Origin of the sequence: Streptomyces sp. NPDC051555 (assembly GCF_044454405.1) — a bacterium.
Taxonomy (GTDB): Bacteria; Actinomycetota; Actinomycetes; order Streptomycetales; family Streptomycetaceae; genus Streptomyces.
The window spans coordinates 1-109,491 of the sequence record NZ_JBITDP010000020.1 but is presented as its reverse complement, the minus strand read 5'-3'; the positions used below and the strand labels follow the sequence as shown (position 1 = coordinate 109,491).

90 protein-coding genes, 1 rRNA gene and 2 pseudogenes are annotated in these 109,491 nt (G+C 73.2%); 36 read left to right on the top strand and 57 right to left on the bottom strand.

The genetic code is table 11. The features are described 5' to 3' along the window. Positions 1-113 precede the first annotated feature (113 nt). From ACIBEA_RS32415 to ACIBEA_RS32380, 8 genes are all read right to left on the bottom strand, one after another. Positions 114-1,193: a Zn-dependent alcohol dehydrogenase gene (locus tag ACIBEA_RS32415; protein ID WP_399266761.1), complete on the bottom strand. Its 1,080-nt coding sequence runs from the start codon at positions 1,191-1,193 to the stop codon at positions 114-116. A 26-nt stretch (positions 1,194-1,219) separates the two neighbouring features. After that, positions 1,220-2,632 carry an aldehyde dehydrogenase family protein gene (locus tag ACIBEA_RS32410; protein ID WP_399266813.1) on the bottom strand — a complete coding sequence of 471 codons (1,413 nt, stop codon included), beginning with the start codon at positions 2,630-2,632 and terminating at the stop codon, positions 1,220-1,222. A gap of 95 nt (positions 2,633-2,727) precedes the next feature. Then, a complete protein-coding gene (locus ACIBEA_RS32405) occupies positions 2,728-4,203 on the bottom strand; it encodes a CitMHS family transporter (protein ID WP_399266760.1) in 1,476 nt (491 codons plus the stop codon). A 73-nt stretch (positions 4,204-4,276) separates the two neighbouring features. Next, positions 4,277-6,475, bottom strand: coding sequence for a molybdopterin oxidoreductase family protein (locus ACIBEA_RS32400; protein ID WP_399266759.1), 2,199 nt, complete (start codon positions 6,473-6,475; stop codon positions 4,277-4,279). A gap of 143 nt (positions 6,476-6,618) precedes the next feature. Continuing rightward, complete coding sequence (locus ACIBEA_RS32395) at positions 6,619-7,245, bottom strand: TetR family transcriptional regulator (protein ID WP_399266812.1); 627 nt, start codon at positions 7,243-7,245, stop codon at positions 6,619-6,621. An 18-nt stretch (positions 7,246-7,263) separates the two neighbouring features. After that, positions 7,264-8,814: a hypothetical protein gene (locus tag ACIBEA_RS32390; protein WP_399266758.1), complete on the bottom strand. Its 1,551-nt coding sequence runs from the start codon at positions 8,812-8,814 to the stop codon at positions 7,264-7,266. 14 nt (positions 8,815-8,828) lie between these two features. After that, positions 8,829-9,671, bottom strand: coding sequence for a hypothetical protein (locus tag ACIBEA_RS32385; protein ID WP_399266811.1), 843 nt, complete (start codon positions 9,669-9,671; stop codon positions 8,829-8,831). An 89-nt stretch (positions 9,672-9,760) separates the two neighbouring features. Further along, on the bottom strand, positions 9,761-11,947 hold the full coding sequence (locus ACIBEA_RS32380) for a right-handed parallel beta-helix repeat-containing protein (protein WP_399266757.1): 2,187 nt from the start codon (positions 11,945-11,947) through the stop codon (positions 9,761-9,763). Between the two features lie 284 nt (positions 11,948-12,231). Between ACIBEA_RS32380 and hmgA the strand changes: the two genes are divergently transcribed. The 3 genes from hmgA to ACIBEA_RS32365 all read left to right on the top strand — a co-directional run bounded on the left by hmgA (position 12,232) and on the right by ACIBEA_RS32365 (position 14,781). Then, entirely contained in the window at positions 12,232-13,545 is a 1,314-nt protein-coding gene (gene hmgA, locus ACIBEA_RS32375) for a homogentisate 1,2-dioxygenase (protein WP_399266756.1), read from the top strand. A 43-nt stretch (positions 13,546-13,588) separates the two neighbouring features. After that, a complete protein-coding gene (locus ACIBEA_RS32370) occupies positions 13,589-14,338 on the top strand; it encodes a GntR family transcriptional regulator (protein ID WP_399266755.1) in 750 nt (249 codons plus the stop codon). 152 nt (positions 14,339-14,490) lie between these two features. Beyond that, positions 14,491-14,781, top strand: coding sequence for a hypothetical protein (locus ACIBEA_RS32365; RefSeq protein WP_399266754.1), 291 nt, complete (start codon positions 14,491-14,493; stop codon positions 14,779-14,781). A 71-nt stretch (positions 14,782-14,852) separates the two neighbouring features. Here ACIBEA_RS32365 and ACIBEA_RS32360 read toward each other — a convergent pair whose 3' ends face one another. Continuing rightward, complete coding sequence (locus ACIBEA_RS32360; protein ID WP_399266753.1) at positions 14,853-15,797, bottom strand: hypothetical protein; 945 nt, start codon at positions 15,795-15,797, stop codon at positions 14,853-14,855. Further along, positions 15,794-16,807: an SPFH domain-containing protein gene (locus ACIBEA_RS32355; protein WP_399266752.1), complete on the bottom strand. Its 1,014-nt coding sequence runs from the start codon at positions 16,805-16,807 to the stop codon at positions 15,794-15,796. The genes ACIBEA_RS32360 and ACIBEA_RS32355 overlap by 4 nt, the downstream gene beginning before the upstream one ends. 193 nt (positions 16,808-17,000) lie before the next feature. Between ACIBEA_RS32355 and ACIBEA_RS32350 the strand changes: the two genes are divergently transcribed. Together ACIBEA_RS32350 and ACIBEA_RS32345 are read left to right on the top strand one after the other, a co-directional pair. Beyond that, positions 17,001-18,197 carry a type ISP restriction/modification enzyme gene (locus tag ACIBEA_RS32350; RefSeq protein ID WP_399266810.1) on the top strand — a complete coding sequence of 399 codons (1,197 nt, stop codon included), beginning with the start codon at positions 17,001-17,003 and terminating at the stop codon, positions 18,195-18,197. Between the two features lie 42 nt (positions 18,198-18,239). Further along, positions 18,240-19,442, top strand: a complete 1,203-nt coding sequence (locus ACIBEA_RS32345) for a CaiB/BaiF CoA transferase family protein (protein WP_399266751.1) — start codon at positions 18,240-18,242, stop codon at positions 19,440-19,442. A gap of 135 nt (positions 19,443-19,577) precedes the next feature. On the opposite strand, the gene ACIBEA_RS32340 is transcribed toward ACIBEA_RS32345, so the two are convergent. Then, complete coding sequence (locus tag ACIBEA_RS32340) at positions 19,578-19,847, bottom strand: hypothetical protein (RefSeq protein WP_399266750.1); 270 nt, start codon at positions 19,845-19,847, stop codon at positions 19,578-19,580. A 304-nt stretch (positions 19,848-20,151) separates the two neighbouring features. On the opposite strand from ACIBEA_RS32340, the gene ACIBEA_RS32335 reads away from it, so the two are divergent. After that, positions 20,152-21,945, top strand: coding sequence for a serine/threonine-protein kinase (locus tag ACIBEA_RS32335; RefSeq protein WP_399266749.1), 1,794 nt, complete (start codon positions 20,152-20,154; stop codon positions 21,943-21,945). 13 nt (positions 21,946-21,958) lie between these two features. On the opposite strand, the gene ACIBEA_RS32330 is transcribed toward ACIBEA_RS32335, so the two are convergent. Beyond that, complete coding sequence (locus ACIBEA_RS32330) at positions 21,959-22,762, bottom strand: SGNH/GDSL hydrolase family protein (RefSeq protein WP_399266748.1); 804 nt, start codon at positions 22,760-22,762, stop codon at positions 21,959-21,961. Between the two features lie 199 nt (positions 22,763-22,961). Between ACIBEA_RS32330 and ACIBEA_RS32325 the strand changes: the two genes are divergently transcribed. Beyond that, positions 22,962-24,059, top strand: a complete 1,098-nt coding sequence (locus tag ACIBEA_RS32325; protein WP_399266747.1) for a DUF5925 domain-containing protein — start codon at positions 22,962-22,964, stop codon at positions 24,057-24,059. A gap of 9 nt (positions 24,060-24,068) precedes the next feature. Further along, a complete protein-coding gene (locus ACIBEA_RS32320; RefSeq protein ID WP_399266746.1) occupies positions 24,069-24,614 on the top strand; it encodes a hypothetical protein in 546 nt (181 codons plus the stop codon). A 52-nt stretch (positions 24,615-24,666) separates the two neighbouring features. Here ACIBEA_RS32320 and ACIBEA_RS32315 read toward each other — a convergent pair whose 3' ends face one another. After that, on the bottom strand, positions 24,667-25,053 hold the full coding sequence (locus tag ACIBEA_RS32315) for a GntR family transcriptional regulator (RefSeq protein ID WP_399266745.1): 387 nt from the start codon (positions 25,051-25,053) through the stop codon (positions 24,667-24,669). A 92-nt stretch (positions 25,054-25,145) separates the two neighbouring features. On the opposite strand from ACIBEA_RS32315, the pseudogene ACIBEA_RS32310 reads away from it, so the two are divergent. From ACIBEA_RS32310 to ACIBEA_RS32300, 3 genes and pseudogenes are all read left to right on the top strand, one after another. After that, positions 25,146-26,075 (top strand): annotated as a pseudogene (locus ACIBEA_RS32310) (GNAT family N-acetyltransferase); the annotation flags it as partial. After that, the gene (locus ACIBEA_RS32305; protein ID WP_399266809.1) at positions 26,073-26,588 is read left to right on the top strand and encodes a DUF402 domain-containing protein; all 516 of its coding nucleotides are present in this window, start codon (positions 26,073-26,075) and stop codon (positions 26,586-26,588) included. The pseudogene ACIBEA_RS32310 and the gene ACIBEA_RS32305, both read left to right, overlap by 3 nt. Before the next feature lie 240 nt (positions 26,589-26,828). Continuing rightward, the gene (locus ACIBEA_RS32300; protein WP_399266744.1) at positions 26,829-27,932 is read left to right on the top strand and encodes a lytic polysaccharide monooxygenase; all 1,104 of its coding nucleotides are present in this window, start codon (positions 26,829-26,831) and stop codon (positions 27,930-27,932) included. Positions 27,933-27,986: 54 nt separating this feature from the next. On the opposite strand, the gene ACIBEA_RS32295 is transcribed toward ACIBEA_RS32300, so the two are convergent. The 3 genes from ACIBEA_RS32295 to ACIBEA_RS32285 all read right to left on the bottom strand — a co-directional run bounded on the left by ACIBEA_RS32295 (position 27,987) and on the right by ACIBEA_RS32285 (position 33,763). Next, a complete protein-coding gene (locus ACIBEA_RS32295) occupies positions 27,987-28,847 on the bottom strand; it encodes an esterase/lipase family protein (RefSeq protein WP_399266743.1) in 861 nt (286 codons plus the stop codon). Between the two features lie 255 nt (positions 28,848-29,102). After that, positions 29,103-30,170, bottom strand: a complete 1,068-nt coding sequence (locus tag ACIBEA_RS32290; protein WP_399266742.1) for a DNA polymerase thumb domain-containing protein — start codon at positions 30,168-30,170, stop codon at positions 29,103-29,105. Beyond that, positions 30,167-33,763 (bottom strand): DNA polymerase III subunit alpha, encoded by a 3,597-nt coding sequence (locus ACIBEA_RS32285; RefSeq protein ID WP_399266741.1) that lies wholly within the window; start codon positions 33,761-33,763, stop codon positions 30,167-30,169. The genes ACIBEA_RS32290 and ACIBEA_RS32285 overlap by 4 nt, the downstream gene beginning before the upstream one ends. A 184-nt stretch (positions 33,764-33,947) precedes the next feature. Here ACIBEA_RS32285 and ACIBEA_RS32280 point away from each other — a divergent pair, with 184 nt between their 5' ends. From ACIBEA_RS32280 to ACIBEA_RS32265, 4 genes are read left to right on the top strand one after another with little or no spacing between them, the layout of a single operon-like run. Beyond that, positions 33,948-35,087, top strand: coding sequence for a DUF3533 domain-containing protein (locus ACIBEA_RS32280; RefSeq protein ID WP_399266740.1), 1,140 nt, complete (start codon positions 33,948-33,950; stop codon positions 35,085-35,087). Beyond that, positions 35,084-35,779: an acetate uptake transporter gene (locus tag ACIBEA_RS32275; protein ID WP_399266739.1), complete on the top strand. Its 696-nt coding sequence runs from the start codon at positions 35,084-35,086 to the stop codon at positions 35,777-35,779. The genes ACIBEA_RS32280 and ACIBEA_RS32275 overlap by 4 nt, the downstream gene beginning before the upstream one ends. A 52-nt stretch (positions 35,780-35,831) precedes the next feature. After that, positions 35,832-37,016, top strand: coding sequence for an AAA family ATPase (locus ACIBEA_RS32270; RefSeq protein WP_399266738.1), 1,185 nt, complete (start codon positions 35,832-35,834; stop codon positions 37,014-37,016). 49 nt (positions 37,017-37,065) lie between these two features. Further along, positions 37,066-37,626, top strand: coding sequence for a YcxB family protein (locus ACIBEA_RS32265; protein ID WP_399266737.1), 561 nt, complete (start codon positions 37,066-37,068; stop codon positions 37,624-37,626). A gap of 97 nt (positions 37,627-37,723) precedes the next feature. On the opposite strand, the gene adhE is transcribed toward ACIBEA_RS32265, so the two are convergent. Beyond that, complete coding sequence (adhE, locus tag ACIBEA_RS32260) at positions 37,724-40,363, bottom strand: bifunctional acetaldehyde-CoA/alcohol dehydrogenase (RefSeq protein ID WP_399266736.1); 2,640 nt, start codon at positions 40,361-40,363, stop codon at positions 37,724-37,726. 291 nt (positions 40,364-40,654) lie between these two features. Between adhE and ACIBEA_RS32255 the strand changes: the two genes are divergently transcribed. From ACIBEA_RS32255 to ACIBEA_RS32225, 7 genes are all read left to right on the top strand, one after another. Beyond that, complete coding sequence (locus ACIBEA_RS32255) at positions 40,655-41,557, top strand: alpha/beta fold hydrolase (RefSeq protein ID WP_399266735.1); 903 nt, start codon at positions 40,655-40,657, stop codon at positions 41,555-41,557. A gap of 188 nt (positions 41,558-41,745) precedes the next feature. Continuing rightward, on the top strand, positions 41,746-41,910 hold the full coding sequence (gene fxsA / locus ACIBEA_RS32250; protein ID WP_399266734.1) for an FxSxx-COOH cyclophane-containing RiPP peptide: 165 nt from the start codon (positions 41,746-41,748) through the stop codon (positions 41,908-41,910). 29 nt (positions 41,911-41,939) lie between these two features. Next, positions 41,940-44,213 (top strand): radical SAM/SPASM protein FxsBH, inactivated beta-hydroxylase extension form, encoded by a 2,274-nt coding sequence (gene fxsBH / locus ACIBEA_RS32245; protein ID WP_399266733.1) that lies wholly within the window; start codon positions 41,940-41,942, stop codon positions 44,211-44,213. Positions 44,214-44,308: 95 nt separating this feature from the next. Next, on the top strand, positions 44,309-45,022 hold the full coding sequence (locus ACIBEA_RS32240; RefSeq protein WP_399266732.1) for an AAC(3) family N-acetyltransferase: 714 nt from the start codon (positions 44,309-44,311) through the stop codon (positions 45,020-45,022). A gap of 80 nt (positions 45,023-45,102) precedes the next feature. After that, on the top strand, positions 45,103-46,488 hold the full coding sequence (locus ACIBEA_RS32235; RefSeq protein ID WP_399266731.1) for a TIR-like protein FxsC: 1,386 nt from the start codon (positions 45,103-45,105) through the stop codon (positions 46,486-46,488). Next, entirely contained in the window at positions 46,472-50,437 is a 3,966-nt protein-coding gene (gene fxsT, locus ACIBEA_RS32230) for an FxSxx-COOH system tetratricopeptide repeat protein (protein ID WP_399266730.1), read from the top strand. Before ACIBEA_RS32235 ends, fxsT begins: the two co-directional genes overlap by 17 nt. A 100-nt stretch (positions 50,438-50,537) precedes the next feature. After that, a complete protein-coding gene (locus ACIBEA_RS32225) occupies positions 50,538-51,437 on the top strand; it encodes a DUF4231 domain-containing protein (protein ID WP_399266808.1) in 900 nt (299 codons plus the stop codon). A 48-nt stretch (positions 51,438-51,485) separates the two neighbouring features. On the opposite strand, the gene ACIBEA_RS32220 is transcribed toward ACIBEA_RS32225, so the two are convergent. From ACIBEA_RS32220 to ACIBEA_RS32205, 4 genes are all read right to left on the bottom strand, one after another. After that, positions 51,486-51,965 carry a hypothetical protein gene (locus ACIBEA_RS32220; protein WP_399266729.1) on the bottom strand — a complete coding sequence of 160 codons (480 nt, stop codon included), beginning with the start codon at positions 51,963-51,965 and terminating at the stop codon, positions 51,486-51,488. A gap of 107 nt (positions 51,966-52,072) precedes the next feature. Continuing rightward, positions 52,073-53,014 (bottom strand): S1 family peptidase, encoded by a 942-nt coding sequence (locus tag ACIBEA_RS32215; RefSeq protein ID WP_399266728.1) that lies wholly within the window; start codon positions 53,012-53,014, stop codon positions 52,073-52,075. Positions 53,015-53,102: 88 nt separating this feature from the next. Next, positions 53,103-53,927 carry a DUF1684 domain-containing protein gene (locus ACIBEA_RS32210; protein ID WP_399266727.1) on the bottom strand — a complete coding sequence of 275 codons (825 nt, stop codon included), beginning with the start codon at positions 53,925-53,927 and terminating at the stop codon, positions 53,103-53,105. 95 nt (positions 53,928-54,022) lie between these two features. Then, positions 54,023-55,369, bottom strand: a complete 1,347-nt coding sequence (locus tag ACIBEA_RS32205) for a DUF5685 family protein (RefSeq protein ID WP_399266726.1) — start codon at positions 55,367-55,369, stop codon at positions 54,023-54,025. 284 nt (positions 55,370-55,653) lie between these two features. Between ACIBEA_RS32205 and ACIBEA_RS32200 the strand changes: the two genes are divergently transcribed. Further along, positions 55,654-56,112, top strand: a complete 459-nt coding sequence (locus tag ACIBEA_RS32200) for a cell division protein SepF (RefSeq protein WP_399266725.1) — start codon at positions 55,654-55,656, stop codon at positions 56,110-56,112. A gap of 9 nt (positions 56,113-56,121) precedes the next feature. Here the strand turns inward: ACIBEA_RS32200 and ACIBEA_RS32195 are convergent, their stop codons facing one another. Both ACIBEA_RS32195 and ACIBEA_RS32190 read right to left on the bottom strand, forming a co-directional pair. Then, a complete protein-coding gene (locus ACIBEA_RS32195) occupies positions 56,122-57,306 on the bottom strand; it encodes an acyl-CoA dehydrogenase family protein (RefSeq protein ID WP_399266724.1) in 1,185 nt (394 codons plus the stop codon). 286 nt (positions 57,307-57,592) lie between these two features. Beyond that, positions 57,593-59,218: an MFS transporter gene (locus ACIBEA_RS32190; RefSeq protein WP_399266723.1), complete on the bottom strand. Its 1,626-nt coding sequence runs from the start codon at positions 59,216-59,218 to the stop codon at positions 57,593-57,595. Positions 59,219-59,486: 268 nt separating this feature from the next. Here ACIBEA_RS32190 and ACIBEA_RS32185 point away from each other — a divergent pair, with 268 nt between their 5' ends. Both ACIBEA_RS32185 and ACIBEA_RS32180 read left to right on the top strand, forming a co-directional pair. Next, on the top strand, positions 59,487-60,683 hold the full coding sequence (locus ACIBEA_RS32185) for a hypothetical protein (RefSeq protein ID WP_399266722.1): 1,197 nt from the start codon (positions 59,487-59,489) through the stop codon (positions 60,681-60,683). A gap of 253 nt (positions 60,684-60,936) precedes the next feature. Then, positions 60,937-61,983 (top strand): phosphatase PAP2 family protein, encoded by a 1,047-nt coding sequence (locus ACIBEA_RS32180; RefSeq protein ID WP_399266721.1) that lies wholly within the window; start codon positions 60,937-60,939, stop codon positions 61,981-61,983. A 328-nt stretch (positions 61,984-62,311) separates the two neighbouring features. Here ACIBEA_RS32180 and ACIBEA_RS32175 read toward each other — a convergent pair whose 3' ends face one another. Both ACIBEA_RS32175 and ACIBEA_RS32170 read right to left on the bottom strand, forming a co-directional pair. Further along, a complete protein-coding gene (locus ACIBEA_RS32175) occupies positions 62,312-63,310 on the bottom strand; it encodes a helix-turn-helix transcriptional regulator (RefSeq protein WP_399266720.1) in 999 nt (332 codons plus the stop codon). A gap of 312 nt (positions 63,311-63,622) precedes the next feature. Next, positions 63,623-64,330, bottom strand: coding sequence for a transglycosylase family protein (locus ACIBEA_RS32170; RefSeq protein ID WP_399266719.1), 708 nt, complete (start codon positions 64,328-64,330; stop codon positions 63,623-63,625). Between the two features lie 323 nt (positions 64,331-64,653). Here ACIBEA_RS32170 and ACIBEA_RS32165 point away from each other — a divergent pair, with 323 nt between their 5' ends. Both ACIBEA_RS32165 and ACIBEA_RS32160 read left to right on the top strand, forming a co-directional pair. Continuing rightward, positions 64,654-65,469, top strand: a complete 816-nt coding sequence (locus ACIBEA_RS32165; RefSeq protein WP_399266718.1) for a hypothetical protein — start codon at positions 64,654-64,656, stop codon at positions 65,467-65,469. Between the two features lie 232 nt (positions 65,470-65,701). Beyond that, positions 65,702-66,154 carry a hypothetical protein gene (locus ACIBEA_RS32160; protein WP_399266717.1) on the top strand — a complete coding sequence of 151 codons (453 nt, stop codon included), beginning with the start codon at positions 65,702-65,704 and terminating at the stop codon, positions 66,152-66,154. Between the two features lie 24 nt (positions 66,155-66,178). Here ACIBEA_RS32160 and der read toward each other — a convergent pair whose 3' ends face one another. The 5 genes from der to ACIBEA_RS32135 all read right to left on the bottom strand — a co-directional run bounded on the left by der (position 66,179) and on the right by ACIBEA_RS32135 (position 70,893). Beyond that, entirely contained in the window at positions 66,179-67,648 is a 1,470-nt protein-coding gene (der, locus tag ACIBEA_RS32155; RefSeq protein WP_399266716.1) for a ribosome biogenesis GTPase Der, read from the bottom strand. A gap of 76 nt (positions 67,649-67,724) precedes the next feature. Continuing rightward, positions 67,725-68,414: a lysophospholipid acyltransferase family protein gene (locus tag ACIBEA_RS32150; RefSeq protein ID WP_399266715.1), complete on the bottom strand. Its 690-nt coding sequence runs from the start codon at positions 68,412-68,414 to the stop codon at positions 67,725-67,727. Then, complete coding sequence (gene cmk, locus ACIBEA_RS32145; RefSeq protein WP_399266714.1) at positions 68,369-69,076, bottom strand: (d)CMP kinase; 708 nt, start codon at positions 69,074-69,076, stop codon at positions 68,369-68,371. Before cmk ends, ACIBEA_RS32150 begins: the two co-directional genes overlap by 46 nt. A gap of 140 nt (positions 69,077-69,216) precedes the next feature. Beyond that, positions 69,217-70,302, bottom strand: a complete 1,086-nt coding sequence (locus tag ACIBEA_RS32140) for a prephenate dehydrogenase (protein ID WP_399266713.1) — start codon at positions 70,300-70,302, stop codon at positions 69,217-69,219. Between the two features lie 138 nt (positions 70,303-70,440). Then, a complete protein-coding gene (locus ACIBEA_RS32135; protein WP_399266712.1) occupies positions 70,441-70,893 on the bottom strand; it encodes a YidB family protein in 453 nt (150 codons plus the stop codon). Positions 70,894-71,036: 143 nt separating this feature from the next. Here ACIBEA_RS32135 and ACIBEA_RS32130 point away from each other — a divergent pair, with 143 nt between their 5' ends. From ACIBEA_RS32130 to ACIBEA_RS32120, 3 genes are all read left to right on the top strand, one after another. After that, positions 71,037-71,378 carry a DUF952 domain-containing protein gene (locus ACIBEA_RS32130; protein ID WP_399266711.1) on the top strand — a complete coding sequence of 114 codons (342 nt, stop codon included), beginning with the start codon at positions 71,037-71,039 and terminating at the stop codon, positions 71,376-71,378. A 108-nt stretch (positions 71,379-71,486) separates the two neighbouring features. Then, entirely contained in the window at positions 71,487-71,993 is a 507-nt protein-coding gene (locus tag ACIBEA_RS32125) for a Rieske (2Fe-2S) protein (RefSeq protein ID WP_399266710.1), read from the top strand. Between the two features lie 49 nt (positions 71,994-72,042). Further along, the gene (locus tag ACIBEA_RS32120) at positions 72,043-72,768 is read left to right on the top strand and encodes a DNA polymerase beta superfamily protein (protein WP_399266709.1); all 726 of its coding nucleotides are present in this window, start codon (positions 72,043-72,045) and stop codon (positions 72,766-72,768) included. Here the strand turns inward: ACIBEA_RS32120 and ACIBEA_RS32115 are convergent. From ACIBEA_RS32115 to ACIBEA_RS32050, 14 genes are all read right to left on the bottom strand, one after another. Continuing rightward, on the bottom strand, positions 72,757-73,527 hold the full coding sequence (locus ACIBEA_RS32115; protein WP_399266708.1) for a DNA polymerase beta superfamily protein: 771 nt from the start codon (positions 73,525-73,527) through the stop codon (positions 72,757-72,759). The genes ACIBEA_RS32120 and ACIBEA_RS32115 overlap by 12 nt on opposite strands. Positions 73,528-73,530: 3 nt before the next feature. Continuing rightward, on the bottom strand, positions 73,531-74,550 hold the full coding sequence (locus tag ACIBEA_RS32110; protein ID WP_399266707.1) for an ADP-ribosylglycohydrolase family protein: 1,020 nt from the start codon (positions 74,548-74,550) through the stop codon (positions 73,531-73,533). Next, entirely contained in the window at positions 74,547-75,314 is a 768-nt protein-coding gene (locus tag ACIBEA_RS32105; RefSeq protein WP_399266706.1) for an NUDIX hydrolase, read from the bottom strand. The genes ACIBEA_RS32110 and ACIBEA_RS32105 overlap by 4 nt, the downstream gene beginning before the upstream one ends. Beyond that, positions 75,311-76,423: an AAA family ATPase gene (locus ACIBEA_RS32100; RefSeq protein WP_399266705.1), complete on the bottom strand. Its 1,113-nt coding sequence runs from the start codon at positions 76,421-76,423 to the stop codon at positions 75,311-75,313. The genes ACIBEA_RS32105 and ACIBEA_RS32100 overlap by 4 nt, the downstream gene beginning before the upstream one ends. Further along, entirely contained in the window at positions 76,420-77,022 is a 603-nt protein-coding gene (pnuC, locus tag ACIBEA_RS32095; RefSeq protein WP_399266704.1) for a nicotinamide riboside transporter PnuC, read from the bottom strand. The genes ACIBEA_RS32100 and pnuC overlap by 4 nt, the downstream gene beginning before the upstream one ends. 147 nt (positions 77,023-77,169) lie before the next feature. Beyond that, positions 77,170-78,753 carry a pseudouridine synthase gene (locus ACIBEA_RS32090; RefSeq protein WP_399266703.1) on the bottom strand — a complete coding sequence of 528 codons (1,584 nt, stop codon included), beginning with the start codon at positions 78,751-78,753 and terminating at the stop codon, positions 77,170-77,172. Beyond that, entirely contained in the window at positions 78,753-79,382 is a 630-nt protein-coding gene (gene scpB, locus ACIBEA_RS32085; RefSeq protein WP_399266702.1) for an SMC-Scp complex subunit ScpB, read from the bottom strand. The genes ACIBEA_RS32090 and scpB overlap by 1 nt, the downstream gene beginning before the upstream one ends. After that, positions 79,375-80,505 carry a segregation/condensation protein A gene (locus ACIBEA_RS32080; RefSeq protein ID WP_399266701.1) on the bottom strand — a complete coding sequence of 377 codons (1,131 nt, stop codon included), beginning with the start codon at positions 80,503-80,505 and terminating at the stop codon, positions 79,375-79,377. The genes scpB and ACIBEA_RS32080 overlap by 8 nt, the downstream gene beginning before the upstream one ends. Before the next feature lie 96 nt (positions 80,506-80,601). Next, a complete protein-coding gene (locus ACIBEA_RS32075) occupies positions 80,602-81,114 on the bottom strand; it encodes a hypothetical protein (protein WP_399266700.1) in 513 nt (170 codons plus the stop codon). Further along, the gene (locus ACIBEA_RS32070; RefSeq protein WP_330329685.1) at positions 81,099-82,217 is read right to left on the bottom strand and encodes a ParA family protein; all 1,119 of its coding nucleotides are present in this window, start codon (positions 82,215-82,217) and stop codon (positions 81,099-81,101) included. Before ACIBEA_RS32070 ends, ACIBEA_RS32075 begins: the two co-directional genes overlap by 16 nt. A 401-nt stretch (positions 82,218-82,618) precedes the next feature. Beyond that, positions 82,619-83,734 carry an alanine dehydrogenase gene (gene ald, locus ACIBEA_RS32065; protein WP_385779315.1) on the bottom strand — a complete coding sequence of 372 codons (1,116 nt, stop codon included), beginning with the start codon at positions 83,732-83,734 and terminating at the stop codon, positions 82,619-82,621. Between the two features lie 152 nt (positions 83,735-83,886). Continuing rightward, entirely contained in the window at positions 83,887-85,851 is a 1,965-nt protein-coding gene (locus tag ACIBEA_RS32060; RefSeq protein WP_399266699.1) for a tetratricopeptide repeat protein, read from the bottom strand. Positions 85,852-86,122: 271 nt separating this feature from the next. After that, a complete protein-coding gene (locus ACIBEA_RS32055) occupies positions 86,123-86,749 on the bottom strand; it encodes an NUDIX domain-containing protein (RefSeq protein WP_399266698.1) in 627 nt (208 codons plus the stop codon). Positions 86,750-86,848: 99 nt separating this feature from the next. Further along, positions 86,849-88,483, bottom strand: coding sequence for a CTP synthase (locus ACIBEA_RS32050; RefSeq protein WP_385779321.1), 1,635 nt, complete (start codon positions 88,481-88,483; stop codon positions 86,849-86,851). A gap of 435 nt (positions 88,484-88,918) precedes the next feature. Between ACIBEA_RS32050 and ACIBEA_RS32045 the strand changes: the two genes are divergently transcribed. The 3 genes from ACIBEA_RS32045 (at position 88,919) to ACIBEA_RS32035 (ending at position 94,101) form a co-directional block, all read left to right on the top strand. Beyond that, positions 88,919-90,724, top strand: a complete 1,806-nt coding sequence (locus tag ACIBEA_RS32045; RefSeq protein WP_399266697.1) for a glycoside hydrolase family 15 protein — start codon at positions 88,919-88,921, stop codon at positions 90,722-90,724. A gap of 306 nt (positions 90,725-91,030) precedes the next feature. After that, a complete protein-coding gene (locus tag ACIBEA_RS32040; RefSeq protein ID WP_399266696.1) occupies positions 91,031-92,413 on the top strand; it encodes an FAD-binding oxidoreductase in 1,383 nt (460 codons plus the stop codon). A 71-nt stretch (positions 92,414-92,484) separates the two neighbouring features. After that, positions 92,485-94,101 carry a PucR family transcriptional regulator gene (locus tag ACIBEA_RS32035; RefSeq protein ID WP_399266695.1) on the top strand — a complete coding sequence of 539 codons (1,617 nt, stop codon included), beginning with the start codon at positions 92,485-92,487 and terminating at the stop codon, positions 94,099-94,101. A 474-nt stretch (positions 94,102-94,575) separates the two neighbouring features. Here ACIBEA_RS32035 and ACIBEA_RS32030 read toward each other — a convergent pair whose 3' ends face one another. The 7 genes from ACIBEA_RS32030 to ACIBEA_RS32000 form a co-directional block, all read right to left on the bottom strand. After that, a complete protein-coding gene (locus ACIBEA_RS32030; RefSeq protein ID WP_399266694.1) occupies positions 94,576-94,878 on the bottom strand; it encodes a putative quinol monooxygenase in 303 nt (100 codons plus the stop codon). A gap of 48 nt (positions 94,879-94,926) precedes the next feature. Continuing rightward, positions 94,927-96,030 (bottom strand): glycosyltransferase family 4 protein, encoded by a 1,104-nt coding sequence (locus ACIBEA_RS32025; protein ID WP_399266693.1) that lies wholly within the window; start codon positions 96,028-96,030, stop codon positions 94,927-94,929. A 566-nt stretch (positions 96,031-96,596) separates the two neighbouring features. Next, positions 96,597-97,328 carry a hypothetical protein gene (locus tag ACIBEA_RS32020; protein ID WP_399266692.1) on the bottom strand — a complete coding sequence of 244 codons (732 nt, stop codon included), beginning with the start codon at positions 97,326-97,328 and terminating at the stop codon, positions 96,597-96,599. A 148-nt stretch (positions 97,329-97,476) separates the two neighbouring features. Further along, a complete protein-coding gene (gene recN, locus ACIBEA_RS32015; protein ID WP_399266807.1) occupies positions 97,477-99,210 on the bottom strand; it encodes a DNA repair protein RecN in 1,734 nt (577 codons plus the stop codon). A 92-nt stretch (positions 99,211-99,302) separates the two neighbouring features. Beyond that, entirely contained in the window at positions 99,303-100,223 is a 921-nt protein-coding gene (locus ACIBEA_RS32010) for an NAD kinase (protein WP_399266691.1), read from the bottom strand. Beyond that, positions 100,220-101,035, bottom strand: a complete 816-nt coding sequence (locus ACIBEA_RS32005) for a TlyA family RNA methyltransferase (protein ID WP_399266690.1) — start codon at positions 101,033-101,035, stop codon at positions 100,220-100,222. Before ACIBEA_RS32005 ends, ACIBEA_RS32010 begins: the two co-directional genes overlap by 4 nt. A 7-nt stretch (positions 101,036-101,042) precedes the next feature. Beyond that, a complete protein-coding gene (locus ACIBEA_RS32000) occupies positions 101,043-101,300 on the bottom strand; it encodes a hypothetical protein (protein ID WP_399266689.1) in 258 nt (85 codons plus the stop codon). 64 nt (positions 101,301-101,364) lie between these two features. On the opposite strand from ACIBEA_RS32000, the gene ACIBEA_RS31995 reads away from it, so the two are divergent. Continuing rightward, positions 101,365-101,718 (top strand): SCP2 sterol-binding domain-containing protein, encoded by a 354-nt coding sequence (locus tag ACIBEA_RS31995; RefSeq protein ID WP_354384088.1) that lies wholly within the window; start codon positions 101,365-101,367, stop codon positions 101,716-101,718. Here the strand turns inward: ACIBEA_RS31995 and ACIBEA_RS31990 are convergent. The 4 genes from ACIBEA_RS31990 to ACIBEA_RS31975 all read right to left on the bottom strand — a co-directional run bounded on the left by ACIBEA_RS31990 (position 101,715) and on the right by ACIBEA_RS31975 (position 105,978). Next, complete coding sequence (locus tag ACIBEA_RS31990) at positions 101,715-102,536, bottom strand: ABC transporter ATP-binding protein (protein ID WP_399266688.1); 822 nt, start codon at positions 102,534-102,536, stop codon at positions 101,715-101,717. The genes ACIBEA_RS31995 and ACIBEA_RS31990 overlap by 4 nt on opposite strands. Positions 102,537-102,604: 68 nt before the next feature. Continuing rightward, complete coding sequence (locus tag ACIBEA_RS31985) at positions 102,605-103,666, bottom strand: FecCD family ABC transporter permease (protein ID WP_399266806.1); 1,062 nt, start codon at positions 103,664-103,666, stop codon at positions 102,605-102,607. A 65-nt stretch (positions 103,667-103,731) separates the two neighbouring features. Then, a complete protein-coding gene (locus ACIBEA_RS31980) occupies positions 103,732-104,778 on the bottom strand; it encodes a FecCD family ABC transporter permease (protein ID WP_399266687.1) in 1,047 nt (348 codons plus the stop codon). A 135-nt stretch (positions 104,779-104,913) separates the two neighbouring features. Next, positions 104,914-105,978: an HAD hydrolase-like protein gene (locus tag ACIBEA_RS31975; protein WP_399266805.1), complete on the bottom strand. Its 1,065-nt coding sequence runs from the start codon at positions 105,976-105,978 to the stop codon at positions 104,914-104,916. An 84-nt stretch (positions 105,979-106,062) separates the two neighbouring features. Between ACIBEA_RS31975 and ACIBEA_RS31970 the strand changes: the two genes are divergently transcribed. Further along, positions 106,063-107,370 carry a DUF1015 family protein gene (locus ACIBEA_RS31970; RefSeq protein WP_399266686.1) on the top strand — a complete coding sequence of 436 codons (1,308 nt, stop codon included), beginning with the start codon at positions 106,063-106,065 and terminating at the stop codon, positions 107,368-107,370. Positions 107,371-107,602: 232 nt separating this feature from the next. Here ACIBEA_RS31970 and ACIBEA_RS31965 read toward each other — a convergent pair. Then, a pseudogene (locus ACIBEA_RS31965) lies at positions 107,603-108,361 on the bottom strand (tetratricopeptide repeat protein); the annotation flags it as partial. A 30-nt stretch (positions 108,362-108,391) separates the two neighbouring features. Between ACIBEA_RS31965 and ACIBEA_RS31960 the strand changes: the two are divergent. Next, positions 108,392-109,393 carry a hypothetical protein gene (locus ACIBEA_RS31960; RefSeq protein ID WP_399266816.1) on the top strand — a complete coding sequence of 334 codons (1,002 nt, stop codon included), beginning with the start codon at positions 108,392-108,394 and terminating at the stop codon, positions 109,391-109,393. A 6-nt stretch (positions 109,394-109,399) separates the two neighbouring features. Here the strand turns inward: ACIBEA_RS31960 and rrf are convergent. Beyond that, positions 109,400-109,491: ribosomal RNA gene (gene rrf, locus ACIBEA_RS31955) — 5S ribosomal RNA — on the bottom strand; the annotation flags it as partial.

Here is a 109,491-nt window from a genome sequence, read left to right as displayed (position 1 = left end):
GGTCCGGGTCCGGGTCCGGGTCCGGGTCCGGGTCCGGGTCCGGGTCCGGGTCCGGGTCCGGGTCCGGGTCCGGGTCCGGGTCCGGGTCCGGGTCCGGGTCCGGCGGGAACCGCCTAGAACACGACCAGGGAGCGGCCCCCCTTACCCGCAAGCATCGCGTCAAAGGCAGCCGGAATCCCGTCGAGCCCGATCCGGTCGGTCACCAGCGCACCGAGGTCGAGCCGCCCGGCCCGGACATGCGCGGCCAGCACCGGCAGGTCCCGGGCCGGGTCGCTGTTGCCGTAGACGCAGCCGGTGAGGGTGCGGGCGAAGTGGAAGATCTCCAGGGCGTGGAAGCTGACCCGCTGTTCCTTGCCCCCGATCCCGACGACCGTCGTACGGCCGCCGCGGCGGGTGGACTCCCAGGCGCCGCGGATGCTCTCGGCCCGGCCGACGCACTCGACCGCGACGTCCACGCCCCGGCCACCAGTGAGCGCCCGGACCTCCTTGGCGGTGGTGTCGGAGGCGAGCACGAACTCGGTGGCACCGGCCGCACGGGCCAGTTCCTCCTTGGCCGGGGAGACGTCCACGGCCACGACCGGACCGGCCATCGCGATCCGCGCCGCCTGGAGCGCGGCCAGGCCGACCCCGCCGACGCCGAAGACCGCGACGGACTCGCCGGGGCGCACCTGGGCACTGTGGTGGACGGCGCCGTAACCGGTCAGGACGGCGCAGCCGAGCAGCGCTGCCTCCGCGAGCGGGACCCCGGCCGGTGCGGGCAGCACGCAGTTCGCCGCGACGACGGTCTCCTCGGCGAAGGCGGCCACATTGAGCCCCGGGTGCAGCTCGGTTCCCTGGGTGTCGTGGGCGTAGACCGCGCCGACGCCCGCGAGGGCGTTGACGCAGAGCCACACCTCGCCGATGGAGCAGTGGTGGCACTGGCCGCAGGACGGGGCCCAGTTGAGGACCACCCCGTCCCCGGGGGCGACGTGGGTGACGCCCTCGCCGACGGCGAGCACGGTGCCGGAGCCCTCGTGGCCGAGGACGGCGGGTACGGGCACCCTCATGGTGCCGTCGGTGAGGGAGAGGTCCGAGTGGCAGACCCCGGCGGCGGTGAGCTTGACCCGGACCTGCCCGGGTCCGGGATCGGGGAGCACGATGTCCCGGATCTCCAGGGGCGCTCCGATGGCGGGCAGGATGGCGGCGCGGACCATGGTCGTCGTCTCCGTGTTTCCGGGGCTCAGAACTGCAGGGACTTGGTCTGGAGGTACTCGGCCAGGCCGTGCGGGCCCAGCTCGCGGCCCACGCCGGACTGCTTGTAGCCGCCGAAGGGGGCGAGCGGATTGAAGCGGCCTCCGTTGATGTCCACCTGGCCGGTGTCCATGCGGCGCGCGAAGGCGACGGCGGTCGCCTCGTCCGCCGCCCACACCGCGCCGCCCAGACCGTAGACGGTGCCGTTGGCGATGCCCAGGGCCTCGTCCTCGTCGTCGTAGGCGAGGATCGACAGGACGGGGCCGAAGATCTCTTCCTGGGCGATGGTCATGTCGGGGGTGACGTCCGCGAAGACGGTGGGCGCGATGAAGTAGCCGCGCTCCGCGGGAGTGTCGGAGCCGCCTGCGACCAGGCGGGCGCCTTCCTCGACGCCCTTGGCGATGTAGCCGCGGACACGGTCGTGCTGCTTGGCGTTGACGACCGGGCCGAGGCGGGTGGCCGGGTCGCACGGGTCGCCGGTGGGGTACTTGGCGACCGCGGCGGCGGCGAGGCTGACGGCTTCCTCGTAGTCGTCGCGGTGGACGAGCATCCGGGTCAGCGCATTGCAGCTCTGGCCCGTGTTGTTCATGACGTGTCCGACGCCGGCCGCGACCGCCTTGGCGAGGTCGGCCCCGGGCAGGATGACATTGGCCGATTTGCCGCCCAGTTCGAGGGCGACGCGCTTCACCGCGGCGCCCGCGGTGGCGCCGATCTGCTTGCCGACGGCGGTCGAGCCGGTGAAGGAGACGAGGTCCACCCCGGGGTGGGCGGCCAACGCCTGTCCGGCGACCGGTCCGGTGCCGGTCACCAGGTTGAACACGCCGGCGGGGATGCCCGCCTCGTGCACGGCTTCGGCGAAGAGCTGTGCGGTCAGCGGGGTGTCCTCGGCGGGCTTGAGGACGACGGTGCAGCCTGCGGCGAGAGCGGGTGCCACCTTGGCAACGACCTGGTGCAGGGGATAGTTCCAGGGGGTGATGGCCCCGACGACACCGATCGGTTCGAGGAGAACGGTGGAGTTGCCCAGCCGCTCCTCGAAGGCGTACGTCGCACCCAGCTCGGCGAACGAGTCGGCCACGGCGATGGGCGCCCCGACGTGGACCATCTCGGAGAAACCGAGCGGGGAGCCGAGTTCCGCGGTGATGGTCTGCGCGATCTCGCTCTTGCGGGCGACCAGGACGTCCCGCAGGGCGGCTATCCGCGCGGCCCGTTCGGCGGGCGGGGTGGCCGCCCAGCCGGGCAGCGCGGCGCGGGCGGCCCGGACACCCGCGTCTACGTCCTCTTCGGTCCCGGCCGGAACACTGCCGATGACCTGCTCGTCGGCCGGGTTGATGACGTCGATCCGGTCCCGTCCGACGGCGGGCCGCCATTCCCCGCCGATGTACATCCCGTCGTGGGCCTTCATCGCATTCCTCCCGAGCGCGAGCATGAACCGCATGGACCGCATGGACCTCGCAGCCACCTTACAAACTAGCGTCGGTAGTTTTGTGGGCGCCAGGGTCAGATGATGCCGAAAAGCATCCCCGCCCCCAGGACCACGAGCGAGGTCAGGGCGGCCCATTTCACCGTGAAGCGGGTGTGGTCGCCGAATTCGACCTTGGCCATGCCGACGAGGACGTAGACCGCCGGGACGAGCGGGCTGGACATGTGCAGGGCCTGGCCCACCAGGGAGGCCCGGGCGATCTCGAGCGGGGAGACACCGTGCGCGGCGCCGGCCTCGGCGAGGACGGGCAGGACACCGAAGTAGAAGCCGTCGTTGGACATGAAGTAGGTGAGGGGCAGGCTCAGCAGCCCCGTGACCAGCGCCATGTGCGGACCCATGCCGTCGGGGATGGCGCCGACCAGCCAGCCCGCCATGTCCTTGACCATGCCGGTCCCGGAGAGGACACCGGTGAAAACGGCGGCGGCGAAGACCATGCCCGCGACGTTGAGGACGTTGTCGGCGTGCGCGGCGATCCGGGCCTTCTGGTCCGCCATGTTGGGGTAGTTGACGGTGAGCGCGAGGGCGGCCCCGAGGAGGAAGAGCACCGGGATGGGGAGCAATTCCATGATCATGGCGGTGAGCAGCGCGACGGTGAGGACGGCGTTGAACCAGTAGAGCCGAGGCCGCAGCGTGGCCCGGTGAGGATCCAGCCCCTGGAACCCGTCCTCCTCCTCCTCCGCGACGGGGGCGGCGGACGCCGCACCACCCGCACCACCCGCACCGCTGGTGCCGCCAGCGCCGGCGCCGGCGGCACCGGACGCGGTGGCGCCCTTACCGGCCACGACCAGGAGCTCGGCCTCGGCCGTGGCTTCGACGTCAGCCACGGCTTCCACGCTGCCGGCAACCTTTTCGTCGTCCACCGCCCCCGGCAGGGCGAGCGCGCCCACGCGGCGGCGCTCGCGCAGCCCGAGCACGTAGGCCAGGACGAAGACGCACACCAGACCAGCGGCCAGGGCCGGGATCATCGGCACGAAGATGTCGCCCGCGTCCAGCTTGAGCGCGGTCGCGGCGCGGGCGGTCGGGCCGCCCCACGGCAGCGTGTTCATGACGCCGTTGGCCGTGGCGGCGACCCCGGTCATGACCACGAGGCTGAGGCCGAGCCGCTTGTAGAGCGGATACATCGCCGACACCGTGATCATGAAAGTGGTCGACCCGTCCCCGTCGAGCGAGACGATGGCGGCCAACACCGCCGTGCCGACCACCACGCGCATCGGATCGGCCTTGCAGAAGCGCAGGATGCCGCGGACGATCGGGTCGAAGAGACCCACGTCGATCATCACGCCGAAGTAGACGATGGCGAACATGAGCATGGCTGCGGTCGGCGCGAGCTTTCCGACGCCGTCGATGACGTAGTCGCCCAAGTGCGCGCCCTTGCCGGCGAACACGCAGAAGAGCGCGGGGATGAGGACGAGCGCCGCGATCGGCGACATTTTCTTCATCATGATCAGGACCAGGAAGGTCGCGATCATGGCGAAGCCGAGGAAGGTCAGCATGCTGGGAAGGTAGGTGTCCGCCGGTAACCCCAACAAGACGTCGACGCGTGAGCAATACGAGCAAAACCCCAGCTCAGGGCAGGGGCGTCAGCTCCACGGGGAATCCGTTGAGCACGGCGGTGCCCGACAGTGGGTCGAGCCGGGAGCCGTCCAGGAGCTGATTGACATTGACTCCGGGCACCACCGCGGCCGCACCCAGGCGCGTGCCGGGACGATCGTGGCCCCAGCCGTGCGGAAGGCTGACCACGCCGGCGCGGATCGCGTCGGTGACCTCGACCGGGACCTCCAGGCTGCCGCCGTCGGCGGTGATCCTGGCCCGGCCGCCGTCGGCGAGCCCCAGGCGTCCGGCGTCCTGCGGGTGGACGTGGAGGGTGCAACGGTTGGAACCGCCGGTCAGCGACGGGACGTTGTGCAGCCAACTGTTGTTGGACCGCAGGTGGCGGCGACCCACGAGCACGAGGGCGTCGGGCCGTTCGGCAAGGGCTCCCCGCAGCCGGGGCAGCTCGGCGGCGATCGGGCCCGGCAGGAGTTCGATCCGGCCGCTGCGGGTCTTGAGCAGGCCCGGCAGGCGGGGGGCGAGCGGGCCAAGGTCCACGCCGTGCGGCGCTGCGCGCAGGTCCTCGAGGACGAGGTCGTAAGGACCCAGGCGCAACATCATGTCGAGCCGTCGTTCGGGGCCGTTGCGCCCCGCCAACCTGCGGGCCTGCACACTCGGGTCGGTGCCGGAGAGCGGTGACTGCGGGTCGGCGGCCGCTCGCGCCAAGGTGTCGGCGATGACGGCTTCGTCCACGCTCCCGGGGTCGATCCCGTGCCGCCCGGTGACGGCGAGGATCAGCCGGGCGTGGATCTCGCACTCGTCCATCCGCCCCTCCTCCAGCGGGATGGCGGGGGGCGAGTAGCGGGCCTGGTTGTGTACGGCGAAGCCGTTGAAGGCGAAGTCGAAGTGGGCGCTCTGCGCGGGCGGCGGCGGAGGCAGGACGACATGGGCGTGACGCGAGGTCTCGTTGAGGTACGGGTCCACCGAGACCATGAAGTCGAGCCCGGACAGCGCCCGGTCGAGCCGGTCCCCGTCGGGAGCGGACAGCACCGGGTTGGCGGCGACGGAGATCACCACCCGGACCTGCCCCTCCCCCGGGGTCTCGATCTCCTCGGCGAGGGCGGCCATGGGCAGTTCACCCTTGGCCTCGGGATGGCCGGAGACCCGGCTCGCCCAGCGGCCGAGCGCGAAACCCCGTCCGGGCGCGGCGGGTCGGGGCGCCGCGGCGGTCGCGGAGAGCGGGAACAGCGCGCCGCCGGGACGGTCGAGATTGCCCGTGAGGACGTTCAGTACGTCAACCAACCAGCTGGCCAGGGTTCCGTGGGCGACCGTGCAGCTGCCGATGCGCGCGTAGACGGCGGCGGTCGGTGCGGCGGCCAGCTCACGGGCGAGGAGCCGGATGTCGTCCGGGGCCAGGTCGCAGGCGGGTGCGACCTCTTCCGGGGTGAACGCGCGGAGGGCCTCGGAGAGTTCCCCGATCCCTTCGAGGTGTTCCGCGAGTACTCCGGGGTCGGTGAGTTTCTCGGCGAGCAGCGTGTGGGCGAGGGCCGCGAGCAGCAGGGCGTCGCTCCCGGGGCGCGGGCCGAGGTGGCGGTCCGCCAGGCGCGCGGTGCGGGTGCGGCGCGGGTCGACGACGACGAGGGTGCCGCCGCGGGCGCGCAGGGCCTTGAGCCGCCCGGGGAAGTCGGGGGCGGTACACAGGGAACCGTTGGACTCGACCGGGTTGGCACCGATGAGCAGCAGGAAATCCGTGCGGTCGAGGTCCGGCACCGGGATCGCGAAGGGGTCGCCGAAGAGCAGGCCGCTGGAAACGTGCTTGGGCATCTGGTCGAGAGTGCTGGCGGTGAAGAGGTTCCGGGTGGCGAGCGCCTTCAGGAGCAGCGGCGGATAGAGGGCGCCGGCCATGGTGTGCGTGTTGGGGTTGCCCAGGACCACGCCGGTGCACTGGGGTCCGTAGCGCCCGATGAGTGCGGGAACGGCGGCGGCGATGGCGTCGAAGGCCTCGTCCCACGTGGCTTCCTGGAGCTTGCCGTCGCGTCGGACGAGTGGGGTGCGCAGCCGATCGGGGTCGGCGTCGAGGGCACCGAAAGCAGCGCCCTTGGGGCAGATGAACCCGCGACTGAAGATGTCCTCGCGGTCGCCGCGGGCGCTGGTGACCGCGGTTCCCTCGATGGTCAGGGTGAGGCCGCAGGTGGCCTCGCACAGGGGGCAGATGCGCAGGGCGGTACGGGGCATGGGCCCTCCTGAGGACAGCGGGCTGCGGCGACACGCGGGCGGCCTGAGCATACCGACCGGTACGGACGCTGGGGAGCCCCCTGCCTCCGCGAACCGGCGGCGTCCGCTTGCGCGGGAGGCCGGCCGGGTGCGGAAGGGGTCCGTCAGTCCAGGACCCTGGCGAGATAGGCGTGCATCATCGCGCGGATCTCGTCGATGATGTCGGGATCTCCGGACGGGGCGGCCCGGAAGGCGAGCTGCACGAGGGCGTCGGTGGCCTCGACGGCGACCAGCACCACCCTCCGCAGGGTCGCGTCGGGGGTACGGCCCAGGTGGAGGCAGAGCAGTTCGGTGAGGCGGGCGGCGACCAGGTCGTTGGGGTCGGCGGGGTCGGCGGCCTCGGTCGAGGGTGGCGGGGGCACGCCGAAGTCGACCAGGGCGAAGCCCGGAACGGTGCGCTTCATCGCGAGGTACTCGTCGAGGACCGCGTCGACGGCGGGGCGCCAGTGCACGGCCGGGAGTTCGGCGAGCCGCGCGGTGATGCCTTCGGCGTAGCGGTCCAGGTTGCGTTCGGCGAGGGCGTAGGCCATGGCCCGCTTGTTGCCGAAGAAGCGGTAGACCGAGCCGATCGGCACGCCTGCGCGGACGGCGACGGCCCGGGTGCTCAGGTTCTCGTAACCGGTCTCGTCGAGGAGTTCGGCGCAGGCGTCGAGGATCCGGGCGAGCCGGTCGGCGCTGCGCTGCTGGATCGGGGCGCGGCGCAGGGGGTGGGCTGGAGGCACGGGGTCCATCATGCCGGTCCTCGGTTCTCAGTTCAGCAGGAGGCTCAGCCCCCCGACGGTGTACGTGATCATCAGCGCGAGCAGGGGCAGTTGTCCGGCGACGGCCCGGGCCGGCGGGAAGAGCCGCACGGACCGGTCGTGCGCGGCGACGACCCCGAGGACGTGGCCGGTGACGACGGCGATGACCTGGAGGGCGGCGAGACCGCCCGGATCCAGAGGTGGGGCCGGAGCGGTAGCGGGATCAACACCCCCCGCGATGATTACTGTGCGTGACGCTTCGGTGACGAACAGGGAGAAATAGTGGGCTGTGAGGTAACCGAGAGCGATGGGAAGGAGGGAGTGGGCGAAGGCGGTCAGGGGACCCGGCAGCGGGCCGGAAACCAGGCGGGTGGCCGCCGCACAGAGGCAGTAGAGCGTGGCGACGAGGGTGACGGAGCCGAGGAGTCCGAGCGTGGCCGCGGGGGTGCGGCCGAGGGGGGAGGTCTGAATGGTGTTGATCCACGAGGGGTTGTCGGAGAAGCCGTCATAGGCGGTCGAACCGAGCAGGACGCAGACGGTGGCGACGAGTCCGGGCCGCTCGGGCGTCGCGTCGAGTCCGTGGAAGGGGTTGCGCAGGACGAGGCGGCCGTCGTCACGACGGCCGAGGGGGGAGAAGCGGGCCAGCAGGGTGGAGTAGGCCTCGAAGGGGTCGCCCTCGGCGAACCACGATTCGCCGAAGCGGGCCGCGAGGCCGAGTTGGACGGTGACGAAGACGACGAGTGCGGTCAGAAGGGTGGTGCGCGAGGCGGGGTCCGGGGAGACGAGTTCGAGCCAGGTGAAACCGAAGAGGCCGATGGCGGCGGGCCAGAGGCCGAGCCAGGACGGAAGGGGATGAGGAGGCCGCGCGGGGCCGCGGCGGAAGGCCGGACCGCGACGAGCGGTCGGGATCCGGCGCAGCAGCCCGTGCAGCAGCCGGTGCAACAGCCGGTGCAGGGTGCGCAGCGGGTTGAGCAGGCTCCAGACGGGGCCGAGGAGGAGGGAGGCCGGGACGAGACCGACCCACAAAAGGACGTAGACGGCGCCGGGAGCGGGATTGCGGGCGGGGTCGTCGGGACCGAGGAGGAGGTGCAGCAGGACGAAGAGGGCGGCGGCGAGTCCGAGGACGCGCAGCGCGGTCCGGGTGGCCGGCGCGTCGGCCACCCGCTGGACGGCGGCGGGCAGCGGGCGGCCGGAGCGCGCCCCTTGGAAGCGGGAGGTGGACCAGAGGAGGCCGAGTGCGAGGAAGGAGACGAAGAGTGCGGTGAAGGCGCCGGCGAAGGCGTAGAACGGAGAGATGGGCAGGTCGTGCTGCGATCCGATGCCGTGGGCGAGGGTGGCGAGCGGATCGGCGGGTTGATGGGGGAGGTGATCGCCGACGCCCTCGGCGAGGTGATCGGCAGGGCGATCGGCGAGGCGATCTACGAATGCACGCCGTACTCCGTTCGGAGCGGATATCGGTGCCGGGCCCGGCACCGATATCGCACCGGAGGGCAGCACCGGCGGCACCGGCGGTGTCGGCAGTACGGAGAGTGCCTGTAGTGCTGGCAGTGCCGGACTCATCAAGCTCATCAAAGTCATCGGACGAGGAGCTGGGTGAGGACGAGGTCGGACTCGTGGGTCTCGACCTCGAAGAGACCCGTGCGGTCGACCGTCAGGACCAAGACGGCTTCCTGGCCGGCGGGCAGCGCCAGTTCCTTGTCGTAGCCGTGGACGTGCAAGGTGTCCGCCCGGTCGCTGGTGACGCGCAGTGCCACCCGCTCGCCCCGCTTCAACTCCGTGCGCCCGGGAGCGGGGGTCACCTTGCCGCCGCGGACGGCGATGGTGACCGTCCGGTCGGCCGCGGCGGCCGGGTCCGGGTCCGGCGTCTTGGCCGGCGGCGCGGACGGGGCCGCGGCGCCGGGAGTGGAGTGGTCGTGGCCCGCCGGGCCGGGCGCGGACGCGGTGAGCGGGACCGCGGCCTCCACGGCCTTGCCCTCGACCGCCCAGGCCGTGTGGTCGTCCGCGTAGAGCCGCACGGTCAGGGTGTGGGCGCCCACGGGCACCTGGGTGGCGGACAGGTGGTACCAGGGGCCGTACAGCCGGGCCAGTTTGTGGCCGTCGAGCAGCAGATGGGCATGGCCGCCACCGGCGAGGGCGGCGCCGCCCACGCTGTCGGGGGTGAAGCGGAAGTTGCCCACCTCCAGCTGGAGGTTCCAACCGTCCTCGCTGTCGGGGCGGAGGGAGAGCTTCACCTCCGGTGCTCCCTGCGCCGGGACTTGGCGCAGGCGGTGGCCCGCCTCGTCCTGGGCGGCCAGCAGGGTGCCGACGCTGCCGGAGGCCTGCTGGTGGGTGGTACCGGGTTTGTGGTGGGTCGTGGCCCGCCCACCACACCCGGCCGCACCTGCCACGGCGAGCAGGAGCAGCGCCGCGCAGACCACTGCCCCGCGGGCCCGCCCGGTCCGGGGGCGGGGGTGGGCGCAGGGACGGGAGCTCGGCGGCCCGGGCGGCGTCGGCCACTCCCCCGCACTCACGCGGCGCCGTCCGAGGTCGGGGCCGATGTGGCGGCCGATGTGGCGGCCGGGGTGGAAGCCGGACCGACCGCCGGGGCGGGTTCGCGGTCGCCGCCGCCCGGACCGTCAGCGGCGCCGCCACCGTCGCTCCCGCCGTCGCCGGCGGCGGCGGGGTCGGGGTCTGGTCCGGGCCGGGCGGATGCGATGACGGCCCACAGCACCCATACGAGCGCCACCAGGGCACGGATCCACGCGGGGCTGAGCGGGATCCACGGAATCATCAGCACGGCCTTGTCGAAGGCGTCCAGCAGGGTCAGCGCGCCGAGCAGCAGGGTCAGCCGCGCCAGCCAGGGGCGATCGGGGCGCAGTGCGACCCCGGTACCCGTCCACCACGCGCCGAGGAGGAGCAGCGCGAAAGCCGGGACGAAGGTGGCGGTCAGCGCCATCGTCGATCCTGCGACGTCCAGGGCGAGCCCGGCCAGACCGAGCAGCGCGCAGAGCGTACCCAGTCGCGATCCGCGCAGTCGCCGCCACCACAACACGCCGCCGACCAGGGCCAGTACGACCGCGACGGCCAGCGCGATCTGGGTCTCCACCCGCTCCAGACCCCGGGCGCCGTACCAGTCGCACCCGGCCGGGAGCTTGCGCGCCTGGACGTTGTAGTCGGCGCACACGAGCAGTTGGGCCAGCTTGACCGGTTCGCCCGCCAGCCGGGCCGAGCCGCCCGACACCGCTCCGCGCGCGTCGCCGCACTGCGGGAGGGTGGCGGGGGTGGAGCCGTCGGGTCCGTCCTGCCAGCAGTTCCCCGTGCCCTGACCGTCCCACCACACGTCCGCGCCGTTGGGGCGGGAGGCTCCGGACTTGTCCTTGCCCAGGACGTTTCCGGCGTAGCGGTTGTGGTGCGAGGTGTCGGCCTGCTTGCTCCAGGCCGACTCGCCGCGGATGAAGGCGGGGACGGCGCTCAGGAAGAATCCGGCGCGGCGGTGTCCGTAGACCCAGTTGTTCTCGTACACGTTCCAGTTGCCGCCCGCGGTGATGATGCCGGTGCCCGGCGGCATGGAGATCTGTGGACAGACCACGCCCTGCTCGTAGCCGCGGTCGACGGGTGCTTTGGCGCAGGTGCCGTCGGCGACGTAGGGGTAGAAGTCCTCGTTGTTGTCGTGGATCAGGTTCCGCTCGAACAGGGCGTGGTTCTGCGGGAGTCCGGGGTGACCGGGGAAGGCGCTGTCCATCGAGGCGCCGCCCATGTTGCCGTCGAACTCGTTGTCGTGCACCCACACCGAGTCGCCCGCGGTGCCGGAGTACCCGACCATGTTGTGGTGGCTGCGGCAGCCGGTGATCTCGATGGAGTGGCGCGGGACGTCGTAGCCGCGGCCGTCGTTGATGTCGGAGGCGCTGCCGGGGTAGATGCCGGAGTCGCCGTTGCCGTAGGACTCGCAGTTCTTGTACAGGCCGTGGTCGCTGGCGAAGGTGAGGAAGCCGTACTCGTCGTTCCACCGGGTCAGCACGTCGTCGATGACGAAGCCGTCGCCCGCCAGTACGTACAGCGAGTTGAAGGTGGTGCGCTGCGCGGTGAAGTTGCGGAAGTAGATCCCGTCGGACTTGTCGGCCCGGATGGCGTTCAGCTTCTGGTACTTGGCGTCGATGACGACGTCCTGACGGGACGCCCCGGTGCCCTCGATCTGCAGGTCCTTCTTGCCGAGTACGGCCACGAGGTTCTGGTTGTGGCGGCACTGCACCTGCTGCTCGTAGGACAGGATCTGGTAGCCCAGTGCGGAGTTGGGGGCCTTCAGAGCCGCGCAGGCGCCGGTCGGCTTGGGCAGGGAGGGCTCTTCCTCGTACAGGCCGGGCAGGATCGCGATGTTCATCCCGGGGCGGTCCACCGCGTCCACGGCCGCCTGGAGGTCGCGGTAGCCGCTCTTCTCGCACCGGTCGTACAGGGCGAGGTTGCGCTGTCTGAGCGGTTCGGGGAATCCGGCGGTCCGGCGTTCGAAGTCGGGGCGGCCGGTCTTGCAGACGAGGAGGTCGGGTTCGCCCGTGCGGTACCGCGGCACGCTTCCGGAGCCGTCGGGCAGGGTGACCGGTCGCTCCTCGTGGGCCTGCGCGGCGGGCGCGGCCGCGAAGAGGGCCAGGAGCGAGAGGAGGACGGTGAGGGCGGCGAGGAGAGCCGCCGGAACGGCAGGGAGCCTGCGGATCCACGACATGCGCGTGAGAGTAGAGCAATGTTCATGTTTTTGGATCCCCCGCGTCCGCACGAATCCGGCGACGGGGCACGGCAACGGAGCGCGGGGATGCAGATCCGGGCATCCAGCCGCGCATGGATCCGGGCACGCCAGGGCTGTCCGCCTCGCGGCCACCCAGCGGCCGCCGGAGCTGCCCCCGACCGGCGGCCGAAGGGGTGGCGAGTGACCGGCGGGTGCCCGTTGACGTCGGGGCTGCGGAATCCTACTGTCAACCATAGGATTCCTTCTACGGAGCGGGAGCAGCCATGAGCGAGCAGGCCAGGAAGACGGCGGAGGGGTTGGAATACCTCACCGGCTTCGGCAACGAGCACAGCTCGGAGGCGGTTCCCGGCGCCTTGCCGATCGGCCGGAACTCGCCCCAGCGGGCCGGGCTCGGCCTCTACGCCGAGCAGCTGAGCGGCAGCGCCTTCACCGAGCCGCGCCCCCACAACCACCGCTCCTGGCTCTACCGCATCCGCCCCTCGGCCGCGCACCCGCCCTTCACCCGCGTCGACAACGGCGCCCTGCGCACCGCCCCCTTCACCGAGTCCGTTCCGGACCCCAACCGGCTGCGCTGGAACCCGCTGCCCGCCCCGGTCCCCGGCACCGACTTCGTGTCCGGCCTGTGGACCCTCGGGGGCAACGGCGATGCCACGCAGCGCACCGGCATGGCCATCCACCTCTACTCCGCCGACACCTCGATGACGGACCGGGTCTTCAGCGACTCCGACGGCGAGCTGCTGATCGTCCCGGAGCGGGGCGGGCTGCTGCTGCGCACCGAGTTCGGCCTGCTCAGCGCTCGACCCGGCGAGATCGCGCTGATCCCGCGCGGGGTCCGCTTCCGCGTGGAGCTGCTCGACGCCACCGCCCGCGGTTACGTCTGCGAGAACTACGGCCGCCCCTTCGAGCTGCCCTACCTCGGCCCGATCGGGGCCAACGGCCTCGCAGCGGCCCGCGACTTCCAGGCCCCGGTAGCGGCGTACGAGGACGAGGACCGGCCGGTCGAGGTGGTCAACAAGTTCTGCGGCAACCTCTGGTCCGCCACCTACGACCACTCCCCGCTCGACGTGGTCGCCTGGCACGGCTCGCACGTCCCCTACGTCTACGACCTGCGCCGCTTCAACGTCCTGGGCAGCATCAGCTACGACCACCCCGACCCCTCGATCTTCACCGTCCTCACCGCTCCCTCCGACACCCCGGGCCTGGCGGGCGTCGACTTCGTGGTCTTCGCCCCGCGCTGGCTGGTCGGCGAGGACACCTTCCGGCCGCCCTACTTCCACCGGAACGTGATGAGCGAGTACATGGGCCTGATCGAAGGGGCCTACGACGCCAAGGCGGAGGGGTTCGTCCCGGGCGGCGGGTCCCTGCACAACATGATGTCCGCACACGGCCCGGACCGGGAGACTTTCGACCGCGCGAGCGCCGCCGAGCTGAAGCCGCAGAAGATCGAGGACGGCCTGGCCTTCATGTTCGAGACCCGCTGGCCGGTCACCGCCACCGCGCAGGCGGCCGAGGCGGATCACCTCCAGCGCGGCTACGACGACGTATGGCAGGGGCTGGAACGACACTTCCGCGCCTAACATCGCAGCACACCGCCTTGTCCACCCGTTCGGAGAACCGCCCGTGACCGCCTTCGCACCCGACTCCCTGGTCCTGAACCGGAAACTCCCGCTCTGGTACCAGGTGTCGCAGTCACTGCGCGCCTCGATACTCGGCCGCACCCCGGAGGCGACCCTGCGCCTGCCCACCGAGGAGCAGCTCGCCGAGCACTACGGGGTGAGCGTGCTGACCATGCGCCAGGCCCTCAAGGAGCTGGAGCAGGAAGGCCTGATCAGCCGGCACCGGCGGCGCGGCACGTTCATCGAGCCGGGGGCGCGGCGTGGCGCTCCGGTGCGGCTGCTGGGCTCGGTCGACGCGATCGTGGCCCAGCAGTCGGGCGAGCGCACGACGATCCTCGACCACACCCGGACGCCGGTGCCAGGGGAGCTGCTGGAGTACTTCCCCGACCTCGCGGAAGTGGTGACGTACCGCCGGTTGCGGCACGACGGGGAGAGCGGCGAGCCGACGAACTGGGCCGAGAATGCGGTCCGTCCGGAGCTGGCCGAGGCGGTGGACCTGGCCGATCTGGAGCGGTGGCCGATGACCAAGGTGCTGCGCGACGTGGTGGGCGTGCGGATCAGCCGGATCACGGACACCGTCGAGGCGCGGCTCGCGGATCCGGCCACCGCCGAGCTGCTCCAGGTGCCGCTGCTCAGCCCGATCCTGCACTACACCGGGGTGACCTACGACGAGGACGGGCAGGTGGTGGACGTGGCCCGGATCCGCTACCGCGGTGACCGCTTCTCGTTCACGGTGACGATGGACGCGCACTAGCGGCATCAACGGCACTAGCGATACCAGCGGCACCAGCGGGTGAACCTGTGCGGCGGATGGCGGCGGGGCCGGGGGCAGCGGTGGCCGTCCGCCGAGGCGCCGCTCAGGATCGGGTGGGAGGCGACCCCGAGCGACGGGAAGGGCGGCAGTCGATGCAGCTGGGAGAGCAAGGCGAGCAGGACGAGCCGCACGAGCAGGACAGCGTCGCGGTGGGCCTGATGGGCACTGCTCAGCCGGGGCCGCACCGCGGGGCCGGGCACCTGCGGGCCGCGATCCGGCGGACGAACCTGTTGCCCGCCTTCCTGGTGCTCACGGTCATGATGGTGGCGCTGTGGTTGGCGGGCATGCCGTTCCTCCAGGCCCTGACGATCTCGACCGCGGTGAAGATCGCCCTGGTGCTGCTCGAACTCCGCCGGCTGCCCGCGCCCGATCCCGAAGTCTGATCGCAGCCGCGGCGCTCAGGGCACAGGGCTCGGACCTCGGGCCTCGGGCCTCGGGCCTCGGACCTCGGGCCTCACGTCACCAGGTGCAGTGACGTTCCCGCGATGCCCACCCGTACGCTCTGGCCCCAGGTCAGCTCCAGGGCGTCGGCCTCCATCCCGTCGCCGAAGACCACGATCCGGTCCGATTCCACGGTCAGCCGGAGCTCCTGCCCCCGCCCCAGCTCACCGGCCACCCTCGTGGTTCCGGTCGTGGGAGAGGGCCAGGCCTCGCGCACGAACCACAGGAGGCGCGGGTCGCCGGGCCCGGGCAACCCCCCGGGGCTGCCGCGGTCCAGCCAGAGGGAACGCAGCCAGCCGGTGGCGCCCGTTCCGGTGCCCACCAGCACCCCGGACGACGCCTGGGACTCGCCCGCTCCCTCGCCCGCGCCCTCGCCCGCTCCCGTGCCCGCGCCCTCCCCCGCCTCGCCGCCGGAACCCAGGCGGTAGCGGGCCGTCTGGTGCCCGGGCGCGCCCAGGTAGATCTCGTTCAGCGCGCGGAGGCGCTGGGTGTCGTCGGAGACGGCCTCGACCATGGTCAGCTCGTCCGTCCGCCCGCCGCCGCCGGCGGTCGCCGCGCGCAGCAGGGCGGCCGTGTCGGTGCTGCGATGCCGGACCAGGACCCCGGGGTTGCGCCCGGGGTCGGTGTCGATGCCCACCACGGGCTGCCCGCCGAGGTACTTCGCGGTGTTCGCGACCAGGCCGTCCTGGCCGACCACGACCACCACGTCCTCCGGCGCGAAGAGGAAGCGGTCCAGGTCCGCCCGCTCCACCCGGGAGCTGCGCCAGGTGAGCGGCACCGCCGCCGCCACCTCCCGCAGCGCCTGCTGGTTGCGGTCGTGGCGGCGGACCACCTCGTCGATCGACCGGCCCCGGCTGGAGAGGAAGAACGCGGCCTGCCCGTGCGTACCGTGCCGGGCGAGCAGCTCCTCGTACTCGGTCCTGCGGTGCACGAGCACCGCCCGCGGGGCCAGGCTCACGCGTCCGCTCCGCCGCCCGGACGTCCGAGCTTGCTGAGGAGCCCCGTGAGGACGTCGGGAGAGAGCGTGATGTTCTCGATCCGCGGCAGGTTCTCCGCGAGCCGGGTCGCCGCCAGGGCGTGCAGCGTGCCCGGGGCGACCTCGTCGTGCACGTGCAGCCAGGCGGCCTGCGCGTCGGCGCGCGCCGCACCCGTCTCGCGCGCGGCCTCGGCGTCCGCGCGGGCCAGGCGCACCTTGCGGTCCGCCTCGGTTCCGGTCCGGATGCCGTCGGCCGCCGCCTTCTCCTCGGCCTCGCGGCGGGCGTTGGTGCCACGCTGGTCGATCAGCTGCTCCTCGCGCCGGGCCAGTTCGATCTGGCTGGCCAGCTCGTTCTCGGCGATGGCCCGCTCGCGCTCGACGGCGACGGCCCGCCGTTCGTAGGTGGCCCGGTCCGCCTCCTGCTGGATCTGCTCGCGGGCCGGGGTGCGCAGGGCGCGCTCCACCTCGACCTCGGGGCGGATCGCCACGACCCGCACGGCCACCACCTCGATGCCGGTGGCCGGGAGCCGGGGCTCGGCGGCGAGACCGGTGGTGACCCGTTCCCGGACGGAGGCGACGCCGTCCACCAGGGCGATGGCCAGCGGGGTCCGGGCCAGTACGTCCAGCGCGTGCTGCTGCGCGGTCTCGGTCAGCAGGGTGGCGATCTGCTCCAGGGGTGCGCCGCGCCAGCTTCCGGTGTCCGGGTCGACGGAGAAGTCGAGCCGGTCCGCGGCCTCGGCCGGGTCACTGATCCGGTAGGTGACGGTGGCCTGCACGGCGACGTCCTGGAAGTCGGAGGTCCTGGCATGGAAGGCCATGGCCAACTCCCGGTCGTCGACGGGCACTTCGGAGAGCGCCGCGGACAACGACCGATACCAGAAGCTGAGCCCCCGCCCGTCGTGGGCGAGGTGGCCGCGCTTGTGGTGCCGGATGTGGGCGGTGGGCGCGGAGCGCAGATGGCGCCAACCGAAGCGCCGGGTGATGTCGGCCATGGCGGACCCCCTAATTTCGTCAGTCCGACGATAAAGGGTCACCCTCATATCGTCAAGAGGACGAGAAGGGAGAGCTCCGACCACATTCGGGCGAGTGCGCCGACGGTGGACCTTTCCGGTCACGGCACTAGCATCGGGTGCTGTGAGCGAAGACGCACCTCAGCCGGTCGTGCCCCCGGTCGTGCCCGTGCCCGTGGCCTCGCCCCCGACCGCGCCCCCGACCGCGCCCCTGGCCGCGCCCCTGTTGGACGAGCTGCTCCCCTGGTCCGTGGGTGGGATGCGGCTCGGGCGGGACTGGGTGGCCGCACCCGATCCCGGCTCGTTGCGGGCCCGTTGGGCGGCGGTGACCAGCGCCGAAGGCGCCGAGCGGGAGCGGCTGTTCCGGCCGAGCCGCTCGCGCGGGCCCGCCGCCGGCGCGGCCGCGCTGCCCGGCCAGCGGTCGGCCACGGGGCGGTTCGGGCGGGAGCCCGGCGCCTGCCCCGACCCCGTCCGGGTGCTGTACGAGCCCTTCGACGAGCAGTGGTTGCTGCCCGACCAGCGGCTGATCGACCTGGCCCGCCCCGAGCTGTGGCGGGTCCTGGACGAGCACCAGCTCTTCCTCGTGGAGCCGCCCGGGCTGGCGTCCCCGCTGGCCACCGCACACCTCCCGGCGGGGCGGCTCGGCCGGATCCGCCCGCTGCACCGCCGCCCCGGGGGCGCCGAGCCCAATCTGGCGCCGGGGCTGTTGCCGCTGCTGGGCGAGGTCTACCGCGGGTGGGTGACCCCGGAGGACGTCCTGTGCTGGGTCCTCGCGGCGGCCCGACCGGGCCCGCGGGGCTACGAGGTCCCGCTCCCCGCCGATCCTGAGCGGTGGCGGGCCGGGCTGGAGCTGGGGCAGCGGCTGCTGACCGTCCAGCTGCGCGGGGCCCGCGGGGGCGAGCCGCCCCGACTGCCGGGCGGGCGCCGCCCGTACGTCCGTTCGGCGGTGACGGGGTGGCCGGGCGGGCTCGCGTACGACGAGGAGGGCGAGAGCCTGCTGCTGGGCGCCGGGAGCATCGCACCCGTCCCGGCCTCGGCGTGGACGTACGAGGCGGGCGGCGTGCGCGTGCTGGAGCGGTGGTTCGCCGCCCGTTGCGCGCACCGGGCACCGCAGGCGCAGGGCCTGGCCGCGCTGGGCCCCGCCGAGTGGCCGCAGACCTGGACCTCGGAGCTGCTGGCCCTGGTCACCACCGTGAGCCTGCTGGCCGGGCTGGCCCCGGAGCGGGCCGCCTTCGAGCCGGGGCCCGCGCTCCCGGCGGAGCGGCTGCGCGCGGCCGGGGTGCTGCCGCCGCCCCGCTGGGCGCGCCGCCCGGCCTCGGTCCTGAGCCACCAGGAGGAGGGGCCGGAGGGCCAGTTCGCGCTCCCGTTCTAGGGCGGGGGTGACAGAAGGGCGGCGGGACGGTAGGACCGGGGCATGAACTCCAGCCCGCAGCCCCTCCCCCTCGACGGGATCACCGTCGTCGCCGTCGAGCAGGCCGTCTCCGCGCCCTTCGCCACCCGGCAGCTCGCCGACCTCGGGGCCCGTGTGATCAAGGTCGAGCGGCCCGACGGCGGGGACTTCGCCCGCGGATACGACACCGCGGCGCACGGGTTGGCCTCGCACTTCGTGTGGGCCAACCGCGGCAAGGAATCGATCGCGCTGGACCTGAAGGACCCGCGCGGCCTGGACGCCCTGCACGGCCTGCTCGCCGGCGCGGACGTCTTCGTACAGAACCTCGCCCAGGGAGCCGCCGCCCGGCTCGGCCTGGACGCCGCCGCGCTGTGCGCGCGCTACCCGCGGCTGGTCGCCGTGGACGTCTCGGGTTACGGAGCGCAGGGACCGTACGCGCACAAGCGGGCGTACGACATGCTCGTGCAGTGCGAGGCGGGCCTGGTCTCGGTCACCGGCACCCCCGACCGGCCGGTCAAGGCGGGTATCCCGGCCGCCGACATCGCGGCGGCCATGTACGCCTTCTCCGGGGTCCTCGCGGCCCTGCTGCGGCGCGCCGCGACCGGGCGCGGCGGCCCGGTGGAGGTCTCGATGCTGGACGCGCTCGCCGAGTGGATGGGCCACCCCCTGCACCTGACCATGCACGGCGGCGAGGAGCCGGCCCGGACCGGTCTGGCGCACGCCGTGATCGCGCCGTACGACGCCTACGCCACGGCCGACGGGGATCGGGTCCTGTTGTCGGTGCAGAACGACCGCGAGTGGCGACGGCTCGCCGAACAGGTGCTGGAACGCCCGGAGTTGGCCGACGATCCGGCGTACGCGACGAACGCCGCGCGCACCGCGAACCGGGAGAGGACCGACGCCGTGGTCGCCGAGGCGCTGGGCCGGTCCGGGGCGACCGAGGCGCTCGGGCGGCTGGAGGCGGCCGGGATCGCCTGCGCACGGCTGAACTCGGTGGCCCGGCTGGCCGGGCACCCCCAGCTGGCGGCGCGGGACCGCTGGCGGGAGATCGGTTCGCCGGCGGGTCCGCTGCGGGCGCTGCTGCCGCCGATCGGACTGCCGGGTGGCGCGGAACCACGGATGGGCGCGGTTCCCGCGCTCGGCGAGCACACCGACACCTTGCTGCGCGCCCTGGGGATGACGGACGCGCAGATCACGGCACTGCGCCGGGACGGTGTGATCGCCTGAGGCCGGGGACGAGAGCGATCGGGGAGACGCTCGGGACGCGGATACGGACGCGGGTACGGACGCGAGTACGGAAGCCGGGTACGGAAGCGGAAGCGGATCCGGGTGCCGCCGCAACGGCCCTGGATCCGGAACCGGTTACGCGCGCCGACTGCCGAAGAGCGTGCGGCGCAGCCGTCGCAGCGGCGCGAAGAGCGAGACGCGCGCGCTCCGGCTCCGCTGTACGTGCGTGTGGTCGCGCGACGTCAGCTCACGCATCAGCAGCGTCGCCTCGGCGGCGTCACCGTGCGGCACGGCGGGTCCGCCCAGCACCGCGAGGTGACGGTCGAGGCGCGAACTGGTCGCACCGCTCCCGCAGGTGATGGCAGGCACGCGGGGCGGCCTGCTGCGCATAGCTATCTGTTCCATGTCTCTCCCCACCCGTACGAAGGCACCCGGCCCGGGCAGGGTAACCCTATCGCCCTCGCGTGGCAGTCGGGTATCCCGGTCGCGTGAATTACCCCTGTAGTGGTGGGTAGTTGACGATTACTCAGCGCAGTTGACGGTCACTCTCCGAAGTGATCCGGCGTCACGGGGCTGCCGCGGGGCCCGTCGACGGGGCGGACGGCCCCGCGGAAGTGCGATGCGGAGAGTTGTAGCGCGACGGGCGTCACACCACGGACGATCGGTTAACTTGGAGTGATCACCCCGTTACCCGGATGAGGGGGCTCGTGTGAGCGGAGAGCCGAGCGGCGACGAACGCGTGGTCGCGGGACGGTACCGGCTGCTGGGCCCGCTGGGTCAGGGCGGCATGGGCATCGTCTGGCGGGCCCGGGACGAGGTCCTGGGCCGCGAGGTCGCCGTGAAGGAGGTCCGGGCCCCGGCCGGTCTGGACGAGGCCGACGTGCAGCGGATGTACGCGCGCCTGGAGCGCGAGGCATGGGCCTCGGCCCGGGTCACGCACCGCGGGGTGGTCACCGTCTACGACGTGGCCACCGACGGCGGGCGGCCGTGGATCGTGATGGAGCTGGTGCGCGGACTCTCGCTCGCGGAGGTGCTGGAGGCCGATGGCCCGCTGACCCCGCAGCGGGCCGCGCACATCGGCGAGCAGGTGCTGTCGGCGCTGCGCTCCGCGCACGAGGCGGGTGTGCTGCACCGTGACGTGAAGCCGGGGAACGTGCTGATCGCCAACGACGGCCGGGTGCTGCTCAGCGACTTCGGGATCGCCCGGCTGGAGGGCTCCTCGGCGATCACGATGACCGGCGAGGTGATCGGCTCCCCCGAATACCTGGCGCCGGAGGCGGCGCTGGGCACCGCGCCCGGGCCCGCCTCCGACCTCTGGTCGCTGGGCGTGATGCTCTACGCGGCGGTCGAGGGGCACACCCCCTTCCGCCAGGACACCCCGGTCGCCACGCTGCAGGCCGTGGTGGACCGGGAGCTGCCGCCGCCACGCCACGCCGGGGCGTTGACGCCCGTACTGGAGGGGCTGCTGCGCAAGGACCCGGCCCTGCGGATCTCCGCACCGGAGGCGGCGCGGATGCTGCGGGTGGTGGGTGCGGGCGGCACCGTACGGGCGGAGGGCGGACCGCTGTCGGGGCCCGATTCGCCGACCACGACCGCGCACCACGGCGACGGCCAGGGACACGGGCACGGATCCGGGCACGGACCGGCCGGCGGCCCGGGACAGACCTACGGTCGGCACCCGGGCGCGGGATCCGGATCGGGCGCGGGCCCGGATCGGGACGCGGGGCCGTACGGGGCGCCCGCACTCCCGCCGCCCGCGCCTGGATCCGGGTCCGGGTCCGGGTCCGGCTACGGGACCGCATCGCGGCCGGGTTACGGGCCCGCCGCGGACTCGCCCCGCACCGGTCGGGCCGGTCTGGTGCTCACCGCCGGGATCGTGGTCCTGCTGCTGGCGTTGGCCGTGCTGGGCTGGCTGCTGCTCAAGGACCGTACGGGCGGGGCCGCGGGCGGCAGCGGTGCGACGGACGGGCCGGGCAGCTCGCTGAGCGCCTCCCCCGCCGGCTCCGCCCCGACGCCCTCGGCCACCCCGTCGCCCAGCCCGTCACCGAGCGGTTCGGCGACGCCGGACCAGAAGGTCACGGTGTCGGTGCACGCGGTGCGCGACCGGTACTCGGGCTCCTGCCCGCCACCCGAGGCGTCCGCGCCCGCCTTCACGGCGTCCCTGGAGGTGGTCCGTACGCCGGTGGTCGTGGAGTACCGCTGGACCACCCGCAGCGGGGTGAGCTCCGCGCCGGACTGGCAGGCCGTCACCTTCGAGGCGGGCGGGCCCACCGTCCGGGAGCTGTCCTTCACCGAGCTGAGCCACCGCCCCGGCGCGACGCTGGACGACGCGGTGCGGGTGGAGGTGCGGCGGCCGGGCGCGCTCGCCTCCGATTGGGTGAACTTCTCCGTCAGGTGCGCGGCGCAGACCCCGTCGGGCGGGGCCTCCTCTCCCGGCACGTCCGGTACCTCCGGTTCGTCCGGCGCGCCGAGCCCGTCGTCCAGCCCGGGCCCGACGCCGTGATGATGCCGGTTCCTCAGGCCGCGCTGGTGAAGACCGGCAGGTAGCCGCCGGACTGTCCGGCCGCGGTCGGGTGGTAGGACTCGCCGATGTTGGCCCAGTTGAGACTGTGCAGCCACTCGCTGCCCGAGCAGATCTCGTGCCCGGTGAAGGCGCTGGTCACCGAGGCGAAGCGGAAGCCGTGGTTGGCGGCGCGCTTGGCGAGCGCGGCGTTGAGGTAGTCGGCCGCGCCGTCGATCGCGGCGCGCTTGCCCTCGGACAGGCCCGCGACGCAGCTGCCGCCGAGCTTGTAGAAGCGGGGGTAGCCGAGGATCACCACGTGCGCGTTCGGCGCGCGCGAGGCCACCGCGTCGTACACGGCGTCGAGTTTGCCGGGGAGGGTGGAGTCGACGTACGCCTTGGCCTGGTTGACGCGGTTGACGCAGCTGGACTCGGACTGGAGCACACAGGTCGTCATGACGTCGGAGAAGCCGGCGTCATTGCCCCCGACGGTGAGGCTGACGAGGTCGGTCCCGGTGTTCAGCGGGGCGAGCTGGTTGGCGCGGACGTCGTCCGTCCGGGCGCCCGAGCAGGCGGTGAAGGAGAAGGTCTGGGGTGCGTGCGCGGCGGCCCAGAGGGCTGGGTAGGCCCGGCTGGTGCGCTTGCAATCGCCGCTGGAGCTGTCGTAGTTCCCGGATCCGACACCGGAGGAGTACGAGTCGCCGAGTGCGACGTAGCCGAAGTCCGCCTGGGCGGCGGAGGCCTGTCCGGCGCCGAACAGGGCGGCGCCCGCGGCGAGGAGAAGCGAGGAGGTTAATGCGGCAAACCGTGACAATCTCATGTACGGCTCCTTGTGGGGGTTTCGTCTCGTTTCCGTGGTACAAGGAGCGGGGCCTGTCTGGAAGTGTTCATGCCAAGAATGTTCGGGGCGGAGTTCCGGTCGGAATCTTCACCCCGGGTGCGTTTGAAGAGGGAACCCGCGCACCCGTTCCGGCGAAACACGGGTGCACGGGGCCACTTCGTGCCGGATCATGGGCGCCATGCCAGCCAACCCTCATGACGCGCTGCCGATCCGGCTCAACGTCGACGACAGCGACTCCCCGTCGGACGTCGTCGACGCACTGTTCCTCGGCCGGTTCGCGTCGGGCGAGCAGCCGTACTCGCACAGCGTTTCCATCGAGCGGGTGAAGGCGGGGGCCACCCTGGTCCCGCCCGCCGCCACCGTGCTGCGCTCGGCCCGCGACTCCGACCGGAGCGCCACCCTCGCCGAGGGCGAGGGGTGGACCATGCTCGTCTCGCGTTGGAGCCGGGGCGCGGACGTCACCGTGACGGCGGTCAGCGACGAGTTGGCCTCCAGCGTGCTCGGCGAGGCCACCGAGGGCGTCCAGGACGAACCCGAACCGCAGCCCGAGAACGTCACCATGGGCTTCTGGTACGTCTCCCCGCGCCGCGGCCCGTACCGGACGACCCGCCAGATCGCCGCCGGCACCTGGGCCGAGGTGCGGCCCAACTACACCGCACCCGTGGCCGGTGCGCTCGACCGGCTGATGAAGGTGACCCCGGACGACATCGCGGGGCGGCTGCTGCTGCTCCACGGGCCGCCCGGGACCGGCAAGACCTCCGCGCTGCGCACGCTCGCCCGGTCCTGGCGCGACTGGTGCCAGGTGGACTGCGTCCTCGACCCCGAGCGGCTGTTCAACGACGTCGGCTACCTGATGGACATCGCCATCGGCGAGGACGAGGGCACGGCCAAGGGCCGCTGGCGGCTGCTGCTGCTGGAGGACTGCGACGAGCTGATCCGCGGCGAGGCCCGACACACCGCCGGGCAGGCGCTGTCACGGCTGCTGAACCTGACGGACGGTCTGCTGGGCCAGGGCCGCAACGTCCTGGTCGGCGTCACCACCAACGAGGACCTGGAGCGGCTGCACCCCGCCGTGGTCCGGCCCGGGCGTTGCCTGGCCCGGATCGAGGTCGATCGACTGACCCACCGCGAGGCCGTGGAGTGGCTCGGCACCGACGAGGGGGTGCCGCGCGAGGGGGCGACCCTGGCCGAGCTGTTCGCGCTCCGGCGCGGCACGGGCCCCGCGTCCCTGCTGCCGCCCCAGGGTCACGGGGCGGACGCGGGGCTGTACCTGTAGGGGCGGGGCGTGTCCATGTGGTGGGACGTGGTGCCGGACGAGCAGCGGCAGCGGTGGACGTCGGATCCGTTCGTGCGCGTGGGACCGCTGCGTTTCGGCATGCGGCCCGATGAGGTGTCCGCCGCGCTGAGCGACGTCACGGCGGAGTCCCAGCGGTACGTGCACCGCCATCCGGCGGCCGGGGGCGCCCCCGCCGTCGTCACGGAGGGCGACTACCGGGAGTTCGGCCTGAAGCTGTACTACCGGGAAGGGCGGCTGGCCGCGGTCGTGGTCGACGCGCTGCGCGGGCCGCAGGTCAGCGCGGGTGCGATGGCGCTGGTCGGTCGGGTCCCCTCCGTGGTGGAGCGGTGGCTGGTCGAGCGGGCCGAGGCCGCGGGGCCCCGCGCGGAACTCTCCTACCTGGACGCCGGCGTGCCCGGCTCGGACTCGCTGGGCGTCGTGATCGACGTACAGCGGGCGGGGGACGGCCTGCTCACCCGGCCGGTGTTCGTTCCCGAAGAAGCCCTGGACGACCTCCCCCACTTCCTTCCCGCGGGGGCGTGGTCGGCGTGCTGAGGACCGCTCGACACGCCCGTAGGCCCGCCGGGCCGCCCGGCCGGTCAGCCGGTCAGCCGCCGTACCGCGCCCGCAGGGCCGCCGCGGCGGCGGCTTCGGCCGCCTCGCGGGTGAGGCCCAGCCGGTGGGCGCGCTCCGCGTAGGCCTGGGCGGCCGTCGCGGCCTCGCGATCGGCCGTGCCGCCCTCGGCGGCGATGAAGGTGCCGTTACGGCCGCGGGTCTCGATCACCCCGTCCGCCTCCAGCGCCCGGTAGGCCTTGGCGACCGTGTTCGCGGCCAGGCCCAGCTCCTCCGCCAACCCGCGCACCGTCGGCAGTTTGAAGCCGGCCGGCAGCCGCCCCGAGCGCGCCTGCCCGGAGATCTGCGCGCGCAACTGTTCGTAGGGGGCGGCCGCACCGGCCGAGCCGTCAAGGGCGAGCTTCAGGTTCGTCGAGGTCACGGGCCCGATTGTCGCCCATCCCCGGGCCGCTGACCGGCCATCGGCGGGAAATTCGGAGGCGGGCGCCGCGAGGGCGAACGTAGCGTCGGAGCATGACCGTTCTGATTCGTGACCTGCGCCCCGGCGACGGGGCGGACGCCGAAGCCGTCGTCCGCGTCCGCCGGGCCGCGCTCCCCTACATGATCACGACCGCCGAGGGCGTCGCCTTCGAACTCGACTCCGCCCACCCCGACCGGCACTACCGCCTGCTGGTCGCCGAGACGCCCGACGGCACGGTGGTGGGCAGCGCCCAGGTGGGGATCGCGCACGACAGTCCCGAGCCGGGTCAGGCCTTCCTGAACGCGTACGTCGACCCCGCGCACCGGGGTCTGGGAGCGGGCGGCCCGCTCGTGCGCGCGGCGGAGCGGCACCTCGCGGAGTTGGGTGCCGTCGACGTGTTCGCATGGGTCCTGGACGAGCCCGCCCACCGCTCCTTCGCCGAGCGGCGCGGGTACCGGGCCAGTCGCTCCGCCCACTTCCTGCGCCTGGACCTCACCACCGCGGCCCTGCCCGAGCTGCCCGCCGCCCTGCCCGCCGGGGTCGAGCTGCGCCCGGCCGCCGCGTTCGAGGCCGATCCGCGACCGCTGTTCGAGGCCGACGCCGAGGCCTCCTCGGACGAACCGGGCGACGTGCCCACGGACATGGACGACTACGAGGACTGGCTGCGGCACATCTGGCGTGCCCCCGCCCTGGACCGGCAGCTGAGCATGGTCGTCCTCGTCGACGGCGAGGTGGCGGCCTTCACCGCGGCCCACACCGACGGCGCCACCCGCTACGCCTCGGCGATGACCGGCACCCGGCGCGCCTTCCGCGGCCGGGGGCTGGCCAAGCTGGCCAAGGCCGCTTCCCTGCACCGGGCCCGGGCGGCGGGCTACACGCAGGCGTTCACGGGCAACGACAGCGAGAACGCCCCGATGCTCGCGGTCAACAAGGGCTTCGGCTACGAGATCTGCGCCTCCGAGGTCCGCTACGCGAAGCGGGTGTCCGCGCCGGAGCCCGACGGGGCGCGGGTCCTGCCGAGGACGCTCACGGTGACCCTGGTCAAGGCCGGCGTGACCAAGATCCGCTATCCCGCCGACCTGCTCGCCGACACGGGCACCCGGGTGTCCGTACGCGCCCCGTGGGCGGCCCCGGGCGTCCGCGACTTCGGCTTCGTCCGCTTCGAGCCGGGCGACGTGTTCACGGAGCACTTCTGGCGGGACCGCTGGTACGCCGTCAAGGAGGTCCGCAGCGGCGCGGGCGTCCTCAAGGGCTGGTACTGCGACATCACCCGGCCCGCGGTGGTCCGCGACGGAGAGGTCGTGGTGGAGGACCTCGACCTCGACCTGTGGGTCTCGGCGGACGGGTCGCAGGTGATCCGCCTGGACGAGGACGAGTTCGCGGACAGTGGCCTGGCGGAGCGGGACCCGGGGGCGGCGGCCGAGGCCGTCGCGGCCCTCGATGCCCTGGAGCGGCAGGCCCGCTCGTCGGCGGGCCTGAGAGCGCTCCTGGCCTGAGGCGTGGGCTGCCGGGACCGCGGGGCGCGCTCGCGGGCCCCGTTCCTGAGCGGGCTCTTACCGGTGCCTTAAGTGGAGCCTAAGGATCGGCTCCTGGGGGCCCAAGGTCTCGGAACGGGCGGTTCCGGTGGCTAGCTTGGGCGAGCCAGGGAGGGCCGGAGGCGGCGTCGTCACCCCGTGACGGGGACGGCGCCGCACAGCCCGTACCACCCGTACGCCCCGCTCAGAGGAGTTCTGCCCATGCCCGCACGCCGCCCGCACGCCGCCACCCGCACCGCCGCCCGGATCGCCGCCCTCGGCCTCGCCCCGCTCGCGGTGGCCGCGTACGCCGCCGCGCCCGCCGCGGCGCACGGCTCGATGACGGACCCGGTCAGCCGGGTGGCCGCGTGCTACGCGGAAGGGCCGGAGTCCCCCAAGTCGGCGGCGTGCAAGGCGGCCGTCGCGGCGAGCGGCGCGCAGGCCTTCTACGACTGGAACGCGGTGAACATCGCCAACGCGGCGGGCCAGAGCAAGAAGCTGATCCCGGACGGGCAGCTGTGCTCGGCGGGCAACAGCAAGTACAAGGGGCTGGACCTGCCCCGCGCCGACTGGCCGGCCAGCCCGATGGCGGCCGGCGCCCACACCTTCCGCTACAAGGGCACCGCTCCGCACAAGGGCTCCTTCGAGCTGTACGTCACGAAGGACTCGTACGACCCGACGAAGCCGCTGAAGTGGTCCGACCTGGAGGCGACGCCGTTCCTGAAGGTCGGCGACCCGGGGATGCAGAGCGGTGACTACGTCTTCTCCGGCACCGTCCCGAAGAAGACCGGCCGCCACCTCATCTACAGCGTCTGGCAGCGTTCGGACAGCCCCGAGGCCTTCTACACCTGCTCCGACGTGGTCTTCGGCAAGGACAACGGGGGCAGCGGGGGCAATGGAGGCAATGGGGGCGACGCGGGCGGCGGCACGCCCCCCACCACCGTGCCCGGCGCGGACCCCGCGCAGTCCGCGAACCCGTCCGGGCCGGCCGCCGGATCCACCGCGCCCGGCTCCGGGTCGACGACCGGGCCGACGAGCGGGCCGGCGACCGGGCCGAAGGCTCCCACGGACCAGCAGATCGCGGACGGCGCGGGCAAGTCCACGGTCGAGCACGCCGGGCACGGGGACAACGACCCGAAGACCAACGGCTCCTCGGCCGTTCCGGTCGCGGCCGGGTCCCCGGCCACGGGCAACCTCGCCGAGACCGGCGGGGACAGCTCGACCCCGATGATCGCGATCGCCGGCGCGGGCACCCTCGCGGTGGGCGCTGCCGTGCTCTTCGGGGTGGCCCGTCGCCGGGCCACCACCGGTCGTCACGGCCGCTGACGCCCGCCCACTACGCCGGACCGCCCGCCCACTACGCCCCGGACCGCCTGCGCGTCAGTCGAAGACCGACGCGCAGGTGGTCCGCCGCGCGTGCTGCGGGTCGAGCGCGTTGGCCGCCTCGTGCCAGGCGATCCGGTCGGTGAGGCCGATCGCGACGTGCTCCGAGAGGTCGACCGCGCACAGGTCCTGGAGCAGCACGTTGTGGACGTTCGGACCGTCGAGGAACTGGCTGCGGTAGGGGGTGACCACCTCGTCGAAGCGGGTCGTGATGACGGTGTAGGCCACCCCCGGCACGGTGTCGCCGCCCGCGTTCAGCTTGGTCAGGAAGGGCGAGCCGGCGATCTGGTCGGCCAGCCCCGGGGTGGCCGAGTTGATCAGGTCCCCGGCGCCGGGGAAGTAGGGCAGCAGCTTGGTCAGGCCGAGCAGGGTGGTCCCGTGGTTGTCGGGGGCGATCCCGACCAGCGCGTTGACCTTGGCCGCGCCGCCGAGGAACTTCAGGTAGTAGTTCGGCATCATGCCGCCCTGCGAGTGCCCGACGATGTCGGTCTTCGCCGTGCCGGTGGAGGCGAGCACCTTGTCGACGAAGACGTCGAGCTGGCCGGCGGACTTGTCGATGGGACCGAGCCCGTTGAAGAGGGGCACCCCGGGCAGCTGGCCGTAGTCGAGGGAGTAGACGCAGTACCCGCGGTCCACGAGGTACGGGGCGAACCCGAGCCAGTTGTCGACGGAGTTGCCGAAGGTGCCGTGGACCAGCACCACCGGGCGCGGGTGCGCGGCGGACGGCTTGCAGGACCAGTTGTTCCATCCGCTGTGGGGGGCGGAGGCGGCTTGCGCCGACCCGGTGGGGACCAGGGCGGCGGCGGCAAGGGCCAGGACGGCCAGGGGGCGGAGCAGGCGTCGTCTCCAGGGCAGCATCGAGTGATCTCCTAGGGGGATCCGCGCAGCGCGAACTGGGCGGGGCAAGGGGAGGTACGGCGGGGGAAGTCCCGTGATCCGGATCACATGGAGGTGCTGCTGCCGCCAAATTACGGGCGAGTAGCAAGACTTGGAAGTTACGCGTCAGTAAAGAATGCGTGTCGCGCGGCGAATCGGTTCACCTATGACGTACGGGCGTTCTACGGGGCAGCACTTGAACGGTTCGGCGGTCCGGCCGTCATGCCGCCGGGCCCGTCATGCCGCCAGGCTGCCGCGGGCGATGGCGGCCGGCCCGAACCGCGCCCGGATCCGGTCCGTGACCGCCTCCAGCCGCCGGGCCTTCTCGTCCTCGGGGTCGAAGGTCAGCTGCCGGGCGGCCCGGTCGGCCGGGGTCAGGTCCTCGGCGCGCAGGGAGAGCGCCCGGACCCGGGCCCGCTGGAGCCCCAGGGCCGCGTGCACGGCGTAGGCCGTGGCGGTCAGGGCGGCCGAGTGGGCGCTGGCTTCGGGCAGCACCCGGGTCCGGGTCAGGGTGGTCCGGTCGGCGCAGCGCACGGTGAGGGAGAGGGCGCGGCAGACCTGGTCACCGGCGCGCAGCCGGGCACCGAGCTCCTCGGCGAGGGAGAGCAGGGCGCGGCGGTGGCGTACGGGGTCCAGCTCGTCCCGGTCGAAGGGGCGCTCGGCGGCCAGTGACCGCGCGGCCGCGCCGGGCAGCACCGGGGTCCGGTCGATGCCGTGGGCCCGCTCGTACACCTCGCGCCCGACCCGGGGCCCCAGGATCCGCCGCAGGGTCGCGGGCGGGGCGGCCGCGAGCCGGCCGACGGTGTCGAGGCCGTAGGAGCAGAGCCTCCGGGCGGCCCCCCGGCCCACCCCGGTCAGGGCCGCGACGGGCCGGCCGGCCAGGAACTCCCGTACGGCGGCGGGCTCGTCCGGGACCACCACGGTGCGCCCGGGGCCGGCCCCGCGGGCCGCCATCGCGGCCAGCATCGGGTTCCCGGCGGCGCCGATGGCGCACTCGGCCCCGTACAGGGCGAGGGCGCGCACCCGGATCACCGCGGCCAGGTCCGCCGTGTCCCGCCCGAAGTAGCGCAGCGCGCCCCGGAGGTCGGCGAGGGCGCCGTCGGGCGGGAGCGGCTGGACCACCGGGGTGAGGGCCCCGAGCAGGCCGAGCAGGCCGGCGTGGGTGTCCGCGTCCAGCGGGACGCCGTCGACCCGGCGAAAGCGCAGGCACAGCACCGGCGCGGCGCCCCCGCCGAGCACGGCCGCGCCCGGGCCCGCGTCCGACCCCGCACCCGCGTCCGACCCCGCCTCCGGCCCCGCGCTCATCCCGCGCTCCCCGGGCTGGAGTGCCAGAGCTTGCGGCCCGTGGCGGGGCCGGTGCCCGGCGGCTGGAGGTCGGCCCAAGGGTTCAGCTCGTACCCCGTCGCCAGTCGGATCGTCCGCCCCGGGCCCGACACGGCCTGCTCCGGCGGCACGGCCGGTGCGGCCGGAGCAGCAGGTTCGGCCGGTGCGGCCGGTTCCGCCAGTCGGGCCGCGACCGCCTCCAGGCCGCCCGTGGAGCGCAGTTCGGCCAGCTCGGCCAGGTTCCAGGCGGCCGCGCCGACCACGCTCAGGCTCTGCGGGCCGCGCCGCTGGACCACTCCGCGCACCAGCAGCAGGAAGGAGTGGAAGACGGTGTGCGCGCACGCCGCGTGGCTGTCGTCGAAGAAGGCGAGGTCGACCAGGCCGCTGCCGTCGTCCAGGGTGGTGAAGATGACCCGCTTGCCGGAGCGGATCGGCGGGGTCTGGGTGGCCGCCTTGGCACCCGCGACCAGGACGGTCTGGCCGTGGGCGGCCGTGCGCAGGGCGCGGGCCGTGACCACGCCCAGCTCGGCCAGGAAGGCGCGGTGGTCCCCCATCAGGTGGCGGGAGGCGTCCATGCCCAGGACGCCGAGTTCGGCGCTGAGCCGCTCGGCGTCGTCCAGGTCGGGCAGGCCGACGGAGGCCGTGGACCGCCCGCCGTCCAGCGGGAGTTGTGGTCCGTGAGCCCCCTTCGCCCGCTGCGCGCCGTGCAGTTCGGACAGGTGCAGCAGCAGGTCGCGGCGGTTGGCGCCGAAGGCGTCCAACGCGCCGACCTGCGCGAGCCGTTCGGCCACCGGCCGGCTCGGTCGGGCCCGGTCCCAGAAGTCGCGCAGGGAGCCGTAGGGCTGCCCGGTCTCGATCCGCGCGGATTCGCTCTCGCTGATGCCGTGCACGTCGAGGAGCGCGAGCCGCAGCCCCCAGCGCTGCGCACCGACCGGATCATCGGACACCAGTTCGATGCGATGGGTGACCGCGGACCGGTTCACGTCCAGCGGCAGCACCGGCACCCCGCGCCGCCGCGCGTCCGCGAGCAGCAGCCGCTTGGGGTACATGCCGGGGTCGTGGGTGAGCAGCCCGGCGTAGAAGGCGGCCGGGTGGTGCGCCTTGAGCCAGGCGGACTGGTAGGTCGGCACGGCGAAGGCCACCGCGTGCGCCTTGCAGAAGCCGTACGAGCCGAAGGCCGCGACGATCTCCCAGGTCCGGGCGATCACCTCGGGCGCATAGCCGAACTCGGCGGCCCGGGCCGCGAACCACACCTTGATCCGGGCCTGCGAATCCGGGTCGGACAGCCCGCGCCGCACCCGGTCGGCCTCGTCCCGCCCGCAGCGGGTCATGATGTCGACGATCTCGATGATCTGCTCGTGGAAGACGACGACCCCGTAGGTCTCGCGCAGCGGCGGCGCCAGGTCCTCGTGCGGGAAGCGGACCGGCGCCCGCCCGTGCCGGGCCTCGATGAAGGGGCGCACCATGTCGGCGGCGACCGGGCCGGGACGGAAGAGCGAGATGTCCACGACGAGGTCGTGGAAGGTGGCGGGCTGGAGCCGTCCCACCAGGTCGCGCTGGCCGGGCGATTCGATCTGGAAGCAGCCCAACGTCTCGGCGGAGCGGATCAGTTCGTACGTCGCCCCGTCGCCCGGCGGCACCTGCGCCGGGTCGTCCAGGTCCAGCTCCCGCCCCGTACCGCGCCGGATCTCGGCGACGGCGTGCGCCATCGCCGACTGCATCCGCACCCCGAGCACGTCGAGCTTGAGCAGCCCGAGGTCCTCCACGTCCTCCTTGTCGAACTGGGACATCGGCAGCGGGGCGCTCCCCGGGCCCGCGGCGCCCAGGGGGACCTCGCCGCTGGTGGGGACCACCGGCGTGCGCGCGAGCAGCGAGGCGTCGGAGAGCAGCACTCCGCACGGGTGCATGGCGACCCCGCGCGGCAGCGCGTCCAGCGCCTCGACCAGCTCCCAGAACAGCCCGTGCGCCCCGCCCCGCTCCTGCCGTTCGCGCACGTCGCGCAGCTCGGGCAGCTCGGCGAGGGCCGCGCGGGCGTCGCGGGCCCGGACGTGCGGGAACGCCTTGGCGAGCCGGTCGGTCTCGGCGGGGTCCATGGACAGGGCGGCGCCCACGTCGCGGATGGCGTGGCGGACCCGGTAGGTCTCGGGCATGGCGACGGTGGCGACCCGTTCGGTGCCGAAGCGGTCGATGATCGCGCGGTAGACCTCCAGGCGGCGCGCGGACTCCACGTCGATGTCGATGTCGGGCAGGACCCGGCGGCGCTTGGACAGGAAGCGCTCCATCAGCAGCCCGTGCTCGACCGGGTCGGCGTGCGCGATGCCGAGGAGGTGGTTGACCAGCGAGCCCGCGCCGGAGCCGCGCGCGGCCACCCGGATGCCCATGTCCCGTACGTCGTCCACCACTTGAGCGACCGTCAGGAAGTACGAGGCGAAGCCGTGGTGGGCGATGATGTCCAGCTCGCGGCGCACCCGCTCCTGGTACACCGGGTCGTCCGCGTGCCCGCGCAGCACCATGCCCGCCGCGCAGCGGGAGGCGAGCACCCGCTGGGCGGTGCGGTGGGCGGCGCCGACGAGCCGGGGCTCGGGGAAGTGCACCTCGCCGATGCCGAGGTCGTCCGCGGGGTCGACCACGCAGGCTTCGGCGGTGGCACGGGTCTCGGCCAGCAGGTCGCGGGCGCCGGAGGGACCCAGACCGGCCGCGAGCGCGATGCGCTCGGCGGCCTCGGCCATGGTGGCGGGATCCTTGAGCCAGCGCTCCCCGCTGTCGAGGCCGCGCCGGGGGTCGACCGGGACGAGCCGGCGGGCCGCGTCCAGGACGTCGGCGACCCGGCCCTGGCCCTGGTCGGCGTAGCGCACGGCATTGCTGAGCACGACCCGCACACCCTGGTCGGCGGCGAAGCCGACGGTGCGGGCGGCGAGGCGCAGCGAGCCGGGGCCGGTGCCCGCCCGGGCGCCGCCGCGGCCGTGGTCCACGGCCTCCAGGCGCAGGTCGTCGCCGTAGCGCTCGCGCCAGGGGGCGAGCAGTCGGGCGGCCCGGTCGGGGCGGCCCGCGGCGAGCGCGCGGCCCACCTCGGAGTCGGGGCCGAGCAGGACGTACACGCCGCCCGCGCCGTGCAGGGCGTCCCAGGGCAGCAGCGGGGAGCCCCCGCCGCCGCCCCGGGGGCGGGCATGGGCGGCGCTGATCATCCGGCACAGCTCGGCCCAGCCCGCGGCTCCGTCCCGGGCGAGGAAGAGCGCCCGGGTGGCGGATTCGTCGATGAAGGCTCCCCCTTTGACGGGGGTGACGGGCGTGCGGAGCCGGTGCGAGAGCTGGCCGCCGCGGCCGGAGGCGGGACGGGACCCGGAGCCGGCGGCGGGGGCCGGGGCCACCGCCAGTCCGACGCCGAACAGCGGCCGGATCCCGGCCTTCTCGCACGCCTTCAGGAACCGCACCGCACCCGCGAGGGTGTCGCGGTCGGTGAGCGCGAGGGCGTCCATGCCCCGCTCCGCGGCGCGCTCCGCCAGCCGCTCGGGGTGCGAGGCGCCGTAGCGCGCGGAGAACCCCGAAACGGTGTGCAGATGCGTGAAACCAGGCATCCGCGGCCTCCTGCTTCGCTCGTTGCGCCCGACACTCCTTCACCCTCCCCCGTCTCCACCATAGAGCAATTCGAATGTTCGTGCGAAACACGTGTTCGACCTCTCGGGTGCGGCCGGACCGGCCCCTTCATCCGTTCGGCCCACCCCTGCTGCGCCCGGTCCCCACCCGGTCGAGCGTGAGGGCATGAACCGGCCCACCGATACCGCAGCAGGCCCCTCGGGCAGCGCCACCGGCCCCTCCGGCGGCTTCCTCGCCGAGGTCAAGGACGCCGTGACCGCCCGGGCAGCCCTGCTGGTCCTGGGGGTGCTGGCGCTCCAGCTCGCCTTCATCACCTCCTACATCGGCGCCTTCCACCACCCCCAGCCGAGCGAGATCCCACTGGCGGTCACCACCCCGGTCGCCCAGCTCACCGAGCGGTCCGTGAAACAGCTCGGTGAGCTGCCCGGCAAGCCCCTCGACCCCCGCGCGGTCAAGGACGAGGCCACCGCCCTGCGCCAGATCAAGAACCGGGAGGTGGACGGCGCCCTGATCGTCGACCCCGGCGGCACCACCGACCGGCTGCTCGTCGCGGGCGGCTCCGGGGCGGCGCTCTCCCAGGCCCTCGAACAGGTCGTCGGACTGACCGAGAAGGCCCAGGGCCGCACGGTCCGGATCGTCGACGTGGCCCCCTCCGCCGCGGGCGACGGGCGCGGCCTCAGCTCCTTCTACCTCGTCGTCGGCTGGTGCGTGGGCGGCTACCTGTGCGCCGCGATCCTCGCGATCAGCGCCGGCGCACGGCCCGCCAACTCCGCCCGCGCGGTCATCCGGCTCGGTGCGCTGCTGCTGTACTCCATCGCCGCCGGACTGCTCGGCGCGGTGATCGCGGGTCCCGTCCTGGACGCGCTGCCCGGCAGCATCCTCGGCCTCTGGGGGCTGGGCACGCTGGTCGTCTTCGCGGTCGGCGCGATCACCCTGGCCTTCCAGGGGCTGGCGGGCGTCGTCGGCATCGGCCTGGCGATCCTGCTGGTGGTCGTCTTCGGCAACCCGAGCGCGGGCGGCGCCTATCCGTACCCGCTGCTGCCGCCGTTCTGGAAGGCCATCGGCCCCGCCCTGCCACCGGGCGCGGGCACCTACGCCGCCCGCTCCATCGCGTACTTCAAGGGCAATGACATGGCCCCCTCGATGCTGGTCCTGGCGGGCTGGGCCGTGCTCGGCTCCGCGGTGACCCTGGCCTGCGCGATCTTCCACAAGGGGCGCCCGGGAGCGGCCGTGGGCAGCGGCCTGCCCGACCCCGCACCCGACCTCGAAACCGGCCCCGACCCCGCCGAAGGGGCCGGCCGGTGAACGACCCGACGAGCGGCCCGCCCCACGACCCGGCCGGCCGCGCCCTGTGGAACCGCCAGGGGCCGGTGGCCCAGTCCGCCTCCGTCAAGCGGATGGAGCCGAGCGCCCAGGCGCAGCTCGGCGCGCTCGGCCTGACCGGCTTCATCGTGGTCACCACCATCGCCACCGGCATCGACGCGGGCGTCTTCCCCGAGAAGCTCGCCCACTCCGTGCTGCCGCTGGTCGGCTTCTTCATCGGCGGGCTCGCCCAGCTGCTGGCCGGCCTCTTCCAGGCGCAGCGCGGCGACACCTGGCACGCCACCGTGTTCGGCGGCTTCGGCCTCTTCTGGATGGCCAAGGCCTGCCTGCTCCAGTGGGTGCTGCCCGCGACCGACCCCGCGCTGCGCGGGGACGTCAGCGGACTGTTCACCCTGCCCTGGGTGTTCGTGGTGTTCGTGCTGTGGCTCGGCAGTTGGCGGATCCACCTGGTGTTGCTGTCGACCTTCACCTGCGTGCTCGTCGTCTTCATCGCCATGACGGTCAACGGGTTCACCGGTGAGGTGATCTGGAACCGGATCACCGGCTGGGCGGGCCTGCTCGCCTCGCTCGGCGCCCTGTACCTGCTCGCCGGGCAGATCCTCGCGAGCACCTGGGGCCGCCCGGTGCTGCCCATGGGCCGCTTCCTGGCCCCCGAGGAGCACCCCGAGACGTGACCGGGCGAACCGGGCGAACCGGGCGGCTCCGGACGTCCGCGAGGATCGAAGGATGATCACCACACTGGCCGTCGAGAACTACCGCTCCCTGCGCCGTCTGATCGTGCCGCTCGGCCGCCTCACCGTCGTGACGGGGGCCAACGGGACGGGCAAGTCCAGCCTCTACCGCTCCCTGCGGCTGCTCGCCGACTCCGCGCGCGGCGGCGCGGTCGCGGCGCTGGCCCGGGAGGGCGGGCTGCCCTCGACCCTGTGGGCGGGACCGGAGAAGACCGGGCGGGCGGTCCGGGAGGGGCGCTACGCCGTCCAACCCACCGTCCGCTCCGCACCGGTGAGCCTGCGCCTGGGCTTCGCCGGGGACGAGTTCGGGTACGCCGTGGACTTCGGCCACCCGACGCCCGTACCGGACTCCCTCTTCGGCCTGGACCCCGAGGTCAAGCGGGAGTGCACCTGGGCCGGGCCGGTGCTGCGCCCCGCCGCCCTGCTGTCGGACCGTTCGGGGCCCGCCGTGCGCACCCGCACGGCGGACGGCGGCTGGCACCGCACCCAGGGGGCGCTGCGGCCGTACGACTCCATGCTGAGCGAGCTCGCGGACCCGCAGTCGGCGCCCGACCTGCTCGCCCTGCGCGAGCTGATCCGGTCCTGGCGGTTCTACGACCACGTCCGCACCGACGCGGCGGCCCCCGCCCGCACCCCGCGGATCGGCACGCGCACGCCCGTGCTCGGCGGCGACGGGTCCGACCTGCCCGCCGCGCTCCAGACCATCCGGGAGGTGGGCGACGCGGCGGCGCTGGACGAGGCCGTGGCGGCGGCCTTCCCGGGCACCCGGGTGGGGGTCCGGGAGCGGGACGGGCGCTTCGAGCTGGAGCTGCACCAGCACGGGCTGCTGCGCCCGCTGGGCGCCGCCGAACTCTCCGACGGAACGCTGCGCTACCTGCTGTGGACGGCGGCCCTGCTGACCCCCCGCCCGCCCGCGCTGATGGTCCTCAACGAGCCGGAGACCAGCCTGCACCCGGACCTGCTGGCCCCCCTGGCGGACCTGATCCTCACCGCGAGCCGGGAGACCCAGACCGTGGTGGTCACCCACGCCGATCCGCTGGCCGAGGCGCTCGCCGCGGGCAGCCGCCGCCACCGGGTGGACCTGCGGACGCTCACCCTGTTCAAGGACTTCGGCCAGACGGAGGTGGCGGGCCGCGAGGGCCCGCTGGACGAGCCGCTCTGGTACTGGCCGCAGCGCTGATCCGGGGCCGTCGGCGCTCCGCTCCGGGGGTGTCGTACCCTCCGCTGTCATGGACATGAATCACGCCACGCAGGCCGGGAACACCGCCTCGCGCACCGCCCGGTTCGCGTACACCCCCGAGGCCGCGGACTACGGCCGGGCCCTGTGGCGGTTCACCCTCGACACCTGGCCGGGCCGCACCGCCTCGCTGCTGCTCCCCGCCCTGGCCGGAGCCCTGGCCGGGGGCGTCCGCGTCGCGCTCTGGGGCCTGGGCACGACCGGCTGGGTCGTCCTGGGCGCGGCCGTCCTCGTCGCCCCGCTCGCCGTCCGGCAGTGGCACCGCAGGTTCCGGATGAACCGGCTGTACGAGGCCGACGCGGCCCGCGGCGCCATCCGCACCACGCTCACCGAGGACGGCCTGACCGTCACCGGGGCGGACGGGGCCGTCGGGACCGCGGCGGGCGAGGTCACCGACTGGCACGGCTACCCCTGGTGGTTCGAGACCGACGAGCTGTTCGTCCTCACCGGGAGCATGGGGTACTTCTTCGTCCTGCCCAAGCGCGGGGCCCTCGCCCCGGAGGACGTCGACCGGGCCCGTGCCCTGTTCACGGAGCACCTGCGACGGATCTGAGCCTCGCCCCACCGCCAGGCCGCGGACGCGCGGGAGCCCGCCCGGGCGGTGCCGCCCCGAGCGGGCTCCTGCGGTCCTGCGGCCCGCGCCGCGGTCGCTACTTCTTCTTGGCGGCCTTCGGGGCCTTGGCCGGGGCGCCGTCGGTGGTGCCGTAGTACGCCTGGCGCATGAGCTGCTTCATGTCTCCGATCATCGGCATCCGCGGGTTGGCGGGGGCGCACTGGTCGGCGTAGGCGTTCATGGCCTGGGTCGGCAGGGCCTCGATGAAGGCCTGCTCGTCCACGCCCTCCTCGGCGAAGGAGGCGGGGATCCCGCACTTGGCGCGCAGCTCCTCGACGGCCCTGGCGTAGGACTCGACGCCCTCGGCCGGGGTGGCGGCCGCCAGGCCCAGCATCCTCGCGATCTCCTGGAACCGCTCGGGGGCCCGGTAGACCTCGGCCTTCGGCCACGGGGTGGCCTTGTGCGAGACCGTGCCGTTGTGCCGGATCACGTGCGGCAGGAGCAGCGCGTTGGTGCGGCCGTGGGCGACGTGGAAGGTGTTGCCCAGGGTGTGCGCCATGGCGTGGACCAGGCCGAGGAAGGCGTTGGCGAAGGCCATGCCCGCCACCGTGGAGGCGTTGTGCATCTTCTCGCGGGCCTCGGGGTCGTTGGGCCCGTCCAGGACGCAGCGTTCGAGGTTCTCGAAGACGAGCTTGATGGCCTGGAGGCACAGGCCGTCGGTGTAGTCGTTGGAGTAGGCGGAGACGTAGGCCTCGGTGGCGTGCGTCAGGGCGTCGAAGCCGGAGTCGGCGGTCACCGTGGCCGGCAGGCCCATCGGCAGGACCGGGTCGACGATGGCGACGTTCGGGGTCAGCGCGTAGTCGGCGAGCGGGTACTTCTGGGCCGCGGCCGGGTCGGAGATGACGGCGAAGGGGGTGACTTCGGAGCCGGTGCCGGAGGTGGTCGGGATGGCGACCATCTTGGCCTTCTCGCCGAGCGAGGGGAACGTGTAGGCGCGCTTGCGGACGTCGAAGAACTTCTCCTTCGTGTCGGCGAACTCGACCTCGGGGCGCTCGTACATCAGCCACATGATCTTCGCGGCGTCCATCGGCGAACCGCCGCCGAGGCCGATGATCGTGTCGGGCTTGAAGTCGCGCATCATCGCGGCGCCGGCCTGGACGGTCGACAGCTCCGGGTTGGGCTCGACGTTGTCGATGACCTGGATGGCGACCGCACCCTCGCGGGCCTGCAGGATGTCGGTGACCCTCTGCACGAAGCCCAGGGCGACCATCGTCTTGTCGGTGACGATCGAGACACGGCCGATGCCGTCCATCTCACCGAGGTAACGGATGGAGTTGCGCTCGAAGTAGATCTTCGGCGGGACCTTGAACCACTGCATGTTGTTGTTGCGCCGTCCGATCCGCTTGATGTTGATCAGGTTGACCGCGGTGACGTTGTTGGACACCGAGTTGTGGCCGTAGGAGCCGCAGCCGAGGGTCAGTGAGGGCAGGAAGGCGTTGTAGACGTCGCCGATGCCGCCGAAGGTGGAGGGGGAGTTGGCGATGACGCGGATGGCCTTGACGCGCTTGCCGAACTCCTCGACAAGGGCCTCGTCCTCGGCGTGGATGGCCGCGCTGTGGCCCAGACCGTGGAACTCGACCATGGCGGCGGCGAGCTCGAGGCCGTGCTCGGTGTCATTCGCCTTCAGGGCGGCCAGTACCGGGGAGAGCTTCTCGCGGGTCAACGGCTCGTTCTCACCGACCTCGTTGCACTCGGCGAGCAGGATGGAGGTCTGCGGGGAGACCTCGAATCCGGCCTGTTCGGCGATCCACTGCGGCGACTTGCCGACGACCGCGGGGTTCAGCTTGGCTCCGGAGGCGTCCGCGGCGTAGGCGGTCGTGCCGAAGATGAACTGCTCCAGCTTCGTCTTCTCGGCGGCCGAGACGACGTGGACGTCGAGCCGCTTGAACTCGGCCAGGCCCTTCTCGTAGATCTCCTGGTCGAGGATGACGGCCTGCTCGGAGGCGCAGATCATGCCGTTGTCGAAGGCCTTGGAGAGCACGATGTCGTGGACCGCGCGGGCCAGCTTGGCGCTCTTGTGGACGTACGCCGGGACGTTGCCCGCGCCGACGCCCAGAGCGGGCTTGCCGCAGGAGTAGGCGGCCTTGACCATCGCGTTGCCGCCGGTGGCCAGGATGGTGGAGACGCCCGGGTGGTTCATGAGGGCGCCGGTGGCCTCCATGGAGGGGGCGGTGACCCACTGCACGCAGTTCTCCGGAGCGCCCGCGGCGACGGCGGCGTCCCGCACGATGCGGGCGGCCTCGGCGGAGCAGTTCTGCGCGGAGGGGTGGAAGGCGAAGATGATCGGGTTGCGGGTCTTCAATGCGATCAGCGCCTTGAAGATCGTGGTCGAGGTCGGGTTGGTGACCGGGGTCATCGCGCAGACGACGCCGACCGGTTCGGCGATCTCGGTGATGCCGTTGAGCTCGTCGCGGCGGATGACACCGGCGGTCTTCAGACCGCGCATCGAGTTCACGACGTGCTCGCAGGCGAAGAGGTTCTTGACCGCCTTGTCCTCGAAGATGCCGCGACCGGTCTCCTCGACCGCCAGCTCGGCCAGCTCTCCGTGGCTGCTCAGGGCCGCCAGGGAGGCCTTCTTGACTATGTGGTCGACCTGCTCCTGGTCGAAACCCTCGAACTGGTCGAGCGCCGTGAGCGCCCCCTGGACGAGCGCGTCCACCATCTCGTTGGCCTGCATGGCAGGAACTCCTTCTTTGCGACCCGTTTTCCTGATGTCCCAATTCGACACCCAAAAGCGGAAGCAGCGGCGCCGAAAAAGCCCCCACAGTGGGGGTCGAAGGGCCGTTCACCACCGTTCACTCCCCCTCGACATGGCATCTGACCTGCGGATATGCCAGGGGACCAAAGACCCCTGTGCGCTTGTGAAAACTTTCACAAGAATTTCGGAGAGAGTGCGCCCTACCGCGCTCCTCCCCCAGCGAGCACAATCACCAGGACGGCTTCGCCGTCGACCGTGAAGGAGGGACGCGTGCACAATCGGGTGCGCACCGCGGACGGACGGCAACTGATGGTGGAGCGCTTCGGCGACCCCCGCGGCAGACCGGTCTTCCTGCTGCACGGCACCCCGGGCAGCAGACTGGGCCCGGCCCCCCGGGGCATGGTGCTCTACCAGCGCCGGATCCAGATCATCGCCTACGACCGCCCCGGCTACGGGGACTCCGACCGGCTGCGCGGGCGCTCGGTCGCCGACGCCGTCCAGGACGTGGCCACCATCGCCGACGCCCTCGGCCTGGAGCGGTTCGCCGTGGCCGGCCGCTCCGGCGGCGCCCCGCACGCCCTGGCCTGCGCGGCCCTGCTGCCCGAGCGGGTCACCCGGACGGCGGCCCTGGTGGGCCTCGCGCCCTGGGACGCGGACGGGCTCGACTGGTTCGACGGCATGACCGCCTCGAACGTGCGCGAGTACACCACCGCGTCGGCCGACCCCGAGGAGCTGGCGGCCCGGCTCACCCCGCGGGCCGCGGCCATCGGCAAGGACCCGGGGCGACTCCTGGAGGAGCTGCGCATCGAACTCACCGACAACGACCGGATGATCGTCGCTGACGCCGGCCTGCGCTCGATGCTGCTGCGCAACTTCCGTGAAGGGCTGCGCAATTCGGCGGACGGCTGGATCGACGACGCCCTCGCGCTGTGCAGCCCCTGGGGGTTCGAGCCCGCCGACATCCGCTGCCCGGTCATGATCTGGCACGGGGAGCAGGACGTCTTCTCCCCCGTCGGGCACTCGCGCTGGCTGGCCGAGCGGATCCCCGGCGCCACCGCCACCATCGATCCCGCGGCCGCGCACTTCGCGGCCCTGCGCGCCCTGCCGGAGATCCTCACCTGGCTGCTGCGCGATCTCCCCGACCCGCCCGAACAGCACCAACGGCCCGCCTGACGGCGAACACGAGGGGGCCTGCGGGCGGCGGGCAGAGGAATTGCGTCACTCTTTCTATAGAACGCTTGACCTGGCGTCATGTCTCGGTTGCCAATAGGACGTGGACTAGTAAAGTCCACGCATGACACGAGCGTGACGCTCTTGTCAATCCCCCGCCCATTTCACATGGCCCCCTCAAGGACGGTGTCGTGAACACTTCCGCAACCCCCGCGACCAGCACGGTCAAGGCCCACCGGGTCCCCCTCGCCCAGATCGACGTCCGCAGCGCGTCTTCCGCCGCCGCGCTCGGACGCGTCCTGCGCGAAGAATCCGGTCGCACGGTTCAGGCACCGATCTTCAACTCTGCGCTCTGACCGAGAAGTAGGCGCTCTAGACTGGTGGAATGACCGGCCTGATCGCTTTTCGCGAGATCGTCCTCAAGGTTCACAGCAGATGCGATCTCGCTTGTGATCATTGCTATGTCTATGAACACGCAGATCAGAGCTGGCGAGCCCGGCCGAAAGTGATCTCCCCCGAGGTCATTTCCCATACCGCGTCGCGGCTCGCCGAACATGCCCGTGATCATGCACTCCCCTCCGTCACGGTGATTCTCCACGGAGGGGAACCCCTGCTGGCCGGACCCGAGCGACTGCGCCTGGTGTGCGAGGAGTTCACCCGGGCCCTCGCCACGATCGCCGCGCTGGACCTGCGCATCCACACCAACGGCCTCCAGCTCAGCGCCCGCCACCTCGACCTCTTCGCCGAATTCGGCGTCCGGGTCGGCATTTCCCTGGACGGCGACCGCGCGGCCAACGACCGCCACCGCCGCTTCGCGGACGGCCGCACCAGCCACCCGCTCGTCCTCGCCGCCGTGGAACTGCTCCGCTCGGCTCCCTACCGGCACCTCTACCAGGGCCTGCTCTGCACGGTGGACGTGGCCAACGACCCGGTCGCCGTGCTCGACGCCCTCGTCGCCCTCGAACCCCCGCGCGTGGACTTCCTGCTCCCGCACGCCACCTGGGAGACGCCCCCGCCCCGCCCCGACGGCGCGCCCGACGCGTACGCCCGCTGGCTGCTGCGCGTCTTCGACCATTGGGACCGGCTCGGGCGGCCCGTGCCCGTGCGCATCTTCGAGTCGCTCGCCAGCACCCTGCGCGGCGGCCCCAGCCTGACCGAGTCCCTGGGCCTGGCCCCGACCGACCTGGTGGTCGTGGAGACGGACGGGTCCCTGGAGCAGGTGGACTCCCTCAAGAGCGCCTACGAGGGCGCCGCCGCCACCGGCTTCGACGTCTTCTCCCACACCTTCGACCAGGTCGCCGCCCATCCCGGGGTGCGGGCCCGGCAGCTCGGTCTGGAGGGCGTCAGCGACACGTGCCGCGGCTGCCCCGTCGTACGTTCGTGCGGCGGCGGGCTCTACACCCACCGCTACCGCCCCGGAAGCGACTTCGCCAACCCCTCCGTCTACTGCGCCGACCTGCGGGAACTGATCGACGGGGTCGAGGGGCGCACCGCCGCCGAGGCGACCGCCGTCGAGCTGACCGACCCCGCGGAACTGGCCGCCTCCCAACACCAGTTGACCCGGGTGCTGCTCGCCCGCTTGCACGCCGAGCTGACCGAGTTCGCCCCCCGCGCGGGGGGCGGGGCCGCCTGGGCGCACGCCTGGGAGCTGCTGGGCGCGGTGGAGGGCGCGGGCGGGGCGGGCGCGGACGCGCTGGACGTCGTACTGGCGCACCCCTACACCCGGACCTGGGTGCTGGCGGCCCTGGACGCGGCGCAGGAGGGGCGCCCGGACGGGCCGGAGGCCGCGCTGCGGCTGGCCGCGCTGGCCGCCGCCGCCGTGCTGCGGGGCCGCCTGGACCTGCCCGCCGAGGTGGGCTACCGGGACGGCGAGGTGTACCTGCCGACGCTGGGGCTGCTGCGGCTCGGGGAGCCCGGCACGGACGGCCGCGCCTCGCTGCGGGCCACCGAGGACGGCTACGCGGCCCACGACGGCCGCTCCGGGCACCGCTTCGGCCCGGCCGCCGGGGACGCGCGCTGGCAGCCCGTACGGTCCTGGTCCCCGGGACCGCGGGGCCCGGCCGTGGCACTGGACGACCTGGACCCGTACCGCACCTGCTTCGCCCGTCCCCCGCGGCTGCGCCTGGGCGCCGGGGAGGCCGAGGAGTGGCGGGAGCGGCTGGGGGCGGCCTGGGCGCTGCTGCACCGGGCGGTGCCGGAGTTCGCGCGGGCGGCCGCGGCCGGGCTGACCACCCTGACCCCGCTGGCCGGCGGCCCGCGGGCGGTCGGCTGGGGCGAGGCGGGCCGGCACGGCCCCGGCGCCCTGGGCCTGCCCTATGCGGCCGGGGTCGGCGAGACCGCCCTGGCCCTGCTCACCGGGCAGCGGCGGGCCCGGCTGCGGGCGCTGACCGAGGTGGCCGACCTGTACGCGCTGGACGGGGCCTGGGAGCACCCCTCGCCCTGGCGGGAGCGGCCGGTTCCGGTGTCCCGGCTGCTGGCGGACGTGCACGAGCGGGTCGCGGTGGAGGCGTACCGGCGGGCCACCGAGCCGTACCACCCGGCGGGCACGGACCGGATCCACCGGGCGCTGGACCGGCTCGCGGGCGCGGCCGAGCTGACCAGTACCGGCAAGCGGCTGGTCGAGGAGCTGCGCTGGGAAGCCAAGGCGGTCGACGCGTGAGCGGCGGGCCGGCCCCGCTCCTCGCCCCGCCCAGTACGGCCGCGCTCGCCGCGCGGCTGCGGCTGCTCGGGGTGCGGCCGGGGGGTCGGCTCCTGGTGCACGCCTCGCTGGGCGGCACCGGTCTGCGCGCCGAGCGGCTGCTGGCGGCCCTGGTGGAGGTGCTCGGTCCCCGGGGCACCCTGGTGGCGCCCGCCTTCACCACCTCCAACTCCCGCACCTCCACCACCCACCTGGCCCGGACCGCGGGCATGGACGGGGCCGAGCTGCGGGCCTTCCGGGCCCGGATGCCCGGCTTCGATCCGGTGCGCACCCCGAGCGAGGACATGGGCGTCTTCGCGGAGGCGGTGCGCACCGCGCCGGGGGCCGCGCGCAGCGGCCATCCGCAGACCTCTTTCGCGGTGCTGGGGCACGGTGCCCGGCGGTTCGCCGCCGGTCATCGGTTGGCCTGCCATTTAGGAGAGGATTCGCCGCTGGGAACGCTGTGCCGGGAGGGGGGGCAGGTACTCATGATCAATGTGGGATTTTCCGTTTGCAGTGCTTTCCATCTCGCGGAGTATCGAATTCCGAAGCCCCCCTTGCGCATGTACGCGTGTGTGGTGAAGGTGAACCTTCCGGGGCGGCGGCAGGGGGAGGAGTGGACGGCATACGAGGACGTCGCGCTCGACGACAGTGATTTCGCGGAGATCGGCCGGGACTTTCCCTCGTCCAAGGTGCGCGAGGGGCAGCTGGGAGGGGCCTCGGTCAAGATCTTCGGGATTCCTGATGCCGTCGATCACGCCGTTACCTGGATGACCGAAAACAGACGCTGATTGACTGAACCATGAGGCGATGTGGCGGAGCAGCTCCGGAATGATGTTTCTTCGCTCCACATCTTCGGGACGGGGGTCGTGTGCCCGCATCAGTGCAGCCGTACTTTTTTCTCAGTTATGCGCATACGCCGAGGTTCGGGGCCGGGGGGCCCGACCCCGACATGTGGGTGGAGCGGCTTTTCCGTGACCTCTCCAGCCACGTCATGGCGCTCACTGACCTGCCCGCCGGGTCCGACGCCGGATTCATGGACCGGGAGATACGCAGCGGCGAGGGTTGGTCGGAACGACTCGGCACGGCACTGGCCACCTGTCGGGTCTTCGTCCCGCTCTTCTCGCCGCGCTACTTCGCGAGCGAGATGTGCGGAAAGGAATGGTTCGCCTTCGCACACCGCACCATCCAGCGGACCGCGGTCAGCGGCGAACCCGCCGAGGCGATCGTGCCCGCGCTGTGGGTCCCCGTGCCGCCCGCGCAGTTGCCCGGCCCGGCCGAGCGGCTCCAGTTCAACCACAACACCTTCGGCGAGCGCTACGTCACCGACGGGCTCTACGGACTGATCAAGCTGCGCGGGTACGCCGAACAGTACGAGCGGGCCGTCTACGAGCTGGCCAAGCGCATCGTGCGCGTCGCCGAATCCGTGCGCCTCGACATCAGCCGCCCCATGGACTACCGGGTGGTGCCCAGCGCGTTCGGCAGTCCCGGGGCCACGGGCGGCCCCGGCAACGCGGCCCGCAGCCTGCACGTCACCGTGGCCGCCGCCACCCGGCACGACCTCCCGGAGGGCCGCAGCCCCGAGTACTACGGGGACACCGCACTGGACTGGAATCCGTACCACCCCGTCGCCCAGCGGCCGGTGGCCTACGTCGCCGAGGACCTGGTGCGCTCCCTCAACTACCAGACCACGATGGCCTCTTTCGACGACGAGGCCGGCCACTTCGACACCAAGCAGCCGCCGACCCGCCCCGAGATCCTGATCGTCGACCGCTGGGCCGTCGCCGACGACCTGCGCCGCCAGCGCCTGGCCGCCTTCGACCAGGACCCCCGGCCCTGGGTGAGCGTGGTCGTGCCGTGGAACCGCTACGACCACCAGAGCCGGGCCAGGGAAGCGGAGTTGACCGACCAGCTCGAAGACACCATGCCCGTGAAGATGGGTCAGGGCCGGATCGCCTGCCGGGCCGCCGCGAACGGCGTGGCCAACATGGAGACCCTCGGCCAGATCCTGCCGCAGGTGGTCGAGGCGGCCGCCCAGCAGTTCCTCAGACACGCCCAGGTCTATCCGCCCGCGGGCGGGGCGCACACCGAACGGCCGCGGCTGCTCGGCCCGATGGGCATGAACGGGCCACCCGCGCCGCCGCCCGCGCCCTTCCCACCCGACACCGAACAGCACGACGCCCGGACCACCGGGCCGCACCCGGACGCCGACGGACCGACCAACCAAGCGGGGGACGCGGATGACAGCCAGTCGTGACGGACGGATCGTCACCTTCTACTCGTACAAGGGCGGTACCGGCCGCACCATGGCGCTGGCCAACACCGCCTGGATCCTCGCCGCCAACGGCAAGCGGGTCCTCGCCGTGGACTGGGACCTGGAGGCTCCCGGCCTGCACCGCTTCTTCCACCCGTTCCTGGACCCCTCCACCCTGGGGGCGACCACCGGGATCATCGACCTGATCAGCGAGTACGCCTGGGCCGCGACCAGCCCGGCGCAGCGCTCCGACGACTGGCACAAGGACTACGCGCGGATCCAGCCGCACGCCGTCTCCCTCACCCCCGAGACCCTCGGCTGGGAGTTCCCCGACGGCGGCACCCTCGACTTCGTCTCCGCGGGCCGGCAGAACCGCGAGTACTCCGCCACGGTCTCCACCTTCGACTGGGACAACTTCTACGACCGGCTCGGCGGCGGCCACTTCTTCGACGCGCTGCGCGACGACATGAAGCGCAACTACGACTACGTCCTGATCGACAGCCGCACCGGGCTGAGCGACATAGCCGACATCTGCACGGTGCACCTGCCCGACATCCTGGTCGACTGCTTCACCCTCTCCGACCAGTCCATCGACGGCGCCGCCTCCGTCGCCCGGCAGATAGACGAGCGGTTCAACGACCGGGGCATCAAGATCTACCCGGTCCCGATGCGCATCGACGAGGGCGAGAAGGAGAAGGCCGACGCGGGCCGCGCCCTGGCCCGGATCAAGTTCGACCGCTTCCCCAGCGGGCTGGGCGGCGACGAACTCACCGCGTACTGGGGCGCGGTGGAAATCCCGTACCGTCCGTACTACGCCTACGAGGAGACCCTGGCCACCTTCGGCGACGAGGCCGGGCTCACCAACTCCCTGCTCTCCGCCTTCGAACGGCTCACCACGGTGGTCACCGAGGGCGAGATCACCTCCATGCCCGCCATCGGCGAAGAGGTCCGGCTGCGCATCCGCGACGCCTTCACCCGGCGCCGCCCCGCCCTGCCCGCCGACCTGTTCCTGTCCTACGTCGCCGAGAACCGCATGTGGGCCGACTGGATCGAATCGGTCCTCACCCGGGCCGGCTTCCGGGTGGTGCCCAAGGACGTCTCCGCCGAACGCGCGCCCGCGGCCGCCCCCGGCGACACCCTGGGCGCCGGGATCAGCGTCGACACCGCCGCCCGGACCGTGGTGCTGCTCTCCAGCGCCTACCTCAAGTCCGCCCGGGCCGTGGACGTGTGGGAGCGGGCCGCCGCCGAGGACCCGACCGGCGGGCGGCGCCAGCTGGTGCCGCTGCGCGTGGGCGACGTACGCCTGAGCACCCCGTACATCGACCGCAATCCGGTGGACCTCTTCCGCCTCGACGAGATGCACGCCACCACCGCCCTGCTGCGCGCGGTGGAGCGGCCCGCCCCCCTCAACGACGGGATCAGCAGCGCCACGGCGCCCGGCCCCCGCTTCCCGGGGACCGTCCCCAAGATCTGGAACGCGCCGCCGCGCAACCCCGGGTTCACCGGGCGCTCCATCGTGCTGGAGCGGATGCGCGACCAGCTCGGCGGGGGCGTGGCCGTGGTGCTGCCGCAGCCGCAGACCCTCTACGGGCTCGGCGGGGTCGGCAAGACCCAGGTCGCGCTGGAGTACGTCCACCGGTTCATGGCGGACTACGACCTGGTGTGGTGGATCTCCTCCGAGCAGACGGACGACGTCGTCGCGGCCCTCGCCGAGCTGGCCGTCCGGCTCGGCGCGCAGACGGGCGAGGACATGTCGGCCGCCTCCCAGGAGGCCATCGACCTGCTGCGGCGCGGGGTCCCCTCCGCGCGCTGGCTGCTCGTCTTCGACAACGCGGACGATCCGGAGACCCTCAAGCGGTTCTTCCCGCCGGGCGGTCCCGGGCACGTGCTGGTGACCTCCCGCAACCAGAGCTGGTCGCAGTACGGGGACGCGCTGCCGGTGGACGTCTTCCTGCGCGAGGAGTCCATCGAGCACCTCCAGCGGCGGGCCCCCGGGCTCACCAAGGACGACGCCGAGCAGGTCGCGATCGCGGTCGGCGACCTGCCGCTCGCCGTCGAGCAGGCCGGTGCCTGGATCGCGGAGACCGCGACGCCCGTCTCCGCGTACCTGGAGCAGCTCGCCCAGCAGGCGGCCCGGGTGCTGGCGCTCAACCAACCCCCCGGCTACCCGGAGCCGGTCGCGGCCACCTGGAACGTCTCCATAGAACGGCTGCAGAGCCGCTCCCCCGCCGCCGTGCGGCTGCTCCAGCTCTGCGCCTTCTTCGCGCCCGAGCCGATCTCGGCGAACCTCCTGTACAGCAAGGAGATGATCGACGCCCTCAAGCCCTACGACTCCTCGCTCCAGGAGAAGCTGGTGCTGGGCCGGGTGATCCGCGAGATCGGCCGGTTCGCGATGGCCAAGGTCGACCAGGTCAGCAACAGCATCCAGGTGCACCGCCTGGTCCAGGCCGTGATCCGGGCCCAGTTGACCGAGGAGGAGCAGCGCGAGGCCCGACACGCGGTGCACCGGATCCTGGCGGGCGCCCGGCCGGACGACGACGAGCCGATAGACAACCCGGAGACGTGGCCGCGGTTCAACACCATCTGGCCGCACCTGACCCCGTCCGAGGCCCGCTTCTGCAAGGAGCCGGAGACCCGCCGGCTCCTGATCGACCGGGTCCGCTACCTCTGGAAGCGCGGTGACTTCAAGGCGGCCTACCAGCTGGGCGAGGAGCTGCGCGAGACCTGGAAGGAGACCCTGGGCGGCGACGACCTGCAGTACCTGTACCTGCGCTTCCACCTGTCCAACATCCTGCGCTCGCAGGGGCGGTTCGTGGAGGCCAAGGAGCTGGACGAGGTCACCCTGGAGCGCCAGCGCACCGCGCTCGGCCCCTCGCACCCGCACACCTACATGACCACCAGCGGGCTGGCGATGGACCTGGGCACCCTCGGCCGCTACGGCGAGGCGATGGAGCTGGCGACGGCCGCGCACGAGGGCTTCAGCCAGATCTTCCACGAGTCGCACCCCCGGACCCTGGCGGCCGCGAACAACCTGGCGCTGAACCTGCGCATGGTCGGGCAGTACGCCCGGGCCCGCGAGATCGACCAGGAGGTCTTCGACCGGCGCACCGAGGTGCTCGGCCCGGACCACCCGTACACCCTCTCCTCGGCCCAGAGCCTGGCCCGCGACCTGCGGGAGGTGGGCCGCTACGACGACTCGGTGCAGTTGCTGAGCCGAACCTACGAGATCTACAAGCGACAGTTGGGGCGCGCCTTCCCGGGCACCCTCGCCGCCGCGAAGTCGCTGGCCGTATCGCTGCGCCGGGCCGGCGAGTTGGAGGACGCGCGGCGGCTGACCACCGCCACCCGCAACCGCTACCGGGCCAAGTACACCTCGGTCAACCCGGACCTGCTGGCCTGCGAACTCAACCTGGCCGCCGACATGTTCGCCGTCGGGGACTCGGCGGGGGCGCGGGACCTGGCGCAGGAGGTCGTCGACGAGTACATGAAGGTGCCGGGCGAACGGCACCCGTACACGCTGGCCGCGCTCAACAACCTCGCGGTCTTCCACTGGGGTTCGGGAGCCGCGGAGACGGCCGAGACCATGCTGCGCCACGTGATCCGACACATGCGCGAGGTGCTCGGCGACAACCACCCGCACACCATCTTCGCCCACCTGAACCTGGCCAACACCCTGGCCGACCTGGGTGATCCGGAGGGCGCGCTGGAGTTGGAGCGGATGGCGGTGATGCGGCTGCGCGAGGCGCTCGGCGCGCACCACCCCGAAACCCTGGCGAGCGCCTCCAACATGGCGGTCAGCCTCGACTCGATGGGCCGCAAGGAGGAGGCCGCACGGGTCCGCACGGAAGCGGTGAACGAGCTGACGAGGCTCCTGGGCGAGGAACACGGCCTGACCCGCTACGCACGCGACGAGCGCCGGGTCCACCGCGACCTGGAGCCGCTGGCGGTGTGACCGCCCGCGGGCGGGGCGGCCGCCGGGGACCGGGCAGGTCCCGGCGGCCGCACCGCGCACCACTGGACAGCAGACTGGGGGGTTCGCTGTGACCGACAGCATGACCTTTCGAAACGAAGACCTGCCGGCCCTCTTCCACCACACCGACCAGGCGGCGATCTCCCGGCAGCGGGAGTCCACGCAGGCGACCCGCGCGCAGTTGCTGCTGCTCGTGACGGCCGCGGCGGTCGGGGCGCTGCCGTCCTCGGCCGCCCGGATCGGGTCGCTGCACCTGTTCGGGATGCTCAGCGCGCTGGCGTACGCGGGGGTGCTCGCCGTCGGGATGCGCGCCACCCGGCGCCGGGCCCGCCCGCAGTGGCAGCTCAACCGCAGTGCGGCGGAGTTCATCAAGTCGCTGGCCTGGCGGTACGCCGTCCACGGGGCGCCGTTCGGCAGCGACGTGTCGGGCGTGGCACAGGCGTACGGGACCCGACTGGAGGCGGGTCTGGACGAGTTGCGCAAGATGGGCTGGGAGGATCCGCGCGCCGCCGGGATGCTGCCCGAGGGCGGGGAGATCACCGGGGCGATGCACCGGCTGCGGGGCCTCGACTATCAGGTGCGGCGCGAGACGTACGTGCGGGACCGGCTGATCGAGCAGCGCAAGTGGTACCAGCGCAAGACGGAGGTGTCGCGGCGGGCCACGGCGGTGTGGTCGTGGTCGATCGTGCTGCTGACCTGCGTGGCGCTGCTGTTCGCGCTGCTCGGGGCCTTCGGGTCGGGTCCGGGGACGCGGCTGACGGCGCTGCTGAGCGCCGCCGCGGCGGCCGGGATCGCCTGGAACGAGGTGCGCCGCCACCATCCGCTGATCGAGGCGCACACCCTGATCGAGCAGGACCTGTCCGCGATGATGGTGGTGATGCAGACGACGATCACGGAGACGCAGTGGCCGTCCGCGGTCTACGAGACCGAGCGCTACGTCTCCCCGCAGCACACGGACTGGCTGGCCCGTCACAGCAGTTGAGGCGGGCCCGCTTTCCCGGGGGCGCGGCGTCGTGCGGTGCGGGAGCGCTCAGTCCCGTACGACGCCCGCCCGCCACAGCACGGTGACGGGCTTGCCGAGCGCGCGTGCGTAGGCGACGATCTCGCCGGTGCCGCCGTGCCCGCGGGCCGGGAGGCCGTCCCAGACGGCGACGAGCCGGTCGCAGCTGTCGGCGATGAAGGTGCCCGCCGCGTAGTACGCCTCGTCCGTGGAGCGGGCGAAGTCGAGCCGGACCTCCTGCGCGGCCAGTCCCCGCAGCCGGTGGAAGCCGGCGAGCGGCGCGCCGCCGCCGAAGGTGGCCTCGTAGTCGGCGCTGGGGATCACCACCGTGAGGTCGGCCCCGCACTGGAGCGCGATGTCGGCGAAGAGCTGGTCCGCTCCCTCCGCGAGGCTGGACAGCGCCTCCAGCGGGCCGTCGTGGCCGTCGAGCACGGCCCGCAGCCCGTCCTCGACGTGGGCGATCACCTCGTCGGGAAGGGACCGGTGGCCGGTCACCCCGATGCGTTTCATACCCGAGCCTCCCCCGTGGACGGCCGAACCCTGGACGTCCACGACATCCTCCCAGAAGGCGGGGGGACGTCCAGGGTGTGCACGGGGGCGCGCGGGACGAGCCGCGGTCAGTAGACGCTGACCCCGTAGGCGGAGAGGGCCTCGGTCACCGGTTGGAAGAACGTGGTGCCGCCGCTGGAGCAGTTGCCGCTGCCGCCGGAGGTCAGGCCGATGGCCCGGGTGCCGGAGTAGAGCGGGCCGCCGCTGTCGCCGGGTTCGGCGCAGACGTTGGTGCGGATCAGGCCGGAGACGATGTCGCCGCCGCCGTAGTTGACGGTGGCGTTGAGGGCCTGCACCGTGCCGCTGTGGATGCCGGTGGTGGAGCCGCGCCGGGTCACGGACATGCCGACGGTGGCGTTGGCCGCGCTGGTGATGTCCTGGCTGCCGACGGTGCCCTCGTGGGCGAGGGCGGCGTTGTCGTAGCGGACGAGGCCGTAGTCGTTGCCGGGGAAGCTGGATCCGACGGTCGCGCCGATCGTGGTGGTGTGGGCGGTGCTCGTCCACCAGGTGCCCGCGCCGTCGGTGCAGTGGCCGGCGGTGAGCAGGTAGTACGTGGTCCCCTTGCGGACGTTGAAGCCGAGCGAGCAGCGCCAGCTGGAGGCGTAGATCGCGTCGCCGCCCTTGATCAGCTTGCTCAATCGGCCGGAGGTGCGCTCCACGCGCAGGGCCCCGGCGTCCGTCCCGGCCTCGCGTTTGATTCTGGCGAGGTCGGTGGCGGAGACGGTGGAGTCGGCGCTCACCACGAGGGTGCCGGTGGCGGGGTCGGTGTACCAGGCGGTGCCCGCGACGTCGGCGCGCTGTACGGCGGCGCCGACGGCGGCGAGCCGATCCGCGCTCAGGCCGCCGGAGTCGGCCTCGGAGCTGGCACTGGCCGTCGCGGGAACGGTGAAGGCGGCGACGGCGGCGAGGCCCGCGGCGAGCACCGCGAGCCGGGTGCGGGCGCGGGCGCGCCCGCGGGTCGCTGCGGGGATGGGGGTGTGGGGGGTGTGGGGGATGTGCTTGAAGCTCATTTCTCGTCCTCCCGGAGGGAATCGGGGCGCGGCGGACTGGGGGGCCTGGCCGTGCACCTGACAAGCACTGACCGGGAGTGTGGTGGCGTCAGATACCGGTAGCAAGGGCTGATTCCAGCCGCCGTTCACCTGCGGCGACCTCGAAGGGCAGGGTGTTCCCGGGCGGCGGGAACGGGCAGATGAAGTGGTCCGCGAAGGCGCAGGGAGGCAGCAGCGCCCGGTTCAGGTCGACCGTGATCGAACCGTCGGCCGCCGGGACCCCGGGGCGCAGGAAGCGGAAGCGGTAGCTGCTCCGCCCGCCGGTGGCATCGCCGAAGACGGCCCACAGGCTGCCGTCGTCCTCGTCCACGGCGACCTGGAGGGCGTGCGGGGCGCCCCGGAAGTCGAAGGCCAGCTCGCCGCCGAGGCCGAGCCCGCGGGCCCGCCCGTCGGCGTTCTCCACCTGTACGGTCCGGTCCTCGTCGTACGCCCGGAAGCGCCCGGGGAGCACGTACGCCGGGTCGTAGGGGGTGGCTTCGATCGTCTTGAAGGCGCTGCGGGCCGGGGCGTGCGGGTCGTAGCCGCGGACCGCCCACGCCCCCTCGCGCCGGATCACCACCAGCCGGACCGCGCCCGCGGCGGCCCGGGAGGCCGACGGCGGGCCGTCGTCGGCGCCGAGCACCGCCTCGCCGGTGAAGGCTTCGCCGTCGAGGGCCAGCCCGTCGCCGGGGCCCGCGGCGAGGAGGACTCCGGCGTCCGTCTCGCGCCACCGCCCGGGAACGTCCGGAATTCGACCCTCCGGGTAGTCGGCGAGCCAGTGCGTGCCGGTGAGGGCCAGGGGGCCGTAGGGGCCGGACACCGTGTCCACCCGGTGCGCGTGCCAGCGCTCCCAGGCGGTGACGGCGTCGGCCGCGTCCGTTGCGTCAGAGACCATGCGGTCACATTTCCACACCGCGGCCGCCGGTCGATGTCACCGGCGTTACAAGGTACGCCGTACGGACCTGCTCTGACGTCGCCTCAAAGGCGCGCTCAGCAGCCGCAGTCGCACCCGCAGTCGCAGCAGTCGCACCCGTCGCAGCAGCCCCCGTCACCGCAACACCCGCAGTCGCAGCCGCTGCAATCGCAGTCGTCGCACCACGCGTCCCGCTTCTGGCGGGACCAGGGCCCCTCGTGTTCGGTGCAGCACAGCTGGCAGGTGCAGAAGAGCCCGATGGCCACGGCGCAGCCCGCCAGCAGGCCGCGTCGCGGCTTCTGCGGCGGCAGGCCGCCGAAGCCGCCCGGACCGCCGCCCCAGCCGCCCCCGGGCCCGCCCGGGCCCATCGGCGGGGGCGCCGCGGGGCCACCGGGAGCCGTCGGCCCGTAGGGGTTGCCGTACGGGTTCCCGCCCTGGGGGCCGCCGCCGTACGGGCCCCCGCTCCCCGCGTCCCAGCCGGGCGGCGCCGCGCCGAAGCCCTGACCGTGGCCCTGCCCCTGCCCCTGGCCGTGCGCGTGCCCGGCGGCGGAGCCCGCGTGCCCGCAGGAGCTCGTGCCGAAGGCGCGGTCCACCGAGGTCCGCAGCTCGTGCACCAGCAGCCGGTGCGCGAGCCCCGCGTCCACGAACTCGACCTCCCGCAGGGACAGCCGGATCCCGCTCAGCGCGTCGTCGCACAGCCGCCGCGCCTCGACCAGCGGGGTCCCGGTGGCCGTCAGCGGGTTCCAGGCCCCCGCCACGGCGTCGGCGGCCTGGTCCTCCACCGCGTCCAGCAGGTGCGCGAGCCGGCCGAAGTAGCGGCCCGCCTCCGCGAGCGCGGGGGCGTTGCCCGGCCGGCCGGCCAGGGTCGCGGTATGGGCGAAGGCGGCGGCCGTGGCGGTCTCGGTCGGCTCGGTCACCCGCAGCACCGGAGTGCCGAGCCCGGCCAGTGCCTCGATGTCGCCCTGCCGGTCCACAGCGTCCACGAGCACCGCGGTGTCGAAGCCGAGCGAGGCCCCGGTGCGCGCGCCGGCGCGGTCCCAGCGCCGGGCCACGGTGCGCGCGGCGGCGGCCAGTGGAGCGCGCGCCAACAGGCCGTCCCGGTCGGCCACGTGGTCGCGCACCTTCGCCGAGGCGAGCACCAGGGAGACGGCGGCGGCGAGCCGCGCGCCCTCGCCGTTGGCCACCGGCGCGGTGCGCATCCCGCGCAGCGGGCAGGGGCCCGCCGTGCGCCGGGAGCCCGGGGCCGGTCCGGACTGAGCCTCCGTCAGAACGGATATGAGCAGCCCGTCGTAGTTGGTCACCACCCGCGCGAACTGACCGTGGTCCCCGCGAAGTGCCAGGCACAGTCCGCAGAGATGGGCCGTCCACTCCGTCTTGAACCGGTCCCCGAGCCGGTGCGTGCAGGGTCTGACGATGCCGAACAAGTGGTTCCCCCGTGTGTCAAGCGCGTGCGTGCGGGGCATCGTACCGAGCCCGGTCCTTCACCCGTACGTCCCCTGCGGTCACCTGAACGGATGCAGCGATCGTATTTTCACTCAGTCAGCAGCGGGTAGACGCCTGGAACCTTGGCCCGCACCGGATGTTCTGCACCAGTACCGTCACGAAACCCCTGCGCGGCGACTATCCACTTGGCGCGTTGTCAGCATCATGGTCGACCATAGGGACGCGGAGAAGATGACAGACAGACCCCCGGTGAAAGGAGGCGTCCATGGGTTCGGTACGCAAGGCGAGTGCCTGGCTGGGTCTCGTTGAGGACAGCGGTGACGAGCGTTACTACGACGACGAGTACGCGGAGGCCGCGGCGCAGAGCAACCACACGGGCGGTGTGGAGCGCGAGCAGTGGGTCACCGACCCGCGGGTCCAGGTGGCGTCCGAGTCGGCCGTCGAGCACGGCCGGCGGATCGCCACGGTGACCCCCGACGGCTTCCGCGACGCGCGGGGCATCGGCGAGCTGTTCCGCGAGGGCGTGCCCGTGATCGTGAACCTGTCCTCGATGGACCCGGGCGACGCGAAGCGCGTGGTCGACTTCGCGGCCGGCCTGACCTTCGGCCTGCGCGGCTCCATCGAGCGGGTGGCGACCAGGGTCTTCCTGCTGACCCCGGCCGACACCCAGATCGTCAGCGGCGAGTCCGGCGGACGCACGCGCGACTTCTTCAACCAGAGCTGAGCAGGGCGCTCACCGGAAGGCGTCGAGGCCGGTGAGTGCCTTGCCCAGGACCAGCTGGTGCATCTCGACGGTGCCCTCGTAGGTGAGCACCGATTCGAGGTTGGTGGCGTGCCGCATGACGGGGTACTCCAGGGAGATCCCGTTCGCGCCGAGGACGGTCCGCGCGGTGCGGCAGATCTCGATCGCCTCGCGGACGTTGTTGAGCTTGCCGAAGCTGATCTGCTCCGGCCGCAGGGTGCCCGCGTCCATGCGGTGCCCGAGGTGGTGGGCGAGCAGGATGCCCTTGTGCAGCTCCAGGGCCATGTCCGCGAGCTTGGCCTGGGTGAGCTGGAAGCCACCGATGGGCTTCCCGAACTGCTCGCGCGTCTTCGCGTAGCCGAGGGCCGACTCGAAGCTGGCGCGCGCCGCCCCCATGGACCCCCAGACGATCCCGTACCGCGCGTGGCTGAGGCAGCCGAGCGGGCCGCGCAGGCCGATGACGTCGGGCAGCACCGCGTCCGCGGGCAGTCGTACGTCGTCCATGACCAGCTCGCTGGTGACCGAGGCGCGCAGCGACCACTTGTGCTTGATCTCGGGCGCCGAGAACCCCGGGGTGTCGGTGGGTACGGCGAAGCCGCGGATCCCCTCGTCGGTCTGCGCCCAGACCACGGCGACGGCCGCGACCGAGCCGTTGGTGATCCACATCTTGCGCCCGTTCAGCACCCAGTCGCCGCCGTCGCGCTTGGCGTGGGTGCGCATCGCGGCGGGGTCCGAGCCCACGTCCGGCTCGGTCAGCCCGAAGCAGCCGATCAGCTCACCGGCGGCCATGCCGGGCAGCCAGCGCTGCTTCTGCTCCTCGGAGCCGTACTTCCAGATCGCGTACATGGCGAGCGAGCCCTGTACGGAGACGAGGGAGCGGATCCCCGAGTCGGCGGCCTCCAGCTCCAGGCAGGCCAGCCCGTACTGGACGGCGCTGGCGCCCGCGCAGCCGTACCCGGTCAAGGACATGCCGAGCGCGCCGATCCCGCCCAGCTCGCGGGCCAGCTCCCGGATCCCGGGCAGCTCGCCCTTCTCGTACCAATCGGCGACGTACGGCAGCACGCGGTCGGCGGCCCAGGCCCTTACGGTGTCCCGCACCGCGAGGTCCTCGGGGCTCAGCAGCTCGTCGAGCCCGAGGGGGTCGGTGGGGACGAACGGCGTTTTCGACGCGGACACGAGGGCCTCCCGGCGGGCCTGGAAACAAAACCTAGCGCTGCAAGTTAGCCACCGTTCACCCCCGGGGTCCACCCCCACCCACATCAGCCCCGCCGGCGTTTGAGGCGCAGGGTCCGGGGCGGAGCCCCCGGCCATTCCAGCCCCGCCGGCGTTTGAGGCGCGGGGTCCGGGGCGGAGCCCCGGGGCGGGCGCCGCCACCCACCGAACCGGTCGACGCAGCCTCCGGCGGGCCCTCAATCGCCGGGCAGGCTGGATGTGCAGCCCCGCCGGCGTTTGAGGCGCGGGGTCAGGAGGAGCGCTGCGCGGAGGGCCCCGCGACCGGGTCCGGGCAGGGCCCCGACTGCCCGGGGATCCGCACCGGCTCGGCCGGCCCCGGCTCACCCTCCAGCCCCCGCGGCAGCTTCAACGCCATCGCCGCCCCCGCGAACAACAGCACCGCACTCACCGCCAACGTCACGTGCAGCCCGTGCACGAAGGAGTGCCGGGCCGCCGAGTAGAGCGACTCCCCCGCCGGCCCGCCAAGGCTCCGCGCGATCTGGTACGCCTCGCCGAGCGAGTTCGAGGCCCGCCCGGAATCCACCGCCGAGACCCCGGGAACCTCCCGCAGCCCTGGGATGTAGGCCGCGTTCATGACACTGCCGAGCAGCGCGATGCCCATCCCCGCACCCAGCTGGTAGGAGGTCTCGCCGATCGCCGCCGCGCCCCCCGCCTTGCTGGCCGGGGCCTCGCTCAGCATGGACTCGTACGCCGCGAAGAGGGTGGTCTGCAGCCCGAAGCCGAGCAGCACGAAGCCGAAGGTGAGCAGCCAGGGCCGGTCGTCCAGGCCCATCAGCGTCAACAGCAGCACGGCGCACGCGGTGAGCGTGAAGCCCAGCGAGACCATCGCGCGCGGGCCGACCCGCTGGAGGGTGTACGAGCCGGTGGCGCCCGCCGCCATCGCCGCGAAGGTGAGCGGCAGCAGCCGCAGCCCCGTCTCCAGCGGGCTCAGGTGCAGCACCAGCTGGAGGTACTGGACGGCGATCAGCTCCAGGCCGACCAGCGCCAGCATGGCGAGCACGATGCAGGCCACGGAGGTGGAGAAGGCCACCCGGGAGAACATCCCGATGTCGATCAGCGGCTGCTCGCGCCGCTTCTGCCTGCGGACGAACAGCACCAGCAGGGTGGCGCCGATCAGCACCGGGACCACCGCTCCGACCTCCAGGAAGGTCCGGTCGGCGCCCGCGCGCTTGACCCCGAGCACCGTACCGAGCACGCCCCCGGCGGCCATGAGCGCACCGAGCACGTCCCAGGGCCCGTCGTCGGCCCCCTTGGACTCGGGCAGCAGCCACCGCCCCAGCGGCAGGATCAGAGCCATCAGCGGGATGTTGATCAGGAAGACGGAGCCCCACCAGAAGTGCTGGACGAGGAAGCCCCCGATGACGGGACCGCTCGCCGCGCCGACGGCGGCGACCGCGGTCCAGATCCCTATCGCGAGGGCCCGCTCGCGGCGGTCGGGGAAGACCGTGCGCAGGATCGACAGGGTGGCGGGCATGATCATCGCGCCGCCGATGCCGAGCAGGGCGCGCGCGGCGATGAGCAGCTGGGCGTTGTCGGCGAGGGCGGCGATCGCCGAGGCCACGCCGAAGAGCCCGTAGCCGAGCAGCAGGATCCGACGGCGGCCGACCCGGTCGCCGAGGGTGCCGAAGAGGATCAGCAGCGAGGCGCAGACCAGGGGGTAGGCGTCGACGATCCACAGCAGCTCGATCGAGCCGGGGCGCAGGTCCTCGGTGACCGAGGGGACGGCGACGTGCAGGATCGTCGCGTCGAGCGCGACGAGGAGCAGACTGATGCAGAGGACGGCCAGTACGGCCCAGCGGTTGGCGCCTCCCGCGAGCGCGCCGATCCGCTGCCGGAGGGTGTTCGTCCCCGACATGCATCTACCTCCCAGATGAGCCCTCGCCGCGGCGGACCAGCGTCCGACGGCCGCGGAGGGCGGCGGCCCACGGGGTCCGGCATCGACGCGCGAGTGAACGGACAGCGTACGCGAGTTCGAGCCAGCGCCGACGTGGCCAAGCTCTCATCCCGGTCACGTCCGCACGGTGCGGTACGTCACGGCGCAGCTCCCCCCTTCCCCCTCCCCCACCGGCGTACACGCCAGGTCACGGGCCGTGGATCGCCGCGCGGCCCCGATAATCGATCCCGTGAACGATCACGCCCCACCCGCCCCGCCCGCGCCGCCGCACCCCGCGAACCGGCCGCCCGACCCCACCCCCGACCCCGCGCCGGCCCCGACCCCGCGCCGGGTCGCGCCCGCGCTCGCCGTCTTCGCCGCGGTGCGCGCACTGGGTCTGCTCGCGCTCTGGCTGTGGGGGTCGGCCGCGGGCAGCAGCGCGCACACGCTGCTCTCCGCCCGCTGGGACTCCCTCTGGTACGCGCGGGTCGCGGGCGAGGGCTACGGGTACGAGGTGGTGCTGGCCAACGGCGACGTCCACTCGAACCTCGCCTTCTTCCCGCTGCTGCCGTGGCTGGAGCGGGCGGTGTCGGCGCCGACCGGCATGGCGTACGGCGATGCGGGGCTGGTGGTGGCGTGGACGGCGTCCCTGGCCGCGGCCTGGGGGATCTTCGCGGTCGTCGACCTGCTGTACGGGCGCCGGGCCGGGGTGCTGGCGGTGGCGCTCTGGGCCGCTCTGCCGGTCGGGATCGTGCAGTCCATGGCCTACAGCGAGGCCCTCTTCACGGCGCTGGCGGCCTGGGCCCTGTACGGGGTGCTGCGCGGCAACTGGGTGTGGGCGGGCACGCTGGCCGCGCTGGCGGGGCTGACCCGGCCGGTCGGGGCGGCGGTGGTCGCGGCGGTCTGGGTGGCGGCCGTACTGGCCCGGCGGGGCGGCGGGGGTACCTGGCGGACGGCGGTCGGGGCGGCGCTGGCCCCGCTGGGGGCGGCGGCCTACGTCCTGTGGGTCGGCGCGCACACCGGGCGCGGGCTCTTCGGCTACCTGGACGTGCAGGCCGGCTGGGGCAACGGCTTCGACGGCGGCTGGGCCTTCGCGCGTTTCATCGGGGGCCGACTGGGCTCGGCCACGCCGCCCGGGGTCCTGGCGGGCCTGGGGCTGCTCGCGGGGGTCGCGCTGGTGCTGTGGCTGTGCGCGGCGTGCGTGCGGCAGCGGCAGCCCGTGGCGCTGCTGGTCTACGGCGGGATCGTGGTGGCCCTGGCACTGTGCGCCTCGGGGTACTTCGGGTCCAAGCCCCGGCTGCTGCTACCGGCCTTTCCGTTGCTGCTGCCGGTCGCGGTGGCGTTGGCCCGCCGGCGGACCGGGCGGGCGGCCGCGGCGGTGGGGGCGCTGGCCCTGGCCTCGGCGGTCTACGGCGCCTGGTGGCTGAACGGGTCGGGGCCGCCGTAACGGGAGCCGGCTAACGGAAGGGGGAATTCCGATCCATCTTTGTGCAAAGTAATTGCTCCCGGCCCCATAAAATCCCGATAAGTGTGTCACCTTATTCAGGACACATGTGGATCACGTTCCGGCAGCCACGCCTCAGGACATTGCCGCATTCCGGGGAATAAAGACCCGAACGAGACCAACTCCACATCACATGGTCATCACAAAGCCCGGGATTCGACCGGGCGGCCCATCGGCGCGCGGTAACGTCGATTGGGTGCGTACTGACCAAATTTTCACCCGTCTGGAGCGGGTGTTCGCCCGCCTCGACCGGGAACCCGAACGACCGGCTCATCTGCAAGTGCCGCAGATGAGCCGGCACCGTGTCGTGCTCTTCGGCGCGACGCTCGTGTTCTACCTGGCGATCGTGATCGGCGTACTGACCACCTCGTGGCTGGTGCGGCTCGACTGGCAGCTGATGTTCTTCCGGCCGTACGAGCAGTGGCCGCAGGTGCACGCCTTCCTCGACTACCTCGTGGTGCTGGGCCAGCGCGGCCCCACCTCGATGATGGTCATGGCCTGGCTCGGCTGGCGCTGCTGGCGCCAGCACACCTTGCGCCCGCTGATCACGCTCGGCGTGGCCCTGCTCGCGCTCAACGTGACCGTGGGCTCGGTGAAGCTCGGCCTCGGCCGCCTCGGCCCGCACTACGCGACCCAGATCGGCTCGGCCGAGATGTTCGGCGGCGGCGATATATTCCCTTCCGGCCACACCGCCAACGCCGTCGTGACCTGGGGGATCCTGGCCTACCTGGCCTCCACCGGAGTCACCCGACGGGTGCTGTCGACGGCCTCCGCGATCGTCGCGCTCAGCGTCGGCGCCACCACCGTCTACCTCGGTACGCACTGGGTCAGCGACGTGCTGCTCGGCTGGGCCGCCGGCCTGCTGGTGCTGCTCGCCCTGCCGTGGTTCGAGCCCTTCATCGCCCGGACCGAGGCCTTCATCATGGAGCAGCGCGTCGCCTGGCGCCTGCGCCGCCGCAACGGCGCGGCCGCACTGCCCGTCGCCCCGCTGTCCGCCCAGGCCAAGGTGTTCGTCCAGCGGGCGGCCGAGGCGCTTCCGGTGCCCGAGGAGCCCGCCGCGGTGCCCGCGGGCGCCGGCCACGCCACCGCGGCCCGTACGACGGCCCCGCACGTGGCCGCCCGGCCGCACGTCATCCGCTCGGAGCGGACCCCGGTGACCCCGGCGGGCAGCCGTCGCCCGCCGCACACCGACCGCGACCGCACCGGACGCAACCCGGCGGCCCGCCCGGTGGCCGGCGGCTGACCCGGCGCCCGGGCGGGAGCACGGTACGCACAGCCCGATCCCGCCCCGGCCCCGTTCCACGCTCCACGCTCCACGCTCCACGCTCCACGCTCCACCCGACTGCCGCGAGCCGGATCATCCTCCGGACCGCGGCAGTCGTGCGTCAGCCGAACGCCCAGGTGTTCGTCCAAACCGGGTCACGCTTGTGTCACGGATTGCCGACAGTCGTTCCGCCCGCCGAGTTCCTCACGGCAATTGTTTACCGGCCCGCGACACGCCCGGGGCGACGGCTCATTCCAATTCCTGTCCGGACCCCCGGAATTCCGTGTCCGCATTGCCCGACACGCCTTCACCTTTTCTCCACGCGCGGGGAGTCCGCCCCGTCCACCGGCCCCACGGCCCGCCCGAGGAGGTCCCGCGCCGCCCTGATCCGCGCGGTGAGCTCGGGAGGCTCCACGACCTCGAACTCGCAGCCGAGCAGCATGAGGTGAATCACCAACACGTCCAGGCCGACCGCTCCCGTGCGCAGCAGGCAGCTGTGCGCGTCCAGTGCCTCCAGTGCCCCGTCCGAGGGCCCGATGGTCCGCGCCGCCTCCTCGGCCGGCAGCCGCAGCCGCACCACGGCCCGGGCCGCGTACCCGCGGTGGGAGACGCCCTCGGAGACGTACGCCGCCAGGTCCTCGGCCGGTGGCGGGCGCGGGGTGAACCGGGGGCCGTGCGGGGGCCTCGGCTCGATCCGGTCCGCGCGGAAGGTGCGCCAGGCGGCGCGCTCCAGGTCCCAGGCGACCAGGTACCAGCGGCGCTCGGTGCACACCAGGCGGTGCGGCTCCACGGTCCGGCGGGTGCTCGCACCGGCGTGGTCCCGGTAGCCGAAGCGCAGCCGTTCGCCGTCCCGGCACAGCGCCGCCAGCTCGGCCAGCACGGAGGGGTCCGCGGTGGCGCGGTCCGGGCCGCGCAGCATCGGCACGGTGAAGGCGTTGAGGGCCGATACCCGGCGCCGCAGCCGCGTCGGCAGCACGTGCTCCAGCTTGGCCAGGGCGCGTACGGAGGCCTCCCCGATGCCCTCGACGCCGTTCCCGGCGGCGGTCCGCAGCCCGATCGCGACCGCCACGGCCTCGTCGTCGTCGAGCAGCAGCGGGGGCAGCTCGGCTCCGGCGCCGAGCTGGTAGCCGCCGCCGGTGCCGGGGCTGGCGTTGACCGGGTATCCCAGCTCGCGGAGGCGGCCCACGTCGCGCCGTACGGTCCTGGGGGTCACCCCGAGCCGCTCCGCGAGGGCGGACCCGGTCCATTCCCGGTGCGCCTGCAACAGGGACAACAGGCGCAGCAACCGAGCGGAAGTCTCCAGCATGCCCCGAGTCTGCCAGCGCCCCACCCCGCCCATTACAGCCCCGCCGGCGTTTGAGGCGCCGCCGGAGGCCCCACGAACCGCTCCGGTCGATATGGCCTCCGGCGGGCCCTCAAACGCCGGGCAGGCTGATTCCCCGGCCGTTCAAGCCACGCAGGCTGAATCAGCCCGCCCACTCCAACCCGGGCAAGCTGAATCGGCCCGCCCACTCCAACCCGCGCAGGCTGAATCGGCCCGCCCACTCCAGCCCGCGCAGGCCGAACCGCCCCGCCCACTCCAGCCCCGCCGGCGTTTGAGGCGCCGCCGGAGGCACCGTCAGCGAACGCGCGGCACAGGCACAGGCACAGCCGAAGGCGCAGCCGGGGCAGGGGTGGGGGCCACGGCCCCCGGCGTCGGGGCCGGGGCCGGGGCCGACGGCTTGGCCGGGGCCGGGGCAGACGGCGGCAGGACCAGGAGCGAGCCCACCACCAGGAGCTCCGGCCGGCCCCCGATCACCCCCCGGTTCGCCTCGTACAGCACCCGCCACCCACCCCGCACCCGATGCCGCCGAGCGATCGAGTCCAACGAGTCCCCGCCCCGCACCACGTGCATCCGCCCCGCCAACCCGTACCGCTTCGAGCAGACCGGCCACGCCTCCCACCCCTGCGTGCCCAGGACGTCCTCCGCCACCCGGATCTGCTGCTCCCGCGCCGCCAGGTCCGCGCGCGGCGCGTAGCCGAGCCCGCCGTGCTCCTCCCAGGTGGGCTGCCAGAACTGGAGCCCCCCGTAGAAGCCGTTGCCGGTGTTGACGTTCCAGCGGCCGGTGCTCTCGCAGTCGGCCACGCAGTCCCACGGCCACTGGCCGCCGGGCCCGCAGTCCCCGGCCCCCTTCCCGATCGTCCCCGGCGCACCGACGGCGGCGACCCCGGCGGGCCCGGGCGCGGGTGGCGGTGGGGCCGACGCGTAGCCGCGCGACGCCGCCGACGGTACGAACACCAGCGCGGCAGCCACCAACACGGCCGCCCGGATCCGGAATGTGGGCATCTGATCACGCTACGCAGCCCCCCTCGCGCCCCCGCCCCGCCACGCGGCCGCCCACCCGCGGCCACCCGGAAGGCCGATCACCCCGCCCCCGCGAACCGCGCATTCCGCGCCGTCAACTGAGCACAAAGGGAAAAGAGTTGGCATGAAAGCAACGCTCCGTTCAGCCCGTTCACTCGTCCGGGGGTCAGGTTCGAATCCGTTCCCTCATCCGGCGTGACCCCGGCCGTCACTCCCCCGTTGATCCCGGCGAGCCGGGAACCGCCCGGTCCCGCACGCCGAGACGGAACGGCCCACCGGTCCGTCGTAGTCCGAGGAGTCACTCCGTGCCGCGCATGCTCGAGGTCAGTGATGACGTACGCGCCGAGATCGGCGACGAAGAAGCCAACCGACTGCTCGCCGGTGACCAGGCCCCGAGCAGTTACGACTGCACCTCGTGCCGCACCCCGGGGGACTCGGAGCGCGAGCAGACCAGCACCGTGCTGTTCGTCGGCGAGGAGACCGCGGTCCTCGCCTTCGCCCACGCACTGTGCATCCCCTCGCAGGTGGTGAACGTCTCCGAGGCCCAGCTCCAGGGCGCCGTCCGCAGCATCACCGGCACCGACCCGGCCGCCGAGGGCCCCGGCGACGCGTTCGCCGCCCCCGACGTCCCCCAGGCCGTACCGGGCGGCCAGGCCGTGCTCGGCATCACCAGCGGGCTGGTCCTGATCGGCGGCGAGCTGCACCCCGCGCTCGTGGTCGAGCCGACCGCGCCGATCGCCCGCCCCGGCACCGACGGCCCGGGCGACGACTTCCTGCCCCTCCTCATCGAGCAGGGCTTCATCCCGGTCACCGACACCTCCACGCTGCCCTCGCAGCTGTCCGGCTGGTCGGTGCTGCTCGCCGCGGGCCTGCTGCACGCCGTGCTCCAGCCCGGCATCGACGGCGGCGCCCCCACCTCCTGGTGGCAGGCCCACAAGGCGCTCTCGGTCACCGACGGCTGGCGCGCGGCCGTCAACAAGACCCAGCGCGTGCTCGTCTACGCCGCCCCCGTCGGCTCGATCGGCCAGCAGCCCCGCGAGGACCTGCTGCGCGACGCGCTCGACAAGGCCGCGGCGGGCGGCAAGCTCGTGGCGGCCTCCATGCCGCTCGCGGGCACCTGAGCCCCGCCCCACCCCCACCGGACTGCCCTCGTCCGGTCCCGGCCCCGGACCCGTCCGGGGCGGGGGCCGGGCGATGGCGTGCGCCGGGGGTGCGCGGTCCGTCCCGCACACCCCCGGCGATCTGCGATTTCTCCCCGGCGCCCCGCATCCGCAGGGCGCCGGTTTCGTTGGCAGATACGTGCATTCATACGATCCCTCCCGCGCCCCGTCCTATTCGAGCCCCATCCCCCCGATGCGCCCCGCATGGACGCGGGAGGGGACGCACGCCGCGCCGCACACCGCCTCGCCCACCCCGATCTTCGACGCCCTGTACTCGGAGTACCTGCGCTCCTTCCGGGCCCTGCCCGGCGACCGCAGCGGCGAGGAGGACCTCGGTTTCACGGCCTTCGGCACGGCCCCGGCCGCTCCCGGCGGCGCGCTGGCCACCACCGGGTACCCGGGCGCGTACAGCAGCGGTCAGACCAGCACGAGCGGCTGGAACGGTTCCGCATGGCAGACCGACCCGTGGCAGCCCTCGTACGCGCCCCAGCCCGCGTACGTCCCCCAGCCCTCCTACGCCGGCCAGGGCGCCCAGGGCTACGCCACCGCGGGCACCGCCCCCGGATACGGCAACGGGCGGCAGCACCAGACCGGGATGCAGCACATCCCGGCGGCCCTGCCGCCCGCTCCGCGCCGGGGCTACTGACCCCGGTGCACCCGCTGGGTGCGACTACTGCTTGTTGCTCTTGCTCTTGTTGAAGCCGCGCTTCTCGCGCACCCGCACCGAGAGGTGGATCGGGGTGCCCTCGAAGCCGAACTCCTCGCGCAGGCGGCGCTCGATGAAGCGCCGGTAGCCGGCCTCCAGGAAGCCGGAGGCGAAGAGGACGAAGCGCGGCGGCTTGGTGCCCGCCTGGGTGCCGAAGAGGATGCGGGGCTGCTTGCCGCCGCGCACCGGGTGCGGGTGGGCGGCGACGATCTCGCCGAGGAACGCGTTCAGGCGGCCCGTCGGGACGCGCGTCTCCCAGCCCTCCAGGGCGGTCTCGATCGCCGGGACCAGCTTGTCCATGTGGCGGCCGGTGAGGGCGGAGACGTTGACGCGCGGGGCCCAGGAGACCTGCTGCATCTCGGTCTCGATCTCGCGCTCGAGGTAGTAGCGGCGCTCCTCGTCCAGTTCGTCCCACTTGTTGTAGGCGATGACGATGGCGCGCCCGGCCTCGACGGCCATGGTGATGATGCGCTGGTCCTGGACGCTGATGTTCTCGGTCGTGTCGATCAGGATGACCGCGACCTCGGCCTTCTCGACGGCGGCGGCCGTGCGCAGGGAGGCGTAGTAGTCGGCGCCCTGCTGGAGGTGCACCTTCTTGCGGATGCCCGCGGTGTCCACGAACTTCCAGGTGATGCCGCCGAGCACGATCAGCTCGTCGACCGGGTCGCGGGTGGTGCCGGCCATCTCGTTGACGACGACCCGGTCCTCCTTCGCGACCTTGTTCAGGAGCGAGGACTTGCCGACGTTCGGACGGCCGATGAGGGCGATCCGGCGCGGGCCGCCGGGGGCCGCGGCGCCGAAGGTCTGCGGCGGGGCCTCGGGCAGGGCCTCCAGGACGGCGTCGAGCATGTCGCCCGTACCGCGGCCGTGCAGCGAGGAGACCGGGTGCGGCATGCCGAGGCCGAGCGACCACAGCGCGGTCGCGTCGGCTTCGCCGCTCTGGCCGTCCACCTTGTTGGCGCAGAGCACGACGGGCTTGCCCGCCTTGCGCAGCAGCTTGACGACGGCCTCGTCGGTGTCGGTGGCGCCGACCTTGGCGTCCACGACGAAGACGACCGCGTCGGCGGTCTCGATGGCGTACTCGGCCTGGGCGGCGACGGACGCGTCGATGCCGAGGACGTCCTGCTCCCAGCCACCGGTGTCCATGACCTTGAACCGGCGTCCGGCCCATTCGGCGTCGTACGAGACGCGGTCGCGGGTGACGCCCGGCTTGTCCTCGACCACCGCTTCGCGGCGGCCGATGATGCGGTTCACCAGGGTCGACTTGCCGACGTTCGGGCGGCCGACGACGGCGAGGACGGGGAGCGGGCCCGCGCCCGCCTCCTCGATCGCGCCTTCGACGTCCTCGATGTCGAAGCCTTCTTCCGCGGCGAGCTCCATGAACTCCGCGTACTCGGCGTCTCCGAGTGCTCCGTGGTCGTGCTGGTCGTTCATGAAGTCCGTTCCTCGTCGTTCGTGGTGATCGGTGGCACCCGCAGCGCGCGGGTCCACTACTGAGTTCAAGTCTCGCCTAGCGGCCGGTGAGCCGCTTGGCGTCGGCCAGGTGGCGGGTCAGCCGGTCCTGGATGCGTACGGTGGCCGCGTCGAGCGCCGTGCGGGTGCGGCGGCCACTGCCGTCGCCCGCGTCGAAGGCGTCGCCGAAGACGACGTCGACCCGACCCTTGAAGGGCGGCAGTCCCTTGACCAGCCTGCCACGGCGCTCGGTGCTGCCCAGCACCGCGACGGGCACTATGGGCGCTCCGCCGCGGACCGCGAAGTAGGCGAGGCCGGCGCGCAGCGAGGCGAAGTCGCCTTCGCCGCGGGTGCCCTCGGGGAAGATCCCGAGGACCCCGCCGTCACCGAGGACGCCCAGGGCGCGGGTGACGGCCTCCCGGTCGACACCGGAGCGGTCGACCTTGACCTGCCCGATCCCTTCCAGGAAGGGGCCCAGCGGGCCGATGAACGCTTCCTTCTTGATCAGGAAGTGCACGGGCCGCGGCGCGGTGCCCATGACCATGGGCCCGTCGACGTTGTGGGAGTGGTTGACGGCCAGGATGAGCGGCCCGGAGGCCGGTACCTTCCACGCGCCGAGCACACGGGGCTTCCAGAGCCCGTACATGAGCCCGATCCCGATCCGCCGGCCGACCGCCGCACCCTTGGGGGAGGGCGTTTCGCTCACTGGCCGGCCGCCCTCTTGTCCTCCACGAGGGTCACGACGCACTCGATGACCTGGTCGAGGGTGAGTTCCGTGGTGTCGACCTCGACGGCGTCGCCGGCCTTGGCCAGCGGGGAGGTCTTGCGGCCGGAGTCGGCCGCGTCGCGCTTGATCAGCGCCGCCTTCGTGGCCGCGAGGTCCTGGGCGTGGGCGCCCTTCAGCTCTCCGCTGCGGCGGGCGGCGCGCGCCTCGGCCGATGCGGTGAGGAAGACCTTGAGGTCGGCGTCGGGCAGGACGGTGGTGCCGATGTCCCGGCCTTCGACGACGATCCCCGCGGCCGTCCGCGCCGCTTCGGCGGCGATGGTGCGCTGGAGGTCGGTGATCAGGGTGCGCACCTCGGGCACCGCGCTGACCGCACTGACCTTGGAGGTGACCTCCTGGGTGCGGATCGGCCCGGCGGCGTCGAGGCCGTCCACGCTGATGGTGGGCGCGGCGGGGTCCGTACCGGAGACGATGGCGGGCTTGCCGGCCGCGAGCGCGATGGCCTGCGGGTCGTCGAGGTCGATGCCGTTGGTGATCATCCACCAGGTGATGGCCCGGTACTGCGCACCGGTGTCCAGGTACCGCAGCCCGAGCTTGGCGGCGACGGCCTTGGAGGTGCTGGACTTGCCCGTGCCGGAGGGACCGTCGATGGCGACGATCACGGCGGACTGAGCGGCGGTTTCCACGGGGCGAGCACCTTCCTGGTTGCGCGTACGTGTCCGGGCGCGCGAAAACGCCCCTCCTTAAGGTTACCGACTCGGCGGGGTACCCGGCGCCGGTCGGTTCCGGGGCCGCCGGAAGGGGCGCCGGGAGGCCGCCGGGAGCCCTACTGGCGCAGGGCCCAGCCCCGCTCGCGCAGCTCGGCCGTGAGTCCCGCGGCCGCCCGGGGGTCCACGCTGAGCTGGACCAGGCCCGCCTGCTGCCCGTTGGCGTGCTCGATCCGTACGTCCTCGATGTTGACCCCGGCCCGACCGGCGTCGGCGAAGATCCGGGCCAGCTCGCCCGGCTGGTCGCTGATCAGTACGGTCACGGTCTCGTACACGGTCGGCGCGGAGCCGTGCTTGCCCGGGACGCGCACCCGGCCCGCGTTCCCGCGGCGCAGCACGTCCTCGATGTCGTCCGCGCCGCCGCGCCGCTTCTCCTCGTCCGCGGACTGGAGTCCCCGCAGCGCCTGCACGGTCTCCTCCAGGTCGGCGGCGATCCCGGTGAGCACGTCGGCGACCGGCCCGGGGTTGGCGGAGAGGATCTCCACCCACATCCGCGGGTCGGAGGCGGCGATCCGGGTGACGTCGCGGATGCCCTGCCCGCACAGGCGCACGGCGCTCTCGTCGGCCTCCTCCAGGCGCGCCGCGACCATGCTGGAGACCAGCTGCGGGGTGTGCGAGACCAGCGCGACGGCCCGGTCGTGGGCGTCGGCGTCCATCACGACGGGCACGGCCCGGCAGAGCGCGACCAGCTCCAGCGCCAGGTTCAGCACCTCGTGGTCGGTGTCCCGGGTCGGCGTCAGCACCCAGGGCCGTCCCTCGAACAGGTCGGCCGTGCCGGCGAGCGGTCCGGAGCGCTCCTTCCCGGCCATCGGGTGCGTGCCGATGTACGCGCTCAGGTCGGCGCCCAGGGCCTCCAGTTCGCGCCGCGGCCCGCCCTTGACGCTGGCCACGTCCACGTAGGCCCGTCCCAGCCCGCGCCGGATCGCGTCGGCCAGGGTCGCGGCCACGTGCGCGGGCGGTACGGCGACGATCACGAGGTCGACCCTGCCCTCGGCGGGTTCGTCCGTGCCGGCGCCGAAGGAGGCGGCGGTGCGGGCCTGGGTCGGGTCGTGGTCGCTGAGGTGGACGGTGATCCCGCGGGCGGTCAGGGCGAGGGCCGCGGAGGTGCCGATCAGTCCGGTTCCGATGACGGCGGCGGTTCTCACTGGGGGCTCCTCGAATGGATCACGATCGGGCGGGCGGCGCACCGCACGGTGCCAGCGTAGTCAGCCGGTACGCGCCGGGGCCCGGCGGTCCGTCCCGAAGGACGGTCCGCCGGGCCCCGGTCCGCGGCGGCCGGTGGCTCAGAGGTTCTGCTGCTTGAGGATGTCCTCCAGCGAGCCGGTGGGCAGGGTGCCTCCGGGGCTCAGCTTGTCGACCGCCTGGGGCAGCGCCTGGGCGATCTGGTCGGCCGCTTCCTGCGGGCTGACGCCGGCCTGCTGGGCGGCCTGCTTCAGGGCCTCGTCCGGCAGGGCCTCGGCGATCTGGGCGCCGCTGACCGCCTGGTTGTCGCCCGTACCGACCCAGGACTGGGCCTGGTCGACGAGGCCGGACTTGGTCAGCATGTCCAGCAGCCCGCCGAGCGGGTTGTTGCCGCCGCCGGCCGCCTGGGCGCCGCCACCGCCGCCGGCGCCGCCGAGCGCGCTGAGCAGGGCGCCGAGGATGTTGCCCGCACCGCCACCGCCACCGCCCTGGCCGCCGCTCCCGCCGCCGCCGAGGAGACCGCCCAGAAGGGAGCCGAGGTCGTTACCCGCCATCGTCATGCCTTTCGAAGAGGGAGCCGGGGCGCACGGCACTGGGCCCGCCCGGCAGCATCGAGAACACGGCCAATGTCACCCGAACCGGACAGGCCCGCCACTGGGCGGCATCCGGCCCCCCGTCCTGCGGTAGAACGATCGGCATGATCTTCCACATCGTCGCCCTCGCCGACTGGTCCGCCGCGCCCGAGCGCCCGTACGCCCCGCCCTCGCTCGACTCGGAGGGCTTCGTGCACTGTTCGGGTGACGCCGCCACCGCGCTCGCCATCGCGGACGCGCACTACGCGGCCGTGCCCGGGCCGCTGCTCGCGCTCGAACTCGACGAGGCGGCCCTGACCTCGCCGGTCCGCCGGGAGGGTGAATCCGGCGGCCGCTACCCGCACGTCCACGGCCCGTTGAACCGGGACGCGGTGGTCCGCGTGTGGGAGGTCGTACGGACACCGGGGCGCCCGGCGGAACTGGCTCCGCCGGCGCCCGGCCACTGACGGGGCTGGTGCGGCGGGGCGGCGGACGGCGGCGCGGCAGGCTTCTCACGGAGCCCGCGACGCGCCAGGATGCTGCTGCCCCACCGACCACCCCAGCAAGGAGATGTCATGAGCGAGCCCACGCGCACCGCCCGGCGCACGGTACTGGCGGCAGGGGCGGTGGCCCTGGCGGGCGGCGCGCTCACGGCGTGCGGCGGCGGTGACGAGAAGCAGACCAACGGCGCCGGCGCCGCCACGCCGCCCTCCGCCGCCCCCAGCCAGCCCGACGGCGCCTCGTCGGCGCCCCCGGCCCCCGCGTCGTCCCCGGCCGAGGGCGGGGCGACCGGCAAGGCCCTGCTGAAGGCCGCGGCGGTACCGGTGGGCGGGGGCACGGTCCTCAAGGACGAGAAGCTCGTGGTCACCCAGCCCACGGCCGGCTCCTACCGCTGTTTCACGGCGGTCTGCACCCACCAGGGCTGCCTCGTCAACAAGGTGGCGGACGGCACCATCGACTGCCCGTGCCACGGCAGCAAGTTCCAGGTCGCGGACGGGGCCGTGGCCCACGGTCCGGCCACCCGTCCGCTGGCGGAGAAGAAGATCGTGGTGTCCGCGGCGGGCGAGATCTCCCTCGCCTGACGGCGATATCCCTTCGCGGGGCGGGCCGCCACCCGCCTACGCTGCGTCGATGGACAAGCACGACGCGGGGGCGGGGGCGGGGGCGCGGGAGCAGGCGCGGGCGCTGACGCTGGTGCGCGATCACACGGTCTACGCGTGCGTGATGGGGTCGCGGGCGTTCGGTCTGGCGACGGACGCGAGCGACACCGACCGGCGCGGTGTCTACCTCGCCCCGACCCCGCTGTACTGGCGGTTCGAGAAGCCGCCGACGCATGTGGAGGGGCCCCGGGAGGAGGAGTTCTCCTGGGAGCTGGAGCGCTTCTGCGCCCTGGCGCTGCGCGCCAACCCCAACATCCTGGAGTGCCTGCACTCCCCGCTGGTGGAACGGCTGACCCCGGTGGGCGAGGAACTCCTCTCGCTCCGCGGGGCGTTCCTGTCCCGGCACGCCCACACCACCTTCAGCCGCTATGCGGCCGCGCAGCGCGCCAAGCTGCGGACGGACGTCCGCGTGCACGGCGCCCCGCGCTGGAAGCACGCGATGCACCTGCTGCGCCTGCTGGAGTCCTGCCGGGACCTGCTGCGCACCGGCGAGCTGTCGATCGACGTCGGCGAGCGGCGGGAGGGCCTGCTCGCCGTCAAGCGCGGCGAGGTCCCGTGGGCCGAGGTCGAGGTCCGGATGTCCCGCCTGGAGGCGCAGTCCCAGGCGGCCCTCACCACCTCCCCGCTCCCCGCCGACCCGGACCTCCCCCGCATCGAGGACTTCCTCGTCCGCACCCGCCGCGCCTCAGCCGGCTGACCCCAGGAACCCGGTGCGCGTCCGCACCACGAAGTCGTCCAGCGCCTCGTAGGCGACCGGCTCCGGCGGCAGCGCACTGCCCGCCTGCGCCTCGTCCAGCACGCCGTGCAGCGCCGTGAAGTCGCCGAGCAGGATCGCGCGGTCCGCTCCCGCGTACGGCCCGTGTTCGGCCGCGACCTTGGCCGCGATCAGCTCCGGCAGGTACCCGGGTGCCCCGGCCACCTCGGCCACGAGCACCGGCAGGTTCGCCTGCACCCCGCCGCCGCGCATCAGGGCGATGCCGGTCAGCAGTGCCCGGAAGGCGTAGAGCAGCGGCTTGAGCTCGCCGTTCTTCTCGAAGAGCCGCCACTGCGTATTGGCGAAGCCGCGGTAGTGGTGGGCGTGGTGGGAGGTCAGCACGCCCGGCGCGAGGGAGACCAGCTCCTCGTGGGCGGGCGTCGTGTGGACCACCAGGGGCGAGAGCAGCTGTTCCAGCACGTACCCGTTGGGCCGCAGCATCAGCCGGACGAACTTGCGCAGGTCGTGGGTGACCAGGTCCATCTCGGTCCCGTCGCGGTCCCACATCCGGGTCCGGGTCTCCTCCGGCGCGCCGAGCCCGAAGAGCGCCTCGGGCGCCAGCAGGTGGACGCCGCGCAGGTCGACGTCCGAGTCGCGGGAGGGGAATCCGTACAGGTGGGCGCCCGAGACCGTGGCGAAGAGCAGCGGGTCGGGCTGCTCGGCCACGACGGGCGCGAGGTCGGCGTTCGATGTGTCCAGCACGGCTCACGCGTCCCAGAGGGCGCCGAAGGCCAGGAGTTCGTCGCGGTACTCGATGCGGCCCTCCCAGTCGCGGGGCCAGACGTCCGCGCCGAGGTGGGCGCCCGCGAAGGCGCCCGTGAGGCAGGCGATGGAGTCCGAGTCGCCCGCCGTGCAGGCGGCCCGACGCAGCGCGGTCAGCGGGTCCTCGGGGAAGAGCAGGAAGCAGTGCAGGGCCGTGGCCAGGGCCTCCTCGGCGATCCAGCCGTCGCCGGTGGTCAGGCAGGGGTCCGTCTCCGGGGAGGGGTCGCGCAGGGCGGCCGACAGCCGGTCCAGGACGGCCAGGCATTCGTCCCAGCCGCGGGCCATGTACGACTCGGGCGTGGCGTCGGCCGTGGCGCGCTGCCACAGGTCGCCGAGCCACCGCTCGTGGTAGCGGGTGCGGTTGTCGAGGGCGTACGAGCGCAGCAGCCCGACCAGCCCCGTCACCTCGGTGCCCCGCGCCAGCAGGTACACGGCCCGCGCGGTGAGGTCGGAGGCCGCCAGGGCGGTCGGGTGCCCGTGGGTGAGGGCCGACTGGAGCTGGGCGGCGCCGGCCCGCTCCTCCTCGGTCCAGCCCGGTACGAGCCCCACCGGGACCACCCGCATGTTCGCCCCGCAGCCCTTCGAGCCGACCTGGCTGGCGTCGCGCCAGTCGCGGTCCGGCTGCGCCAGCAGGGAGCAGGCGACCATGCAGGTGCGGCCCGGGGCGCGGTTGTTCTCGGGCGAGCGGTACCACTCGACGAACTCCTCGCGGACCGGGCGGGTCAGCCGCAGCGGGGCGAGCGGACCGCGCTCGGCGGCGGTCCGTATGCCGCGGGCGAGGGCCAGGGTCATCTGGGTGTCGTCGGTGACGATCGCCGGGCGCGGCAGCGCCATCTGCCGCCAGGGGCCGGTCTTGGCGAGGATCGAGGGGACGTCGTTGAACTCCGTCGGGAAGCCGAGGGCGTCGCCCAGGGCCAGCCCGGTCATCGCCCCCGTCGCCGCCCGCTTGGTGGTCGTGGTCATCGTGTGGGTCCTTCCGAAGGGCGGAGCAGGGGCGGGTGGAGGGCGCTCGCGCGGCCGGCCCGGTAGAGCGCGGCCGGTTTGCCGCGCCCGCCGGTCAGCCGGGCGCCGCCCGGCACGGGGTCGACGAAGCCGGGGGTGGCGAGCACCTTGCGGCGGAAGTTGGGCCGGTCCAGGGCGGTGTCCCAGACGGTCTCGTAGACCCCCTGGAGTTCCCCGAGGGTGAACTCGGGCGGGCAGAAGGCGGTGGCCAGGCAGGTGTACTCCAGCTTCGCGCCGATCCGCTCGCGCGCGTCGGCCAGGATCACCGCGTGGTCGAAGGCCAGTTCGGGGGCCGGGCCGCGGGCCTCCCCCAGCGGCATCCAGCGCGCGTGTTCGGCGTCGCCGCCGCCCGCCACGGCCGGTTCGGGCATGTCGGGGACCAGCGCGGTGAAGGCGACCGAGACGACCCGCATCCGGGGGTCCCGGTCGGGTTCGCTGTAGGTCCGCAGCTGTTCCAGGTGGAGGTCGGCGACCACCGACCCGGGCAGCCCGCTCTCCTCGGCGAGCTCTCGGCGGGCGGCGGCCTCGGCGGATTCCCGGGGCAGCACGAAGCCGCCGGGCAGCGCCCAGGCCCCGGCGTACGGTTCCTGGCCGCGCCGGATCAGCAGGACGTGCAGCCGAGCGCCCCGCACGGTGAAGACGGCGAGGTCGACGGCGACCGCGAACGGCTCGAAGGCGGCCGGGTCGTACCCGGCGGGGCGCGGGGCGCGGGGCGGGGCGCTCACCGGTGCTCCAGGGGCCGTACGTCCTCGGGGAGCGGGTCGGCGAAGTACCAGCCCTCCGCGAGCAGCCCGTCGACCGCCGCGACGGCCGTCTCCAGCCGCTCCTCGCGGTCCCCGCCGATGACGAGGAAACGCCTGCCGGTGCGGGTGAGTTCCTCGTGGAACCGGCCGGTCATCCACGGGCGCAGCTGCGGCCCGTCGCGCAGGCCGTCGTCCTCGAAGGGGACGCCCTCGTGGTCGGTGAGCAGGTACAGGTCCCGTCGGGGCCCGGAGCGGGCGATCTCCTCCACCTCGGCGCTGCGGGCGCCGAGGTAGCGCTCGTGCCAGATGCCGGTGGCGAAGGAGTCGGTGTCGCAGAAGAGCACCGGGGAGCCGAGCCGGGCCGCCGCGTCCTCGTCCGCGTCCTGGCGGCGCGCGATCACCGGGAACTCGGCGGAGGCGAAGGCGGCATCGGCCCAGTCCGCCGCCGGGTCCGCGGCGCGCAGGGCCGCCAGCTTCTCCTCGCTGTAGCGGCGCCCGTACTCGGCGACCCAGCCGGTCTTCGCCCAGACCCCGCCCCGCCGCCGGTAGTGCGCGGCCAGCGCCCGGGAGAGGGTGGTGGTGCCGGTGGACTCGGCGCCGAGGACGACGACCCGCCGGGCGAGCGCGGCCCGTACGCCCGGACCGAGGAACTCCCAGGTGCCCACGGGGTCCGCGCGCACCGCCGTCCCGGAGACCGGGAAGAGGGAGCGGGCGGGGTCGACGCGGACCTCCTCGGCGCCGAAGCGCCGGGCCAGCTCGGCCCCGTACTCCTCGGAGGTGAAGACGGCGTCCACCGGCTCCCCGACGGCGCTGCGGAAGACCGCCATGTGGGCCTCCCACACCCGCGGGTCGAGGAGGTCGACCGGGATGTCGTCCACCGCGCCGACGACCCGCGCCCCCGGGTGCGCCTCCCGCATCCAGGCGACCCGGTCGGCGAGCGGCACCGACTCCACGGAGGCCGCGCAGACCAGGACGGTGAGCCGCTCGCACTGGTCCTGGGCGGTCCGCACCAGGTGGTGGTGGCCGGCGTGCGGCGGGTAGAACTTCCCGAGCACCAGCCCGTGCCCGTGGCGCCGCCCGGGCGCGCTCACGCGCCCGCTCCAAGGGCCGCGGTACGGGCGCCGGGCGCGGTGTTCGACGCACGCCGCCAGTTGCGCAGCCCGATCAGGCACAGGGCGAGGAAACCGGCGTAGAGCACGGAGGTCAGGTAGAGGCCCTTGTAGGCGTACAGCGGGATGTACACGAGGTCGGCCGCGATCCACAGCCACCAGGACTCGACGAGCTTGCGGCACTGCCCGTAGGTGGCCGCGAGCGAGAGCCCGGTGGTGAGGGCGTCCCAGAAGGGCACGGTGGAGTCGCTGACCCGTGCGAGGAGCAGGGTGAGGGCGAGGACCCCCACCGCCCCCGCCGCGGCCAGCCAGGTCCATTCGGTGCGCGTGGTGGCGCGCACCGGCAGGGCCTCGGCCGTTCCCGGTCCACCCCCGTGGGTCCAGGACCACCAGCCGTACGCGGCGAGGGCGATGAAGACGATCTGCAGCCCGGCGTCGGCGTAGAGGCCGGCCTGGGCGAAGAGCACGATGAAGAAGACGTTGTTGGCGATGCCGATCGGCCAGTTGGCGACGTGCTGACGCGCCACCAGCCACACGCACAGGGCGCCGGTGGCGAAGCCGAGTACCTCGGTCCAGCTCATGACCGCCCCCCATTTCTTTAATAGTCATGATGACTATAAAGCGTGCCGGGGACGCCGGGCAAGGGAAAAGCCCGCGGCGCCGGTGGCGCCGCGGGCTCTCCTGGGTGGTGCGGTGGTGCGGTGGTGCGGGGTGGTGGCCCGGCCTGACTACAGGCCGACCTCGCGCATCAGCATGCCGACCTCGGTGTTGGTCAGGCGGCGCAGCCAGCCCGACTTCTGGTCACCGAGCTCGATCGGCCCGAAGGCGGTCCGCACGAGCTTCTCGACCGGGAAGCCGGCCTCGGCCAGCATGCGGCGGACGATGTGCTTGCGGCCCTCGTGGAGGGTCACCTCGACCAGGTAGTTCTTGCCGAGCTGGTCGACGACGCGGAAGTGGTCGGCGCGGGCGTAGCCGTCCTCCAGCTCGATGCCGTCCTTGAGGCGCTTGCCGATGTCACGCGGCAGCGGGCCGGTGATGGCGGCGACGTACGTCTTCTTCACGCCGTACTTCGGGTGCGTCAGGCGGTGGGCCAGCTCACCGTGGTTGGTGAGCAGGATGATGCCCTCGGTCTCCGTGTCGAGCCGGCCGACGTGGAACAGGCGCGTCTCGCGGTTGGTGACGTAGTCGCCGAGGCACTGGCGGCCGTCCGGGTCCTCCATCGTGGAGACGACGCCGGCGGGCTTGTTCAGCGCGAAGAACAGGTACGACTGGGTGGCGACGGTCAGGCCGTCCACCTTGATCTCGTCCGACGGCTGGACGCGCTTGCCCTGCTCCAGCACGATCTCGCCGTTGACCTCGACGCGCGACTGCTGGATCAGCTCCTCGCACGCACGGCGCGAACCCATGCCCGCACGGGCGAGCACCTTCTGCAGACGCTCCCCCTCCTCCTCGGCGCCCGGGAAGGTCTTCGGGGTCTTGATCTCGGGCTTGTCGGCGTAGCGGTCGCGCACGCGCTCTTCGATCCGCGCCTCCAGCTCGCGCGGCTTGGCCTTGCCGCTGCGGCTGCCGGGGCCGATCCGCGGGCCGCCCGCGCCGCCGATGCCGGGGGTCCTGGAGGTCTTGGGGCCGCCCTTGGCGCCACCGCGCGCCGCCGCGCCGCGCGCACCGCCACCGCGGTTGCCGTCGGCCGCGCCGCGGGCACCGCCGCCGCCCGCCTTGGCACCGCCGCGACCGTTGCGCTCGCCCTCGGGGCCTACGTCGTAGCGGCGCTCCTCGGGGCGGGGGTTGCGGATCCGCGGCGCCGGGGCCTGGTCGCGGTCGCGCGCGTCGGAGCCGCCCTGGTAGCCGCCACCCTGGTAGCCACCACCCGAGGACGAACCACCGCGCGAGCCGCCGCCCTGGTAGCCGCCGGAGGACGAGCCACCGCGGGAGCCGCCACCCTGGTAGCCACCACCGGAGGACGAACCACCGCGGGAGCCGCCGGAGCCGCCACCCTGGTAGCCGCCGGAGGACGAGCCACCGCGGGCTCCGCCGCCCTGGTAGCCGCCGGAGCCGCCGCCCTGGTAGCCGCCACCCGAGGACGAGCCACCGCGGGAGCCGCCGGAGCCGCCGCCCTGGTAGCCGCCACCGCGGGAGGAGCCGCCGGAGGAGGAACCGCCGCGGGAGCCACCACCGCCGGAGGAGCCGCCGCCTCGGTAGTTGCCGCCACCGCCGGAGGAGGAGCCGCCGCGGGAGTTGCCTCCGCGTCCGCCACCACCGCCGCCGCCGCTGTTCCTGTTGCCGCCGCCGTTGCCGTTGCCGCTGCTTCGCATCAAAGTTCCGTCGTCTTGTCGTCTTCAGAATCGTCCGGGGCGTACGCCGCGTCCGGATCGAACGACGGCACACCCTCCAGCGTCTCGGCTTCGATCGCGTCCGCCTCGGGGAGGAAGGGCGCGAGCTCCGGGAGCTCGTCCAGGCCGCGCAGGCCCATCCGCTCCAGAAAGTAGTTCGTCGTCCTGTACAGGATCGCACCTGTTTCGGGTTCCGTCCCCGCCTCGGCCACCAGACCCCGCTGCAGGAGGGTCCGCATGACCCCGTCGCAGTTGACTCCGCGCACCGCCGAGACCCGCGAGCGGCTCACCGGCTGGCGGTAGGCGACCACCGCCAGCGTCTCCAGCGCGGCCTGCGTGAGCCGGGCCTGCTGGCCGTCCAGGACGAAGCCCTCCACGGCCGCCGCGTACTGCGGTCGACTGTAGAACCGCCAGCCCCCGGCGACCAGCCGCAGCTCGAAGCCGCGGCCCTGGCGGGTGTACTCGTCGGCCAGCTCCCGCAGGGCGAGCGCCACCTCCCGGGGCGTGCGCTCCAGCACCTTGGCCAGGTGGGCCTCGGTCGCGGGCTCGTCGACCACCATCAGTACGGCCTCCAGCGCGGGCCCCAGCGCCAGCTCTCCCACGTCACTCATCCCGCGCGCCTTCCCCGGTCCGGTCGAACTCGTCACTCACGGTCAGCGGCGCCGGGGCGCCGTCCGCGCCCGCCGCGCCGGTCCAGCGGACGGTGAGCGTCCGCAGGGCCTCCTCCTGCTCCAGGACGACCGCCTTCTCCCGGTACAGCTCCAGCAGCGCCAGGAACCGTGCCACCACCGTGAGGGTGTCGCCGGTGTCCTCGGTCAGCTCCTGGAAGGTGGCCTCGCCGCGGGCCCGCAGGATCCGCACGACGACCTCCGCCTGCTCCCGGACGCTGACGAGCGGCGCGTGGATGTGGTCGACGTACACCGCGGGACGGGCCCGGGGCTGCATGGCCTTGGCGGCGAGCCGCGCGAAGCCCTCGGGGCCGATGCCGATGACCACCTCCGGCAGCAGTTCGGCGTGGTGCGGCTCCAGCCCGACGGTGCGGGGATGGCGCCGGCCCTCGTCCTCGGCGCGCTGCTCGAAGATCGTGGCGATGCGTTTGTACGCGCGGTACTGGAGCAGCCGGGCGAAGAGCAGGTCCCGCGCCTCCAGCAGCGCCAGGTCCGCCTCGTCCTCCACCTCGGCGACCGGCAGCAGCCGGGCGGCCTTCAGGTCGAGGAGGGTGGCGGCGACGACGAGGAACTCGGTGGTCTGGTCGAGGTCCCAGTCGGGCCCCATGGCCCGGATGTGCGCCATGAACTCGTCGGTGACCCGGGAGAGGGCGACCTCCGTGACGTCGAGCTTCTGCCGCGAGATCAGCTGGAGCAGCAGGTCGAAGGGACCCTCGAAGTTCGCCAGCCGCAGCATGAAGCGGCCGTCGCCCGCCACGGCCCCCGGAGCCCGCGCGGCGGGATCCCCGGGCGCGGCGTCGGGCGCTCCCGTGGGCTCCCCGGGCTCCGCCCGCGGCCCGTCGGACTCCGCGGCGCGCGCGCCCTGTACCCCGGACCGGCCACGAACGCCCTCAGCGGGCCCCTGAGGCCCTTGTGCGGCCTCCGGGTCCCCCACGGCCGGCAGGGGCCGTACGGGCTCCGCGGCGCCCTCCAGGGCGCCCTGTGGTGGTTCGGGAGCGGCCCGGCCGGGGCCTCGGCCCAGGCTGCGGCGGGCGGGACGGCCGGGGTCGGCGGTCGAGGGAGGCATCGCGGTCCAGGGAGTACGGGAGGCGGAACGGTCGTTTCGGCTCCCATGCTGCCGCCTCCGCCCCGGCGGGGCGGGACGCGGCGTACGCGCGGCGGGTCAGCGCCCGCGCAGTCGGCGGACCAGGATGCTCGCGTCCCCGCGGGACTCCAGATCGGCCAGGACGACCGCGACGGCCTCGCGCACGATCCGCCCGCGGTCCACCGCGAGCCCGTGCTCGCCGCGCAGCACCAGCCGCGCGTGCTCCAGGTCCATCAGCTCTTCGGCGGAGACGTAGACCGTGATCTTCTCGTCGTGCCGCTCGCGCCCGCTGGGCCGCCGGTTCGCCCCGCGGCCCTTGCCGCGCCGCTGCTCGCCGCCGCCGGTCCCGCCCACGGAGCTGACAGAACCTTCCTGCGACCTGCGCTGCTGGCCCACGGCGCCCATGTCGGTGGTCGCCTCCCGGCTGCGCCCCTCCGCCCCCGCGTCCTCCGCGGTGGCGGTGTGCTCCGTCCGGACCGACGCACCGCCCGCGTCCTCGGCCGCGCGTCGCGGCGAGGACGACTGGAGGGCGGTGCCCCCCGTCGTGCGGAACAGTTCGTCGGCTCCGGGCAGACTCACTCGGCGGGACACCGGGCGAGCACCTCCCTGGCCAACTGGCGGTAGGCGGCGGCGCCGACGGAGTTGGAGGCGTACGTGGTGATCGGCTCACCGGCGACCGTGGTCTCCGGGAAGCGCACCGTACGGCCGATGACGGTGTGGTAGACGTGGTCGTCGAAGGCCTCGACGACCCGCGCCAGCACCTCGCGGCTGTGCACCGTACGGGAGTCGTACATCGTGGCGAGGATGCCGTCGAGCTCCAACTCGGGGTTGAGCCGCTCCTGCACCTTCTCGATGGTCTCGGTCAGCAGCGCCACGCCGCGCAGCGCGAAGAACTCGCACTCCAGCGGGACGATGACCTTGTGAGCCGCCGTCAGGGCGTTCACGGTCAGCAGACCGAGCGAGGGCTGACAGTCGATCACGATGTAGTCGTAGTCGGCCATCAGCGGCTTCAGCGCCCGCTGGAGCGTCGACTCGCGCGCGACCTCGCTGACCAACTGCACTTCGGCGGCGGAGAGGTCGATGTTGCTGGGCAGCAGGTCCATGTTCGGGACCGCCGTCTTCAGCAGCACCTCGTCGGCCGACATCCCCCGCTCCATGAGCAGGTTGTAGACCGTCAGGTCGAGTTCCATCGGATTCACGCCGAGGCCCACGGACAGCGCGCCCTGCGGGTCGAAGTCGACGAGCAGCACGCGGCGCCCGTACTCGGCGAGGGCGGCACCCAGGTTGATGGTCGACGTGGTCTTGCCCACGCCGCCCTTCTGGTTGCACATCGCGATGATCTTCGCCGGACCGTGGTCGGTCAGCGGACCCGGGATCGGGAAGTACGGCAACGGCCGTCCGGTCGGGCCGATCCGCTCCCGGCGCTGGCGGGCAGCGTCGGGCGCGAGGGTGGCCGCGTACTCGGGGTCGGGCTCGTACTCGGCGTCGGGGTCGTAGAAGTGCCCTTCGGGCACCACGTCATAGTCGGCGAAACCAGTGGGCTTTTCGCCGCTCAGGTCGCCGGCCCTGGAGTTCACGTCTAGGCCGTCCATGCTCTTTTGGGGCGTCGTCAGGTGCTGGTGGTTTGCGAAGGTGCGTACCGCGACGGAGCCGACCGCCTCGAGTCCGACAGGACCCTGGCCCCGCGCAGGCATCCCTGCTTGGCCACCTCCAGGAGCAAATGTCGACTCATTCACAAGTCGTCTTACCTCCTTGGACGTGACCAGGACACTTATCGATAGGTCAGCGTGGCACCATGCCGACGGTTGGCGACTCTATGGCGTGTCACCGCTCCGCAGCAACACAATCCGCCGGACCCGCCGCGTTGTGTCGGCAACCGAACACCACTCTGTCAAGGGCGTGCGAGCTGTCACTGCGAAGTTTCACGGGTGCGCGAATCGGTTAAAGGGTTACGTTCGAGGCGAGTTGAGCGGGGTCGCCGCGGGCCTCGAAACGCCTCCGGCCGGACCTTGCTGACAAGGTCCGGCCGGATACGTGAGATTGACGTCAGTCGTTGACGGGAAGCCGTCGACCGATGTCGACCGCGCGTGTCGGATCAGCCGAGGAGCGAGCTCAGCTCCAGGGTCGGCAGGCCGTGGGCCTCGGCGACCGGGCCGTAAACGACCTGTCCGTCATGGGTGTTGAGACCCAGCGCGAGCGCGGCGTCGCGACGCAGCGCCTCGACCCAACCGTTGTTCGCCAGCGACACGATGTAGGGCAGCGTGGCGTTGGTGAGGGCGTAGGTGGAGGTGTTCGGCACCGCGCCCGGCATGTTGGCGACGCAGTAGAAGACCGAGTTGTGGACCTCGAAGGTCGGCTCGGCGTGGGTGGTCGGACGGGAGTCCTCGAAGCAGCCGCCCTGGTCGATCGCAATGTCGACAAGGACACTTCCGGGCTTCATCCGGGAGACCAGCTCGTTGGTGACCAGCTTCGGGGCCTTCGCACCCGGGATGAGCACCGCACCGATGACGAGGTCGGCCTCCAGGACCGCCTTCTCCAGCTCGAAGGCGTTGGAGACGATCGTCTGGATCTTCGTGCCGAAGATCTTGTCGGCCTCGCGCAGCTTGTTGATGTCGCGGTCGAGCAGGGTCACGTGGAAGCCCATGCCGATGGCGATCTGCGCGGCGTTCCAGCCGGAGACGCCGCCGCCGATGACGACGGCCTTCGCGGCCTGGGTGCCGGGGACGCCGCCGGGGAGGATGCCGCGGCCGCCGACCGAGCGCATCAGGTGGTAGGCGCCGACCTGCGGGGCGAGGCGGCCCGCGACCTCGGACATCGGGGCGAGCAGCGGCAGCGCGCGGTTGGCCAGCTCGACCGTCTCGTACGCGATGGCGGTGGTGCCGGACTCCAGCAGCGCGTCGGTGCACTCGCGGGAGGCCGCGAGGTGCAGGTACGTGAAGAGGGTCTGGTCCTTGCGGAGGCGGTGGTACTCCTCCGCGATGGGCTCCTTGACCTTCAGCAGCAGGTCGGCGGTGGCCCAGACCTCGTCGGCGGTGCCGAGGATCTCGGCGCCGGCCGAGACGTACTCGGCGTCCGTGATCGAGGAGCCGACACCGGCGTTCTGCTCGACGAAGACCTGGTGGCCGTTGCGGACCAGCTCATGCACGCCGGCGGGCGTGATGGCGACCCGGAACTCGTTGTTCTTGACCTCGCGGGGGATGCCGACCTTCATCGTCGATCACGGTCCTTGGCTCAGGGGAAATTACTGGGTACTTCCATACATACCCGCCCACAAGAACGCGCAACGGGATGCACCACGGGCTGCCGCGGTGAACCCAGTCTAATGAAGGATGAGTCGCTGTCTAGCCTTGCAAACGAATAATCTCAGTCGGAACCACTACGGATTTCGCAGGCTGCGGGGTCATCTCCCAGCAATCTGTCGGCCGTGGCACGGTGCAATCGGGCGGCCGCGGGGTCGCCGAGGCGATCGAGCGTGTCGGCGAGCCGCACCTGCAGCGCGGCCTGCAACCGCAGATCACCGGCCTTGCGCGCCAGCTCGACCGCCTCCCGGCAGGTGTGCAGCGATTCCTCCGGCCGCCCGGCGTACTCGCGCACCCGTGCCATTTCGCTCAACGCCTTTGCCTGGCCCGGGACATCGGCCAGCTTGCGGTAGCCCGCCGAGGCCGCCCGCCAACTGCGCAGCGCGTCCCCGTAGCGGCCCGCGTAGGTGTGCACGTTGCCGAGCCGCCCGTACAGCCTCGCCTCGTCCGCTCGCTCCCCCCTCGCGAGGGCCTGGGACAGCGCTCGACCGAACCAGTCGGCGGCCCGGTGCCAGTCCCCCAGCTCCTGGTAGGCACCGCCTACGGATTCCATCGCGCGGCCGGTCGCGTAGGGGTCGTTCGCCGCCCGTCCCGCGTCCAGCGCGGCCCGGTAGCGCTCCAGCGCCTCGTGCGTACGTCCGGTCTCGGCGTCCAGGTCGGCCAGGTTCAGCAGGGCCGCGGCCTGTTCGCGGTGCAGCCCGCGGCGCTCGGCGACGTCCAGCACGAGGCGGTGCAGCCCGTAGAGCTCGGGCGCCGCCTCCGCGGTGCCGCGGTGCTCGGCCAGCGCCCGGACGAGGGCTGCGACCAGGCGCCGGGCCAGGGTGTCCAGCTCGCCGTCCGCGACCGCCAGCGCGGCGGCCGCGGTCAGCGCGGGCAGCCTGCCGTCCAGCCAGCGGGCGGCGGCCCTGCGGTCCGGGAAGCGCAGGGTGCGCGGCAGCCCGTCGAGCATCTCCCGTACGGCGTCCTCGTCCTCCTCGGCCATGGCCCGGCAGGAGTGCAGCAGCCGGACCGTGCGCTCCAGCATCCGGGCCCGGGCCAGCTGGACCTCGGCCGTGCGTTCCTTGGCCTCCAGGAGCGCCTGGAGCAGCGGGGCGAGGCAGCCGGGCAGCAGGTACTGGCCGTCGGCCTCGGGGCGCAGCAGCGCCAGCCCGGCGAAGTCCTCCAGCGTGGACTGGGCCGCCGCGACGGAACAGCCGGCGAGGGCCGAGGCGATGTGCGAGTCGACCACCCCGGCCGGGGCGAGCGGCAGCAGCCGCAGGCTGCGCTGGGCGGGCTGCGGAAGGGATTCGTAGACCAGCCGGAAGGCGCGGGCCAGCGGTCCCGCGGTGCCGGCGGGCATGTCGTGGAGCTGCTTGGCCACATCGGCGACGGCGGCCTTGGGGTGGGTCGCCAGGTAACCCCCGGCCAGGGCGAGCGCGGCCGGCTGGCCCCCGCAGGCCTCGGCGAGCGCCTCGGCGGCGCGGGGGTCGGCGGTGACGCGGGTGGCGCCCATGCGCTGGGCGAGCAGTTCCACGGCGGAGGGGGTGTCGAGGCCGCCGAGGGTGCAGGGGCGGACGTCCGGGATCCCGGTGAGGGGGCCCTCGGCGGTCACCACGACCAGGCACTCGGGGGTGTCCGGCAGCAGCGCGTCCACCTGGTGCGGGTCGGCGGCGTCGTCGACCAGGAGGATCGCCCGCCGGTCGGCGAGCGCCTCGCGCAGCGCGGAGCTCAGCTCGTCCTCGGCGGCGCCGGGCGGGGTGGCCCGGCCGAGCGCCTCCAGCAGGCCCCTGACGGCCCGTTCCGTGGCGACGGCCTCTCCGCCGGGTGCGGTGAGCCGGGTCCGGAGCACCCCGTCGGGGTACTCGTCGGCCACCTCGCGCACGAACGCCTCGGCGAGGGCGCTACGGCCGCTTCCGGGGCGCCCCGCCACGAGCAGCACCCGCGCCCGCGGCGCCTTGGCCTTGCGGCCGGAGAGGGTGTCGAGCCCGGTCCTGGCGATGTCTTCGCGAAGCTCCTTGAGCTCGCGCCTCCGCCCGACGAAATCCGTCACGGATCCGCTCCTCTCCCTGCCCTCGGGGATCCCGAGAGTAGTTCACACAGAGCGACGACCCGGGTGGAGCGCGGCGGACAAATCGCCCGATCGGATCAGCGGATGGTCACACGATCCCTTCCCGGAGGGGCGGGCGTGGTCCCACCCCTGCCTCCGGCGGCGCCTCAAACGCCGGCGGGGCTGGATCTGGCCACATTCAGCCCCGCCGGCGTTTGAGGCGCCGCCGGAGGCAGGGAGGGGACACGGCTGCCCGCACCCGGCACGGGACCCGCTACGCCCCGTACGGCCGGGCCGGCCACGGCGCGCCGGCCGGACGCAGCGAGGCCACGCCACCCCCCGCGAGCGCGGCGGACAGCGCCAGCACCCCCGTCACCAGCCCGGGATTGGCCAACTCCCCCGCCAGCACCCCCCGCACCAGCTCCCCCACCGGCACCCGCGCCAGCTTCATGTCCGCCTCCTCGTCGGAGACGGCGTACCGCTCCCCCTCCGCCTCCGCGAGGTCCCGCGCCAGGAAGATCCGGATCGCCTCGTCGGACCCCCCGGGCGAGGCGAAGAAGTCGGCCAGCACCCACCAGGACCCGGCCTTGACGTGGGTCTCCTCGTACAGCTCCCGCTGCGCCGCGTGGAGCGGGTTCTCCCCGACCACGTCGAGCAGCCCGGCCGGCAGCTCCCACAGCCGGTGACGCACGGGGTGCCGGTACTGCCGCAGCACCAGCACCCGGTCCTCCTCGTCCAGCGCCAGCACGCACACCGATCCCGGGTGCACCTGGTAGTCGCGCCCCACGACGGTCCCGTCCGGCATCCGGACCCGGTCCGACCGGACCGCCGTCTTCGCGCCCTCGAACGGGGTGCGCGCGTCGACGACCTCCCACGACTCCGCCGTGTCCGTGATGCCCATGGCCATACCCTCCCGGGGAAACGCGACAGCCGGGGCACGATCCCGTGCCCCGGCTGCCTACGGTATCGACCGCCGCGCGGTCGCCCTCGCGCCTGGCGCCTACTTGCCCTGCTGGCGCGCCACGGCGGCCTTGACCAGGCCCGCGAAGAGCGGGTGCGGGCGGGTCGGGCGCGAGCGCAGCTCCGGGTGGGCCTGGGTGGCCACCAGGTAGGGGTGCACCTCGCGCGGGTACTCGACGTACTCGACGAGCTTGTTGTCCGGGGAGGTGCCCGAGAAGACGATGCCCGCCTTCTTCTCCAGCTCGCCGCGGTAGGCGTTGTTCACCTCGTAGCGGTGGCGGTGGCGCTCCTCGACGTACGGCTGGTCGGCGTAGACCTCGCGCACGATCGAGCCCTCGGCGAGCTTCGCCGGGTACATGCCCAGGCGCATGGTGCCGCCCAGGTCGCCCGCGCCCTCGACGAAGGCCAGCTGCTCCTCCATCGTGGAGATCACCGGGTTCGGGGTCGAGGCGTCGAACTCGGTGGAGTTCGCGTCCTCGATGCCGGCCAGGTTGCGCGCGGCCTCGATGACCACGCACTGCAGGCCCAGGCACAGGCCGAGCAGCGGGATCTTGTTCTCGCGGGCGTAGGTGATCGCGCCGACCTTGCCGTTGACACCGCGGTCGCCGAAGCCGCCGGGCACGCAGATCGCGTCCACGTCGGACAGCTGCGCCGCGGCGCCGGCCGGGGTCTTGCAGTCGTCGGAGGTGACCCACTTGATCTGGACGCGGGCCTTGTTGGCGAAACCGCCGGCGCGCAGCGCCTCGGTCACCGACAGGTAGGCGTCGGGCAGGTCGATGTACTTGCCGACGAGCGCGACCTTGACCTCGTGGTCGGGGTTGTGGACCCGGTCCAGCAGGTCCTCCCAGACCCTCCAGTCCACGTCGCGGAACGGCAGGTCGAGCTTGCGCACGACGTAGGCGTCCAGGCCCTCGGTGTGCAGCACCTTGGGGATGTCGTAGATCGACTTGGCGTCGATCGCGGCGACGACCGCGGCCTCGTCGACATCGCACATCAGCGAGATCTTGCGCTTGATCGAGGTCGGGACCTCGCGGTCGGCGCGCAGCACGATCGCGTCGGGCTGGATGCCGATGTTGCGCAGGGCCGCGACCGAGTGCTGGGTCGGCTTGGTCTTCAGCTCGCCGGAGGGGCCGATGTAGGGCAGCAGCGAGATGTGCACGACGAAGACGTTGTCGCGGCCGACCTCGTGGCGGACCTGACGGACGGTCTCCAGGAACGGCAGCGACTCGATGTCGCCGACCGTGCCGCCGACCTCGGTGATGACGACGTCGACGTCGTCGGTCGCCATCCGCCGGATGCGGTGCTTGATCTCGTTGGTGATGTGCGGGATGACCTGCACGGTGTCGCCGAGGTACTCGCCGCGCCGCTCCTTGGCGATCACCTGCGAGTAGACCTGGCCGGTCGTGACGTTGGCCGAGCCATCGAGGTCGACGTCGAGGAAGCGCTCGTAGTGGCCGATGTCCAGGTCGGTCTCGGCGCCGTCGTTGGTGACGAACACCTCGCCGTGCTGGAACGGGTTCATCGTGCCCGGGTCGACGTTCAGGTAGGGGTCGAGCTTCTGCATCGTGACCCGCAGGCCCCGCGCCTTCAGCAGCGCACCCAGGCTGGAGGCCGTCAGGCCCTTGCCGAGGGACGAAGCGACACCCCCGGTGACGAAGATGTGCTTGGTCGTCATGGCTGTGCTGTTTCGAAAAGCAGCGGGCGGCGTCGCCAAGAGGGGGCTCCCGTGGTCGCGAGGTGAGTGAGTCCGACGCCTTCCCCGGTCCCGTGAGGGAGTGTCCAGGGGCGTCGGAGCTGCGGTTTCGGGGTTCCTGATTTGCACAGGCAGACCACCGGTCCACGGGGTACCAGCCTATCAGCGACCCGGACAGTCCGCCTCCGGCCACGCGCGCGCCGCACACCGGGCGGGTCCGCACCACGATCCCCGCCGGCCACCCCCGTGCCCGTTGGCAACGCCAACACCCGTCACCCGTTTGGCTCAGGCATATTCTTCCAAGACTTAAGGAGATCACTAGGGTGCCGTCATATCCTGCTCGGATATCACTCAGCGGGAATCGCACAACGCAAGCGCCCTTCGGGGCGGACGTGGCCGTTCGACTGGAGATCCAACGTGTCCGGGCGCATCGAGGATTACGCACTGATCGGGGACATGCAGACCGCAGCACTGGTCTGCCGGGACGGCTCGGTGGACTGGTTGTGTCTGCCACGTTTCGATTCCCATGCCGTCTTCGCGGCTCTCCTGGGGACCGAGGACCACGGTTTCTGGCGCATCGGCCCGGCCTTCGCCCCGGGCACCGCGGCGCCGCGGGCCGACCGCCGCCGCTACGCCGGCGACTCCCTGGTGCTGGAGTCCGAGTGGGACACCCCGCGCGGCACCGTGCGTGTGACCGACTTCATGCCGCCGCGCGAGGACCACGCCCCGCAGCTGGTCCGGATCGTCGAGGGCGTCAGCGGCCGGGTGCCGATGCGCTCCGCGCTGCGGATGCGCTTCAGTTACGGCCGCGTGGTCCCGTGGGTGCACAAGGTGGACTCCCGTACGGTCGCCGTCGCGGGCCCGGACTCGGTCTGGCTGGACACGGACGCGGAGACCTACGGCAAGGACCTCACGACGTACGCCGACTTCACGGTGGCGCCCGGCGAGCGGGTCGCCTTCTGCATCAGCTGGCAGCCCTCGCACAAGGAGCCGCCGGAGGCGCCCGACGCCGAGGCGGCGCTGGAGGCCACCACCGGGTTCTGGCGCGAGTGGGTCGAGCAGTGCACGTACCACGGCCCCTACCGGGAGGCCGTGGTCCGCTCCCTGATCACCCTCAAGGCCCTGACGTACGGCCCCACCGGCGGCATCGTGGCCGCGCCGACCACCTCCCTGCCGGAGGAGATCGGCGGCGTCCGGAACTGGGACTACCGCTACACCTGGCTGCGCGACGCCGCGATCACCCTCTCCTCGCTGCTGCGCACCGGCTACCGCGCGGAAGCCGCCGCCTGGCGCGAGTGGCTGCTGCGGGCGGTGGCGGGCGACCCGGAGAACCTGCAGATCATGTACGGGATCGCGGGCGAACGGGAGCTGGGCGAGACCGAGCTGGACTGGCTGCCCGGATACGAGAACTCCAGGCCCGTGCGCGTGGGCAACGGCGCGGCGCACCAGCTCCAGCTCGACGTGTACGGCGAGGTCACCGAGGCCCTGCACCTGGGCCACATGACGGGCCTGGCCCGCAACGACTACGCGTCACTGCTCCAGCTCAAGCTGATCCGCTACCTGGAGACCCACTGGAACGAGCCGGACGAGGGCATCTGGGAGGTGCGCGGCCCGCGCCGCCACTTCGTGCACTCGAAGGTGATGGCGTGGGTGGCCGTGGACCGCACGATCAAGCTGATCGAGAGCGGGGACGCGGACGGCCCGCTGGAGCGCTGGCGCGAGCTGCGCGACGAGATCCACCAGGACGTGTGCGAGAAGGGCTACGACAAGGAGCGCAACACCTTCACCCAGTCGTACGGGTCGAAGGAGCTGGACGCCTCCCTCCTCCTCATCCCGCAGATGGGCTTCCTGCCGCCGGACGACAAGCGGGTCATCGGCACCATCGAGGCGATCCAGCGCGAGCTGTCCACCCCGGACGGCTTCATCCTGCGCTACCCGACGGCCGGCGACGAGGCGGGCGTGGACGGCCTGGAGGGTGACGAGGGCGCGTTCCTGGCGTGCTCGTTCTGGATGGCCGACGACCTCGCGATGATCGGCCGCGTGGACGAGGCGCGCCGCCTCTTCGAGCGACTTCTGGCGCTGCGCAACGACCTCGGGCTACTGGCGGAGGAGTGGGACCCGCGCCTCCAGCGCCAGGTGGGCAACTTCCCCCAGGCCTTCAGCCACGTCCCCCTGATCGACACCGCCCTCCGCCTCACAGCGAGCGGCGCCTACGGCGGCTGACCCACCGAACGCGACGAACCGGGCCCGCCAAGTCCAGCCCCACCGGCGGGACCGGGCCCGCCATTCCAGCCCCCGCCGGACGAACCGGGCCCGCCCAACAAGCCCTCGCCGGACGAACCGGGCCCGCCCAAACAAGCCCCGCCGGCGATTGAGGCGCCGCCGGAGGCTGGACAGCCCCGGCGGCAGCCGACCGGCCCCCGCCACACCGAACCCCACCCGCCCGCCCCGGCAGGACCCGGCAGGCGGACCCCCGGCCCGCGCCCTACCCTGGAGAGGTCCAGTGCCCCTCCGCGGAAGGGGGCTGCCATGGCGCCCCTCTCGAAGGCGGGCGCGGCCCTCACCGCGCTCCGCGAGGACCTGTCCGGCGACGTGTTCGCCCCGGACGATCCGGGATACGACGACGCCCGCACCGTGTACAACGGCATGGTCGACCGCCGCCCCGCCGCCATCGCCCAGTGCGAGAGCGAAGCCGACGTCGTCACCGCGATCCGCTTCGCCCGCGAGCTGGACCTGCCCGTCGCGGTCCGCGGCGGCGGCCACAGCGTCGCCGGCAACGCCCTGGGGGACGGCGCCCTCGTCGTCGACCTGCGCCGGATGAACGAGGTGACGGTCCACCCCGCCGCCCGCGCGATCCGGGTCGGCGGCGGCGCCCTCATGGCCGACCTCGACCGGGCCTGCGCCCCGCACGCCCTCGCCACCACCGGAGGCCGCGTCTCCACCACCGGCGTCGGCGGGCTCGTGCTCGGCGGCGGTTCCGGATGGCTGGACCGTGCCTTCGGCCTCGCCGCGGACAACCTCCTCGGCGTGGACCTGGTCACCGCGGACGGCGAGACCCTGACCGCGACCGCCGAGGACAACACCGAACTCTTCTGGGCCCTGCACGGCGGCGGCGGCAACTTCGGCGTCGCGACCTCCCTGACCCTGCGCGCCCACCCGCTGCCCGCCTTCGCGGTCGCGCTGGTGCTCTACGAGCCGGAGTCCGGGCCCGAGGTGACCCGCCTCTACCGCGACCTGCTGGAGGCGGCCCCGCCCCGGGCCGGCGGCGGCGTGATCTTCATGACCGGTCCGCCCGCCCCCTTCGTACCCCCCGAGCGGGTCGGCACCCTGCTGTGCGGCGCGCTGGTGACGTACGCCGGCACCGAGGAGGAGATGCGCGGGGTGGCGCAGCCGCTGCTGGCCCTCCCGCACGTGGCGGAGCTGGTCACGGCCATCCCGTACGCCGACTTCCAGTGCATGCTCGACGACCCGCCGGGCCTGCGCAACTACTGGTCGGCGGAGTACCTGACGGGGGCGCCGGACGCGCTGCTCGACGTCTTCTGCGCCCGCGCCTCCTCGATGCCGGTCCCCACCGCCACCCAGCACGTGCTCTTCCCGCTGGGCGGTGCGATCGCCGACGGCCCGAAGGACTACCCGGTGCCGTACCGGGATTCCCCCTGGGCCGTGCACCCCTTCGCGGCCTGGGAGGACCCGGCCGACGACGAGCGCTGCCGCCAGTGGGTCAAGGACGTACGGGCGGACGCCGAGCCGTGGAGCACGGGCGCCGTGTACCTCAACTTCACCGGTGACGAGGGGCCCGAGCGGGTCGCGGCCGGGCTCGGTGCGCAGAACCTGCGCCGGCTGGCCGGGGTGAAGGCCCAGTACGACCCCGACAACGTCTTCCGCTTCAACCACAACATCCGACCGGCCTGATCAACGGCCTGATCACCGGCCCGATCACCGGCCGGATCAGGACGCACGGGCCCCTGATAGCGTCCCGAGATATGGACAACCAGGGCGGGATCACCGTTCAGCGGGCACTGGAGCTGCCGGGACTGCGCAGCGGGCTGCCGGAGGTCATGGCGGGCGCGGACCGGCTGGGCCGCACCGTGCGGTGGGTGCACGCGGGCGAGGTCCCCAACATCGCCTCCCTGCTCAAGGGCGGCGAACTGCTCCTGACCACGGGGCTCGGGCTGGGCACCCGGCCGAGCGAGCAGCGGGCGTTCGTGCGCCGGCTCGCCGACCGGGGGATCGCCGCGCTCGTCGTCGAGCTGGGCCCGCGCTTCACCAAGCTGCCCGCCACGATCGTGGAGACGGCGCGCGCCGCCGGGCTGCCGCTGGTCCAACTGCACCGCGAGGTGCCCTTCGTCACGGTGACGGAGGAGATCCACACCGAGATCGTCAACGGCCACTACGCCCTGCTCCAGCGCGCCGAGGAGGTCCACCGGCGCTGTACGGAGGCGCTGCTGGGCGGCGGCGGCATCCCCCAGGTGCTGCGCATCCTCGCGGACTTCACCGCCAACCCGGTGTTCCTGGAGACCCCCGACGGGCAGCTGCTGTTCGCGGCCGCCAGCGCGGCGGGCGAGGCCGCGGCCGACCCGCTCCAGGTCTGGGAGGGCCTGCGCGGCCAGCGCGAGGCCGAGCCGTCGGCGCACGCCGTGGTGGTCGACGTACCGGGCGGCGGGCACGGCACCGGTTCGGTCCGGGCGCGGCTGGTCCTGCTCGGGGTCTCGGCCCCGCTGCTGCCGGTGCACCGGATGGCGGCGGAGCGGACCGCGGGGGTGCTGGCGGTGGTGCTGATGCAGGCCCGCCAGGAGGACGAGCTGGCGGCGCGCGGGCGCGGGGACTTCCTGACCGACCTCGCGGAGGGCCGGATCAGCGCCGACGACGCCCCGGCGCAGGCGCGCGTCCTGGGCTTCAAGCCGGGCGCCGGGCCGCTGCTGCCGATCGTGATGCGGCTCGCCTCCGACCTCGGCCCGTCGGGGAACTGGGCGGTGCTCGCGCGCGCCGTGCTGGAGGAGCTCGCGGCGGTCGGCGTGCCGGTGCTGCTGGGCGTCCGGCCGGTGGAGGGGCGGGTGCCGCTGCTGGTGTCCCTGCGGGCCGAATCGGAGCGCACGACGGTCGCCGACCGGGTCGCGGCGGCGCTGCGGGCCGGGGTGGAGCGGGCCGGCCTGGACCGGGCGGGCGCTCCGCCCGCGGTGGTCGTCGGGGTGGCGGGCGGCTGGGCGGCGGCCTCCGCGGGCCTGCGGCACGCGGCCGAGACCGCGACGGCCGCGCAGGGCCTGCCCGCCCGGCCCTGGTACGACGCCCGCCGCCTGGACATCGACCTGCTGCTGTGGCGGCTGCGCGAACAGCCGGACCTGGCCGCCTTCGTGGAGCGGGCGATCGGTGCGCTGCGCACCCACGACCTGACCTCGAAGCCGCCGCTGCTGCCCACGCTGGAGACGTACCTGGCCCACGCGGGCCGCAAGGCGGAGACGGCGCGGGAGCTGCACCTGAACCGCCAGACCCTCTACAACCGGCTGGCCCGCATCGCGGAACTGCTGGGCACGGACCTGGACGACCCCGAAACGGTCCTGTCCCTGAGCCTGGCCCTACGAGCCCGCCGGCACGTGTCATAACCCCGCGGGCGTCCGAGGCCCAGCCCCACCCAGCCCCGCCGGCGATCAAGGCACGGGGTTCGAGGCGGAGCCCTGAGCCCACCCCACCCAAGCCCCGCCGGCGATCAAGGCGCGGGGTTCGAGGCGGAGCCCTGAGCCCACCCCACCCAAGCCCCGCCGGCGATCGAGGCACGGGGTTCGGGGCGGAGCCCTGAGCCCGCCCCACCCAAGCCCCGCCGGCGATCGAGGCACGGGGTTCGGGGCGGAGCCCTGAGCCCGCCCCACCCAAGCCCCGCCGGCGATTGAGGCGCGGGGTTCGGGGCGGAGCCCTGAGCCCGCCCGGCGGGCACGTCTCGCCTCCGGCGGCGCCTCAAACGCCGGCGAGGCTGAAATCGGCAGGCCCGGTCCGTCCGGATCCGGCAGATCCGCCGCCGAACCCAGCCCCGCCGGCGATTGAGGCGCGGGGTTCGGGGCGGAGCCCCCGGCGACGGTTCGCTAGGCCAGCGGCTGCGGGTCCAGCTCGACGACCACCGCGGGGCCCGCGCGGAAGGTCGGGCTGGCGGCGTCTGCCTCGATCATGTGCGGGGTGGCGTCGTGCGCGGCCAGGGCCGCCTTCGAGGCCCAGCGCTCGATCAGGACGAAGCGGTCGGGGTCGCCGCTCACCTGGTGCAGGTCGTAGCGGAGGCACCCCGCTTCGGCGCGCACGAGCGGCGCGAGCCGCTCGAAGGCGGCGACCTGCTCCCCGCCGCGGCCCGCCCGGGTGGTGATCTGGATGAGGAGTTGCACCGGCTGTGACATGCGGCGAAGCCTAACCAGAGGGTCCTGCGGGGCCGTTGGCGGGGCCGGTCAGCGTCCCCAGCGCTCCATCAGCTCGTCGTAGACGGACAGCACCTGGGCCACCGTGTCGTCCTCCGACGGCCACGTCGCGGCCTGGGCCCGCCCGGCCTCCGCCAGCACGGCCCGCCGGGTCGGGGACGAGAGGAGGCCGCTCACGCCGGTGGCCAGGGCCTCCGCGTCCCCGTACGGGACCAGCACCGCCGCCTCGCCGACCAGTTCCGGCACGCCACCCACCTCGGTCGCCACCAGCGCCACCCCGGCCCGCAGGGCCTCCTGGGCCAGCAGCGAGCGCGCTTCCCAGCGGCTCGGCAGGACCGCCACGTCGGCCGCGGCCAGCAGCTCGGCCGCGTCCGGGCGCCGCCCGAGCAGCCGTACGGGCAGGTCCTCGTCCACGATCCGGCGCGTCAACTCGGGCCGCAGCGGCCCCTCCCCCGCGATCACCAACAGCGGTACGGGGTCCAGCGTCCGCCACGCCCGCGCCGCGTCCAGCAGCACCCCGTACCCGCGGTGCGCCACCAGGCTGCCGACCGCGATCAGCAACGGTCGTTCCACCACGCCCAGTTCCGCCCGGACCTTGTCGAGGTCGCACCGGGCCCGCGCCCCGGGAACCGTCACCGGGGCTAGTCGCGCGTCGCGTGCCCCGCGCAGCCGGGCCAGGTCCACCTGGTCCGACGAGGTCCCCAGGACCACCGCGGCCGCCCGCGCCACCCGGCGTTCCATCAGCCGGGCGAGCCGCCCGAGCGCGCCCTTGGCCCCGGGTCCACCGCCGTGCCAGGTCACCACCAGGGGCACCCGGCGCCCGCGCAGGGCCAGCGCCGCCCGCATGCCGGCCTGCACCCCGTGCGCGTGGACCACGTCGGCGCCGGCGCACGCGGCCCGCAGCGCGCTCACCGCGTCGGGGGCGAACTGCGCCCCGGCGCCGGTGAAGTCGTACTCCCCCTCCGCTTCGGCGGGCGCGCACACCGTCACCCGCAGCCCATGGGCGGCGAGCCCGGTGGCGAGCGAGCGCACGTGGGCGCTGCTGCCCGCGCCGGCGCCGCCGAGGACTTGGACGGTGCGCAGGGGAGGTCGCCCGTACGGCTGGACCGGGACTGGTACCGCGGAGCTGCTCACGGGCCGGGCTCCTGGAGGAGGGAGTCAGGGACGTCGCCCAGGATGCCAGCCCGCACGCGCGTTCCGGGACCATACGGGTGCGGATCCCGTGCGAGAGCCCGTCACATGGCCCCGGCTATCACCCACATAGGTGATGACGGGGCGCGTCCGGTGCCGCGGCGGCGGGCCGGAACGTGACGGAGCCCGGGAGCATGTCCAGCTCCCGGGCTCCAGCTTGCCACCCATTTGCGCACACCGGCGGCGTTTAAGAACCGCGGGTCATGTTGAGATCGACGTGTTCTGCCTTTGAACTACAGCGCCACGAGAGAGGCGCCGGGGGGACTTGAACCCCCATCCGTCGATGTTCGCCCGCGCTCGGTCGATCCGGTGTTCGGCGGCGAATACTGAGACTGGAGCGAGAATCTGAGATTGACGGGGCCGCCTCTGCCGGGCTTGGGCCACCCCCGCACGTGGTGCGGGGGGAGGGATTCGAACCCCCAACTGACACCCCTTCTTCAGCTTCAACATCAGTTTCAGCTTGCGCTCATCGCGCACCCCCCGCTCGCGACGGGGGGCGTATGTGGGGGCTACCTGAAGAGGTAGCCGAATACCGCGTCGCCGATCCGCTGGTCGGTGACCTCGGTGTTGTTCGCCTCCTCGCGGGCGAACTTGACGGCCTGCTGGAGCTTCTCGACGCGGTCGAGGAGCTCGTTGACCCGTCGGGCGGGCAGCGCGCCGGAGAACTTCACCGTGGTCCAGTAACCGACCGGTACGTCCTCGTAGTACACCTCGACCTGCGCCGGGTGCTTCTCCGTGGCCTCGGCCTTCACGTGGTTGCGCGGAACCTTCTTCGTGCGGATGGTCCGCACCGGGTCCGTCTTCCACGAGTCCGTCGAGGGGTCCAGGTTCCACGACTCGGAGGCGTCGAGCACCGGCAGCTTGCGCACGAAGGTGTGCAGGTCGGTGAGTTGCTTCTCCAGGAACAGCAGGTAGGGGACGGGCACCTGGGGCAGCAGCACCGCGGCGTCGACCACCACGTCCGCGACGGCGGACCGGTTCGCCCAGTCCTTCGTCGCGGTCACGTCGAAGAGCCGCGTCAGCGTCCCCGCGGTCGCCCGCAGGGCGTCCTCGGCCTTGATCTGCACCCGCGTGGACTCGGGCGGCAGCTGCTCGCCCTCCTCGTCCTTGGGCTGGTAGGTCCGGGAGATGCCGGCGAGCAGGGCGGGCTTCTGCACGTCCTGGTGAGCCTGGGTGAGCTCCTGGAGGGCCTTGGACTTGACGCCCTTTTCGACTGCGATGATCTGATTCAGCTTCGGCACACGGCGAACCTAACAACCTTGCGCCGCAAGCACATCCGATTAAACGCCCGCCCGGGAGAAGGCCCCCGGAGAAGGCCCCCGGAGGCGGGCACCGCGCCGGACGCGGCGCCGCGGTGGACCCTTCCCCACAGCGACGGGCCGTAGCCGCCTACCCGTCGGCGCGCGCGGTCTCCAGCAGTTCCTCCGCGTGCGCCCGGGCGGTCTCCGAGTCCTCCTGGCCGGCCAGCATCCGCGACAGCTCGCGGATCCGTTCCTCGCCCTCCAGGACGGTGACGCCGCTGCGGGTGACGGACCCGTCGACGGTCTTCTCCACCAGCAGCTGCCGGTCCGCGAAGGCCGCCACCTGCGGGAGGTGCGTGACGACGACGACCTGCGCGGTCTTCGCCAGCTTCGCGAGGCGCCGGCCGACCTCGACCGCCGCCTTGCCGCCGACGCCCGCGTCGACCTCGTCGAAGAGGTACGTCGGCACCGGGTCCGAGCCCGCGAAGACCACCTCGACCGCCAGCATCACCCGGGAGAGCTCACCGCCGGAGGCGCCCTTGGCGATAGGCCGCGGCTGCGCGCCCGGGTGCGGGGCCAGCAGCAGCTCCACCTCGTCGGCGCCCGAGGGCCCGTAGGTCACCACGCGACCGCCGACCTCGACGCCCTCGCCCGAGGCGTCCTCGGTCTGCCGGATGTCGATGCTCACGCGGGCGTGCGGCATGGCCAGCGAGGCCAGTTCGGCCGTGACGGCGGAGCCGAAGCGCGTGGCCGCCTCCGTCCTCGCGTCTGTCAACGCCTGGGCCAGGCCGGACAGTTCGGAGCGCAGCGCATCGCGCTCGGCGGTCAGCTCCTCGATCCGGTCGTCGTCCCCGTCGAGTTCCAGCAGGCGTACGGAGCCCCGCTCGGCCCACTCCAGGACGGCGTCCACGGCGGCTCCGGCGTGCCCGTACTTGCGGGTCAGCTGGGTCAGCGCGGCGCGCCGCTCCTCGACCACCGCCAGCCGCAGCGGATCCGCGTCGAGCCCGTCGGCGTAACCGGCCAGCTCGCCCGCCACGTCGGCGAGCAGGATCCCCAGTTCCCCGATCCGTTCGGCGAGCACGCCGAGCGCCGGGTCGTGGGCGCGCACGGACTCCAGTGCGCGGTGCGCGCCCGCGACCATGGTGTTGGCGTCGACGCCCTCGGGGTCCTCCGGATTGCCGGCGAGCGCGGCGTGCGCGACGGCCGCCGCGGAGGCCAGGGATTCGGCGTGGCCGAGCCGCTCGGCCTCGGCCGCCAGCTCGACGTCCTCGCCGGGCAGCGGCTCCACGGCCGCGATCTCCTCCAGGCCGAAGCGCAGCAGGTCCGCCTCCTGGGCCCGTTCCCGGGCCCGGGTGGTGATCGCGTCCAGTTCGCCGGCCACCGCCCGCAGCCGCCGGTGGGCGGCCGCGTACTTCTCCAGCGGTACCGCGACCGCGTCACCGGCGTACCGGTCGAGGGCCTGGCGCTGGCGCGCGGGGCGCATCAGACCCTGCTGGTCGGTCTGCCCGTGGACGGCGACCAGGTCGTCCGCCAGTTCGGCGAGCAGGCCGACGGGCACCGAGCGGCCGCCCACATGGGCGCGGGAACGTCCCTCCGCGGACACCGTGCGGCTGATCAGCAGGGCGCCGTCGTCCAGCTCGGCCCCGGCCTCCTCGGCCCGCAGCGCGGCGGGCGCGCCCGGGCGCAGCACGATCCGGCCCTCGACGATCGCGGCCTTGGCCCCGATCCGTACGAGTGCCGGGTCGGCCCGTCCGCCGAGCAACAGCCCGAGGCTCGTGACGACCATCGTCTTGCCCGCACCGGTCTCGCCCGTCACCGCGGTGAAACCGGGCGACAGCTCGACCACCGCGTCGTCGATGACTCCGAGCGACCGTATCCGCATCTCCTCAAGCACGCCCCAGACGATACCGAGGTTTCCCGCGCGCCATGCGCCGTCCCCGCGGCGACCGCCCTCGATCGGGCGAGCGGGGGCGACTAGTGGGGCGCCCCGCGCCAGCCCGACACCGGGAGGGCGAACTTCGCGACGAGGCGGTCCGTGAAGGACGCGTGGTGCAGCCGGGCGAGCCGGACCGGGACGGCGCCCCGGCGGACCTCCACACGGGCCCCGGCGGGCAGCTCCAGCGCGCGGCGGCCGTCGCACCACAGGACGCCGTGCGGGGTACCGGGCTGGACCTCCACCGCGAGCACCGAGTCCGGCGAGGTGACCAGCGGCTTCGCGAAGAGTGCGTGCGCGCTGATCGGGACCATCAGCAGGGCCTCGACCTCCGGCCAGACCACCGGTCCGCCCGCGGAGAAGGCGTAGGCCGTGGAACCGGTCGGGGTGGCGCAGACGATCCCGTCGCAGCCGAAGCCGGTCACCGGCCGCCCGTCGATCTCCAGGACCACTTCGAGCATCCGCTCCGGGGACACCTTCTGGACGGCCGCCTCGTTGAGCGCCCAGTCCCGGTGCACGACGTCGCCGTTGTTGTGGACGGCCACGTCGAGGGTCATCCGCTCCTCGACCTCGTACGCCTTGGTGACCACCCGGTCGACGACCTTGTCCAGGTCGTCCCGCTCGGCCTCGGCGAGGAAGCCCACCCGGCCCAGGTTGACGCCCAGCATCGGCACCCCGGAGCCGCGCGCGAACTCCGCGCCGCGCAGCAGCGTGCCGTCACCGCCGAGCACGATGAGCAGCTCACAGCCGTCGAGGACGCCGGGGGTGGACTCGGTGACGAGTTCCACCTCGGGCGGCAGCGGCAGGTCCGCCGCCTCGTGCCGCAGCACCCGCACGCCCAGTCCGCAGCGCAGCAGGCCCTGGACGACCAGCTCGGCGCTGCGGATGGCCGCGGGCCGCCCGGTGTGCGCGAGCAGGAAGACGGTGCGTGTTGCTGCCCCACCCGTTGCTGAATCTGTCACTGCGGCCCCTCCGCCACTGCACGGTCAACATCCGCCGGGTCGAGTGCCGGTGCTCCCGCCCTCAGCCACAGAAAATACTCGACGTTGCCGGACGGGCCCGGAAGGGGACTCGCGGTGACTCCCAACACACCCAGTCCCAGCTTCCCCGCCTGCCGGGCGACCTCGCGCACGGCCTCCGCCCGCAGTTCGCCGCTGCGGACGACGCCGCCGCTGCCGAGCCGGTCCTTGCCGACCTCGAACTGCGGCTTGACCATGAGCACGAGGTCGGCGTCCGGCGCCGTGCAGCGCACCAGCGCGGGCAGCACCAGGCCGATGGAGATGAAGGAGAGGTCGCTCACGACCAGGTCGGCGGGGATCCCGTCGATCTGCTCCAGCGTCAGCTCGCGGACGTTCGTCCGGTCCTTCACCGTGACCCGGTCGTCGCTCTGCAGCGACCAGGCGAGCTGCCCGTAGCCGACGTCGACGGCGACGACGTGCGCGATGCCGGAGCGCAGCAGTACGTCGGTGAACCCGCCGGTGGAGGCGCCGGCGTCCAGCGCCCGGCGGCCCTCGACGACCAGCCCGTGGGGTCGGAAGGCGTCCAGCGCACCGGCCAGCTTGTGGCCGCCGCGCGAGACGTAGTCGGGGTCGTTGTCGTCCTTGCGGACCACGAGCGCCGCGGCGGTCTCGACCTGGGTGGCGGCCTTGGTCGCGGTCGCCCCGCCCACGGTGACCCGGCCCGCGGCGATCAGCTGCGCGGCGTGCTCGCGCGAGCGGGCCATGTTGCGGCGCACCAGTTCGGCGTCCAGGCGGCGGCGTGCCACTCCTGCCACGTTCGGTTCAGCTCCTGAGGTCGTACGGCGTTGTCGGGGCGGGCGGCGGCGCGTCGAGCGCGGTCAGCTCGTCGCGCAGTGCCCGGTGTACATCCTCGTACACGGCGACGTGCCCGTCCGCCGGGAGGTGGTCGGCGTCCGCCAGCCGTTCGAGTCGCGCGTCCACCGGGTCGTGGCCGGTGGGGGTGCGTACGAGGCCCAGCGGCGCGGGGCCGCCCGGCTCGGGCACGGCCTCGGGCACGGCCTCGGGCGCTTCGTCGGTCATGCTCCGACGCTACCTCGAAGCGGGCCGCGGCCACGCATGGCTCTGCGGTACGGTCGGGATCACCATGGCGACGATCGAAGAGTGCCGCGGAGCACTCGACAAACTCTCCGACAACCTGGCCGGATCCGACGGGGACGTGCGCGGCGCGGTCGCGCTCGACCGCTCCCTGAGCTGCCACATCACCGATCTGGACCAGACGTTCACGGGCCGCCTCGACGGCGGCCGGATCCGGGTGGACGCGGCCTCGCCGCACCCCGGACCGCCCCGCGCCAAAGCGGAGATCCGCCTCTCGATGAGCGGCGACGACCTCCTGGCGATGGTCGCGGGCGAGCTGAGGTTCGCGAAGGCCTGGGCCTCCGGCCGGGTCGGGCTGGAGGCCGGCTTCCGCGACCTGCTGCGGCTGCGCAGCCTGCTCTAGGCCGTCGCGGCCGCTGCCGCGGGGGTCTTCGTACGGGCCCTGCGCGCGGCCGGGATCACCAGCGGCGTCCCCGTCTCCGGGTCGTCGATGATCTGGCAGCGCAGCCCGAAGACCCGCTCCACCAGCTCGGCGGTGACCACCTCGGCGGGCGGCCCCTCGGCGACGACCTCGCCGTCGCGCATCGCGATCAGGTGCGTGGCGTAACGGGCGGCGTGGTTGAGGTCGTGCAGCACGGCGACCAGCGTCCGCCCCCGCTCCTCGTGGAGCTCCGCGCACAGGTCGAGCACGTCGATCTGGTGCTGGATGTCCAGGTACGTCGTCGGCTCGTCCAGCAGCAGCAGCGGGGTCTGCTGGGCCAGCGCCATCGCGATCCACACCCGCTGGCGCTGCCCGCCGGAGAGTTCGTCCACGGCCCGGTCGGCGAGTTCGGCGACCCCGGTCGAGGCCATCGACTCCTCGACGATCCGCTCGTCCTGCGGCGACCACTGGCGCAGCAGACCCTGGTGCGGGTAGCGGCCCCGCGAGACCAGGTCGGCGACCGTGATGCCGTCCGGGGCGATCGAGGACTGCGGGAGCAGGCCGAGCGTCCTGGCCACCTTCTTCGCGGGCATCGAGCCGATCGCGTGCCCGTCCAGCAGCACCTGCCCGGCCGCGGGCTTCAGCATCCGCGACAGGGCGCGCAGCAGGGTGGACTTGCCGCAGGCGTTGGGACCGACGATCACCGTGAAGGAGTTGTCGGGGATCTCCACCGACAGGTTCTCGGCGATGACCCGCTGGTCGTATCCGAGGGTGACGTTCTGCGCGGTCAGCCGCTGCACTTGGGGTACTCCTTGGGTTCCGGCCCGGGTCGCGGGCCGATTCAGGGGCTGGTTCACGGGCCGGCCGCTCATATCCGGCCCGCCTTGCGCTCCGTGACGAGCAGCCACAGCAGGTAGACGCCGCCGACGAGGCCCGTCACCACGCCGACCGGGAGCTGATCGGAGCCGAAGGCGCGCTGCGAGGCCCAGTCGGACAGCAGCAGCAGTACGGCGCCCATGAGCGCGCCGGAGAGCAGGTTCGAGCCGGGCGAACGGGTCAGCCGGCGCGCCAGTTGGGGCGCGGCGAGCGCGACGAAGCTGATCGGGCCGGCGGCGGCGCTCGCCGCCGTGGTCAGGACGATCGCCGCGAGCATCAGCAGGATCCGGGTGCGCTCCACCCGGACGCCCAACGCGTACGCGGCGTCGTCGCCCATCTCCATCATGCGCAGCGCCCGGCCCTGGCCCAGCACCAGCGGGAAGACCACCAGGCAGGTCACGAGCAGCGGCCACACCTGGGCCCAGTCCCGCCCGGCCAGTGATCCGGTCAGCCACACCATCGCCCGGGAGGCCTCGACCAGTTGGGCCTTCGTCAGCAGGTACTGGATGACGGCGACGAGCATCGCGGAGGCACCGATGCCGACGAGGACGAGGCGGTAGCCCTGGATGCCCTGCTTGTAGGCCAGCAGGTAGACGACCGCGCCGGTCAGCACGCCCCCGACGATCGCACCCGTGGCCACCGCGCTCGCGTCGCCCTTGAACAGGATGATCACGACGAGCGCGCCGACCGCGGATCCGTAGCCGAAGCCGAGCAGGTCCGGGGAGCCCAGCGGGTTGCGGGAGACCGACTGGAAGATGCCGCCGGCCATCCCGAGGGCCGCGCCGACGAGGAGGGCGACGATCACCCGCGGCAGCCGCAGGTCGTTGATGACGAAGTCGTGGGCGGGGGTGCCGTTGCCGGCCAGCGTCCTGACGACGTCCAGCGGGGCGATCTCGAAGTCGCCGGTCCCGATGAGCAGTACGGCCAGCACCAGCGCGGCGGCCAGCGACAGCAGGCCGACGGCCACGGCGCGCGGCTCCACCCGCAGGGAAATCCCGCCGGGCGTGCGCACCCCCCGGGACTTCGGCCCCTTCGACCCCTTCGACCCCTTCAGCGCTTTCGCGCCCTTCGCGCCCTTCGCGCCCTTCGCGCCCTTCACTGCGGGACCGGTCTTCGCGTTCACAGCTGGGCCATCCTCTTGCGCCGGACGAGGTAGATGAAGACCGGCCCGCCGATGAGCGCGGTGACGATGCCGACCTGCAGCTCCGCCGGACGGGTGACGACCCGGCCGACGACGTCCGCGCCGAGCAGCAGCGCCGGCGAGAGCACCGCGGAGTAGACGAGCACCCAGCGCATGTCCGGTCCGGTGAAGAAGCGCACCAGGTGCGGGATCATCAGCCCGATGAAGACGATGGGCCCGCAGGCGGCGGTCGCCGCGCCACAGAGCAGGGTGATCGCCACCATCGCGGTGATCCGGGTCAGGGTCAGGTTCGCGCCGAGCGCCCGCGCGGTGTCGTCACCCATCGCCATGGCGTTGAGCGGCCGCCCCAGGCAGAGCGCGAGGGCCGCGCCCACCAGGAGGAACGGCGCCACCTGGCGCACGGTCTCCATGTTGGCCGAGGCCAGCGAGCCGACGGTCCAGAAGCGCAGCTTCTCCAGCGCCTTGCTGTCCATGAGCTGCACGGCGTTGATGTAGCCGACGAGCGCGGCGCTGGCCGCCGTACCGGCGAGGGCGAGCCGGACCGGTGTGGCGCTGCGGCTGCCGCCCAGCACGTAGACGACCACGGAGACGACGGCGGCGCCGAGGAAGGCCCACCAGACGAACTCGCTCAGGCTGGACGCCCCGAAGAAGCTGATGGCGGAGACCACGGCCGCCGCGGCGCCCGCGTTGACGCCGAGGATGCCCGGTTCGGCGAGCGGGTTGCGGGTCAGCGCCTGCATCACCGCGCCGGAGAGACCGAGGCCGAGGCCGACCAGCAGGCCGAGGAGGGTCCGGGGCACCCGGAGGTCCTTGACCACCACGTCCGCGGGCGTGCCCGTGTAGTGGAACAGGCCGTGCCAGACCTGGTCGAGCGGCATCTGCTTGGCGCCCACGGCGATGCTCGCCAGCGCGATCAGCACCAGCGCCGCGAGGGCGGCCAGCAGACCGACGGTGCGCGCCGCGTGGCGCGGGCGGGGGGCGGCCGTCACGGCCGCGCTCTGTTCGGGGGGACTTTCGACCAACACGGAGGTTAGGTTAGCCTACCCTCTACCTCCTCCAAGTCGCCCGAACGGCCCCTTGCGCAGGTCCGTGGTCCCCGACGCGCCGGGCCGGGGCCCGGCGCGTCCACGAGGAGCGGACCCGCGTCCGCGAACGGCGGGCTACAGGCCCAGCCGGGCCAGCACCTTGCCGGCGTCCAGCGTGCAGGAGCCCTCCCCCGCGTGCGTCCAGGCCGCCGCGCACAGCGCCCGCAGCCCGTCCAGCGGATCGAGCGGATCGCCCCCCGCGTCCACCCCGTCGTCGTCCGCCGCGCGCAGCTCCAATACACCGTCCCGTGCGACCGCGGTCCACGCCCCGCAGCGGAAGCCGTCCCCGACCCCGACCACCTCGGGCTGCCCGGTCAGCAGCCCCCGCAGGTCCCGGTCCACGTACGTCGGCCGGTACTTCGGCTCCGCCCGCAGCAGCTGCGCCCCGTCCGTCACCCCGGTCAGCACGAGCAGTGAGTCCACCTCCCCGTGGAAGGCGCCCTCGATGTCGGTGTCCAGCCGGTCCCCGACCACCAGCGGCCGCTCGGCGCCGGTCCGCAGGATCGTTTCGCGGTGCATCGGGGGCAGCGGCTTCCCCGCCACCTGCGGCTCCGCGCCCGTGGCGATCCGTACGACCTCCACCGCGGCGCCGTTGCCCGGCGCGATGCCCCGCGCGCTCGGGATCGTCAGGTCGGTGTTGGAGGCGAACCACGGCACCCCGCGCGCGATCGCGTACGAGGCCTCCGCGAAGCGCCCCCACGGCATGTCCGGCCCCCCGAAGCCCTGGACCACCGCCGCCAGGTCCTCCTCGTCCGCCGATTCCACCGGCACGAGACCGCGCTCGCGGAGCGCGACGCGCAGCCCCTCACCACCGATGACCAGCACCTTCGATCCGGCGGGCACCTGATCCGCGATCAGTCGGGCCACCGCCTGCGCCGAGGTGATCACCTCGGCCGCCGCGGAGGGGATGCCCAGCTCGGTCAGGTGCGCGGCGACCGTGTCGGGGGTCCGCAGGGCGTTGTTGGTGACGTAGGCGAGGTGCATCCCCTCGGACCGGGCCGCCAGCAGCGATTCCACGGCGTGCGCGATCGCCTCGCCCCCCGCGTAGACCACCCCGTCGAGGTCCAGCAGGGCCGTGTCGTACGCCTGGTGCAGACTGCGCTCGCTGCCCGCGGGCCTGGTCCTGCTCTGCCGGGTCATCGTGACCGTCCCTTCGTCCCATCTGGCCAGTTCCGTGCTCGTTCTGATCATCCCGCACCTTGAGACGGGACTTACCATGCACCAATGACCACACTTGGTACCGAGGAACACGGAATGCACGACGGGCTGCGCCTGATGCCATTCCACGGGCTGCGTTACGTCCCGGAGCGCGTTGGCAGCCTCGCCGCCGTCACCTCACCCCCCTACGACGTGGTCGTCCGACCTGACGGACTCCATCACCTCGAGTCAGCGGATCCCCACAACATCGTCCGTCTCATCCTGCCGCAGGCCGACACCCCCTCCGCGCGCAACGAACAGGCCGCCCGGACCCTGCACGACTGGCTCGCCGAGGGCATCCTCAGCGCCGATCCGGAACCGGCTCTGTACGTGTACGAGCAGCGCAGGGGCGACATGCTCCAGCGCGGGGTCATCGGCGCGCTCGCCCTGTCCACGGCCGACGCCGGGATCGTGCTGCCGCACGAGGACGTCATGCCGCACGTGGTCACCGACCGCGCCGGTCTGATGCGTGCCACCTCCGCCAACCTGGAACCGCTGCTGCTGACCTACCGCAGCGACGACGGCGGCGCCGCCGCAGGAGCGGTCGGGACGGTCGGGGCGGCCGACGTGGTCGAGGCCACCGCCGAGCGTCCCCCGCTGCTGTCCACCACCACCGAGGACGGCTTCTGCCATCGGCTGTGGGCCATAACCGACCCCGCCGAACTGGCCGCCGTCACCGCCGACCTCGGGCACCGCCAGGCCCTCATCGCCGACGGCCACCACCGCTGGGCGACGTACCTGCGCCTCCAGGAGGAGCACCACAGCCCCACCCCGTGGGACTTCGGCCTGGTCCTGCTCGTGGACACGGCCCGCTACCCGCTCCAGGTCCGCGCGATCCACCGGATGCTGCGCCGCCTGCCGGTCGCCGACGCGCTGGCCGCGCTGGAGGGCTCGTTCCGCGTCCGCCGGATCGAGGGCACGCTGGACGAAGCGCTGACCGCCCTCGGCGCGGCCTCCGAAGCCGGCAATGCCTTCCTGCTCACCGGCGACGGCGCCTTCCACCTGGTCAGTGACCCCGACCCGGAGCTGATCGACCGCACGGTCCGCCACGACCGCCCCGAGGCCTGGCGCCGGCTCGACGCGACCGTCCTGCACGCGACCCTGCTGGACGCCCTGTGGCAGGTCCCCGACTCCGCCGAACACATCATGTACATCCACGACACCGAGGCGACGGTCGACATGGCCGAGCGCAACGGCGGCACGGCGGTACTGCTCCACCCGGTACGCGAGGACGTGGTCCGGGAGCTGGCGCGCCAGGGCGTCACGATGCCCCGCAAGTCCACCTCCTTCGGCCCGAAGCCGGCGACCGGGCTGGTCCTGCGCAGCCTGAACTGACCCCGGACATGAAGAAGGGCGGTACCCCCGATGGGGTACCGCCCTTCTTCATGCTTCACGCCGTGCGTCAGGCGTTGTCGCGGCCCTTGTCCTCGGCGGCGCGGTCGAGCTCGTCGTCCTCGACGAGGATCTCGTCGGCGACGTCGGCGTCCGCTTCGGCGCGGGCGATCAGCTCGTCCTCGTCGTCCTCGTCGTCGACCTCACGGGCCTCGGCCGACTCGTACGCGTCGTCCTCGTCGTCCTCACGGGCGTCGGACGGCTCGTACTCGTCGTCGTCCTCGTCGTAGTACTCGGCGACGCCCTTGTCGTCCGAGTCCTGGACCCGACGGTCCTCGTCGCTGAGCGCGGCGCGGTCGTCGTCGTCATCGTCGTCGTCCATCGCGTCGACGAACTCGACGCCGTCCAGCTCGGCGAGCCGGTCGGACGCGTCGGTCGAGCCGTCCTTGTCGGACTCGATCGTCTTGGCGAACCACTCGCGCGCCTCGTCCTCGCGGCCGTTGGCCAGCAGGGCGTCGGCGTAGGCGTACCGCAGGCGGGCGGTCCACGGGTGCACGGTGGCGGAGGCCAGCTCGGGGCTCTGCAGGGTCACGATGGCGGCGTCGAGCTGCCCCATGTCCCGCCGGGCACCGGCCGCGACGAGACGCATCTCGACCTGGCCGGCCTTGTCCAGCTTCTGCACCTCGGGCTCGCCGGCCATCGCCAGCGCCCGCTCCGGACGGCCGAGGCCGCGCTCGCAGTCGGCCATGACGGGCCACAGCTCGACCGAACCGGTCATCCGCTTCGCGGCACGGAACTCGGCGAGCGCCTCGCTGTACTTCTGCGTGGCGTACGCCGCGAAGCCGGCGGCCTCACGGACGGCGGCGACGCGCGAGGCCAGCCGCAGCGCGATGCGGGCGTAGGCGTAGGACTGCTCCGGGTCCTCGTCGATCAGCCGGGCCACCATGACCAGGTTGCGCGAGACCTCTTCGGCGAGACCCTTCGGCAGGCTCAGCAGCTCCTGGCGAACGTCCGCGTCGATCTCGTGACCCGTGACGTCGTCGTCGATCGGAAGGCGCTTGATCGGCTCGCGGTCGCGGTAGTCGCTGTCGCGGTCGTCACGACCGCCACGGAACCCACCACGGTCGCCGCCACGGTCACCACGGTCGTCGCGACGGGGGTAGCTCGGACGGTCGCCACCACGGTCATCGCGGCCACGGAAACCGCCGCCCTGCGGACGGTCGCCACCGCGGTCGTCGCGACGCGGGAAGCTCGGGCGGTCACCGCCGCGGTCGTCACGACCGCCACGGAACCCACCACGGTCGTCATCACGACGCGGGAAGCTCGGACGGCTCCCACGGTCGTCGTCGCGACGGGGGTAGCTCGGACGGTCGCCACCACGGTCATCACGACGCGGGAAGCTGGGACGGTCGCCACCACGGTCATCGCGGCCACGGAAACCGCCGCCCTGCGGACGGTCGCCACCACGGTCGTCACGACGGGGGAAGCTCGGGCGGTCGCCACCACGGTCGTCGCGACGGAAGCCGCCACCCTGCGGACGGTCGCCACCACGGTCATCACGACGGGGGAAGCTGGGACGGTCGCCACCACGGTCATCGCGGCCACGGAAACCGCCGCCCTGCGGACGGTCGCCACCGCGATCGTCACGACGGGGGAAGCTCGGGCGGTCGCCGCCACGGTCGTCGCGGCGGAAGCCGCCGCCACCACCCTGTGGACGGTCGCCGCCACGGTCATCACGACGCGGGTAGCTCGGACGGTCGCCACCACGGAAGCCGCCGCCCTGAGGGCGGTCGCCACCACGGTCGTCACGGCCCCCGCGGTAGCCGCCCCTGTCACCGCCGTCGTTACGACGAGGCTCGCGCTCCGGACGATCGTCGGGAGAGTTGGACATGGGTGTGACTCCTGTCTTCGGGGTACCGCTAGTCATTCTCGCGCAACCAACCCATGGCCGCGCTTCGGCGCAAATCGAATAAAAACAAAAAAGACCCTTGGTCCAGCGTTGAACGCTGGACCAAGGGTCCTTTGAAAGATTGTTCGGCGGCGTCCTACTCTCCCACAGGGTCCCCCCTGCAGTACCATCGGCGCTGAAAGGCTTAGCTTCCGGGTTCGAAATGTAACCGGGCG

Excerpts from the sequence above, each read along its gene's own strand:
- ACIBEA_RS32415 (WP_399266761.1), bottom strand. The coding sequence starts at position 1,193 with ATGGTCCGCGCCGCCATCCTGCCCGCCATCGGAGCGCCCCTGGAGATC.
- ACIBEA_RS32410 (WP_399266813.1), bottom strand. The coding sequence starts at position 2,632 with ATGAAGGCCCACGACGGGATGTACATCGGCGGGGAATGGCGGCCCGCC.
- ACIBEA_RS32405 (WP_399266760.1), bottom strand. The coding sequence starts at position 4,203 with ATGCTGACCTTCCTCGGCTTCGCCATGATCGCGACCTTCCTGGTCCTG.
- ACIBEA_RS32400 (WP_399266759.1), bottom strand. The coding sequence starts at position 6,475 with ATGCCCCGTACCGCCCTGCGCATCTGCCCCCTGTGCGAGGCCACCTGC.
- ACIBEA_RS32395 (WP_399266812.1), bottom strand. The coding sequence starts at position 7,245 with ATGGACCCCGTGCCTCCAGCCCACCCCCTGCGCCGCGCCCCGATCCAG.
- ACIBEA_RS32390 (WP_399266758.1), bottom strand. The coding sequence starts at position 8,814 with ATGAGTCCGGCACTGCCAGCACTACAGGCACTCTCCGTACTGCCGACA.
- ACIBEA_RS32380 (WP_399266757.1), bottom strand. The coding sequence starts at position 11,947 with ATGTCGTGGATCCGCAGGCTCCCTGCCGTTCCGGCGGCTCTCCTCGCC.
- hmgA (WP_399266756.1), top strand. The coding sequence starts at position 12,232 with ATGAGCGAGCAGGCCAGGAAGACGGCGGAGGGGTTGGAATACCTCACC.
- ACIBEA_RS32365 (WP_399266754.1), top strand. The coding sequence starts at position 14,491 with ATGCAGCTGGGAGAGCAAGGCGAGCAGGACGAGCCGCACGAGCAGGAC.
- ACIBEA_RS32355 (WP_399266752.1), bottom strand. The coding sequence starts at position 16,807 with ATGGCCGACATCACCCGGCGCTTCGGTTGGCGCCATCTGCGCTCCGCG.
- ACIBEA_RS32345 (WP_399266751.1), top strand. The coding sequence starts at position 18,240 with ATGAACTCCAGCCCGCAGCCCCTCCCCCTCGACGGGATCACCGTCGTC.
- ACIBEA_RS32340 (WP_399266750.1), bottom strand. The coding sequence starts at position 19,847 with ATGGAACAGATAGCTATGCGCAGCAGGCCGCCCCGCGTGCCTGCCATC.
- ACIBEA_RS32330 (WP_399266748.1), bottom strand. The coding sequence starts at position 22,762 with ATGAGATTGTCACGGTTTGCCGCATTAACCTCCTCGCTTCTCCTCGCC.
- ACIBEA_RS32325 (WP_399266747.1), top strand. The coding sequence starts at position 22,962 with ATGCCAGCCAACCCTCATGACGCGCTGCCGATCCGGCTCAACGTCGAC.
- ACIBEA_RS32300 (WP_399266744.1), top strand. The coding sequence starts at position 26,829 with ATGCCCGCACGCCGCCCGCACGCCGCCACCCGCACCGCCGCCCGGATC.
- ACIBEA_RS32295 (WP_399266743.1), bottom strand. The coding sequence starts at position 28,847 with ATGCTGCCCTGGAGACGACGCCTGCTCCGCCCCCTGGCCGTCCTGGCC.
- ACIBEA_RS32290 (WP_399266742.1), bottom strand. The coding sequence starts at position 30,170 with ATGAGCGCGGGGCCGGAGGCGGGGTCGGACGCGGGTGCGGGGTCGGAC.
- ACIBEA_RS32285 (WP_399266741.1), bottom strand. The coding sequence starts at position 33,763 with ATGCCTGGTTTCACGCATCTGCACACCGTTTCGGGGTTCTCCGCGCGC.
- ACIBEA_RS32280 (WP_399266740.1), top strand. The coding sequence starts at position 33,948 with ATGAACCGGCCCACCGATACCGCAGCAGGCCCCTCGGGCAGCGCCACC.
- ACIBEA_RS32270 (WP_399266738.1), top strand. The coding sequence starts at position 35,832 with ATGATCACCACACTGGCCGTCGAGAACTACCGCTCCCTGCGCCGTCTG.
- ACIBEA_RS32265 (WP_399266737.1), top strand. The coding sequence starts at position 37,066 with ATGGACATGAATCACGCCACGCAGGCCGGGAACACCGCCTCGCGCACC.
- adhE (WP_399266736.1), bottom strand. The coding sequence starts at position 40,363 with ATGCAGGCCAACGAGATGGTGGACGCGCTCGTCCAGGGGGCGCTCACG.
- fxsBH (WP_399266733.1), top strand. The coding sequence starts at position 41,940 with ATGACCGGCCTGATCGCTTTTCGCGAGATCGTCCTCAAGGTTCACAGC.
- fxsT (WP_399266730.1), top strand. The coding sequence starts at position 46,472 with ATGACAGCCAGTCGTGACGGACGGATCGTCACCTTCTACTCGTACAAG.
- ACIBEA_RS32225 (WP_399266808.1), top strand. The coding sequence starts at position 50,538 with ATGACCTTTCGAAACGAAGACCTGCCGGCCCTCTTCCACCACACCGAC.
- ACIBEA_RS32220 (WP_399266729.1), bottom strand. The coding sequence starts at position 51,965 with ATGAAACGCATCGGGGTGACCGGCCACCGGTCCCTTCCCGACGAGGTG.
- ACIBEA_RS32215 (WP_399266728.1), bottom strand. The coding sequence starts at position 53,014 with ATGAGCTTCAAGCACATCCCCCACACCCCCCACACCCCCATCCCCGCA.
- ACIBEA_RS32210 (WP_399266727.1), bottom strand. The coding sequence starts at position 53,927 with ATGGTCTCTGACGCAACGGACGCGGCCGACGCCGTCACCGCCTGGGAG.
- ACIBEA_RS32200 (WP_399266725.1), top strand. The coding sequence starts at position 55,654 with ATGGGTTCGGTACGCAAGGCGAGTGCCTGGCTGGGTCTCGTTGAGGAC.
- ACIBEA_RS32190 (WP_399266723.1), bottom strand. The coding sequence starts at position 59,218 with ATGTCGGGGACGAACACCCTCCGGCAGCGGATCGGCGCGCTCGCGGGA.
- ACIBEA_RS32175 (WP_399266720.1), bottom strand. The coding sequence starts at position 63,310 with ATGCTGGAGACTTCCGCTCGGTTGCTGCGCCTGTTGTCCCTGTTGCAG.
- ACIBEA_RS32170 (WP_399266719.1), bottom strand. The coding sequence starts at position 64,330 with ATGCCCACATTCCGGATCCGGGCGGCCGTGTTGGTGGCTGCCGCGCTG.
- ACIBEA_RS32160 (WP_399266717.1), top strand. The coding sequence starts at position 65,702 with ATGCGCCCCGCATGGACGCGGGAGGGGACGCACGCCGCGCCGCACACC.
- der (WP_399266716.1), bottom strand. The coding sequence starts at position 67,648 with ATGAACGACCAGCACGACCACGGAGCACTCGGAGACGCCGAGTACGCG.
- ACIBEA_RS32135 (WP_399266712.1), bottom strand. The coding sequence starts at position 70,893 with ATGGCGGGTAACGACCTCGGCTCCCTTCTGGGCGGTCTCCTCGGCGGC.
- ACIBEA_RS32130 (WP_399266711.1), top strand. The coding sequence starts at position 71,037 with ATGATCTTCCACATCGTCGCCCTCGCCGACTGGTCCGCCGCGCCCGAG.
- ACIBEA_RS32125 (WP_399266710.1), top strand. The coding sequence starts at position 71,487 with ATGAGCGAGCCCACGCGCACCGCCCGGCGCACGGTACTGGCGGCAGGG.
- ACIBEA_RS32120 (WP_399266709.1), top strand. The coding sequence starts at position 72,043 with ATGGACAAGCACGACGCGGGGGCGGGGGCGGGGGCGCGGGAGCAGGCG.
- ACIBEA_RS32110 (WP_399266707.1), bottom strand. The coding sequence starts at position 74,550 with ATGACCACGACCACCAAGCGGGCGGCGACGGGGGCGATGACCGGGCTG.
- pnuC (WP_399266704.1), bottom strand. The coding sequence starts at position 77,022 with ATGAGCTGGACCGAGGTACTCGGCTTCGCCACCGGCGCCCTGTGCGTG.
- ACIBEA_RS32090 (WP_399266703.1), bottom strand. The coding sequence starts at position 78,753 with ATGCGAAGCAGCGGCAACGGCAACGGCGGCGGCAACAGGAACAGCGGC.
- scpB (WP_399266702.1), bottom strand. The coding sequence starts at position 79,382 with ATGAGTGACGTGGGAGAGCTGGCGCTGGGGCCCGCGCTGGAGGCCGTA.
- ACIBEA_RS32080 (WP_399266701.1), bottom strand. The coding sequence starts at position 80,505 with ATGCCTCCCTCGACCGCCGACCCCGGCCGTCCCGCCCGCCGCAGCCTG.
- ACIBEA_RS32070 (WP_330329685.1), bottom strand. The coding sequence starts at position 82,217 with ATGCCTGCGCGGGGCCAGGGTCCTGTCGGACTCGAGGCGGTCGGCTCC.
- ald (WP_385779315.1), bottom strand. The coding sequence starts at position 83,734 with ATGAAGGTCGGCATCCCCCGCGAGGTCAAGAACAACGAGTTCCGGGTC.
- ACIBEA_RS32055 (WP_399266698.1), bottom strand. The coding sequence starts at position 86,749 with ATGGGCATCACGGACACGGCGGAGTCGTGGGAGGTCGTCGACGCGCGC.
- ACIBEA_RS32050 (WP_385779321.1), bottom strand. The coding sequence starts at position 88,483 with ATGACGACCAAGCACATCTTCGTCACCGGGGGTGTCGCTTCGTCCCTC.
- ACIBEA_RS32040 (WP_399266696.1), top strand. The coding sequence starts at position 91,031 with ATGGCGCCCCTCTCGAAGGCGGGCGCGGCCCTCACCGCGCTCCGCGAG.
- ACIBEA_RS32035 (WP_399266695.1), top strand. The coding sequence starts at position 92,485 with ATGGACAACCAGGGCGGGATCACCGTTCAGCGGGCACTGGAGCTGCCG.
- ACIBEA_RS32030 (WP_399266694.1), bottom strand. The coding sequence starts at position 94,878 with ATGTCACAGCCGGTGCAACTCCTCATCCAGATCACCACCCGGGCGGGC.
- recN (WP_399266807.1), bottom strand. The coding sequence starts at position 99,210 with ATGCGGATACGGTCGCTCGGAGTCATCGACGACGCGGTGGTCGAGCTG.
- ACIBEA_RS32000 (WP_399266689.1), bottom strand. The coding sequence starts at position 101,300 with ATGACCGACGAAGCGCCCGAGGCCGTGCCCGAGGCCGTGCCCGAGCCG.
- ACIBEA_RS31995 (WP_354384088.1), top strand. The coding sequence starts at position 101,365 with ATGGCGACGATCGAAGAGTGCCGCGGAGCACTCGACAAACTCTCCGAC.
- ACIBEA_RS31975 (WP_399266805.1), bottom strand. The coding sequence starts at position 105,978 with ATGACCCGGCAGAGCAGGACCAGGCCCGCGGGCAGCGAGCGCAGTCTG.
- ACIBEA_RS31970 (WP_399266686.1), top strand. The coding sequence starts at position 106,063 with ATGACCACACTTGGTACCGAGGAACACGGAATGCACGACGGGCTGCGC.